Annotated in this window: 94 protein-coding genes, 4 tRNA genes and 3 pseudogenes (1 of these 101 cut by a window edge); 53 read left to right on the forward strand and 48 right to left on the reverse strand. The window is 72.4% G+C overall.

Translation table 11 applies throughout. The features are described from left to right. Positions 1–316, forward strand: a 316-nt coding sequence (locus AB0D48_RS07435; protein WP_362391812.1) for a hypothetical protein, incomplete at its 5' end; no start/stop codon positions are given. A 324-nt stretch (positions 317–640) separates the two neighbouring features. On the opposite strand, the gene AB0D48_RS07440 is transcribed toward AB0D48_RS07435, so the two are convergent. The 5 genes from AB0D48_RS07440 to AB0D48_RS07460 all read right to left on the reverse strand — a co-directional run bounded on the left by AB0D48_RS07440 (position 641) and on the right by AB0D48_RS07460 (position 7557). Continuing rightward, positions 641–2119, reverse strand: a complete 1479-nt coding sequence (locus tag AB0D48_RS07440; protein WP_362391814.1) for a phosphatase PAP2 family protein — start codon at positions 2117–2119, stop codon at positions 641–643. Between the two features lie 33 nt (positions 2120–2152). Next, on the reverse strand, positions 2153–3373 hold the full coding sequence (locus AB0D48_RS07445; protein WP_362391816.1) for a thioester domain-containing protein: 1221 nt from the start codon (positions 3371–3373) through the stop codon (positions 2153–2155). Positions 3374–3573: 200 nt separating this feature from the next. Further along, positions 3574–3981, reverse strand: a complete 408-nt coding sequence (locus AB0D48_RS07450) for a single-stranded DNA-binding protein (RefSeq protein ID WP_362391818.1) — start codon at positions 3979–3981, stop codon at positions 3574–3576. Between the two features lie 98 nt (positions 3982–4079). Beyond that, positions 4080–5921 carry a GTPase gene (locus AB0D48_RS07455; protein WP_362391820.1) on the reverse strand — a complete coding sequence of 614 codons (1842 nt, stop codon included), beginning with the start codon at positions 5919–5921 and terminating at the stop codon, positions 4080–4082. A gap of 4 nt (positions 5922–5925) precedes the next feature. Then, positions 5926–7557 carry a dynamin family protein gene (locus tag AB0D48_RS07460; protein WP_362391822.1) on the reverse strand — a complete coding sequence of 544 codons (1632 nt, stop codon included), beginning with the start codon at positions 7555–7557 and terminating at the stop codon, positions 5926–5928. A gap of 332 nt (positions 7558–7889) precedes the next feature. Here AB0D48_RS07460 and AB0D48_RS07465 point away from each other — a divergent pair. Beyond that, positions 7890–7962: transfer RNA gene (locus tag AB0D48_RS07465), tRNA-Arg, on the forward strand. A 267-nt stretch (positions 7963–8229) separates the two neighbouring features. On the opposite strand, the gene AB0D48_RS07470 is transcribed toward AB0D48_RS07465, so the two are convergent. Together AB0D48_RS07470 and AB0D48_RS07475 are read right to left on the reverse strand one after the other, a co-directional pair. Further along, positions 8230–8682 carry a phospholipase gene (locus tag AB0D48_RS07470; protein WP_362391824.1) on the reverse strand — a complete coding sequence of 151 codons (453 nt, stop codon included), beginning with the start codon at positions 8680–8682 and terminating at the stop codon, positions 8230–8232. A gap of 216 nt (positions 8683–8898) precedes the next feature. Beyond that, complete coding sequence (locus AB0D48_RS07475; RefSeq protein WP_362391826.1) at positions 8899–9729, reverse strand: alpha/beta hydrolase; 831 nt, start codon at positions 9727–9729, stop codon at positions 8899–8901. A 131-nt stretch (positions 9730–9860) separates the two neighbouring features. Here AB0D48_RS07475 and AB0D48_RS07480 point away from each other — a divergent pair, with 131 nt between their 5' ends. The 5 genes from AB0D48_RS07480 to AB0D48_RS07500 all read left to right on the forward strand — a co-directional run bounded on the left by AB0D48_RS07480 (position 9861) and on the right by AB0D48_RS07500 (position 15051). Beyond that, positions 9861–10559, forward strand: coding sequence for a 4'-phosphopantetheinyl transferase superfamily protein (locus AB0D48_RS07480; RefSeq protein WP_362391828.1), 699 nt, complete (start codon positions 9861–9863; stop codon positions 10557–10559). 176 nt (positions 10560–10735) lie between these two features. Continuing rightward, a complete protein-coding gene (locus AB0D48_RS07485) occupies positions 10736–11152 on the forward strand; it encodes a GNAT family N-acetyltransferase (RefSeq protein ID WP_362391830.1) in 417 nt (138 codons plus the stop codon). A 77-nt stretch (positions 11153–11229) separates the two neighbouring features. After that, entirely contained in the window at positions 11230–12423 is a 1194-nt protein-coding gene (locus AB0D48_RS07490) for a S8 family peptidase (RefSeq protein ID WP_362391832.1), read from the forward strand. Between the two features lie 199 nt (positions 12424–12622). After that, positions 12623–13918, forward strand: coding sequence for a hypothetical protein (locus AB0D48_RS07495; protein ID WP_362391834.1), 1296 nt, complete (start codon positions 12623–12625; stop codon positions 13916–13918). A gap of 104 nt (positions 13919–14022) precedes the next feature. Beyond that, positions 14023–15051 (forward strand): DUF916 domain-containing protein, encoded by a 1029-nt coding sequence (locus tag AB0D48_RS07500; RefSeq protein ID WP_362391836.1) that lies wholly within the window; start codon positions 14023–14025, stop codon positions 15049–15051. 214 nt (positions 15052–15265) lie between these two features. Here the strand turns inward: AB0D48_RS07500 and AB0D48_RS07505 are convergent, their stop codons facing one another. The 4 genes and pseudogenes from AB0D48_RS07505 to iolC all read right to left on the reverse strand — a co-directional run bounded on the left by AB0D48_RS07505 (position 15266) and on the right by iolC (position 20846). Beyond that, entirely contained in the window at positions 15266–16765 is a 1500-nt protein-coding gene (locus tag AB0D48_RS07505) for a CoA-acylating methylmalonate-semialdehyde dehydrogenase (protein ID WP_362391838.1), read from the reverse strand. 13 nt (positions 16766–16778) lie between these two features. After that, a complete protein-coding gene (gene iolD, locus AB0D48_RS07510; RefSeq protein ID WP_362391840.1) occupies positions 16779–18653 on the reverse strand; it encodes a 3D-(3,5/4)-trihydroxycyclohexane-1,2-dione acylhydrolase (decyclizing) in 1875 nt (624 codons plus the stop codon). After that, positions 18650–19327: pseudogene (gene iolB / locus AB0D48_RS07515) on the reverse strand (5-deoxy-glucuronate isomerase); the annotation flags it as partial. The pseudogene iolB and the gene iolD, both read right to left, overlap by 4 nt. 559 nt (positions 19328–19886) lie before the next feature. Then, positions 19887–20846 carry a 5-dehydro-2-deoxygluconokinase gene (iolC, locus tag AB0D48_RS07520; RefSeq protein WP_362391842.1) on the reverse strand — a complete coding sequence of 320 codons (960 nt, stop codon included), beginning with the start codon at positions 20844–20846 and terminating at the stop codon, positions 19887–19889. Between the two features lie 60 nt (positions 20847–20906). On the opposite strand from iolC, the gene AB0D48_RS07525 reads away from it, so the two are divergent. The 3 genes from AB0D48_RS07525 to AB0D48_RS07535 all read left to right on the forward strand — a co-directional run bounded on the left by AB0D48_RS07525 (position 20907) and on the right by AB0D48_RS07535 (position 23468). Then, on the forward strand, positions 20907–21821 hold the full coding sequence (locus AB0D48_RS07525) for a sugar phosphate isomerase/epimerase (RefSeq protein WP_362391844.1): 915 nt from the start codon (positions 20907–20909) through the stop codon (positions 21819–21821). 22 nt (positions 21822–21843) lie between these two features. After that, positions 21844–22854, forward strand: a complete 1011-nt coding sequence (locus tag AB0D48_RS07530; RefSeq protein WP_362391846.1) for a Gfo/Idh/MocA family oxidoreductase — start codon at positions 21844–21846, stop codon at positions 22852–22854. A gap of 413 nt (positions 22855–23267) precedes the next feature. Then, positions 23268–23468, forward strand: a complete 201-nt coding sequence (locus AB0D48_RS07535; protein ID WP_362391848.1) for a MerR family transcriptional regulator — start codon at positions 23268–23270, stop codon at positions 23466–23468. A gap of 108 nt (positions 23469–23576) precedes the next feature. Here AB0D48_RS07535 and AB0D48_RS07540 read toward each other — a convergent pair whose 3' ends face one another. After that, on the reverse strand, positions 23577–25868 hold the full coding sequence (locus tag AB0D48_RS07540) for an MMPL family transporter (protein WP_362391850.1): 2292 nt from the start codon (positions 25866–25868) through the stop codon (positions 23577–23579). Positions 25869–25999: 131 nt separating this feature from the next. Here AB0D48_RS07540 and AB0D48_RS07545 point away from each other — a divergent pair, with 131 nt between their 5' ends. The 3 genes from AB0D48_RS07545 (at position 26000) to AB0D48_RS07555 (ending at position 29400) form a co-directional block, all read left to right on the forward strand. Next, positions 26000–26659, forward strand: coding sequence for a TetR/AcrR family transcriptional regulator (locus AB0D48_RS07545; protein WP_362391852.1), 660 nt, complete (start codon positions 26000–26002; stop codon positions 26657–26659). Positions 26660–26805: 146 nt separating this feature from the next. Next, a complete protein-coding gene (locus tag AB0D48_RS07550; protein ID WP_362391854.1) occupies positions 26806–27039 on the forward strand; it encodes a cation transporter in 234 nt (77 codons plus the stop codon). A gap of 114 nt (positions 27040–27153) precedes the next feature. After that, positions 27154–29400 carry a heavy metal translocating P-type ATPase gene (locus tag AB0D48_RS07555; RefSeq protein ID WP_362391856.1) on the forward strand — a complete coding sequence of 749 codons (2247 nt, stop codon included), beginning with the start codon at positions 27154–27156 and terminating at the stop codon, positions 29398–29400. Between the two features lie 355 nt (positions 29401–29755). Here the strand turns inward: AB0D48_RS07555 and AB0D48_RS07560 are convergent, their stop codons facing one another. Beyond that, a complete protein-coding gene (locus AB0D48_RS07560; RefSeq protein WP_362391858.1) occupies positions 29756–31045 on the reverse strand; it encodes a citrate synthase in 1290 nt (429 codons plus the stop codon). A gap of 183 nt (positions 31046–31228) precedes the next feature. Then, positions 31229–33478: an ATP-dependent RecD-like DNA helicase gene (locus AB0D48_RS07565; RefSeq protein ID WP_362391860.1), complete on the reverse strand. Its 2250-nt coding sequence runs from the start codon at positions 33476–33478 to the stop codon at positions 31229–31231. Positions 33479–33921: 443 nt separating this feature from the next. On the opposite strand from AB0D48_RS07565, the gene AB0D48_RS07570 reads away from it, so the two are divergent. Together AB0D48_RS07570 and AB0D48_RS07575 are read left to right on the forward strand one after the other, a co-directional pair. Continuing rightward, positions 33922–34104, forward strand: coding sequence for a hypothetical protein (locus AB0D48_RS07570; protein ID WP_362391862.1), 183 nt, complete (start codon positions 33922–33924; stop codon positions 34102–34104). A 58-nt stretch (positions 34105–34162) separates the two neighbouring features. After that, positions 34163–34660, forward strand: a pseudogene (locus AB0D48_RS07575) (GNAT family N-acetyltransferase); the annotation flags it as partial. Here the strand turns inward: AB0D48_RS07575 and AB0D48_RS07580 are convergent. Continuing rightward, positions 34611–35552 (reverse strand): EamA family transporter, encoded by a 942-nt coding sequence (locus AB0D48_RS07580; protein ID WP_362391864.1) that lies wholly within the window; start codon positions 35550–35552, stop codon positions 34611–34613. The pseudogene AB0D48_RS07575 and the gene AB0D48_RS07580 sit on opposite strands and share 50 nt — an antisense overlap. Before the next feature lie 99 nt (positions 35553–35651). Here AB0D48_RS07580 and AB0D48_RS07585 point away from each other — a divergent pair, with 99 nt between their 5' ends. Both AB0D48_RS07585 and AB0D48_RS07590 read left to right on the forward strand, forming a co-directional pair. Then, positions 35652–36548: a LysR substrate-binding domain-containing protein gene (locus AB0D48_RS07585; protein WP_362391866.1), complete on the forward strand. Its 897-nt coding sequence runs from the start codon at positions 35652–35654 to the stop codon at positions 36546–36548. Between the two features lie 194 nt (positions 36549–36742). Further along, positions 36743–38572 (forward strand): glycoside hydrolase family 3 N-terminal domain-containing protein, encoded by a 1830-nt coding sequence (locus AB0D48_RS07590; RefSeq protein ID WP_362392291.1) that lies wholly within the window; start codon positions 36743–36745, stop codon positions 38570–38572. A gap of 53 nt (positions 38573–38625) precedes the next feature. Here the strand turns inward: AB0D48_RS07590 and AB0D48_RS07595 are convergent, their stop codons facing one another. The 4 genes from AB0D48_RS07595 to AB0D48_RS07610 form a co-directional block, all read right to left on the reverse strand. After that, entirely contained in the window at positions 38626–40059 is a 1434-nt protein-coding gene (locus tag AB0D48_RS07595) for a S28 family serine protease (protein WP_362391869.1), read from the reverse strand. An 84-nt stretch (positions 40060–40143) separates the two neighbouring features. After that, entirely contained in the window at positions 40144–40542 is a 399-nt protein-coding gene (locus AB0D48_RS07600; RefSeq protein WP_362391871.1) for a hypothetical protein, read from the reverse strand. Positions 40543–40831: 289 nt separating this feature from the next. Beyond that, the gene (locus tag AB0D48_RS07605; protein WP_362391873.1) at positions 40832–44671 is read right to left on the reverse strand and encodes an ABC transporter ATP-binding protein; all 3840 of its coding nucleotides are present in this window, start codon (positions 44669–44671) and stop codon (positions 40832–40834) included. A 166-nt stretch (positions 44672–44837) separates the two neighbouring features. Next, positions 44838–45605 carry a GntR family transcriptional regulator gene (locus tag AB0D48_RS07610; RefSeq protein WP_362391875.1) on the reverse strand — a complete coding sequence of 256 codons (768 nt, stop codon included), beginning with the start codon at positions 45603–45605 and terminating at the stop codon, positions 44838–44840. Positions 45606–45755: 150 nt separating this feature from the next. Between AB0D48_RS07610 and AB0D48_RS07615 the strand changes: the two genes are divergently transcribed. Then, positions 45756–46169, forward strand: a complete 414-nt coding sequence (locus tag AB0D48_RS07615; protein ID WP_362391877.1) for an ATP-binding protein — start codon at positions 45756–45758, stop codon at positions 46167–46169. Here AB0D48_RS07615 and AB0D48_RS07620 read toward each other — a convergent pair. The 5 genes from AB0D48_RS07620 to speB all read right to left on the reverse strand — a co-directional run bounded on the left by AB0D48_RS07620 (position 46159) and on the right by speB (position 52136). Further along, the gene (locus tag AB0D48_RS07620) at positions 46159–46761 is read right to left on the reverse strand and encodes a hypothetical protein (protein WP_362391879.1); all 603 of its coding nucleotides are present in this window, start codon (positions 46759–46761) and stop codon (positions 46159–46161) included. The two genes, AB0D48_RS07615 and AB0D48_RS07620, sit on opposite strands and share 11 nt — an antisense overlap. Before the next feature lie 46 nt (positions 46762–46807). Continuing rightward, positions 46808–48961, reverse strand: coding sequence for a hypothetical protein (locus AB0D48_RS07625; protein ID WP_362391881.1), 2154 nt, complete (start codon positions 48959–48961; stop codon positions 46808–46810). 8 nt (positions 48962–48969) lie between these two features. Next, the gene (locus AB0D48_RS07630; protein ID WP_362391883.1) at positions 48970–49404 is read right to left on the reverse strand and encodes a hypothetical protein; all 435 of its coding nucleotides are present in this window, start codon (positions 49402–49404) and stop codon (positions 48970–48972) included. Positions 49405–49469: 65 nt separating this feature from the next. Next, positions 49470–51155 (reverse strand): thiamine pyrophosphate-binding protein, encoded by a 1686-nt coding sequence (locus tag AB0D48_RS07635; protein ID WP_362391885.1) that lies wholly within the window; start codon positions 51153–51155, stop codon positions 49470–49472. A 6-nt stretch (positions 51156–51161) separates the two neighbouring features. Beyond that, positions 51162–52136, reverse strand: coding sequence for an agmatinase (gene speB, locus AB0D48_RS07640; protein ID WP_215141255.1), 975 nt, complete (start codon positions 52134–52136; stop codon positions 51162–51164). Between the two features lie 101 nt (positions 52137–52237). On the opposite strand from speB, the gene AB0D48_RS07645 reads away from it, so the two are divergent. The 3 genes from AB0D48_RS07645 (at position 52238) to AB0D48_RS07655 (ending at position 55805) form a co-directional block, all read left to right on the forward strand. Next, complete coding sequence (locus AB0D48_RS07645) at positions 52238–53638, forward strand: PucR family transcriptional regulator (protein ID WP_362391887.1); 1401 nt, start codon at positions 52238–52240, stop codon at positions 53636–53638. Positions 53639–53742: 104 nt separating this feature from the next. Then, positions 53743–54900, forward strand: coding sequence for an acyl-CoA dehydrogenase family protein (locus tag AB0D48_RS07650; RefSeq protein WP_362391889.1), 1158 nt, complete (start codon positions 53743–53745; stop codon positions 54898–54900). 20 nt (positions 54901–54920) lie between these two features. Further along, complete coding sequence (locus tag AB0D48_RS07655; RefSeq protein WP_362391891.1) at positions 54921–55805, forward strand: acyl-CoA thioesterase II; 885 nt, start codon at positions 54921–54923, stop codon at positions 55803–55805. 6 nt (positions 55806–55811) lie between these two features. Here the strand turns inward: AB0D48_RS07655 and AB0D48_RS07660 are convergent, their stop codons facing one another. Genes AB0D48_RS07660 through AB0D48_RS07670 form a run of 3 tightly spaced genes read right to left on the reverse strand, consistent with a single transcriptional unit; the run spans position 55812 to position 58194 of the window. Then, positions 55812–56696, reverse strand: a complete 885-nt coding sequence (locus tag AB0D48_RS07660) for a DUF4253 domain-containing protein (protein ID WP_362391893.1) — start codon at positions 56694–56696, stop codon at positions 55812–55814. A 47-nt stretch (positions 56697–56743) separates the two neighbouring features. Beyond that, positions 56744–57556 (reverse strand): phosphatase, encoded by an 813-nt coding sequence (locus tag AB0D48_RS07665; protein WP_362391895.1) that lies wholly within the window; start codon positions 57554–57556, stop codon positions 56744–56746. A gap of 56 nt (positions 57557–57612) precedes the next feature. Further along, positions 57613–58194 carry a TetR/AcrR family transcriptional regulator gene (locus AB0D48_RS07670; RefSeq protein ID WP_362391896.1) on the reverse strand — a complete coding sequence of 194 codons (582 nt, stop codon included), beginning with the start codon at positions 58192–58194 and terminating at the stop codon, positions 57613–57615. Positions 58195–58293: 99 nt separating this feature from the next. Between AB0D48_RS07670 and AB0D48_RS07675 the strand changes: the two genes are divergently transcribed. The 10 genes from AB0D48_RS07675 (at position 58294) to AB0D48_RS07720 (ending at position 71582) form a co-directional block, all read left to right on the forward strand. Beyond that, the gene (locus AB0D48_RS07675) at positions 58294–59910 is read left to right on the forward strand and encodes a carboxyl transferase domain-containing protein (protein ID WP_362391898.1); all 1617 of its coding nucleotides are present in this window, start codon (positions 58294–58296) and stop codon (positions 59908–59910) included. 16 nt (positions 59911–59926) lie between these two features. Beyond that, positions 59927–62050 carry a biotin carboxylase N-terminal domain-containing protein gene (locus AB0D48_RS07680; RefSeq protein ID WP_362391900.1) on the forward strand — a complete coding sequence of 708 codons (2124 nt, stop codon included), beginning with the start codon at positions 59927–59929 and terminating at the stop codon, positions 62048–62050. A gap of 11 nt (positions 62051–62061) precedes the next feature. After that, positions 62062–62979, forward strand: coding sequence for a hydroxymethylglutaryl-CoA lyase (locus AB0D48_RS07685; RefSeq protein ID WP_362392293.1), 918 nt, complete (start codon positions 62062–62064; stop codon positions 62977–62979). Between the two features lie 7 nt (positions 62980–62986). Further along, entirely contained in the window at positions 62987–64147 is a 1161-nt protein-coding gene (locus AB0D48_RS07690) for an acyl-CoA dehydrogenase family protein (RefSeq protein WP_362391902.1), read from the forward strand. 147 nt (positions 64148–64294) lie between these two features. Further along, positions 64295–65332, forward strand: coding sequence for an ABC transporter substrate-binding protein (locus tag AB0D48_RS07695; RefSeq protein WP_362391904.1), 1038 nt, complete (start codon positions 64295–64297; stop codon positions 65330–65332). Positions 65333–65379: 47 nt separating this feature from the next. Then, complete coding sequence (locus tag AB0D48_RS07700) at positions 65380–66279, forward strand: siderophore-interacting protein (protein ID WP_362391906.1); 900 nt, start codon at positions 65380–65382, stop codon at positions 66277–66279. A gap of 168 nt (positions 66280–66447) precedes the next feature. Next, entirely contained in the window at positions 66448–67929 is a 1482-nt protein-coding gene (locus AB0D48_RS07705; protein ID WP_362391908.1) for an aspartate aminotransferase family protein, read from the forward strand. Next, positions 67913–69214, forward strand: coding sequence for a SidA/IucD/PvdA family monooxygenase (locus AB0D48_RS07710; protein ID WP_362391910.1), 1302 nt, complete (start codon positions 67913–67915; stop codon positions 69212–69214). The genes AB0D48_RS07705 and AB0D48_RS07710 overlap by 17 nt, the downstream gene beginning before the upstream one ends. After that, positions 69211–69804 (forward strand): GNAT family N-acetyltransferase, encoded by a 594-nt coding sequence (locus AB0D48_RS07715; protein WP_362391912.1) that lies wholly within the window; start codon positions 69211–69213, stop codon positions 69802–69804. Before AB0D48_RS07710 ends, AB0D48_RS07715 begins: the two co-directional genes overlap by 4 nt. Beyond that, on the forward strand, positions 69801–71582 hold the full coding sequence (locus tag AB0D48_RS07720; protein ID WP_362391914.1) for an IucA/IucC family siderophore biosynthesis protein: 1782 nt from the start codon (positions 69801–69803) through the stop codon (positions 71580–71582). Before AB0D48_RS07715 ends, AB0D48_RS07720 begins: the two co-directional genes overlap by 4 nt. Positions 71583–71657: 75 nt before the next feature. Here AB0D48_RS07720 and AB0D48_RS07725 read toward each other — a convergent pair whose 3' ends face one another. After that, the gene (locus AB0D48_RS07725) at positions 71658–73250 is read right to left on the reverse strand and encodes a beta-N-acetylhexosaminidase (RefSeq protein WP_362391916.1); all 1593 of its coding nucleotides are present in this window, start codon (positions 73248–73250) and stop codon (positions 71658–71660) included. Positions 73251–73302: 52 nt separating this feature from the next. Here AB0D48_RS07725 and AB0D48_RS07730 point away from each other — a divergent pair, with 52 nt between their 5' ends. The 3 genes from AB0D48_RS07730 to glmS all read left to right on the forward strand — a co-directional run bounded on the left by AB0D48_RS07730 (position 73303) and on the right by glmS (position 76492). Then, complete coding sequence (locus AB0D48_RS07730; protein ID WP_362391918.1) at positions 73303–74223, forward strand: DUF4429 domain-containing protein; 921 nt, start codon at positions 73303–73305, stop codon at positions 74221–74223. A 97-nt stretch (positions 74224–74320) separates the two neighbouring features. Continuing rightward, positions 74321–74596 (forward strand): hypothetical protein, encoded by a 276-nt coding sequence (locus AB0D48_RS07735; protein WP_030008735.1) that lies wholly within the window; start codon positions 74321–74323, stop codon positions 74594–74596. Positions 74597–74674: 78 nt separating this feature from the next. Continuing rightward, positions 74675–76492: a glutamine--fructose-6-phosphate transaminase (isomerizing) gene (gene glmS, locus AB0D48_RS07740; protein WP_362391920.1), complete on the forward strand. Its 1818-nt coding sequence runs from the start codon at positions 74675–74677 to the stop codon at positions 76490–76492. A 59-nt stretch (positions 76493–76551) separates the two neighbouring features. On the opposite strand, the gene AB0D48_RS07745 is transcribed toward glmS, so the two are convergent. Then, positions 76552–77121 carry a GPR1/FUN34/YaaH family transporter gene (locus AB0D48_RS07745; protein WP_362391922.1) on the reverse strand — a complete coding sequence of 190 codons (570 nt, stop codon included), beginning with the start codon at positions 77119–77121 and terminating at the stop codon, positions 76552–76554. Between the two features lie 98 nt (positions 77122–77219). Next, positions 77220–77753 carry a universal stress protein gene (locus tag AB0D48_RS07750; protein WP_362391924.1) on the reverse strand — a complete coding sequence of 178 codons (534 nt, stop codon included), beginning with the start codon at positions 77751–77753 and terminating at the stop codon, positions 77220–77222. Positions 77754–78086: 333 nt separating this feature from the next. On the opposite strand from AB0D48_RS07750, the gene AB0D48_RS07755 reads away from it, so the two are divergent. From AB0D48_RS07755 to AB0D48_RS07770, 4 genes are all read left to right on the forward strand, one after another. Then, positions 78087–78521, forward strand: coding sequence for a hypothetical protein (locus AB0D48_RS07755; RefSeq protein ID WP_362391926.1), 435 nt, complete (start codon positions 78087–78089; stop codon positions 78519–78521). Between the two features lie 376 nt (positions 78522–78897). Next, entirely contained in the window at positions 78898–80070 is a 1173-nt protein-coding gene (locus AB0D48_RS07760) for a helix-turn-helix domain-containing protein (protein WP_069920377.1), read from the forward strand. Positions 80071–80195: 125 nt separating this feature from the next. Continuing rightward, positions 80196–80798 carry an oligoribonuclease gene (gene orn, locus AB0D48_RS07765; RefSeq protein WP_362391928.1) on the forward strand — a complete coding sequence of 201 codons (603 nt, stop codon included), beginning with the start codon at positions 80196–80198 and terminating at the stop codon, positions 80796–80798. A 94-nt stretch (positions 80799–80892) separates the two neighbouring features. Further along, a tRNA-His gene (locus AB0D48_RS07770) sits at positions 80893–80965 on the forward strand. Between the two features lie 64 nt (positions 80966–81029). On the opposite strand, the gene AB0D48_RS07775 is transcribed toward AB0D48_RS07770, so the two are convergent. Further along, complete coding sequence (locus AB0D48_RS07775) at positions 81030–82061, reverse strand: LacI family DNA-binding transcriptional regulator (RefSeq protein WP_362391930.1); 1032 nt, start codon at positions 82059–82061, stop codon at positions 81030–81032. A gap of 163 nt (positions 82062–82224) precedes the next feature. On the opposite strand from AB0D48_RS07775, the gene AB0D48_RS07780 reads away from it, so the two are divergent. The 4 genes from AB0D48_RS07780 to AB0D48_RS07795 all read left to right on the forward strand — a co-directional run bounded on the left by AB0D48_RS07780 (position 82225) and on the right by AB0D48_RS07795 (position 86654). Beyond that, positions 82225–83502 carry an extracellular solute-binding protein gene (locus tag AB0D48_RS07780; RefSeq protein WP_362392296.1) on the forward strand — a complete coding sequence of 426 codons (1278 nt, stop codon included), beginning with the start codon at positions 82225–82227 and terminating at the stop codon, positions 83500–83502. 85 nt (positions 83503–83587) lie between these two features. Beyond that, entirely contained in the window at positions 83588–84493 is a 906-nt protein-coding gene (locus AB0D48_RS07785; protein ID WP_362392299.1) for a sugar ABC transporter permease, read from the forward strand. Beyond that, complete coding sequence (locus AB0D48_RS07790) at positions 84490–85314, forward strand: carbohydrate ABC transporter permease (RefSeq protein ID WP_362391932.1); 825 nt, start codon at positions 84490–84492, stop codon at positions 85312–85314. The genes AB0D48_RS07785 and AB0D48_RS07790 overlap by 4 nt, the downstream gene beginning before the upstream one ends. Then, positions 85311–86654 carry a GH1 family beta-glucosidase gene (locus AB0D48_RS07795; RefSeq protein ID WP_362391934.1) on the forward strand — a complete coding sequence of 448 codons (1344 nt, stop codon included), beginning with the start codon at positions 85311–85313 and terminating at the stop codon, positions 86652–86654. The genes AB0D48_RS07790 and AB0D48_RS07795 overlap by 4 nt, the downstream gene beginning before the upstream one ends. Positions 86655–86763: 109 nt before the next feature. Here AB0D48_RS07795 and AB0D48_RS07800 read toward each other — a convergent pair whose 3' ends face one another. From AB0D48_RS07800 to AB0D48_RS07815, 4 genes are all read right to left on the reverse strand, one after another. Beyond that, entirely contained in the window at positions 86764–87057 is a 294-nt protein-coding gene (locus AB0D48_RS07800) for a DUF3303 family protein (protein WP_362391936.1), read from the reverse strand. Between the two features lie 81 nt (positions 87058–87138). After that, complete coding sequence (locus AB0D48_RS07805; protein WP_362391938.1) at positions 87139–87801, reverse strand: NAD(P)-binding domain-containing protein; 663 nt, start codon at positions 87799–87801, stop codon at positions 87139–87141. A gap of 168 nt (positions 87802–87969) precedes the next feature. Further along, positions 87970–89355, reverse strand: coding sequence for a HAMP domain-containing sensor histidine kinase (locus tag AB0D48_RS07810; RefSeq protein WP_362391940.1), 1386 nt, complete (start codon positions 89353–89355; stop codon positions 87970–87972). Between the two features lie 7 nt (positions 89356–89362). Then, positions 89363–90052 (reverse strand): response regulator transcription factor, encoded by a 690-nt coding sequence (locus tag AB0D48_RS07815; protein ID WP_362391942.1) that lies wholly within the window; start codon positions 90050–90052, stop codon positions 89363–89365. A 79-nt stretch (positions 90053–90131) separates the two neighbouring features. On the opposite strand from AB0D48_RS07815, the gene AB0D48_RS07820 reads away from it, so the two are divergent. Beyond that, the gene (locus tag AB0D48_RS07820) at positions 90132–90671 is read left to right on the forward strand and encodes a hypothetical protein (protein ID WP_362391944.1); all 540 of its coding nucleotides are present in this window, start codon (positions 90132–90134) and stop codon (positions 90669–90671) included. Between the two features lie 5 nt (positions 90672–90676). On the opposite strand, the gene AB0D48_RS07825 is transcribed toward AB0D48_RS07820, so the two are convergent. The 3 genes from AB0D48_RS07825 to AB0D48_RS07835 form a co-directional block, all read right to left on the reverse strand. Continuing rightward, positions 90677–91306, reverse strand: a complete 630-nt coding sequence (locus AB0D48_RS07825) for a class I SAM-dependent methyltransferase (RefSeq protein ID WP_362391946.1) — start codon at positions 91304–91306, stop codon at positions 90677–90679. A gap of 143 nt (positions 91307–91449) precedes the next feature. Beyond that, positions 91450–92259 carry a fused MFS/spermidine synthase gene (locus tag AB0D48_RS07830; RefSeq protein WP_362392302.1) on the reverse strand — a complete coding sequence of 270 codons (810 nt, stop codon included), beginning with the start codon at positions 92257–92259 and terminating at the stop codon, positions 91450–91452. Between the two features lie 204 nt (positions 92260–92463). Further along, the gene (locus AB0D48_RS07835) at positions 92464–92874 is read right to left on the reverse strand and encodes a hypothetical protein (protein WP_362391948.1); all 411 of its coding nucleotides are present in this window, start codon (positions 92872–92874) and stop codon (positions 92464–92466) included. 280 nt (positions 92875–93154) lie between these two features. On the opposite strand from AB0D48_RS07835, the gene AB0D48_RS07840 reads away from it, so the two are divergent. After that, positions 93155–94465 (forward strand): tetratricopeptide repeat protein, encoded by a 1311-nt coding sequence (locus AB0D48_RS07840; RefSeq protein WP_362391950.1) that lies wholly within the window; start codon positions 93155–93157, stop codon positions 94463–94465. Between the two features lie 329 nt (positions 94466–94794). Here the strand turns inward: AB0D48_RS07840 and AB0D48_RS07845 are convergent, their stop codons facing one another. Continuing rightward, positions 94795–95391 carry a histidine phosphatase family protein gene (locus AB0D48_RS07845; protein ID WP_362391952.1) on the reverse strand — a complete coding sequence of 199 codons (597 nt, stop codon included), beginning with the start codon at positions 95389–95391 and terminating at the stop codon, positions 94795–94797. 152 nt (positions 95392–95543) lie between these two features. Here AB0D48_RS07845 and AB0D48_RS07850 point away from each other — a divergent pair, with 152 nt between their 5' ends. The 3 genes from AB0D48_RS07850 to AB0D48_RS07860 are packed head-to-tail and all read left to right on the forward strand — an operon-like array spanning position 95544 to position 99621. Next, positions 95544–96722, forward strand: coding sequence for a hypothetical protein (locus AB0D48_RS07850; protein WP_362391954.1), 1179 nt, complete (start codon positions 95544–95546; stop codon positions 96720–96722). Further along, positions 96710–98293 carry a hypothetical protein gene (locus AB0D48_RS07855; protein WP_362391956.1) on the forward strand — a complete coding sequence of 528 codons (1584 nt, stop codon included), beginning with the start codon at positions 96710–96712 and terminating at the stop codon, positions 98291–98293. Before AB0D48_RS07850 ends, AB0D48_RS07855 begins: the two co-directional genes overlap by 13 nt. Further along, positions 98290–99621 carry an AAA domain-containing protein gene (locus AB0D48_RS07860; protein WP_362391958.1) on the forward strand — a complete coding sequence of 444 codons (1332 nt, stop codon included), beginning with the start codon at positions 98290–98292 and terminating at the stop codon, positions 99619–99621. Before AB0D48_RS07855 ends, AB0D48_RS07860 begins: the two co-directional genes overlap by 4 nt. Positions 99622–99633: 12 nt before the next feature. Here the strand turns inward: AB0D48_RS07860 and AB0D48_RS07865 are convergent, their stop codons facing one another. After that, the gene (locus tag AB0D48_RS07865) at positions 99634–100107 is read right to left on the reverse strand and encodes a MarR family winged helix-turn-helix transcriptional regulator (protein WP_362391960.1); all 474 of its coding nucleotides are present in this window, start codon (positions 100105–100107) and stop codon (positions 99634–99636) included. A 113-nt stretch (positions 100108–100220) separates the two neighbouring features. On the opposite strand from AB0D48_RS07865, the gene AB0D48_RS07870 reads away from it, so the two are divergent. From AB0D48_RS07870 to AB0D48_RS07885, 4 genes and pseudogenes are all read left to right on the forward strand, one after another. Then, positions 100221–100790 carry an NAD(P)H-dependent oxidoreductase gene (locus AB0D48_RS07870; protein ID WP_362391962.1) on the forward strand — a complete coding sequence of 190 codons (570 nt, stop codon included), beginning with the start codon at positions 100221–100223 and terminating at the stop codon, positions 100788–100790. A gap of 183 nt (positions 100791–100973) precedes the next feature. Continuing rightward, positions 100974–101315, forward strand: coding sequence for a hypothetical protein (locus tag AB0D48_RS07875; protein ID WP_362391964.1), 342 nt, complete (start codon positions 100974–100976; stop codon positions 101313–101315). A gap of 311 nt (positions 101316–101626) precedes the next feature. Beyond that, a pseudogene (locus AB0D48_RS07880) lies at positions 101627–102218 on the forward strand (bifunctional DNA primase/polymerase). Next, positions 102209–102282 (forward strand) — tRNA-Lys (locus AB0D48_RS07885). Before AB0D48_RS07880 ends, AB0D48_RS07885 begins: the two are co-directional and overlap by 10 nt. Before the next feature lie 55 nt (positions 102283–102337). Here AB0D48_RS07885 and AB0D48_RS07890 read toward each other — a convergent pair. Next, on the reverse strand, positions 102338–103573 hold the full coding sequence (locus tag AB0D48_RS07890) for a M6 family metalloprotease domain-containing protein (protein ID WP_362391966.1): 1236 nt from the start codon (positions 103571–103573) through the stop codon (positions 102338–102340). Positions 103574–103919: 346 nt separating this feature from the next. Here AB0D48_RS07890 and AB0D48_RS07895 point away from each other — a divergent pair, with 346 nt between their 5' ends. Next, positions 103920–105956, forward strand: coding sequence for an EAL domain-containing protein (locus tag AB0D48_RS07895; protein ID WP_362391968.1), 2037 nt, complete (start codon positions 103920–103922; stop codon positions 105954–105956). Between the two features lie 42 nt (positions 105957–105998). Here the strand turns inward: AB0D48_RS07895 and AB0D48_RS07900 are convergent, their stop codons facing one another. After that, positions 105999–107699 (reverse strand): glycosyl hydrolase family 18 protein, encoded by a 1701-nt coding sequence (locus AB0D48_RS07900; protein WP_362391970.1) that lies wholly within the window; start codon positions 107697–107699, stop codon positions 105999–106001. Positions 107700–107953: 254 nt separating this feature from the next. After that, positions 107954–109087 (reverse strand): LLM class flavin-dependent oxidoreductase, encoded by a 1134-nt coding sequence (locus AB0D48_RS07905; RefSeq protein WP_362391972.1) that lies wholly within the window; start codon positions 109085–109087, stop codon positions 107954–107956. Between the two features lie 250 nt (positions 109088–109337). On the opposite strand from AB0D48_RS07905, the gene AB0D48_RS07910 reads away from it, so the two are divergent. Next, a complete protein-coding gene (locus AB0D48_RS07910) occupies positions 109338–110096 on the forward strand; it encodes an IclR family transcriptional regulator C-terminal domain-containing protein (protein WP_362391974.1) in 759 nt (252 codons plus the stop codon). 106 nt (positions 110097–110202) lie between these two features. Here AB0D48_RS07910 and AB0D48_RS07915 read toward each other — a convergent pair. From AB0D48_RS07915 to AB0D48_RS07935, 5 genes are all read right to left on the reverse strand, one after another. Then, a tRNA-Lys gene (locus tag AB0D48_RS07915) sits at positions 110203–110276 on the reverse strand. Between the two features lie 48 nt (positions 110277–110324). Continuing rightward, the gene (locus AB0D48_RS07920; protein ID WP_362391976.1) at positions 110325–110981 is read right to left on the reverse strand and encodes a response regulator transcription factor; all 657 of its coding nucleotides are present in this window, start codon (positions 110979–110981) and stop codon (positions 110325–110327) included. Then, positions 110963–112234: a sensor domain-containing protein gene (locus tag AB0D48_RS07925; protein ID WP_362391978.1), complete on the reverse strand. Its 1272-nt coding sequence runs from the start codon at positions 112232–112234 to the stop codon at positions 110963–110965. The genes AB0D48_RS07920 and AB0D48_RS07925 overlap by 19 nt, the downstream gene beginning before the upstream one ends. Before the next feature lie 859 nt (positions 112235–113093). Then, a complete protein-coding gene (locus AB0D48_RS07930) occupies positions 113094–114764 on the reverse strand; it encodes an AMP-binding protein (RefSeq protein ID WP_362391980.1) in 1671 nt (556 codons plus the stop codon). A 26-nt stretch (positions 114765–114790) separates the two neighbouring features. Continuing rightward, a protein-coding gene (locus AB0D48_RS07935; protein ID WP_362392305.1) for a lytic polysaccharide monooxygenase crosses the window boundary here: on the reverse strand, positions 114791–114995 show its end. The gene runs 389 nt beyond the window's last position; 205 of the gene's 594 nt are visible here — the last part of the coding sequence; the start codon falls outside the window, past its right edge; the stop codon is at positions 114791–114793.

Here is a 114995-nt window from a genome sequence, read left to right on the forward strand (position 1 = left end):
CTCGGGCATCGCCCGCAGCGGCAAAGAGGACGTCGACACCAGTGCGCCCCAGTCCGATTACGACGACACCACCGCCTCGGGCATCGCCCGCAGCGGCAAAGAGGACGTCGACACCAGTGCGCCCCAGTCCGATTACGACGACACCACCGCCTCGGGCATCGCCCGCAGCGGAACAGCGCCTGCCCGATCTGACAGCTCCGAACGGAGTGAGGCAACGGCAGACGCAGAGGAACAAGGGCGCGCCGACACGGAACAACCTGGTACAGGGCGAACACGGCTCCGTATGTACGTGGCTCCCGAGGAGCGGCGAACGTAACTGGACGAACCGAGCGGCGAGGGGCGGACCCGGAAGGCGGTCAACGGCGTGCTGAGGCGGCCCGGTGAGGCGCCGACGCTCGACGGCCACAGACGGCCCAGGCGGCATGAACGGCCCCCGGCCCCCCGGCCCCCGGCTCGCGGTTCCGCCGCAGGTGGGGGGCGGATTTGCGCCATCCAATGGCCGGTAACACTCGATCTGGCCAGCCGGCCATACCCGCGGGCGAATGGGTAGGTCAGAGCCGCATGGCCGCCCGCCCGGCCCTGCGCCCGGCCAGAGCGGTTCCGGTCAGGTCCGCGGCCGTCCTGGCCAGAGCGGTCCCGCTCACGTCCGCGGCCGGTAGACGGTGAGGGCGTCGGGGAGCTCGTCGAGGACGAGGGACGTGGGGGCCTCGGCGTATTCGCCGTCGTAGGCGAGGGGGGTGCCCGCCGGGATCTCCCCGATGCGCAGGCTGCGCAGCCGGGTCGCGGTGTGGACCGGGGAACGGGTCAGGGGGCCCGCGAAGGCCGCGGCCAGCAGGCGGGGGCCGGGGCGGCCGCCGCCGTAGACGAGCCGGACGTCGAGCAGGCCCTCGCCGAGGCTGTCGCGGCGACGGGGGGTGGGGCCGGTCCCGTGGTAGGTGCCGTTGCCGGCGAAGAGCAGCCATACGCTCCGGGGCCGCCCGGTCAGCCGCAGCCGCACGGGCCGCTGGGCGCGCAGCACCTGCCAGGCCGCCAGCAGCGCGGCGGGGCCGCCGCCGATGCGCGGGCCCCAGCGCAGCCGGTGGCGCAGCAGCTCCGGGTAGGCACCGATGCTGAAGTTGTTCAGGAAATAGCCCGGCCGGCCCTCCGGTCCGGGAGTGAAGCGGCCCACGCCGATGTGGACGGCCTGGCCGGAGGCCACGGCGCGGCACGTGTCCTCGGGGCCGCCGAGGCCGAGGTCCATCGAGAAGTGGTTGAGGGTGCCGCCGGGGAAAACGGCCAGCGGCAGCCCGGCGCGCAGTGCCGTGGTGGCGGCCGCGTTGACCGTGCCGTCGCCGCCGCAGACCCCGAGGACGGTGGCGCGGGAGGCCGCCTCGTCCAGCCGGGCGGCCAGGTCCGGGCCCTCGCACGCGATCACCTCGGCCTTGGGGAGGCGGGTGCGCAGCACGTCGAGTCCGGCGGTCGCGGCCGTCCCCGATCCGGTGTTGACCACCACGGTGAGCCCTTCACCGTCGGGCAGTGCGGGCACGCCGGAGGCGGCCCGCTCGTCGCCCGGTACGATCCTGGCCTCCTTGGCGTCCCGCGCGAGCCGGTCCACGACGAAGCCCGCCACCACGCCCAGCGCGGCCCCCGCGAGCACGTCGGAGGGGTAGTGCACGCCGGTGTACACCCGGGAGAAGGCCACGGAGGCGGCCACCGGGGCCAGCACGGCGCCCCAACCCGGGGACTCCAGCGCCAGCCCGGCAGTGAAGGCGAAGGCCGACGCCGAGTGCCCGGACGGGAAGGAGGTGGTCTGCGGCTGCGTCGTCAGCTGCCGCACCACGGGTACTCCGTCCAGCAGCGGGCGCGGACGGCGTACGGACCATTTGCCGACGGTGTTGATGGTCGCGGAGGCCAGCGCCAGCGAGGCGGCCCCGCGCACGGCGGCCTTACGGGCCCGGGGCGATCCGAAGGCGGCGAGCGCGGCGGCGGCCCCGCCCCACAGCAGCCCGTGGTTCGCGGCCCGTCCCAGTCGCGGCAGCACCCGCTCGGCGCCGGGCCAGTGCCGCCGCGCCACCATGTCGAACAGCTGACGGTCCCACCGCACGACCGCACCCTGCCAGGTCAGTTCTTGATCCGCCATTGCTTGCCCCTACCCCGGGGCAGGGATTCGAAATCAGGCGTGCCCGTCCTCCTCGTCCAAGGGGCGCTTGCGGAGCAGCAGGACCACCAGGCCGCCCAGGACCACCAGGCCCACCGCCAGGGAGGCGATGAACGGGGTGGCCGCCGAGCTGCCGCTGATGGCCAGCCGCCCCTCGTCCGACGAGTCCGGCGTGGTCTGGGCGGCGGCGGACTGGCTGCCCGGCTGCCCGGCCGGCGTGACCGCGTTCCCGCCCGCGGTGGCGGCCGCCTGAACCACCGGAGGCTCCGGCCAGACCGCCGTGGCCGTGGCGGCGGCCGCGGACTCGCTGGAGCCCGCCACGATCTGGGCCTGGGCAGGCACCCCGCTGGTGAACACCCGCCCGACCGGCACCTCCGTCGCGCCCTGGACGGTGACCGAGGCCGTTCCGTCGGGGGTGCCCGCAGGCACCTCGAAGTAGAGCCGGCTGCCGTTGACGGCGGACTGCAGCGGCCGCCCCTCGGCATCCACCACCCGCACACCCATCGCGACTGCCGCCGCGTCCGGGATGACCGACACGCTCCGGGCCCCGGTCCGCACGGTCACGGGCCCGAGCCGAGTGCCCACCGCCCCGGACACACCGCCCGGGTCCAGCCCCAGCGAGGCGGGCGGCTCGGGCAGCTGCCCGGCCTGCCGCTGCAGATAGTCGGCCAGCTTCTCCGCCGCCGGGTCCGCGGCCTCGACCTGCACCCCGTCCGCCAGCCGCCAGATCGCCACCTGGGTACCGGCCGCCGCACTCTCCGCGGTGAGCGCGCCCGCCCCGGCCACCTTGGCGAGCCCGGCCAGATCGTTCAGCTGGGGATAGGAGTGCTCCAGGACCCAGCGGATCCGGCCCGCCTCCCTGTTGCCGGCCAGCGGGCTGCCGGCCCAGCCGCTTTCGGTGTACCGGGCCTGGGGCTGCGCGTTGCCTGCGACGCCGACCCCGTACGTCTGGAGCATCCCCCCGCCGTCGACCCGCATCTCGTAGAGGCCGGCCGGGATCTGCCGGACCGACCCGTCCCCGGAGTGGAGGACCGCCTGCCCGTAGGTCTTCAGCCTGTCCAGCACGGCGCTCGCACCCTCCGGCGCTCTGGAGACCGCCGGGTCGGAGTCGGCGGCGGCCTGGGCGCCGGGTGCGGCGGCGAGGGCCGCGGCCAGCAGGGCCACCACCAGCGGCCGGCGCGCGGAGCCCCGTACCGGACCGGAATCGGGAACCGGTTCATGAACGGAGGAAGGCACGGCAGAAGCAGAAGAAGGAACGGGTGAAAGAACGGCGGAAGGAGCGGAAGAAGGAGCGGCGGAGCAACCGGAGGAGCAACCGGCAGAGCGAACGGAAGCAGGAACGGAGGATGCGGGAACGGCAATCGACACAGTCTTCCCCTTCGGGCCAAAGACCCAGGTGCCCGTGAGTACCGCCGAATCCTATCCGGCTCGAACACTCAGACCACCGCCGCCTTCTGAGTGCCCATCAGCGACGTATCCGTCCTGACGACCCGGCGGAACGCGGCCGTCCCGCGGTTCAGGTCGTGCCCCACGGCCGTCGCGTCGATCTCCGCCGAAACCCACCGGTGCCCCTCCCCGTCGGGCGGGTCCTCCCGCACCCGCAGCCGGCCGTGCACCACCAGCGGTTCGCCGACCGACACGGAACCGGCCAGGTTCACCGCGAGGGTGCGCCGCGCCCATACCGTGTAGAAGCTGGTGGACCCGTCGGTCCAGGCCTCCTTGCGCCGGTCGAAGTACCTGGGCGTCACGGCGAAACGGAACCTCGCCGACGGACCGCCCACCGTCTCCTTGTAGTCGATCTGCGTCGCCACGTACCCCACCAGCGTGACCTGGGTGTCGTTCATCCCGGCCGCCCTCCCCCGTGATTCGCCCCCGTACGGGCCATCCGCACGAGGTACGACCATGCTGGGGCCGCCGGCCGATCCCCGCTCCGGCCTGTGGACTACTGGCGGGTTGTGGACAACCTCGTCCCCCCTGCGGCGACGGCGGCGTACTGCTCCCGCACCTCCCGGTAGCGCAGCAGCTCCGCCGCCACCGGCTCCAGGACCCGGGCCCGTCCGCAGCCGGCCGCCGCCTGCCGCAGCCTCTGCTCCGCGTCCTGCCCGTACCTGCGCGCCGGGCCGCGGGCCGCGATGGAGCAGGCCCATTCCACCAGCGGGCCGCCGATGATGCCCGCCACCATCAGCAGCACCGGCGGCATCAGCCGCGGCTCCAGGACCCCGATGATCTGCCCGGCCAGCCACAGCCCGCCGTAGATCTGCAGCAGTGTCATCGCCGCCTGCGCCAGTACCGCCGCCGGCCACCACGTGGGCCGCGGCGGCTTGACCCTCGGCACCGCGACCGCCGCCCCCAGGGTCACCGCCAGCTCGTCCAGCGCCTCCGGGAGCCGTTCGGCGCCGCGCACCGCCGTCTCCCGTACCGCCTGCGCCCACGGTTCGGGCAGGCCGGTGACCGCCTCGTCGGCGACCGCCCGTACGGCCTGCTCCACCCTCTGGCGTGCGGTCACCTCCTCCTCGACGGGCGGCTCGGCGACCGCCGTCCCCCGCCCGCCGATCACCGCGAGGGCAGCCAGGCCCGCCAGTGTGCGCGGCGCGCGGCGGCTCTCGTACCACCGCCACAGCCGCAGCCAGGGCGTCCCGCACGCCTTTCCGGCGTTGCGCCGCCAGGCCCGCTCGGCCGCGAGCCCGGCCGCATACGCTCCGACGGCCTCGGCGAGCCGGTCCTCGAACTCGGCGCGCGCCGTCTCCCCGATCTCCGGCCCGGAGTGCCCGTCGGCCACGTACAGCGGTCGCAGGCGCACGGCCGCGCGGTCGACGTCGGCGGAGATCCGCCGGGTGGCGGCGCCCTTCTCCTGGGTGAACTGTCCGAGGAGCTCGCGCAGTTCCCCGACGCCCTCCCCGGTGAGTGCGGACAGCCCGAGGACGGTGGCGCCGGGCTCGCCGTGCTCGCCGAGGGCGATGCCGTCGTCGTCGAGGAGCCGGCGCAGGTCGTCCAGTACGAGGTCGGCGGCCTCCCCGGGCAGCCGGTCCACCTGGTTGAGCACGACGAAGGTCACCTCCGCGTGACCGGCCAGCGGCCGCAGGTACCGCTCGTGCAGCACCGCGTCCGCGTACTTCTCCGGGTCCACCACCCACACCACCGCGTCGACCAGCGCCAGTACGCGGTCCACGTGGTCGCGGTGCGCGCCGACCGCCGAGTCCAGGTCGGGCAGGTCGACGAGGACCATCCCGCGCAGCGCGCCCGCGTCCGAGGTCTCGCGGGGCCGGCGTCGCAGCCGGCCCGGGATCTCCAGCCGGTCCAGCAGGCCGGCCGCTCCGTCCGACCAACTGCACGCGATGGGGGCGGCGGTGGTCGGGCGGCGCAGCCCCGTCTCGGAAATCTGCACCCCGGCGAGTGAATTGAAGAGTGTGGACTTGCCGCTTCCGGTGGCTCCGGCGATCGCGACGACCGTGTGCTGCGGTGACAGCCCGCGCCGCGCGGCCGCCTCGTCCAGTACCCGGCCCGCCTCGGCGAGGGTCTTGCCGTCGAGCCGGGTCCGGGAGAGCCCGACCAGCTGGCGCAGCGCGTCGAGGCGCATCCGCAGGGCCTGGCCTTCGGGGCTGAGCGGGGGCGCGGCCGCCTTGCCGCCGTCGCTTCCGGCGCCGGAGACGGCCCGGACGAGCGCCTCGTCGCCCTCGTCGCCGTCGCTGCCGTCGTCGCCGTCGCCCTCGACGGCCCGGGGGCGCGAGCGCGCGATGAGTCCGTCGTCCCAGCGGTCGTCGGTGCGGTCGGTCAGGGCGGTCACCGTGTCACCTCTCCTTCTGCAGTACGGACAGCGCGGCAATCAGCTCGGCCTGTGGTTCCGGGGTCACTTCGAGCGCCTCCAGCGGGGCGAGCCGGCGGTCGCGTTCGGCGCGCAGCACCTGGTCGAGGTGGTCGCCGACCAGCTCCGCGCCCCGGTCGCGCAGCCGCAGGGCGGCCTGGGCGCCGATCCGTTCGGCGAGCTTCTCTCCCGCGGGACGGGCCCGCTTGCCGCCGAGGAGGGCGGCGACGAGCAGGGCCGCGACGGCGTCGGGGTCGGGGGCGGGCTGCCGGTCGAGCTTCGCGACCTCCTCCTCGGCGAGTTCCTCCAGCACGCGCCGCCAGCGCCGTACGGCCATGCCGATGCGCTCCCCCGCCTCCCTGTCGGGCGTGGGCAGGGGTACGGCGCCGGCAGCGGGTTCGCGCCGCCACGACGCGGCGATCCGCTCGTCGGCGGCGGCGACGGCGCACTGGAGCAGCGCGGCGAGGGATTCGGCGAGCGAGTCGAGGAGTTCGTCGGCGCTCGTGTCGAGGGGGTAGCCGCGCCACCGGGTCAGCGCGTCGCCGGCCAGTACGGCGCCCTGGTCGAGGCGGTTGCGGACGCGCTTGCCCTCCCTCTTGTACGCGTCCTCCACGGCCGAGGTGAGCCGTACGGCGGCGGCGTACTGGGCGGCGACGGCGGAGGCGAGTTCGGGCATCCGGCGGCCGAGGGAGTCGAGCGCGCCGAGCGCGGTCCGCCCGACGGCGTGCTGCCGGGCGGCGGGGTCCTGCGCGTGGTGGGCGAGCCAGGCGGCGAGCGGCGCGACGGCGCTGGCCGGGAGCAGCCCGCCGCCGCCGGCCGACTCCGGGAGTTCGGGCACGGTGAAGCGCGGTACGTCGCCCAGCCCGGCCCGGGTGAGCAGGGCCCCGTACTGCCTGGAGACCTCGGCGAGTACCTGGTGCGGGACCCGGTCGAGGACGGTGATGAGGGTGGCCTTGTACTGCTTGGCGGTGCGCAGCAGGTGCCAGGGGACGGCGTCGGCGTACCGCGAGGCGGTCGTGACCATCACCCAGACGTCGGCGGCGCAGATGAGTTCGGCGGCGAGCGTCCGGTTCTCGACCACGAGGGAGTCGATGTCGGGGGCGTCGAGGATGGCGAGTCCGCGCGGGAGCGTGGAGACGGTCTCGATCCGCATCTCGCGGGTGGCGTGGCCGTGGTGGTGGCCGCCGCCCGGGTGGCCGCGTTCGCGGGGCCGGGTCCTGGCGGCGGGGGGCGGCTCCTCCTCGCCGTGCGGCACCCAGACCCGCATGAGGTCGGGCAGTACCCGCATCCCGGCGAACCAGTGATGATCATCCGGATGGCAGACGAGCACCGGCGTACGCGTGGTGGGACGCAGCACCCCGGCTTCGCTGACCTGCCGTCCGACGAGTGAGTTGACGAGGGTGGACTTGCCTGCCCCGGTCGACCCGCCCACGACGGCGAGCATCGGCGCCTCGGGCGCCTTCAGCCGGGGTACGAGGTAGTCATCGAGCTGTGCGAGCAGCTCGGCTCTGGTCTGGCGGGCGCGCGGAGCGCCGGGCAGGGGCAGCGGCAGACGCACGGACGCGACCCGGTCGCGCAGGGCGGACAGGGCATCGAGCAGCTGAGGCCGAACATCCAAGGTCACCACATGCGAAGAATGCCCAATTTAGGACCATTTTTGAAGCTTATACGTCCTCTGCGCGCCGAGCGCTACTCCAGTGGGACATCTTGGACACGACGGACGAGTGGGGCGCAGGCATAACGAGTGCACAACACCCAGAGCGCCACGGCGCAAAAGCGATGCGAGAATCGCACCTGCCTGCGATTATCGGGACCGCTTCACCGAACCTCCACATCGTGGCACGCGAGTGAAGCAACCGGGACAAGGCGGCCGGAGCCCTATCCTTGACCCGGCACGGACCACAGTCCCACCCCCACCAGGGGCTCCAGGCCCACCACGGCCACCTTCCGGCCCCCGTAGCTCAGTGGATAGAGCAGGTGCCTTCTAAGCACTTGGCCGCAGGTTCGAGTCCTGCCGGGGGCACTCTTCCGCACCACCCTCAGCCCTCCCTCCGGGAGGGCTTTCGTGCAGGTCAGAGGGACCTTAGCGCGACCCGTGCAGCCCCGCCGTAAGACCTGGGGCATCCCTGGCCGGGGCCCGGGGCGTCCGGCGAGCGGCCGGTCTTCGTGTCCACCAGGATTCACCCGTGCAGCTCTGCACGATTGACCCGATGTGCGGATGATCCGCATTTTCGGCTGCGGGCGGGGGGCTGCGCCGGGAACGGGCCGGCGCACGGCCTGTCGCGCCTCGTCAGGAGATACCGAAGACCTTCGCCCCCTGGTAGTACGTCCACGCCGCGCCGTCGCAGGAGGCCTTGCGGGTGCCCGAGTAGTGCGCGCAGACCCGCTTGAGGTCCGCGTGGAAGGCGTCGTCGAGGCGGGGCTTGGCGGCCGGGAACAGCCCTGCCGCCCGGTGGTTGCGGTAGCCGAAGTCGTGGCGTGCGCAAGCCATGCGGAAGGGAAAGCCGAACGGGTTGTCAGGGGAGCTTGTGCAGTAGTCGGTCGACCAGTCGAAGCCGTACGCGGACCAGCCGCCCTGGTTCGCGCGCGCCGCCGCCCAGGCCTCGTAGCTCGCCGCGCTGGTCTGCGTCCAACTGCTGAGCACCTGGGGCTTGTCCGCTGGGGCGGCCGATGCCGGGGCCGCGACGGCGAGGACGGTGGCCATGGCGGCAGCGGCGAAGGCGGGGATGGGGCGGCGACGCATGACGTTCCTCCTGGAGTGGGCGGCGGACCGGCGCCCGGTCTCCCGTGCGGCCGTGGACCGCCCCTCTCAACGAGGAAGGGCGCCGCTCCGTATCGCCTGCCGCCACCGCGCGCCGGCAGTGTGCCCCGTGCGAAGGACGCCCTGACCAGGGCGAGGGCGGCAACTCGTCGGCACCGCAGTGCACTCCGCCCCTTCGATGCGGCCCCCGGCCCCCGGTCACCCGGCCCCGGCGTCGGCCCCGGCTGCCTGCCGTCCGCCCCCGCCCCCGGCCCCGGCCCCGTCCCGCGCCAGGACCCGGGCCGCGGCCCGGGCGAAGCCGTCCGGGTTGTCCAGCATGATGTTGTGCCCGCAGTCGGGGACGGCCAGCACGGCGACACCTGCCGCCCGAAGGGCGTCGGCTCCCGGGAGCGGGCCGTCCGCCTCGGGCAGCAGGAAGCCGCGCGGAATCCTCAGCTCCAGCAAGAGCTCGCGCATGGGGGGCTCGGTGCCCGCGACCAGCTGGACGGCGCTGCGGTGCAGAGCGGTCCGGCCGGCCAGCCGCATCGTGGACCACCAGTGCGCCCCTACCCTGTCGCGCACCTCGGCCCAGCCGCCCGCCAGGAACTCCTCCTCGGTGTAGGAGGCGATCCCACTGCTCCCGGCCGTGCCGGGCACACGGGGCAGCGGATCCAGGTTGGCGTCGACGAGCACCAGCCGGGAGACCAGGTGGGGGTGGCGGGCGGCGAGCACGATGGCGACGGACCCGCCCATGCTGTGCGCGATCAGCTCGGCGCCTTCCACCCCGGCCTCGGTGAGGGCGGCGGCCAGCGCGTCGGCGTGCGCCTCCAGGGTGTAGGTGAAGTCCTCGGGCCGGTCGCTGTGCCCGTGGCCCAGCAGGTCGACCAGCAGCGAACGGCGCCCCGCCAGCAGCGGATGGACCGCGCTCGCCGCGAAATAGGCGGGCGAGCTGGCCCCGAGCCCGTGCACGTACACGCGGGCCGGTCCCTCCCCCGGCAGTTCCACCCAGCGGATCCGGTCGCCGTTCGCGGTGACGGCAGCGCTTCGCACGATGTGCTCCCCCGTGTACTTCCTCGTACTTGCCCGTACGTACTCGTACTTGCTCGCAAGTCCTCGTACTTCCCGTGGGGCCGAGGATAGCCAGCCCCGACGGCCGCGCCCCTTCGTCTACCCTCGGTCGGGTGATCGATTACGTGAACCGGCTCGGGGGCGACGCACCGCGCACCGGCGTGGCCCCCGAGGGCGCGGCCGTGGCGGTGTGGTCCCTGGACACCGCGCTGGAGTCGGTCGGCGGACACCTGGTCGCCGGGGCGGCGGCGCTCTTGGACCCGGGCGAACGGGAGCGGGCCGGGAGGCTGTTGCGGCCCGCGGACCGGCAGCGGTACCTCGCCTCGCACGTGGCGCTGCGCGTCCTGCTCGGCGGCTACCTGGGGCTGGCGCCGGAGCGGGTCTCGCTGGTCAGGGAGAAGTGCCCGTGCTGCGGCGGCCCGCACGGCCGCCCCGCCGTGGACGGCGGCGGCGTCCACTTCTCCCTCTCGCACAGCGGTGACGTGGCCTACCTGGCCTTCTCAGGGGTGCCGGTCGGCGTCGACGTGGAGGAGACACCGGGCGTGGACGCGGTGGCCGACGTGCTGCCCCTGCTGCACCCGGCGGAAGTCGCCGAGCTGAGCGCCCTCCCGGAGCCGGCCCGCCGGCCCGCCCTCGCCCGTGTCTGGTGCCGCAAGGAGGCCTGTCTCAAGGCCGAAGGCACGGGCCTCGCCCGCGGCCTGGCCGAACCGTACGTCGGCTCCACCCCCGTCCCGGCCCCCGTACCGGGCTGGACGGTACGCGACCTGCCGGCCCCCACGGGCTACGCGGCGGCCCTGGCCGTGCGGGCTTGAAGCTTCGGACGCGGCCGTCGCGGGCCGCGGCCATGACCGTCAGGGACGCCGGAGCCCCGACCGCCGCACCGGCTCGGAGCCGTGCGCCACGCCGCACCGGCTCGGAGCCGTGCGCCACGCCGTGCCGGAATCCGCGTCGCCCGTATCGCCCCTGTCCCCGCATTATCGTGGCCGCCATGGACATCCGCCGGGCCGCTACCGCGGCCGAGCTCACCGCCGCCGAGTCCCTCTTCGACGGGCCCGCCCGTGCGGACTGGGCCGAGCGGTTCCTCGCCGCCCCGGGGCATCTGATGCTCATCGCCTACGTGGACGGCGTGCCCGCCGGAATGGTCTCCGGCGTCGAGATGAGCCACCCCGACAAGGGCACCGAGATGTGCCTGTACGAGCTGTCCGTGGACGAGGGGTACCGGCGCCGCGGGATCGGCCGCGCCCTGTCCCTGGCGCTCGCCGACGAGGCCCGTGCGCGCGGCTGTTACGGCATGTGGGCGGGGGTCGACGCGGACAACGAGGCGGCCCTGGCCACCTACTCCTCCGCCGGCGCCCGCGACGAGGGCGTCTTCGCGATGCGCGGCTGGCCCCTGGACCAGGAGTAGCTCGCGCGGCGGCGTGTCGTGCGTCCAGTCGGCGCACCCTCCGCGCGGCCCCGCCGCCCGTCGCCGAGCATCGGCACATGACCGCATTCGCCGCCGTCCTTCCGGCCGTCCTCCTCCCGGCCGCAGCCCTCCTCGCGGCGGCCGCCACGGCCACCGCCCTGCCGCCGCCCCCCGACGTCACCGTCACCGCCACCGCTGCCTCCACCGCCCCCTACGTCGTCGTCCTGAAGGACACCGCCTCGCGCGCCCCGGCCCGCGCCCTGGCCGACGAGGCGGCGGACGCCGGTGACGAGGTGGCGGCCGTCTACGACACCGCCCTGAACGGCTTCGCCGTCCGTACCACCGCCGCCAGGGCTGCCGCCCTGGCCGCCGACCCCCGGGTGGCGTCCGTGGAGCCGGACGCGGTGTTCCACACCACCGACACCCAGCCGCAGGCCCCCTGGCCGCTGGACCGGATCGACCAGCGCGAACTCCCGCTCGACGGCGTTTACTCGTACCCGACCAGGGCCCAGGGCGTGACCGTCTACGTCCTGGACACCGGGATCAACGCCCTCCACCAGGAGTTCGGCGGCCGCGCCCGGACCGGCTACAACGGGGTGTTCCTCGAAACCTCCCGGGACTGCAACGGCCACGGCACGCACGTCGCGGCGACCGTGGGCGGGCGGACGTACGGCGTCGCGAAGGGCGTCTCCCTCGTCGCGGTGAAGGTGGCCGACTGCCGTGGTGACGGACGCCTGTCGGCGATGGTCGGCGGGATCGAGTGGATGGTGAAGAACGCCGCGAGGTCCCCCGCCACCCCGGCGGTGGCGAACCTGAGCATGGGCGGCACCCCCAGCTACGCCCTCGACGCGGCGGTCACGCGGGCCGTCGCCGCCGGGATCACCTTCACCGTGGCCGCCGGCAACGAAGGCGAGAACGCCTGCGCGGGGTCTCCGGCGCGCGTCCCGCGGGCCGTCACGGTCGGCGCGACCGACGCCGCGGACCGGCGGGCACGGTTCTCCAACCACGGCCGGTGCGTGGACCTCTCGGCGCCCGGCGTGTCCATCACCTCGGCCTGGAAGGGCTCCGCCACCGCGACCGCGCGGTCCTCCGGTACCTCGATGGCGGCGCCGCACGCGGCCGGAGTGGCGGCGCTCGTCCTCGCCGACGGCACGGCGAAGACCCCGGCGCAGGTGTCCCAGGCGCTGGTACGGAGCGCCGTGCGCGACCGGATCACAGGGCTCCCGGCCGGCACCCCGAACCTCCTGCTGCACACACCGGTCCACCGCTAGGCCGACCACCGACCAGTCGGTATGCGAAGTGCCATCAGACCTGCCCTGATGGCACATCAATTTCTGTGTGCTTCGGGCGAAAACAAGTCATTGACTTCTCATCACGACGACGCGTCAATGTCGGCCACCGCACCGGCTCGGCCTCCCCCGCACAGCGGGTGGGGGGAGGTGTTCGTCATGACGAAGGAGTCGCGACCCAGTGAGTACGCAAACGCTCAGACGAAGAGTGCTGGCCGGGGCGGGAGCCCTTTCCCTGGCCCTTACGGGCGGTGTGGTGGGCCTGGCGGGCTCCGCCCAGGCCGCGACCAAGACCACCGCGGTGTTCGAGAACTGCGACGCCCCGGCGCCGCAGCCGGACGGATCGGGCAACCAGAACTACACGGTCACGCTGCCCGACGGGGCGAAGGCCGGCGACGTCGTCCCGATCACGATCGACCCGGGTGCGAGCCCGCTGGTCCCCGGCTTCTCCGTCACGACGGTGAACACCTCCAAGATCACCCTCAAGGTCGGTACGACCACCCAGGTCGTCACCAGCCCGCCCGAGACGGTCACCGTCGTGGCCGGGCAGCCGCTCGACCCCAAGGCGTTCTCCGGAACCATCAAGATCCCCGACGGGACCGAGGGCACCACGGTCGACGTCGCGCTCGACCTGGCGGTGACCGACGCGGACCTCTCCGGTTCGGTGTTCACCACCACCTGCACCCCGGCGCCGCGCCCCAGCGCCTCCCTCGGCTCGGTCGCCGTGGAAGCCCTGCCCAAGGATCCGGTCACCACCAAGCTGACGCCCAACAGCGGCCCGGCGGGCACCGCCGTCGTCGTCACCGGCGCCAACTTCCCGGCCGGAGCGGTCACCTGTTCCGCCCTGCTGGGGGGCGTGGCGACCGGTGACACCGGTACGGGCACGGCGGCCGCGTCAGGCGCCGCCACCTGCGACATCACCATCACCAAGAAGGCCGACACGATCAAGATCGACGGCTCGGTCACCCCCTACAAGGCCTTCGTGTTCCTGGAGGAGCAGGCGGGCGTCAAGAACCCCGTCGACGTGGAGGTCCTGCCCGGACCGCTGGCCCTCGGCCCGAAGGACGGTCAGCCGGCCGTCAGCTTCGGCGCGGTGACCATCAACGGAAAGGCCCAGTCGGTGGTCGGCGTCTTCAACGCCGCGACCGTCCAGGACTTCCGCGGCGGCTCGCTCGGCTGGGACGTGACGGCGACCCGTACGCCGTTCCTGAACCAGACCACCGGCCACTCGATGGCGAAGGCGCAGCTCGGCATCCAGCCGTCCTGCACCGTGACCAACCCGGACAGCCCGAGCGCCTGCACCGCGGGCACGCCCGGCGCGATCTCCGAGACCCCGATGAAGGTGGCCTCGCAGGCCGCCGGCGGGGACGAGTTGACCGGTGGTGAGTTCGCCGTCGGCGGCGCCGGGATGATCCAGCTCCCGCCGTTCATGTTCGCCGACACCTATCAGACGGTCGTGACCTTCTCGATCGCCTGACCCGGCCCCCGTTCCCCGGGGTGGGGGGGGGGGGGGGGGGGGGGGCGCCCCCCCCCCCCCCCCACCACCCCTTCCCCCTTTCCGTGCCGACTGGAGAACCGCCCATGCGCACCCGCACCTCTCTGTACGGTCTGCTCGTCGGCCTGTTGCTGCTGGGCTCGGGCCTGCTTCCCGCCGCCACCGCGACCGCCGCGGACAACGGCACTTGGGGCGTTTTCCCCACGCCCCCGGCGGGTGCGGTGATGACCGACCGGGCGTACTTCTTCCATCAGGGCGAGGCCGGGACCACCGTCCAGGACAGCGCGACGATCCTGAACTCCTCCGACAAGGAGCTGACGTTCCAGGTCTTCGCCACGGACGCCGTGAACACCCCGGTGGGCGGTGCGTTCGCGCTGCTGCCGGTGGAGACCGGGCCCAAGGACGTCGGCGCGTGGATCGCGCTGCCGCCCGAGACGGCGACGACGGTGACCGTGCCGGCCAAGGGCCGCAAGGACGTCCCGTTCACCGTGAAGGTCCCCGCGGACGCGACGCCCGGTGACCACGTCGGCGGGATCGTCGCCCTGAACACCGCCGTGGAGGGCGTGCAGCAGGAGGGCAAGGTCCAGGTCGGGGTGAAACGTTCGGTGGGCGCCCGGCTGTACTTCCGGGTGCCGGGTCCGCTGACCCCGGGGCTGAGCGTGGAGGACGTGAAGGTCAGCCGGTCCGCCCCGCTGCTGCCCTGGGTCCGGAACGCCCGCGCCACGGTCTCGTACGCCCTGGTCAACCGGGGCAACGTGGTCGTCGAACCGAAGGTGACTGTCTCCGCCGAGGGATTGTTCGGGCGGGAGGTGCTGAACCGGCCGGCCCGCGAACTGAAGCTGGTGCTGCTGCCGGGCCGGCGGATCGAGCTGTCCGAACCGTGGCCGGACGCACCGCAGTTGGACTGGGTGACCGTGACCGTCGCGGCCGGGGCGAGCGCCCATCCCGAGCTCGCCTCGGAGTCCGGGACGGACTTCGTCGCCGTGCCGTGGCCGGCGGCGGGCGCGGTCCTGGTGCTCGCGGGAACCGGCATCGCCCTGTGGGTGCTGCGGCGCCGGGGCCGCAGCACCCCGGAACAGGCCCGGGCCGAACCGGACTTGGCCCGCTCGCACTGACCGGTCAGGGTGTCCCCGGCCGGCGGCACTCCGGCCATCGCCGTCTCGACGGGGAGGTCCGGCCGCTGCTGTGCCGGCGGGGCGATCCGGCCACTGCTGTGGCGGCAGGGAGGTCCGGCCGCTGCCGTAGCGGGCGGAAGGGCAGAACCAGCGGCGGAAACGGGCTCGCCCCCGCAGCGAGGTGCGGGGGGCGAGCAGGCCTACGGGCGCCCGGTCAGTGGTTGCGGGGGAACCCCAGGTCCACGCCGGCCGGGGCGTCCGCCGGGTCCGGCCACCGGGTCGTGACGACCTTGCCGCGCGTGTAGAAGTGGATGCCGTCGTTGCCGTAGATGTGGTGGTCGCCGAAGAGCGAGTCCTTCCAGCCACCGAAGGAGTGGTAGCCCACCGGCACCGGGATCGGCACGTTGACGCCGACCATGCCCGCCTCGATCTCCAGCTGGAAGCGACGGGCGGCGCCGCCGTCACGGGTGAAGATCGCGGTGCCGTTGCCGAACGGCGAGGCGTTGATGAGGGCCACGCCCTCCTCGTAGGTCTCGGCGCGCAGCACGCACAGGACCGGGCCGAAGATCTCGTCGCGGTAGGCGTCGGAGTCGGTCTTCACGCGGTCGAGCAGGGACAGACCGATCCAGTGGCCGTTCTCGTTGCCCTCCACCGTGTAGCCCGTGCCGTCGAGGACGACGTCGGCGCCCTGGGCGGCCGCGCCCTTCACGTACGAGGCGACCTTGTCGCGGTGGGCGGCGGTGATCAGCGGGCCCATCTCGGAGGTCGGGTCGTTGCCGGGGCCGATCTTGATCTTCTCGGCACGCTCGCGGATCTTGTCGACGAGGGTGTCGGCGATGGAGCCGACGGCCACGACGGCGGAGATCGCCATGCAGCGCTCCCCGGCCGAGCCGTAGGCGGCGGAGACCGCCGCGTCGGCGGCCGCGTCCAGGTCGGCGTCCGGGAGCACCAGCATGTGGTTCTTGGCGCCGCCGAGCGCCTGGACGCGCTTGCCGTTGGCGGAGGCGGTGGTGTGGATGTGGCGGGCGATCGGGGTCGAGCCGACGAAGGAGACGGCCGCGATGTCGGGGTGCGCGAGCAGCGCGTCCACCGCCACCTTGTCGCCGTGCACGACGTTCAGCACGCCCGCCGGCAGACCCGCCTCGCTCATCAGCTCGGCGAGCTTGTTGGAGGCGGAGGGGTCCTTCTCGCTCGGCTTGAGGATGAAGGTGTTTCCGCAGGCCACGGCCAGCGGGAACATCCACATCGGCACCATCGCGGGGAAGTTGAACGGGGTGATGCCCGCGACCACGCCGAGCGGCTGGCGGATGGAGGAGACGTCGACGCGGCTGGAGACCGAGGTCGACAGCTCGCCCTTGAGCTGGGTGGTGATCCCGCAGGCCAGCTCGACGATCTCCAGGCCGCGCGCGACCTCGCCGAGCGCATCCGAGTGGACCTTGCCGTGCTCGGCGGTGATCAGCTCGGCGATGGCGTCGCGGTTGGCGTCCAGCAGGGCGCGGTAGGCGAACAGCACCTTGGTGCGGGCGGCCAGCGAGGACTGGCCCCAGGTCTGGAAGGCTTCCTTGGCGACCTGTACGGCCGCGTCGACCTCGGCGGCCGAGGCGAGCGCGACCTGGGTGGTGACCTCGCCGGTGGCCGGGTCGGTGACCGGGCCGTAGTTGCCCGACGCGCCCTCGACGGTCTTGCCACCGATCCAGTGGTTGACGGTCTTCATGCCTTTTGCTCCTTCACAGATGGCGACGTCGCTGCGCGGCTTGCCGGTCGTACTCTTCACGGGCCTGGGCCGCCGCCTTGCGGGTCGCGGTCTCGGCCACAGGAACATCCCACCACGCCTGTGCGGGGGGTGGGCCCGACACAGTGTCGGGCGTTCGGGTCTGCGTGTAGACACATGTGGGACGGCTCGCCGCGCGGGCCTCGGCGAGGGCTTCGCGCAGGTCACGTACGGTACGGGCGCGGATCACGGCCATCCCGAGGGAGGCCGCGTTGGCCGCGAGGTCCACCGGAAGGGGTTCGCCCGTATACGTGGCGTCCGGCGCCCGGAAGCGGTACGCGGTGGCGAAACCCTCGGCACCGACGGCGCCGGAGAGGCCTCCGATCGAGGCGTACCCGTGGTTGTCGAGGATCACCACCTTGATCGGGACGCCCTCCTGGACGGCCGTGACGATCTCGGTCGGGTTCATCAGGTACGTGCCGTCGCCGACCAGCGCCCACACGGGACGGCCGGGCGCGGCGAGGGCGACGCCGATCGCGGCCGGGATCTCGTAACCCATGCAGGAGTACCCGTACTCCACGTGGTACTGGTCCGCCGACCGGGCCCGCCACAGTTTGTGCAGGTCGCCGGGGAGGGAACCGGCCGCGTTGATCAGGATGTCGGTGTCGTCGGCGAGGGCGTCGAGCAGGCCCAGCACCTGGGCCTGGGTGGGCGGCAGGTGCTCGTCGGGGGCGGGCACGGCGTAGGCCTGGCCGACGCGGGCCTCCCAGCGGCCCCTGCCCTGCTGGTACGCCGTCTCGTACGCGGGATTCACGCGGTGGCCGGACACCGCCAGCCGGAGCTCGTCGAGGCCTTCGCGGGCGTCGGCGACCAGGGGCAGGGCGGCGAGCTTGTGGGCGTCGTACGGGTCGAGGTTGAGGCCGATGAACCGGACGGCCCGGTTCTGGAAGAGGGTCGCGGATGCGGTGGTGAAGTCGGTCAGCCGGGTCCCGGCGGCGATGACCAGATCGGCCTCCCGGGCCGCCGCGTCGGCGGCGGCCGTCCCCGTGTGGCCGATCCCGCCCAGGTCGGCGGGGTGGTCGTACGGGAGGACGCCCTTGCCCGCCTGGGTGACCGCGACAGGGATCCCGGTGGCCTCGGCGAAGGCGGCGAGGGCCGCCTGGGCCGCGCTGTGCCGGATCCCGCCGCCGGCGACGATCAGCGGCCGCCTGGCGTCCCGTACCGCCTGGGCGGCGGCGGCGAGTTCGTGGCGGTCGGGCCGGGGCCGGCGCACGCCCCAGACGCGCTCGGCGAAGAACTCCTCGGGCCAGTCGTACGCCTCCACCTGCACGTCCTGCGGCAGCGCGAGGGTGACGGCGCCGGTCTGCACGGGGTCGGTGAGCACCCGCATGGCCTGGAGGGCGGCCGGGATCAGGGCCTCGGGGCGGGTGATCCGGTCGAAGTGGCGGGAGACGGGCCGCAGGGTGTCGTTGACGGAGACGTCCCCGGCGTAGGGGACCTCCAGCTGCTGGAGCACGGGGTCGGCGGGCCGGGTGGCGAAGGTGTCCCCGGGCAGCAGGAGCACCGGGATCCGGTTGATCGTGGCGAGGGCGGCGCCGGTGACGAGGTTGGTGGCGCCGGGCCCGATGGACGTGGTGACGGCGTGCGCGGAGAGCCGCCCGCTCTGCCGGGCGTAGCCGACGGCCGCGTGCACCATGGCCTGTTCGTTGCGGCCCTGGAGGAAGGGCATGGCGTCGGGGCCGGTCTCCAGGAGGGCCTGGCCCAGCCCGGCGACGTTCCCGTGTCCGAAGATCCCCCAGGTGGCCGCGATCAGCCGGCGGCGCTGCCCATCGCGCTCGGTGTACTGCCGGGCGAGGAAGGCGACGAGGGCCTGGGCGACGGTGAGTTTCATCGGGATTCCTCCGCCTTGGGGAAGGGCAGCCGGGGGTCGATGTCCTGGCCGTCCCAGGTGGACCGGATCCAGCCGTGGTCGGGGTGGTCGCGGATCAGCCACTCCCTCGTCGCGCCCGGACCGGCCATCACGTTGAGGTAGTACATGTCGTGGCCTGGAGCGGCGATGGAGGGGCCGTGCCAGCCGTCCGGGATGAGCACAGCGTCCCCGGTGCGCACCTCGGTGAGGATGTCGGTCTTCCCCGCGGGGGAGGGGGTGACGCGCTGGTAGCCGAGGCCGGGGGTGTCCCCGTGCGGGGCGATCTCGAAGTAGTAGATCTCCTCCAGGCGGGACTCCTCGCCGGGGTGGTGCTCGTCGTGCTTGTGGGGCGGGTACGAGGACCAGTTCCCGCCGGGGGTGAGCACCTCGACGGCGATGAGCCGGTCGCAGCGGAAGCCGGCGGGGCCGGCGGCCGCGAAGTTGTTGACCTGGCGCGAGCACTGCCCGGCGCCGCGCAGCTCGACGGGCACGGCTCCGGCCGGCCCGTACCGGGCGGGCAGCCGGTTGTCGCACCGGGCCCCGGCGAGGGCGAAGCGTCCCCCTTCGACCGAGGTGACTTCCGCGCCTCCGTCCCGGGGCAGGTAGGCGAAGTCGCTGACGCCGTCGAACACCCCGGTCCGCCCGCGCAGTTCGAAAACCTGCGGCTCACTGCCGGGGCTCCGCCCCGGACCCCGCGCCTCAAACGCCGGCGGGGCTGGATCTGCCTGGCGTTGTTCGTCCTGCGGAACCACGCTGCTCGCGCCAGGCGGAGCCGGGTCGCCCCCGCGGGGCGGAGTCGGCTTGGTTCCGCGAGGCGGAGCCGGGTCGCCCCCGCCGGGCGGAGACGGAATGGTTCCCTGAAGCGGAGACGGCTTGCCCCCGCCAGGCGGAGACGGAATGGCGCTCCGCGCATCCCCACCGCCGGGTGGCCCGGCGGGCCGGCTGTCACGCAGCGGGACCTCCACCCCCACCGCGCCACCCGGCCCCGCCTGGGAGTCCTCCCGGACGGAGTCCGGGGGAGTGTGAGGCGCGGGGTGCGAGCCGGAGCCCCGGTCCTCGAGCCCCGCCGGCGGCTGAGGCGGGGACGCCCAGCAGCGGACCTCGCACACGCCCGACAGCGGGAGCACGATCCACTCCGCGTCCCGGCAGGCATGCGCGTACGTCTCCCCCGGCGCGAGGTCGAGGACGACCAGCCTCGTCCAGTCCATCCCCCACTCAGACACCACCGGCACGGCCCAGCACCTCCTCGACCTCGTCGGAGAACGGCATCGCGGTCGAGCACGCCAGCCGCGAAGCCACGATCGCCCCGGCCGCGTTCGCGAAACGCATGACCCGCTCCAGCTCCCACCCGGCGAGCAGCCCATGGCACAGCGCACCCCCGAACGCGTCCCCCGCGCCCAGCCCGTTGACCACGTCGACCCGCACCGGCGGGACCTCCTCCACCGTCCCGTCGTGGTGGACCGCCAGCACGCCCTCCGGGCCCCGCTTGACCACCGCCAGTTCCACCCCGGCGGCGAGCAGCGCCCGCGCCGCCGCGAACGGCTCGGACTCTCCGGTGGCGATCGCGCACTCCTCGGTGTTGCCGACGGCCACCGTCGCGCCGGCCAGCGCCCGCTCGTAGTACGGCCCGGGCTTCTCGCGCCACAGCATCGGCCGCCAGTCCAGGTCGAAGACAGTGATCCCGGACTTCGCGCGGGCCTCCAGCGCGGCCAGCGTGGCGGCCCGCGAGGGCTCCTCGCTCAGGCCGGTGCCCGTCATCCAGAACACCCGCGCGGCCCGTAGCGCCTCCAGGTCCAGCTCCTCCGCCGCGATCTCCAGATCGGGGGCCTTCGGCAGCCGGTAGAAGTACAGGGGGAAGCGGTCGGGCGGGAAGATCTCGCAGAAGGTGATCGGCGTGGGGAGCCCGGCGACCTCGGTCACCCACCGGGCGTCCACCCCGAACCCCCGCAGCTCGGCGCGCAGATACGCGCCGAAGGGGTCCGCCCCGGTGCGGGTGACCATCGCCACGCGCCGCCCCAGCCGGGCCGCTGCGACGGCCACGTTGGCCGGGGAGCCGCCGAGGAACTTGCCGAAGGTCTCCACCTCTTGCAGGGGAACACCGGTCGTGAGCGGGTAGAGATCCACCCCGATCCGCCCCATCGTGATCAGGTCGAACCCGATCGGATCGCCGGTCACAGTCAGTCCTCCCACTCGTCTTCACCGTCCCTTCGAGCCTCGCACCCTAAGGTGGCCGCCATGACGTCCTCCCCGCCCGCGTTGACCCGTATCCGCGTCGGTTCGGCTCCGGACTCCTGGGGTGTCTGGTTTCCCGACGACCCCCGCCAGACGCCCTGGGAACGCTTCCTCGACGAGGTCGCGGACGCCGGGTACGAGTGGATCGAGCTCGGCCCCTACGGCTACCTGCCCACCGATCCCGCGCGACTCGCCGAGGAAACGGCCAAACGCGGGCTGCGCGTCTCGGCCGGAACGGTCTTCACCGGACTCCATCACGGGCCCGCCGTGTGGGAGGACACCTGGGAGCACGTGTCGCGGATCGCGGCGCTCACCCAGGCCATGGGCGCGGCCCATCTCGTGGTCATCCCCTCCTTCTGGCGGGACGACAAGACGGGCGAGGTACTGGAGGACCGCGTCCTCACTCCCGGTCAGTGGCGTGAACTGGCCTCCCAGACCGAGCGCCTGGGCCGGGAGGTCCAGGACCGGTACGGGCTGCGGATCGTCGTGCACCCGCATGCCGACACGCACATCGACACCCCGGCGAACGTGGCGCGCTTCCTCGACGCCACCGACCCCGGCCTCGTCTCCCTCTGCCTGGACACCGGGCACTACGCGTACTGCGGGGGTGACAGCGTCCAGGCCATCGAGACCTTCGCCGAGCGGATCGGCTACCTCCACCTCAAGCAGGTGGACCCGCGGGTCCTTGCCGAAGTCGTCGCGGAGCAGCTGCCGTTCGGTCCGGCGGTGGGCCGCGGGGTGATGTGCGAACCGCCGTCCGGGGTACCGGCGCTCGAACCGGTGCTGGCGGCGGCGCAGCGGCTCGGCGTGGACCTGTTCGCCATCGTGGAACAGGACATGTACCCCTGCGAGCCCGGCCGGCCGCTGCCGATCGCCCGCCGCACCCGCGCCTACCTGCGCTCCTGTGGCGCACGCTGACCCTTCCCGGGAGGAACACGACATGAGCACGCTCGGTATCGCCGTCATCGGCACGGGGAAGATGGGCGCCGACCACGTCCGGCGGATCGGCCGGACGGTCGGCGGGGCCCGGGTGGTGGCCGTGGCCGACCCGGACGGGGACCGGGTCAAGGACGTCGCGGGCGCCCTGGACGGCGCGAGCGCGCACACCGACCCGGCGGCGGCGATAGCCGTGCCCGGGGTGGGGGCGGTACTGATCGCCTCTCCCGGGGCCGCCCACGAGGAGGCCATCGGGCTGGCCCTGGAGCGGGGGCTGCCGGTGCTGTGCGAGAAGCCGCTGACGCCGGACCCGGCGGGGGCGCTGCGCGTGATGGAGGCCGAACGGAGGCTGGGGCGACGCCTGGTCCAGGTGGGGTTCATGCGCCGGTACGACGCCGAGTACGGGCGGCTGAAGGAACTGCTGGACGCAGGCGGGATCGGGCGGCCGCTCTTCCTGCACTGCCGGCACCGCAACGCCGCCTCGCCGTCCTTCTTCACCAGCGACATGCTGATCAGCGACTCCGTGGTGCACGAGGTGGACGCGGCCCGGTGGTTGCTGGGGCAGGAGATCACGGCGGTCACCGTGCTCTCCCCCGCTCCTTCCTCGGCGGCTCCCGAGGGGCTGCACGATCCCCGGCTGGTACTGCTGGAGACGTCCGGCGGGGCCGTCGTCGACGTGGAGATCTTCGTCAACTGCGGCTTCGGCTACCAGGTGCAGTGCGAGGCGGTCGGCGAGTCCGGCAGCGCGCGGATCGGCGACGGCCACGCGATGGTGGTGCAGTCGGCGGGCCGGTGGGGCGGCGAGATCGACCAGGACTTCACGGTGCGCTTCGCCGACGCCTACGACCGGCAGCTGCGGAGCTGGGTGGCCGCGGCCGCGCGGGGCACGGTGGCCGGGCCGGACGCGTGGGACGGCTACGCGGCGGCCGCCGTCTCGGAGGCAGGCCTCGCGGCCGCGCGCAGCGGCGTACGGACCCTCGTGGACCTGGCGGAACGGCCGGCCCTCTACCGCTGAGCCCTCCCGCCGCCGGTCCCCCGCCGCCGCCCGGCCCCTGCCGCCGCCCGGCCCCTGCCGCCGCCCGGCCCCTGCCGCCGGTCCCCCGCCGCCGGCACACCGGGCTGCTCGCCGGGCCGCCTCCACGCTGGTCGGCGGCGGGCCCTTCGTCCGCTGAGCTCCGCAACGGCCGAACCCTTCTGCCTGGCTTCGTACCGGGCGACCCCTGTGCCGCATCTGTCACAGGGGTCGCCTTCGTGTCACACATATCCGCATCACGCGGGTTTTCCGTCACAGACGTCCTACAGCCCCTCCCCCGCCCTCACCCCGCGTCGTTCCCCGGGCACAACCCGAGGGTTCGTCACTGTCCACGCGCCGGCTCCCCCGACGGCCTTCCGGCCGGCCCCGCGGCGTGGACAAGGAGGTGTCGTGCAATGAGCGACCGACAGCTGTGGTCGTACAAGGAGATCGCTGCCCACATCCGGGTCCAGCCGGACACCGTGCGCTCCTATCGCAAGCACGGGCTGCTCCCCCCGCCCGATCATGTGGAGGGCGCCAAGCCCTACTGGTATGCCGACACGATCCGCGCCTGGGTGGCCCGCCGCCCCGGCCACCGGGGCCGCCGCGAGGACTGACCCGTACGCCGCACCCCCTCTGCCCGTACGCCGCACGCCTTTTCCCGTACGACTCTCCCTGCGTCCCGTGGACGGGGCCCACCCGGAGCCCCGTCCCCCGGAACACCCCTAGGCGCTCCCGGCGGGCACCCGCTCCGGCTCGGCCGCCGCTGCCGCTGCCTCCGGCGTCGGCGTCGGCGACTGCGCCGGCGCCGGCGACTCCCCCTCGCTCAGCCCGAATCTCTCGTGCAGCCTGCGCAGCGGGCCCGGTGCCCACCACGTGGCCTTCCCGGTCAGCTTCATGACCGCCGGGACAAGGAGGCTGCGCACCACCATGGCGTCCATCAGGACCGCCAGCGCGATCCCGAGCCCCAGCATCTTGGTGTTGGTCACCCGCGAGGTGCCGATGGCCACCATCACCACGGCCAGGATCACGGCCGCCGCGGTGATCAGCCCGCCGGTGCGGGCCAGTCCGGTGCGCACGGCCCCCTCGTGGTCCCCGGTCCGGTCATGCTCCTCCTTGATCCGGGATATGAGGAACACCCCGTAGTCCATGGAGAGTCCGAAGGCGATGCAGAACATCAGCACCGGCAGGGTGGTCTCGATGTCACCGGTGGAGGTGAAGGAGAGCAGTCCGGAGAGGTGCCCCTCCTGGAAGACCCACACCACAGCTCCGAACATCGCGGTCAGGCTCAGGGCGTTGAGGAGCACCGCCTGGACCGGTATCAGCAGGCTTCCGGTGAGCAGGAACACCAGCAGCAGCGTCGCGAGCACCACCAGGGCCAGCGCGGCGGGCACAGAACCCGCTATGGCCTTCTGGGCGTCGACGAGCCTCGCCGCCTGTCCGGTCACGGAGGTCCGGAAGCCTGCGTCGACTTTCCGCACCTCGCCGACCAGGTCCTGGGCCTGCGGCCCCACTGCCTCGCCCTCGGCGGTCACCGAGAAGTACGCGTACCGCGCCCCGGCCCCGCTGCTCACCGGCCCGTCCACGCGGACCACCCCGGGCAGCAGAGCCAGGCGGTCACGGTAGGCGGCGAGCTCGGCGGGGCCGGCCGCTCCCTCGGCGAGCACGGTCAGCCCGCCGCCGGGGCTGCCCGGGAAGTCGTCCCGGATCTGCTGCTGGACCACATGCGACTCCGCGGTCTTCGGCAGCTGCCGGTCGTCCACGGTGCCGAACTTCACGCCGAGGAAGGGCAGCCCGAGGAGCAGCAGCCCCGCCGTCGTGGCCACCGCGAACACCGGGGCCCGGCGCATCACCAGTGCGGCCGCCCGCCCCCAGCCCCGCCCCGGTTCCGCCGTGGCGTCAGCCGCGGCATCAGCGGCAGGACCCCGCCGCCACAGCCGTCGCAGATCCAGGGAGTTGACCCGCTCGCCGAGCAGCACCAGGGCCGCCGGCAGCAGGATCAGCGCGGCCCCAGCCGCGAGCAGGACCACCGCGACCCCGGCGTAGGCGAAGGAGCGCAGGAAGTACATCGGGAAGAACAGCATCGCCGAGAGGGAGACCGCGACGGTCAGCGCCGAGAACAGCACGGTGCGCCCGGCGGTGCGCAGGGTGGCTCCGACGGCGGCCACCGGGTCCCGTCCGGCGGCGAGTTCCTCGCGGAACCGGCGGACGATGAACAGGGCGTAGTCGATGGCGAGTCCGAGACCGAGCGCGGTGGTCAGGTTCTGGGCGAAGACCGAGACGTCGGTGAACTCGGTGAGGCCGCGCAGCACCGCGTTGGTGCCGAGGATGGCCACGATGCCGACGCCGAGCGGCAGCAGGGCCGCGACGGAGCTGCCGAAGACGAGGATGAGCAGGACGAGGGTGACCGGCAGGGCGATCAGCTCGGCGCGCAGCAGATCCTCCTGGATGGTGGTGGTCACCTCGTGCTGGACGGCGACGGGCCCTCCGAGGGAGACCCGCAGCGGCCCGTGTTCGCCCCGGTAGCGCGGGGCGATCCGCTCCAGCACCCCCGTGGCGGTCTTCACGTCGCCCAGCACCCTGGCCGCGATCAGGGCCTGTCGGCCGTCCTGCGAGCGCAGCGCGGGCACTCCCGTGCGCCAGTACGAGCCGACGCCGGCGACCCCCTGCTCGGCGGCGAGCTGTGCGGTCAGCCGCTCCGCCTCGGCGGCGACGGCGGGATCGTCCACCCCGGTGGTTTCCGCGCCCGCATCGACCAGCAGCAGCAGATTGGGCTGGGAGGCCGGGAACTCGCGCTCCAGGGCCTCGGCGGCGTAGGTGGACTGGGCGCCCGGGTCCTCCCAGCCGCCACTGCCCATCCGGTCGGCGACGCCGCCGCCCGCGAACACGGCCAGTGCCGTGACCACCAGGGCGAGCAGCAGCGAGAGCCGCGGCCGGGCCGTGACGAACCGGGTCCACCGGCCGCTCCCCCCGGACGACGACGGCCCGGAGGACGGCGGTTTCTTGACTTCGGACATGACTCGGTGTCCCCTTCACCGTGATTGCCAGGCGGAATAGACTGGCAAACACGAGCAGTCGCTCGCGTTTCCCAAGAATGCGAGCGATCACTCGCCTTTGTCAATCACCCACGGGAAGCAAGGGATGGGACATGCCGGGGACCTCCAAGGGCAAAGCAGCGGAAACCGGCGAAAACGCCACCGCTCCGCGCCGCCGGCAGGCACGCGGTGAGCGCCGCATCTCCCAGCTGCTGGCAGCCGCCGCCGGGGTGTTCTGCCGTACCGGGTACGCCGCGGCCAGCACCAACGCCATCGCCCGGGAGGCCGGCGTGTCACCGGGCACGCTCTACCAGTTCTTCCCGAACAAGGAGGCCATCGCGGTCGAGCTCGGCGGCCACCTGCTGCAGCGCGCTCACGAGATGCACGGACAGGCCTTCCTGCCCGAGAACCTGGCCCGCCCCCTGCCCGAGCTGCTGGACGCCGTCCTGGACCCGGTCATCGCCTTCAACTGCGAGAACCCGGCCTTCTGGGCGCTCATGCACGGCTCCGGCATCCCGGGCATCGCGCAGGAGCACGAGGAACTGCACTCCAGCCTGCTCACCCGGGTCGAGGGGGTCCTGCGCACCTTCTGCCCGGAGGCCGCGCCCGCCGAGCTCACCCGCACCGCGAACATGATCCTGGGCATCTTCAAGTCGTCCCTGGACCTGATCCTGGCCCACGAGGGCGCCGAGCGCGCCGCGTACATCGCGGAGCTGAAGACCGTCCTGCTGCGCTACGTGGAGCCGATGGTCACCGCGCCCCACTCCCCCTGACGGTTCATCCGTCGGTCACCTCAAGAGAGCGGGCTCACCTACTCGCATCCATACCCCCTAGGGGTATAGTCTTCGAGTGTCGGGAGGACGGGTGGAGTCGTCGCCGTTCCCCGGCGACCGCACACGCCCTTGAAGAGGAGAACGACATGACCGCCGAGACGGACACCCAGACCACCACCGTCTACCGGGTGACCGGCATGACCTGCGGGCACTGCGAGGGCGCGGTGACCACCGAACTGTCCGCCCTGCCGGGCGTCAGCTCGGTCAAGGCCGTCGCCGCGACGGGCGAGGTCACCGTGGCCTCCGCCGCCCCGCTGGCCGAGGAGGACGTACGCGCCGCCGTCGACGAGGCGGGCTACGAGTTCGCCGGCCGGATCTGAGCCTGCCCTTCGCCGGATCCGAGCGCGCTTCCCCCTTCGGCAGTACCCCGCCGGGGCGTGCCGGCCAGCTCATACTGGTTCCGTACACCCCGGCCCTCCCCCTGGAGCCGGAACATGACCAGCACAGTGCACGACGGACCCATAACGGCGGTCGAACTCTCCATCGGCGGGATGACCTGCGCCTCCTGCGCGGCCCGCATCGAGAAGAAGCTCAACCGGATGGACGGCGTCGAGGCCACGGTGAACTTCGCCACCGAGAAGGCCCACGTCTCCTACACCGGGGACGTCCAGGTCACCGACCTGATCGCCACCGTCGTCAAGACCGGATACACCGCCGAGGAACCCGCGCCCCCGGCGGCGGCGGCCGAAGGGCCGGAGAGCGGCGCCCCGGACCCGGAGCTGGCCGCGCTGCGCGGGCGGCTGCTGGTCTCGGCCGCCCTCGCCCTGCCCGTCGTCCTGCTCTCCATGGTCCCGTCCCTCCAGTTCGACAACTGGCAGTGGCTCTCGCTGACCCTCGCCGCGCCCGTCGTCGTCTGGGGCGCCCTCCCCTTCCACAGGGCCGCCTGGACCAACGCCCGGCACGGCGCCGCCACCATGGACACCCTGGTCTCGGTCGGCACCCTCGCCGCCTTCGTCTGGTCGCTGTGGGCCCTGTTCTTCGGACACGCCGGAATGCCCGGCATGCGGCACGGCTTCGACTTCACGATCTCCCGTACCGACGGTTCCTCCGCCATCTACCTGGAGGTCGCGGCCGGCGTCGTCAGCTTCATCCTGCTCGGCCGGTACCTGGAGGCCCGCTCCAAGCGGAAGGCGGGCGCGGCATTGAAGGCCCTGCTGGAACTGGGCGCCAAGGACGTCGCCGTGCTGCGCGCCGGCCGGGAGGTCCGCATCCCGGTGAGCGCGCTCGCGGTCGGCGACCGCTTCGTCGTCCGCCCCGGCGAGAAGATCGCCACCGACGGCACGGTCGTCGACGGCAGCTCCGCCGTGGACGCGTCCATGCTGACCGGCGAGTCCGTCCCCGTCGAGGTCACGACCGGCGACTCCGTCACCGGCGCCACCGTCAACGCCGCCGGGCGCCTGGTCGTCGAGGCCACCCGGATCGGCTCCGACACCCAGCTCGCCCGGATGGCCAAGCTGGTCGAGGACGCGCAGAACGGCAAGGCCGAGGTGCAGCGCCTCGCCGACCGGATCTCCGCGGTCTTCGTGCCCGTCGTCCTGCTGCTCGCGCTCGCCACCTGGGTCACCTGGCTGCTGATCACCGACAACCCCACCGCCGCGTTCACCGCCGCCGTGGCGGTACTGATCATCGCCTGCCCGTGCGCCCTCGGCCTGGCCACGCCGACCGCGCTCATGGTCGGCACCGGCCGGGGCGCGCAGCTCGGCATCCTGATCAAGGGCCCCGAGGTGCTGGAGTCCACCCGGCGCGTGGACACCGTCGTCCTGGACAAGACGGGCACCGTCACCACCGGCCGGATGACCCTCGCCGGCGTCGTCGCCGCCGAGGGCACCGACGAGCGCGAACTCCTGCACCTCGCCGGGTCCCTGGAACACTCCTCGGAGCACCCGATCGCCCGGGCCGTCGCCGTCGCGGCGGCCGAGAAGGCCGGCGTCCTGCCGGTCCCCGAGAGCTTCGAGAACGTCGCCGGGCTCGGCGTCCAGGGAGTCGTCGACGGGCACGCGGTCCTGGTGGGCCGCGAACAGCTGCTGGCCGACTGGTCGATCGAGCTGCCGGCCGAACTCAAGGAGGCCAAGGCCGCAGCCGAGGCGGCGGGCAGCACCGCCGTCCTGGTGGCCTGGGACGGCGCGGCACGCGGGGTGCTGACCGTGGCCGACGCCGTCAAGGAGACCAGCGCCGAAGCCGTCGCCCGGCTGCGGGCCCTGGGCCTCACCCCGGTCCTGCTGACCGGCGACAACCAGGCCGTAGCCGAGACGGTGGCCCGCGCGGTCGGCATCGACGAGGTGATCGCCGAGGTGCTCCCGCAGGACAAGGTGGACGTCGTACGCCGTCTCCAGGCGCAGGGCCGTACGGTCGCCATGGTGGGCGACGGGGTCAACGACGCGGCCGCACTCGCCCAGGCCGACCTGGGCCTGGCCATGGGCACCGGCACGGACGCGGCCATCGAGGCGGGCGACCTGACCCTCGTACGGGGAGACCTGCGGGTGGCGGCGGACGCGATCCGGCTGTCCCGCCGGACCCTGGCCACCATCAAGGGCAACCTGTTCTGGGCCTTCGGCTACAACGTGGCGGCCCTGCCGCTGGCGGCGGCCGGCCTGCTCAACCCGATGATCGCGGGGGCGGCCATGGCCTTCTCATCGGTCTTCGTGGTGACCAACAGCCTCCGGTTGAGGTCTTTCCGATAGTGGATCGCCTTCGCATCTCACGCACCACTTCTTCACACGAGACGCAGATCACAGTGACCGCAACGTAACCATCGGGGGTCGTCACGGGTCTAATGGGGCGATGCCAGGAACGTCTTGGGGGACGTTCCGCGGAGGTCTTGGGGGACGTCCGGGGGCATCAGCCGGCCGGGACGCGTGCCCGCGGGAAGCTTTGAGCGGCCATCCCGACCCGAACACGGTCCCGGCAGACACCGACGCCCCGGCTCGGGTCCCGTGGGGGGAATCCGTTCCGGGGAAAGGAAAGCGCCCCGACCGTCGACCCGTGGGGGGATCGGCGGCGGGGCGCTTTTCGTACGTCTGTGCGCGAGGCCTCGGGTCAGCGGGACTCGACCGGCACGAAGTCGCGCAGGACCTCGCCCGTGTAGATCTGGCGCGGGCGGCCGATGCGGGAACCCGGCTCCTTGATCATCTCGTGCCACTGGGCGATCCAGCCGGGGAGCCGGCCGATCGCGAAGAGCACGGTGAACATCTCGGTCGGGAAGCCCATGGCCCGGTAGATCAGACCGGTGTAGAAGTCCACGTTCGGGTAGAGGTTGCGCTCGACGAAGTACTCGTCGGCCAGCGCGTGCTCTTCCAGCTTGAGCGCGATGTCCAGCAGCTCGTCGCTCTTGCCGAGCGCCGAGAGGACGTCGTGCGCCGCCGCCTTGATGATCTTCGCCCGGGGGTCGAAGCTCTTGTAGACGCGGTGCCCGAAGCCCATCAGGCGGACGCCGTCTTCCTTGTTCTTCACCTTGCGGATGAAGGCGTCGACGTCGCCCCCGTCGTTCTTGATGCCCTCGAGCATCTCCAGAACCGACTGGTTGGCGCCACCGTGCAGCGGACCCCACAGGGCCGAGATGCCGGCGGAGATCGAGGCGAACATGTTCGCCTGCGAGGAGCCGACCAGACGCACGGTGGAGGTCGAACAGTTCTGCTCGTGGTCCGCGTGCAGGATCAGCAGCTTGTCGAGCGCCGAGACCACGACCGGGTCCAGGTCGTACTCCTGGGCCGGCACGGAGAAGGTCATGCGCAGGAAGTTCTCGACGTAGCCGAGGTCGTTGCGCGGGTAGACCACCGGGTGGCCGACCGACTTCTTGTACGCGTAGGCCGCGATCGTCGGGAGCTTGGCCAGCAGCCGGATCGTCGAGAGGTTGCGCTGCGTCTCGTCGAACGGGTTGTGGCTGTCCTGGTAGAACGTCGACAGCGCGCTGACCACGGAGGACAGCATCGCCATCGGGTGCGCGTCACGCGGGAAGCCGTCGTAGAAGCGCTTCACGTCCTCGTGCAGCATCGTGTGCTGGGTGATCTCGTTGCGGAAAGACGCGAGCTGGTCGACGGTCGGCAGCTCACCGTTGATCAGCAGGTACGCGACCTCGATGAAGGTCGAACGCTCCGCCAGCTGCTCGATCGGGTAGCCGCGGTAGCGCAGGATGCCCTGCTCACCGTCGAGGTAGGTAATCGCGGACTTGTAGGCCGCGGTGTTGCCGTAGCCACTGTCCAAGGTGACGAGCCCGGTCTGGGCCCGCAGCTTCGAGATGTCGAAGCCCTGGTCACCGACGGTGCTCTCGACCACCGGGTAGGTGTATTCACCGTCCGCGTACCGGAGTACTACAGAGTTGTCGCTCACGTCATCCCTCACCGACGTAGTGCCTCTTCTTCGAGGTGCCCTGACTGCCTCTACCTTCCCCCATTTGGCGCAGGAGAGTGCACTCGGGGTCGGCGTTTGGTCCATTTGACGGCACTGAGTGCCTTCAAGCTGCTCATCCTGCCCCCTCGGTGCCTCTTGCCGGAACCCCAAATGATCGATCATTTAGGTGATGTTTCCCACCGGTATCCGGCCGGACAGTCTGGGGGCGACCGCCGTGTACCTCCTGCCTGCGGAAACGGTACGCACCGCCTGGCCGAGGGCCTTGCGGGACCCGACGAGGACGACCAGTTTCTTCGCCCTGGTCACCGCCGTGTAGAGAAGATTTCGCTGGAGCATCATCCAAGCGCCGGTGGTGACCGGGATCACCACGGCGGGATATTCACTTCCCTGGGAGCGGTGAATGGTGACCGCGTACGCGTGCGCCAGCTCGTCGAGCTCCGTGAACTCGTAGCCGATCTCCTCGTCCTCCTCCGTCCGCACCGTCAGGCGCTGTTCGTCCGGGTCGAGGGCGGTGACCACGCCGACCGTGCCGTTGAAGACGCCGTTGGCCCCCTTCTCGTAGTTGTTCCGGATCTGGGTGACCTTGTCGCCCACCCGGAAGACACGGCCGCCGAACCGCTTCTCCGGCAGGTTCGGCCGGGCCGGGGTGATGGCCTGCTGGAGCAGGCCGTTGAGGTTTCCGGCGCCCGCCGGGCCGCGGTGCATGGGCGCGAGCACCTGGATGTCCCGGCGCGGGTCGAGGCCGAACCGGGCCGGGATCCGGCGGGCCGCCACGTCCACGGCGAGCACCCCGGCGGCCTCCGTGTCCTCCTCGGGGAAGAGGAAGAAGTCCGGCAGCCCGTCGGTGAGGGGGGGCAGACCGGTGTTGATCCGGTGGGCATTGGTGACCACGCCCGACTGCTGGGCCTGCCGGAAGATCCTGGTCAGCCGGACCGCGGGCACCGGGCCGCCCTCGGCCAGCAGGTCGCGCAGCACCTCGCCCGCGCCGACCGAGGGCAGCTGGTCCACGTCCCCCACCAGCAGCAGGTGTGCACCCGGTGCCACGGCCTTGACCAGCTTGTTGGCCAGCAGCAGGTCCAGCATCGAGGCCTCGTCGACCACGACCAGGTCGGCGTCGAGCGGCCGCTCCCGGTCGTACGCCGCGTCCCCGCCCGGTTTGAGCTCCAGCAGCCGGTGCACCGTGGAGGCCTCGGCCCCGGTGAGCTCGGCCAGCCGCTTCGCCGCCCGGCCGGTGGGCGCGGCGAGCACCACCTTGGCCTTCTTGGCCCGGGCCAGCTCGACGATGGAGCGCACGGTGAAGGACTTTCCGCAGCCGGGCCCGCCGGTGAGGACGGCGACCCGGCGGGTCAGCGCCAGCTTGACCGCGTCCCGCTGCTCCGGGGCGAGCTTGGCCCCGGTCCGCCCCGCGAGCCAGCCCAGGGCCTTGTCCCAGTCCACGTCCTGGAAGCCGGGCATCCGGTCGTCCTCGGCGTACAGGAGCCGGCGCACCTGCCCGACCAGGGAGAGCTCGGCCCGGTGGAAGGGCACCAGGTACACGGCGGTCAGCGGGTCCGGACCGCCCTGGGGATCGGGTACGGGCTCCCGTACGACGCCCTCCGGGTCGGCGGCGAGCTCGGCCAGGCAGTCGATCACCAGCCCGGTGTCGACCTGGAGCAGCTTGACCCCGTCGGCGATGAGCCGGTCCTCGGGCAGGAAGCAGTGGCCCTGGTCGGTGGACTGGGACAGGGCGTACTGGAGTCCGGCCTTGACCCGCTCGGGGCTGTCGTGCGGGATCCCCACGGCCTGGGCGATGCGGTCGGCGGTGAGGAAGCCGATGCCCCACACGTCGGCGGCGAGCCGGTAGGGCTGGTTCTTCACCACCGAGATGGAGGCGTCGGCGTACTTCTTGTAGATGCGGACGGCGATGGATGTGGAGACGCCGACGCCCTGCAGGAAGACCATGACCTCCTTGATGGCCTTCTGCTCCTCCCAGGCGGCGCCGATCAGCTTGGTCCGCTTGGGACCGAGGCCGGGCACCTCGACCAGCCGCTTCGGCTCGGCCTCGATGATGTCGAGGGTGTCGGTGCCGAAGTGCTCCACGATCCGGTCGGCGATCTTCGGGCCGATGCCCTTGATCAGGCCGGATCCCAGGTAGCGGCGGATGCCCTGGATGGTCGCCGGGAGCACGGTCCGGTAGTTCTCCACGGTGAACTGCCTGCCGTACTGCGGGTGGGAGCCCCAGCGGCCCTCCATGCGCAGCGATTCGCCGGGCTGGGCGCCCAGCAGCGAGCCGACGACCGTGAGGAGGTCGCCGCCGCCCCGGCCGGTGTCGACGCGGGCGACCGTGTAGCCACTCTCCTCGTTGGCGTAGGTGATGCGTTCGAGCACGCCCTCGACCACAGCCAGTTGTACCGCCGCCCCGTTGGTTGCCATGGCACGAAGCTACCGTTCGGCGCCGACAACGCGTCAGGCATGTGGACGACACCGGAGAACCGGAAGACGACCCCGGGGAACCAGAAAGGGGTCCAGCCTCACGGCCGGACCCCCATCACGGTTACCCCTCCCGTGTCGGACTTCCCGATCCCCCCAGATCCCCTCCCGGAAGTACCGACGCACCTCATACGACCCGCGATCCCCGCGCGGGGTTGCACCCGGCTCCACAGTTTTGCCTTTCCGTTACCCAACGCCTACTCAAGGTGCCGGTATATCGGCACAGAAGTAGCGTTTCCGGCACGAGTGAATCTTCCTTCGAAGACGATGTGATCACCAGCTCGGCGACGACAAGCTGACCGAGATCGCCGGCCTGCTCGGCACCGAGACCGACGGCGCCCGCGCGACCGCGGCGGAAACCGTCGGCGCGATGACCGCTCATCGAGATGCTGATCCCGGTGCTGCCGGCCGTCCTCGCCGAGCGCGCGTCCGCCGGCAAGGGCGCGGGTGCCCCGAGGGCGGGAGCCGCACCCGCCGGCGCGGCTCCCGGCGCGGCCCCCGGCTCCGCCCGTTGGGCGGCCTTCGACCGCGGCGAACTGCTCGGCCGGATCACGGGCGGCAAGAAGTAGCCGGTGAGGGGAGCCCACGGCCATCCGGGCCCCCTAGAGTTGGCGCATGGCTGAGAGCGTGCGGCTGCGGGACCCGGAACCGGGGGACCTGGGGTGGATCGTGCAGCGCCACGGTGCGCTGTACGCCGCCGAGTACGGCTGGAACACCGACTTCGAGGGCCTGGTGGCCCGGATCGTCGCGGACTTCGCCGAGGACCACGACCCGTACCTGGAACGCGTCTGGATCGCCGAGCTGGACGGCCGCCCGGTCGGCTCGGTGATGTGCGTCCGCGAGGACGGCGCGCCCGGCACCGCCCGGCTGCGACTGCTCCTGGTCGAACCGGAGGGCCGCGGCCGCGGGGTGGGCTCCCTGCTGGTCGACACGGTCGTCGGCTTCGCCCGCTCGGTCGGCTACCGCGAGCTGGTCCTGTGGACCAACGACGTGCTGGCCGATGCCCGCGCGCTCTACCTGCGGGCCGGCTTCACCCTGGTCGCCGAGCGCCCGCACCGCTCGTACGGCGTCACCCTCACGGGGCAGGACTGGCGACTGCCGCTGCAGGAGGGCTCCCCTCGCTGACGTCCCGCCCCGAACCGGCCCCCGTACGGTTCGAGGCGCGTGCCGGGGCCAGCGAGGTGAGGGCCACCCCGCCGACCAGGAGCACGGCCGCCAGCCACCGCAGTCCCGAGACGGATTCCCCCAGCACCAGGGCAGCCGAGGACATCCCGAACACCGGGACCAGCAGCGAGAACGGCGCCACGGAGGAGGCCGGGTAGCGGCGCAGCAGGTAGCCCCAGGCGCCGAAGCCGAAGACGGTGGACACCCAGGCCACGTAGCCGATGACGGCCGCCCCGGACCAGTCCAGGGACCGCAGCGCGGCCAGGTCCCGCTCGGGCCCCTCCAGCAGCAGCGAGAGCGCGAACAGCGGCAGCACCGGGACCGTGCACACCCACACCATGAAGTTCAGCGCGTCGGGCGGGGAGGCCTTGCGGGTCAGGACGTTGGAGACGCCCCAGCAGGCGGCGGCCGCGACGACCAGCGTGAAGCCGAGCACCGGCCCGGAGGTGCCCCCGTCCGCGGCGGCCACCGCGATCCCGGCGAGCGCCACGCCCATGCCGGTCACCCGTACCCGGCCGGGCCGTTCGCGCAGTACGACCGCGGCGAGGACGGCGGTGAAGACGGCCTGGACCTGCAGGACGAGGGAGGACAGCCCGGCCGGCATCCCGGCGGCCATGCCGGTGAAGAGCAGGCCGAACTTGGCGATGCCGAGGGCCACGCCCACCCCGGCGATCCACTTCCAGGCGACCTTGGGGCGGCCGACGAAGAACACGGCGGGCAGCGCGGCGACGAGGAAGCGCAGGGCGGACAGGAGCAGCGGCGGGAAGTGGCCGAGTCCGATCTCGATGACGACGAAGTTGAAGCCCCAGACGGCGGCGACGAGCACGGCGAGTGCGGTGTGTACGGGACGCATGGTCCGAGCATCGGCGCCGCGACCGTGTAGCACCAGCTCGGATCTCTTCCGGGATGGATGAAGCACTGCTTACGATTGGCACTGCTTACGATGGGGCGCATGCTCGACCTCTCCCGGCTGCGCGCCCTGCACGCCGTCTCCGTCCACGGCTCGGTCGCAGGCGCCGCGGCCGCCCTCGGCTACACCCCCTCCGCGGTCTCGCAGCAGATCGCCAAACTGGAGCGGGAGACCCGCACCACCCTGCTGGAGCGGCGCGGGCGCGGGGTCGCGCTCACCGAGGAGGCCCGCCATCTGGCCGACACGGCCCAGGAGTTGCTGGCGATCGTGGAGCGCGCCGAGACCACCCTGGAGGAGCGGCGCGGGCAGCCGAGCGGGCTGCTGACGGTCGCCGCGTTCGCCTCCGCGGCGCGCGGGCTGCTGCCGGGGGTGCTGGCCGATCTGGCCCGCCGTCATCCGGCGCTCGACGTCCGCCTCACCGAGGTGGACCCGCACCTGTCGGTGGACCTGGTGGCCCGCGGCGTCACCGACCTGGCGGTGGCCCACGACTGGGACATCGCGCCGCTGCCGTCCCCCGAGGGGGTCGAGCAGGCGGTGATCGGGGACGACCTCTGCGACCTGGTCGTGCCGAGCGGGCATCCGTTCACCGAGCGCTCCGTCGTCCGCCGCCGCGACCTCGGCGGCCAGCGCTGGGTGTGCCAGCCGCCGGGACGGGTCTGCCACGACTGGCTCATGCGGACCCTGCGCACGGCCGGTTTCGAGCCCGACATCGCGCACGTGGCGGAGGAGAACCACACCATCGTCGCCCTGGTCGCGGCCGGGCTCGGGGTGGCGGTGGTGCCCCGGCTGGGCACCGGCGCGCTGCCGCCGGGCGCGGTGGCCGTGCCGCTGGAGCCCGGCCCCGTCCGCCGGTTGTACGCGCTGTGGCGGACCGGGGCCGCCCGCCGGCCGGCGATCACCGAGGCCGTACGGACCTTGCAGGAGCACTGGACCTCGTAGACGGTGTCCTGCCGATCAGGGCCGGGCTCGCGCCGTCCGGCACCGCGCCCCGACCCGGCCGACCGGCAAGGCACCCCCGGCAAGTCATCCGGGGGACCTCCCGAGTGTCCGGGCCTCACGGGGCGCGGCCCGGCAGTAGGGTCCGGCGCGTGCCGTACCACGCCTCCCGCCGGACCCTGCTCGCCGCGGCCGCCATGGCCGCCGTCACGGCCGCCGGGGCCTCCTCCGCCCCGGCCGGCGCCGCGGGCGTCCGCCGCGCCCCCGGCCCGCTGCCGCCCGGCGGCCTGTCCGATACGCCGCTGGGCCGCCTCGTGGAGCGGATGAGCCTCGCCGAGAAGGTCGGTCAGCTCTTCGTCTCCCGGGTGTACGGGCATGCGGCGGCCGACCCGGACCCGGCGGACGCCGAGAAGAACCACGAGCTCTTCGGCGTGCGCACCGCCGCGGAGGTGGTCTCCCGCTACCACCTCGGCGGGGTCATCTACTTCGCCTGGGCGCACAACACCCGTACTCCGCACCAGATCGCCACGCTGTCGGCCGGGCTCCAGCAGGCCGCCCTCACGACCGGCCCCGGGATTCCGCTGCTGCTCTCCACCGACCAGGAGCACGGCATCATCGCCCGCATCGGCAAGCCCGCGACGCTGTTCCCGGGGGCGATGGCGCTCGGCGCGCAGCACCGGGCGACCGGTTCCGCCGCCGACGCCCGCCGGGCCGCGCGCATCGCGGGGGCCGAGCTGGCGGCCATGGGCATCCGGCAGGACTACGCGCCGGTGGCCGACGTGAACGTGAACCCGGCGAATCCGGTGATCGGCGTACGGTCCTTCGGCTCCGACCCGGGCGCGGTGGCGGAGCTGGTCGCCGCCCAGGTCCGCGGCTACCAGCGGGCCGGGGTCGCGGCCACCGCCAAGCATTTCCCGGGCCACGGTGACACCGAGACCGACAGCCATGTCGGGCTGCCGGTGATGCGGCACACCCGCGCCGTCTGGGAGGAGCTGGACGAGCCGCCGTTCCGGGCCGCGGTGGAGGCGGGCGTGGACGCGGTCATGACCGCGCACATCGTCTTCCCCGCCCTCGATCCGTCGGGGGACCCGGCGACCCTTTCCCGGCCGATCGTGACGGGGATCCTGCGCGAACGCCTGGGCTTTCGGAGGGTGGTGGTCACGGACGCGCTCGACATGGCCGGGGTCCGCCAGAAGTACGGGGACGATCGGGTGCCGGTGCTGGCACTGAAGGCGGGCTGCGACCAGCTGCTGAACCCGCCGGACCTGGGGCTCGCTTACCGCAGCGTGCTGGCGGCCGTGGAGTCGGGCGAGCTGACGGAGGAGCGGATCGACGAGTCGGTGCTGCGGATCCTGGAGCTGAAGGCGCGCCGGGGCGTGTTCGACGAGTCGGGCACCCCGGCGGAGGACGTCGGCACCTCGGACGGAGAGGCGGGCATCCCGGCGGGGGACGTGGGCACCTCGGACGACCAGGTCGACTCCGTCGTCGGCGTCCCGGAGCACCTGGCGGCGGCCGACGAGATCGCGGCCGGCACGACGACCCTGCTGGCCAATCCTGCCGGGCTGCTGCCACTGGACGCTTCGGCCGGACCCCGGCTGCTGGTCACCGGGTCGGACCCGGCCTCCCCCAGCGGCACCACCGGGCCCCCTACCGCCGTCCTCGCCCAGGAACTGACCGCGCTGGGCTGCCGGGCCACGGCCCTGCCGCCCGCCCGCGCGGCGGCCGCGGCCCCCGGGCACACGGCGGTGGTGGTCTGCACGTACAACGTCCCCGAGGGGGACGATCCGCAGCGCACCCTGGTGTCGGGCCTGCTGGCCACCGGTGTGCCGGTGATCGCGGTGGCGATCCGCAACCCGTACGACTCGGCGCGGCTGCCGGCCTGCGCGGCGGAGGTGGCGACGTACTCCTGGACGGACGTGGAGATGCGGGCGGCGGCCCGGGTGCTCACCGGGGCGGTACGGCCCGCCGGCCGCCTCCCGGTGCCGGTCCCGGGCCGCTACCCGCTGGGCCACGGACTGACGTACTAGACGTACTGGACGTACTGGATTTACTGGGTGTCAGCCCGTGGCCCGGCAGAGCGTTACGGCCGCAGCTGCGGCTCGCGCTCCAGGTCGCGCTGGTCGAGTTGCGCGTCCGGCGCCGCCAGCGGCGCCGCCATCCGCGCGTCGGCGAGCGTGGCGGCCGGGGCCACCCCGGCCCACTGGAGGATCTTCGCGGTCGCGAGGGTCCTCTCCTCGTCCAGGAGCTTGGCGACGTTGGCGCCGTGGTTGGCACCCGGCGCGATCATCACGTAGCTGTCGCGCACCCCGTAGCCGAGGTGGAACGGCTCGGCGCCCCACGGGTCGTTCTGCCCGTACACGAACAGCATCTGGTCGGCGTTCTTGCGGACCCAGTTGTCCACGTCCCGCATGGCCGCCGGCTGGAAGGTCATGGGGATGTCGCGGGGTACGAAGTTGCGCGGCGGCTGGTAGCCGTAGCGGCTCAGGCCGGCCAGGTGCGGCTGCTTGATGTCCGGGGAGCCGAGCTGCGTGCCCGCCTGGTAGTAGTACGGCGTGTACGTCTCCAGGCCCTGGTCGGTGTAGGCGGAGAAGCCGGAGATCGCGTCGACCGTGTCCCAGACCTCCTGGTCGCTCGCGGTCGCGGCGGCCGGGATGGTGGCGCAGTCGGAGAGCAGGCTGTACTGCCAGAAGGCCCACACGTAGTCGAGCACGACGGCCTCGTAGGCCTTGTCGAGGGAGCCGGCGGTGGTGAAGGTCCAGCCGTTCTCGGCGGCGGCGGCCGCGTACTTGGCCTCCAGCGGCTCGCGGCGCACGAGCGCCTCGCGCTGCACCGCGTTCAGCTTGTCGCGGCACTCCTTGGTGCCGACCTTGGCGAAGAAGCGGTCGTAGGCCGAGTCCTCGCTGTTGACGACGTCGTTGGGCGCGACGTACGCGACGACGCCGTCCATGTCGCGCGGGTAGAAGCGCTCGTAGTACGTCGCCGTCATACCGCCCTTGCTGCCGCCCGTGGCCAGCCAGTTCTTGGTGTAGGTCTTCTTCAGGGCGGTGAAGATGCGGTGCTGGTCGCTGGCGGCCTGCCAGATGTCGAGGTTCGCCCAGTTGGCCGGGTCGGGCCGGGAGGGGGTGAAGAATCGATACTCCAGCGACACCTGGTTGCCGTCGACGATGGTCGTCGGCTCACTGCGGCGCGGGTTGGGATTGACGTTGTAGCCGGACGTGAAGAACACCGTCGGCCGCGACACGTCCTTGTGCAGCAGGGTCAGGCGCTGCTTGAAGGTGCCCTTCCACGGCTGCCGGTGGTCGACCGGCTGCTCGTAGTTCAGTACGAAGAAGCGGTAGCCGGGGTACGGCTTCTCCTCGATCAGGCTCATCCCCGGAATGCCGAGGATCTGGTCCTTGATGTCCGTCGCGGCCGCCGGCCCCGCGGCGGTGGCCGCTTGTGCCGTGAAGCCGGCCGCGCCCATGGTGCCGATCAGCACCACGAGCGACAGCAGCCATCCGAGCGTCTTGCGCATTCACCCTCCCCTTGAGTTCACTTCGGTCGCCGTGAACCTAGCGGGGTGAACGCGCCGCTGAACAGACCTAGTTGGGCCGGTCACTCAGCACAGGATCCAGCCGGAATCGGCTGATCCGGCTCCCACGCTCCCCTTTACATACACACACCGGCCGATCGCACCCACGGTGACAGGCCCGGCATAACGGGTGAATCGTCCGATATCGCGGATCGGGGCCCCGCCGCGCGGCTGAATGCTCACCGCCATCTCCTGCCGCTCGCCTGGGACGCGGGCCACGGCCACCGCACACGCCTGGTGGTGGCTCTTGTACACGCGCACCTCGCCCGCCGCGATCGGCAGCGTCCTGGCGAGCCGGCCCGCACAGCCGCCGGGGGCGGCGGGCACACCCCGCCCGGCCACCTCGCTCCGGGCGGCCGGCGCCGCCTGCGCGGACGGCGCCGCGAACAGTCCGCCGACCGAGAGCCACGACGCCGTCGCGAACACCCCCAGGGGCGCGGCCCACCGGCCGCACCCCCTCCTCCACCCCTCCAACACCCTGTCCCCCGATCGGTCGTACGTACCATGTGCGTACGCACGTACGACGCCCAGCCCTCCCGGAAGGTTGCGGTCGGCAAGGATCCGGGACCCCCTACCTCGCACGAGTGCATCCCCACCGGGCAGCAGGAGCAGGCGAGTTCGGGACCCCACGGCCCATTACGCCAGGTGATCCATCAGCGTCTTTGCGTAGCGAACGGGCAACCTGCTGTTCGGCGGGCTCTGAGCACTTCGGCCGTCAGGCCGCGGCGCGTTCGTCCTCGCCCGCGAAGGTGCGCCACAGCTCGGCGTACCGGCCGCCGCGCGCCAGGAGTTCGGTGTGCGTGCCGTCCTCCACGACCCGGCCGCGGTCCATGACCACGACCCGGTCGGCGCGGGCGGCGGTGGTCAGCCGGTGCGCCACCACGAGGGTGGTCCGCTTGCCGGCGAGCCGGTCGGTGGCCTGGTTGACCTGGGCCTCGGTGGCCAGGTCCAGGGCGGCGGTGGCCTCGTCCAGGAGCAGCACGTCCGGGTCGACGAGTTCGGCCCGGGCCAGCGCGATCAGCTGGCGCTGCCCGGCGGAGAGGTTGCGTCCGCGTTCGGCGACGGTGTGCAGGTAACCGCCGTCGAGCGTGGCGACCATGTCGTGGGCGCCGACCGCGCGGGCGGCGGCCTCCACCTCGGCGTCGCTCGCCTCGGGCCGCCCGTAGGCGATGGCGTCGCGGACGGTCCCGGGGAAGAGGTAGGACTCCTGGGGGACGACACCGAGGCGGTGGCGGTACGCCGTCAGATCGAGATCCCGCAGATCGGCGCCGTCGGCGGTGATCCGGCCGGATGTCGGATCGTAGAACCGGGCCACCATCTTGACCAGCGTGGACTTGCCGGCTCCGGTCTCGCCGACGAATGCGACGGTCTGCCCTGCGGGTATCCGCAGGCTTATTCCGGCCAGAGCCTCGCCCTTCTCGCCCCGCTCCTCCGCCGTCCCGTACTGGAAGCGGACGTCCTCGAAGACGATCTCCCCGTGCAGCTCCGGGACCTCGCTGGGCCGCTCCGGGCGGGGGGTGGTGGTGGGCTCGCGCAGCAGCCCCTGGATCCGGCCGAGGGAGACGGTGGCCTGCTGGTAGCCGTCGAAGACCTGGGACAGCTGCTGGACCGGGGCGAAGAACAGGTCGATGTAGAGCAGGTACGCGACCAGCGCGCCGGTGGTGAGGGTCCCGGCCTCGACCCGGCCCGCGCCGACGATCAGCACGGCGGCCGCGGCGCCCGAGGACAGCAGCTGGACGAAGGGGAAGTAGACGGATATCAGCCACTGGCCGCGGACCCGGGCCTCGCGGTACGAGTCGCTGCGCTCCGCGAACCGGCGGGCGCCGGAGCCCTCGCGGCGGAAGGCCTGCACGATGCGCAGCCCGGCGACGGACTCCTGGAGGTCGGCGTTGACCACGCTGACCCGGTCGCGGGCCAGCTCGTACGCGGCGACCGACTTGCGGCGGAAGACGACCGTGCCGATCACGAGCACGGGGAGGGTGGCGAAGACGATCAGCGCGAGCTCGACGTCGAGGACGAGGAGGGCGATCAGGATCCCGAAGAAGGTGAAGACGGAGACGACGGCGGTGACGAGGCCGGTCTGCAGGAAGCTGGACAGGGAGTCCACGTCGGTGGTCATCCGGGTCATGATCTTGCCGGTCAGCTCGCGCTCGTAGTAGTCGAGCCCGAGGCGCTGGAGCTGGGCGAATATCTTGACGCGGAGCGCGTACAGCACGCGCTCGCCGGTGCGGCCCGTCATCCGGGTCTCGGCGAACTGCGCGGCCCACTGGGCGACCACGACGGCGAGGGCGAGGGCCGCGGCGGCCCACACCGCGCCGAGCGCGGCCTTCTCCACGCCCTGGTCGATGCCGTGCCGGATCAGGATCGGCAGGAGCAGGCCGGAGCCCGCGTCGACGGCGACGAGGCCGAGGCTGATGGCGAGCGGCGCCCAGAACCCGTGGAGCAGGCGGCGCAGGCCGTAGCTCTCCTCGGAGGCCGTGGCGCGGTCCTCGTCCACGTCGGGCTCGTCGTCGGCGGGCGGCAGGGCCGCCACCTGGGCGAGCAGTTCGGGGGTCGCGGGCATCCCGGCGACGGCCCCGGCCATGGAGTGCCCGGCTCCGGGCGCGCCGGTCCCGGCGGCCGGGGCGGGGGCGGCGTTGTCGGACTCGTCCTGGCGCCGCCAGAGCTCGGGGGTGATCCCGCCCGCGACACGGCGCTTGGCGTTGACGGGCTCGGAGTCGATCTCGGCTTCGAGCTCGATGTCACGCTCGATGTCCCGCTCGAACTCGGCCATCGCGGCAGCCGCGTCGGGGGTGCGCGGCGAGGCGGCGCCGAGCGCGTCGGGGTCGGTCAGCAGCCGCCGGTACAGGGGGGACCTGCGTTCCAGCTCCTCGTGCGTTCCGGTGTCGGCGAGCCGCCCGTGGTCGAGAACGGCGATCCGGTCGGCCAGCGCGAGCGTGGAGCGGCGGTGGGCGATCAGCAGGGTGGTCCGGCCCGCCATGACGCTGCGCAGGGCCTCGTGGATCTCGTGCTCGACTCGGGCGTCGACGGCGGAGGTCGCGTCGTCGAGGAGGAGCAGGCGGGGGTCGGTGAGGATGGCCCTGGCGAGGGCGATGCGCTGGCGCTGGCCGCCCGAGAGGGTGAGCCCCTGCTCGCCGACCTTGGTCTCGTACCCGGCGGGCAGGGCCTCGATGAAGCCTTCGGCCTGGGCGGCGCGGGCGGCGGCGCGAATCTGCTCGTCGGTGGCCTCGGGGTGCCCGTAGGCGATGTTGGAGCGGATGGTGTCGGAGAAGAGGAAGGAGTCCTCGGGTACGAGCCCGATGGCTCCGCGCAGGGACGCGTACGTCAGCTCGCGCACGTCGTGCCCGCCGACGCGGACGGCGCCGTGGTCGGCATCGTAGAAGCGCGGCAGCAGGAGCGAGACGGTGGACTTCCCGCTGCCGGAGGACCCGACCAGGGCGACGGTCTCCCCCTCCGCGACGGTGAGCGAGAACCCGTCGAGGACGGGCCGCTGCGGGTCGTAGCCGAAGCGGACGTCGTCGAACTCGACGGTGGCGGGCGCGTCGGCGGGCAGCTCGTGCCCGCCTTCCTCGATCACGGGCTCGGTGTCGATGAGCTCGAAGACCCGCTCGACGCCGGCCCGGGCCTGCTGGCCGACGGTGAGCACCATGGCGAGCATGCGGACGGGGCCGACGAGCTGGGCGAGGTAGGTGGAGAAGGCGACGAAGGTGCCGAGGGTGACCTGTCCCCGGGTGGCCATCCAGCCCCCGAGGGCCAGCATGGCGACCTGCCCGAGGGCCGGGACGGCCTGGAGGGCGGGGGTGTAGCGGGAGTTGAGCCGGATGGTGCGCATCCGCCCGGCGAACAGCCGACGTCCGGCGGCGCGCAGCTTGGCGGTCTCCTGCTCCTCCTGCCCGAAGCCCTTGACGACGCGGACGCCGGTCACGGCGCCGTCGACGACAGTCGCGACGGCGGCGGCCTGGCCCTGGGCCCACCAGGTGGCGGGGAAGAGCTTCTTGCGGCTGCGCTTGGCGATGAACCAGAGGGCGGGGGCCATCAGCAGCGCGACGATGGTCAGCAACGGGGACAGCGACAGCATGATGCCCAGGGATATCCCGAACAGCAGGAAGTTCCCGATGGTCATCGGCAGCATGAAGAGCAGGCCCTGAATGAGCTGGAGGTCGCTGGTGGCCCGCCCCACCACCTGTCCGGTGGACAGCGCGTCCTGCCGCCGCCCGTCGAGGCGGGCGATGGTGTCGTACATGTCGGTGCGCAGGTCGTGCTGGACGTCGAGGGCAAGGCGCCCGCCGTAGTACCTGCGTATGTAGGTCAGCACGTACACGAGCAGGGCCGCGCCTATGAGCATCGCGGCCCAGGGCCCCATGGGCTTGGTCTTGTCCCCGATGACGTCGTCGATGATGACCTTGGTGACCAGCGGCACGAGCGCCATGACGGCCATGCCGCCCAGCGAGGAGCCGAGCGCGAGCAGCACGTTGGTCTTGTACCGCCAGGTGTAGGCGGTCAGCCTCCTGGCCCAGCCCTGTTTCTCCCCAGCCGCCGTCTCTGCCGCCGTCACGTGGTGCCTCCCCGTTCGCCTGTCCTACCGGAAGCCCCAACGCCCCGACCGGCGGATTTCATCCCACCGCCACAATCGCACTGGAGTACGCGCCGGGCACGGAGGCTGCATCCGATCAGGGGATCACCGACCGCTGGACCCCCACCGGAAGCCGGGTCGCGACGGCCTACCGGGGCGCGTCGAACTCGTACTCCAGGACGTACGCGGAGGCGTCGAGGACCATCTCGTTGACCTCGACCACCCGCCCGTCGGCGGCGAAGGCGGTACGGCACACCAGCACGACGGGGGTCCCGGCGGCCAGCCCGAGCCGCGCGGCCTCATCGGGACCCGGCATCCGCGACCGGACCTCCTCGCGGAACCGTGCGGGCCCGACGCCGAGCTCTGCGAGGCGGGCGTAGATGCCGCCGGGCCCGGTGTCGGGCTCGGTGATGGGCGTGCCGGCCACGAGAACGGCGTCGAGGTACGAGGTGGCGAGCATCACCGGCTTCCCGTCGAGCAGGAACCTGCGGCGCCGCACGCAGGCGGGCGCCCCGTCCGCCAGCCCGAGCACACCCGCGACGGCCTCGGACGCGGCTTCCTCGGCGACGCCGAGCAATTCGACCTGGGGATCGTGACCCTTGCCGTCCACGGCCCAGATGGACCCTCCTGCACCCCAGACCTCGACGGCCAGCCGCTGGATCCCACGCCGCCGGATACCGACCTTGAACTCCCTCACGAAGACCCCGGCGCCCTTGCGCGCCTCGGCCAGCCCCTCGGCCTGCAAGACGCCGAATGCCTGGCGGGCCGTCATCCGGGCGACGCCGTACGTGTTCATGAGGTCGCTCTCACCGGGCAGCCGGTCACCGGGCCCGTACTCGCCGGACGCAATGGCGTCCTTCAGTTCGGCGGCGATGCGCAGGTACTTGGGCTGCCGCGCTGTGGCGTCCTTCGACATACGGTCCTCCCGATCAACTCCAGACAGCCTAGGGGCGCAGGCGTCGCCTACCCGCTACCACACGCACGGGCGAACATATCTAGATACCTATTGGACCCCGATTCGGGCGCCCGGTTCACTCTCATTAGGTATCTAGATAGGTGAGGCTCCATGACAATGCCTTCTGCCGACGAGATCCTCTGGATCGTGCCTTGCGGCCCCCGCGCTCCGGAACGAGCACGCGCGCTCCTGCGTGGACAGCTCGCCGAGTGTGATGTCGGCGCAGACCCCGCCGAGACGGCCGAACTGCTGCTCTCGGAGCTGGTCACCAACGCCGTACGGCACTCCCGCGCACCCCACGGCCGGGACATCGGGGTCCGGCTCGCGCGGTACGACGGGCTGCTGCGGGTGGAGGTCGCCGACGCGGGGCCCGCGGTCAAGCTCGCGCCGCAGGTCGTGGCGGACCGGGACGAGCGGGGGCGCGGGCTCGCCATCGTGGCCGCCCTGGCCGCGCGCTGGGGCTGCTGCCCCCGGCGGCACGGCATCGGGAAGGCCGTCTGGGCCGAAGTAGCCGTCAGGGGGTAGGCAGCGGCTTCACCACGGGGGGCTTCTCCAGCGGCTTGTTCTCGCAGCCGAGGGCTTCGGTGACGCGGCGGGCCATGAGGTAGGTGAGGGTCATGCGCCGGTCTCTGGTCGCCTGGTCCACGTCCGGCCGGGACGGGCTGAACCTGTACGTGGTGTCCGCTGTGAGCCACACCTTCTGCGACTGCGCCCCGAGCTCACCGGGCAGGTCGCACGGGACGAGCAGCGTCGAGCTGCTGCTTCGCGCCACACCGCGCGCACCGTTCAATTCGTAGGACACGTCGTTGGGGAAAGAGGGCAGTTCGGAGGTCCGAAGAAACCACCCGGCCAGGAAGGTCACACCGGAGTCACCCTGCTCTCCACCCACGCTGTATCCGCATGCGTTCGTGTAGAACATGTCCCTCTTGGGCACCTTCGGCAGCGCGCGCTCCATCTTGTCCACCAAGACGCTCGTGCTGCCGTAGGCCTTCGTCGCGAAGTCCTCTTTCCCGAGGACCTCGCGCACGAGCGATTCCTCCTCCGAGGACGGGCTGATCCCGCAGAGGTCCGCGGACTTCGACGCGGAATCGTCCGAGGTGCACGATGCCAGGGTCACTACGCAGAGGAGCGCGAGCGCCGACCCTGCGAAAGCCTTCCGCACGTCAGGGCCGAAGGTGCGCACGGGCAGCCTCCCGTCCGCTCGTGTAGGCCACGCCCGCTGCGTTCTTAGCGTGTTCGGCCTCCGGGGCGCCGCCGTCCGACTGCCGCTGGTCCCTCCATGTGTCGAACAGCTTGTTGGTCCCGTCCTTGCCCGCCGAGTAGTTGTCGCTGGACTCCTTCTTGCTCAGTTCCTCGGCTGCGTCCTTGACACCCTCGACCCAGTCGTACTTGGCCGCGTCCATCAGCGAGCCACCGATCGTGCTCACCACCGGGATCTCGCCGATGAGCCCGTTCACGCTCGCGGCCGTGTACTCGGCCGTACCCTCGGCCCACTTGACCTTGTCGTCTTCCTTGTCCTTGTAGACGTCGGCCCCGATGCCGTTGAGGGCTCCGGATGCCGCTCCGATGTCGTGCGCACGGTTGTCCCAGTCGATACTGGCATCGTGCGGAGATCCGGCCTTGAACGGCACGGCAGTCGCGAGCTGTTCCGCCGAATAGGCCCGCTCCGCCTGGACCATCAGGCCGTAGGACGGACCGTCGTCCGCGATGCCGCGCATCACACGGATCAGACTGCCCTGTCCGACCGCGATCTGGGCCTTGTCACCCGAACCGTAGATGGAGTCGCTGCCCGCGTGACCGCCCAGATCGGTGTTCTTACCGCCGAGGATCTCGTGGGTGTCGGCCACGTAGTCCACCAGTGCCCTCGCCATCGGCTCGCGCAGGCCCTCCAGGTCCTCCTTGAACTCGTCGCCCTTCATGCCGTCGTCGAGCAGCTGGATCGCCTCGTGCATCACCCGCGCCTGGCCCTCGGTGTGCGGTCCGGGCGGGCCGAGCTTCTCGCCGTCCGTGTGGCCCGTGGCCGCCGCCTGGATGGCCGCGCCCAGGCCTTCCGCCTTGTTCGGGTTCTCGAGGTCCATGTTGCCGTAGCCGCCCGAGAGCCACTCGGTCGGCCATTCGCGGTCGGTGAGCATGTAGTCGAGGTGGTCGTTCTTGTTGCCGGGTGCGGCGGGGTCGAGGAAGTACTCGGCCGAGGCCGGGTCCTTGGCCATGATGCCGAGGAGGCTGTCCAGCGGGTCGGGGACCAGGTTTGGGCGGGCCGCGTCGAAGGCGTGGTTGAAAACGTACGGCTTCGACTTCTCGGTCTCGATGATGCCGTTGCCGATGTCGTTGAGGAACTGCTTGCCGTAGCCGTCGCCGTTCCCCATGAGGGTCACGAGGGCCGTGTACCCGTGCATCGGCCGCGCGCCCTTGGCGAGGTTGTCGTCGCCCAGCTCCTTGAGCCCGTTGACGAACGGCTTGTAGGCGTAGCTGTCCGGGTCCTTGGTGCCCGAGGCGATCGTCCCCGCGAGGCCGGCGTTGATCGACTCGTAGAGCTTCTTGTCGGCCGCCGACGCCCCGCGGTCGTTGGACGCCAGGTTCATCTGGTCCGCGAGCAGCAGGGTGTCCTTTGCCCCCAGCGAGTTCAGGTACGCCTCGCTGAAGTGCTTGTCCCCGGAGTTCTGCTTCAGGACCTCGTTGTAGTGCCGCAGCTCCTCCGGGGAGGCCTTGCCGTCACGGATCTTCTGGGTGAGGGCCAGCGCCTCCACGGCCTCGACGTCGTTGACGGGCTTGGAGTTGAAGCCGAACATCGCCGTGCCGTCCGCACCTGACGCGTTCAGCAGGGCGACCTTGACGTCCTCGTCGAACTCCGTGACCGCCTTGACCGTGTCCGCGATCTTCTGCGTCCAGGACCGCTCGATCTCCGGGAGGTCGGGGTCGTGGCGGATCGCGTTGGCGGTGCCCGGGTCGGCCTTGGAGAAGTCGTAGCTCGCGATGCCGGCGTCCGAGACCTTCATTCCGGCGGTCTTGGCATCCGCTACGGCCGAGACCACCCGGCCCTTGAGGTCGGTGAACCGGGTGTGCGCGTCACGGAGCAGGGACTCCATGGCCAGGGCCTCCTTCTGCGCCGCCGCGAACTCCTGGCGGGTCATGGAGGAGTTGGTGGCGGCGGTGGTGGCGCTGGAGCCCAGCCAGCCGTTGCCTGCGGAGACGCTCTGGACCTCGTCCTTGTAGACGTCCTCCATGGTCTTGAACTGCGTCGCCATGGCCTTCCAGCCGTCGGCGGCCGTGGTGAGCGCGGAGAGGTCCGTATGCATGATCTCGGAGTAGTTCGGCACGTTTCCCCCTACAGTCCCGTGACCTTGGACTGCACCGGCTGGAAGCTCCGGCCCGTCAGCTGGTCGTTTCCGGTGAACAGGTTCGACGCGCCGCGAAGGGCCGTCTTCTCCGAGTTGAGGCGTCCCATCAGGCGCTTCACCTGGTCGTCCCAGTGCGTGTGCGCCTTCGTCAGGCCTGCCGCCGTCGCCCAGCCGCTGAAGGCCTTGACCGCGTTCGTGGTCGGTTCGTCGGCCGCGTCCGCCGCCTTCGTCGTGCCGGGCTGCAGGACGTTCTCGATGGTGTTGGCCGCCTTCTTCTTCTCGGGCGGGGCCGTGGCCAGCACCCCGTACCCAGCGGGCGCCGAGCCGCCTTGATCGGCGGGGACCTGGTTCAGTCTCATCTGCGGCGACGGGGCCTCGGTCGTCGCCTGCTTGTGCCCGGCCCACTCCTGCTCGAACGACACTGCTCCCCCTCGGACACCGTCCCGGACCTGATCGTCGCCACCCTAGCGAGCCGCGGGCGTGCCCCCTAAACGTGGGTGGGGGCGAACATCTTGAGGGTGGTGGGGAGGACCAGGACCGAGGGGCCCGGTGTGTCCAGGGACTTCTTCAGGTCGCCCTTCAGGGCATCCGGGGTCGTCGTGGCGGCCGGGACGCCGAAGGATTCCGCGAGGGCCACGAAATCGGGACGGGCCAGCTCCGTTGCCGTCGTGCGGCCGTCGAAGGAGTCGGTCATGTACTCGCGCAGGATGCCGTAGCCGCCGTCGTCCACGATCAGCCAGGTGACGTCCAGGTGGTGCTGCTTCGCCGTGGCCAGGTCCGCGATCGAGTACATCGCGCCGCCGTCGCCCGAGACGGCCAGGACCGGGGTGCCCGGCTCCGCGACGGCCGCACCGAGGGCCGCCGGGAACGCGTAGCCCAGGCCGCCCGCGCCCTGGGCGGAGTGCATGGTGTTGGGGTGCTTCGCGTCGAAGGCCGACCACGCCCAGTAGGACAGGATCGTCATGTCCCAGAAGGACGGGGAGCGGGGAGGCAGGGCGGCGCGGATGGAGGTCAGGAGTTCCTGTTCCCGGGCGACGTCCTGACCGGACAGCCGGTCCGCGACGGCCGACAGGACCATGCGCACGCGGTCCGGGGCGTACGGGTCCTCGCGCTCGGCCACCGTCTCCAGCAGGGCCTGGAGCCCCAGGCGGGCGTCGGCGTGGATGCCCAGGCCCGCGTGGTTGGACTCCAGCTTGCCGAGGTCCGCCTCGATCTGGATGACCCGGCCCTCGGGGAAGAACGTGTGGTAGTTCGAGGACAGTTCGCCGAGGCCGGAGCCGACGACGAGGAGGACGTCCGCGTCCTCCAGGAAGTCGGTCATGTGGCGGTCCTCCAGCCAGGACTGGAGGGACAGCGGGTGCGTCCAGGGGAAGGCGCCCTTGCCGCCGAAGGTGGTGACCACCGGCGCGTGGAGGCGTTCCGCCAGCTGCCTGAGCTTGCCCGCCGCGTCGGCGCGGATCACGCCGCCGCCCGCGATGATCACCGGGCGGGCGGCCCGCGACAGCCAGTGTGCCGCCAGCGCCGTCAGCTCCGGGCGCGGGGCGAGCTCGTGCGGGGTCGCGTCCATGCCCGTGACCTGCGGGATCAGGGTTTCCGACCGGAGGACGTCCTCGGGGATCTCGACCCAGACCGGGCCGTGCGGGGCGGTGAGGGCCGACTCCCAGGCCGCGGCGACCACCGACGGGATCTGGGAAGGGGTGCGGGCCACGTGGACCGACTTCACCACGTCCCGGAAGGAGGCGGACTGGTCGCGCAGTTCGTGCAGGTGTCCCCGCCTGCCGCCGCCCAGGCCCACCACGGGCACCTGGGAGGAGATGGCGAGGACCGGCGCGGACGCGGCCGCCGCCTCCGCCAGCGCCGGCAGCGCCATCAGCGCCCCCGGCCCCGTCGACAGCAGCAGCGGCACGGCCTCGCCCGTGATCCGGCCGTACGCGTCGGCGGCGAAGCCCGCGTTGTTCTCCGTGCGGAGGGTGATGAGGCGGAGGTCCGAGCGGCCGACGGCGTCGAAGACGGCCAGCGCGTGCTGCCCGGGCAGCCCGAAGACGGTGGTCGCGCCGAGTGAGCGCAGCGTTTCCACGACCAGGTCCCCGCCCGTCCGCCCCGGCGGCGGTGCCAGTGCGGCGGCCGTCTGGGCCTCGGTGGGACGGAGTACCAGGTCGTGGTCGTGCGTCACGTGCGCTTACTCGCCCTTCGGGTTCGCCTTCGCCGCCGCGATCTGACGGCTCATGATCGTGGTGAGCTCGTACGCGGTGTGCGAGGCCGCGACCGAGGTGATCTCCGCGTGATCGTACGCCGGGGCGACCTCGACGACGTCGGCGGAAACGAGGTTGCAGGAGGACAGACCGCGGATGATCTCCAGCAGCTCGCGGGAGGTCATGCCGCCCGCCTCGGGGGTGCCGGTGCCGGGCGCGTGCGCCGGGTCCAGCACGTCGATGTCGATGGAGATGTACAGGGGACGGTCGCCGATGCGCTGGCGCAGCTGGTCGGCGACCTCGTCGGCGCCGCGGCGGTAGACGTCGGCGGAGGTCACGATGCCGAAGCCCATCTTGGCGTCGTCGTCCAGGTCCTGCTTGCCGTACAGCGGGCCGCGCGTGCCGACGTGGGACAGCGCCTCGGTGTCGAGGATGCCCTCCTCGACTGCGCGGCGGAACGGGGTGCCGTGGGTGTACTCGGCTCCGAAGTAGGTGTCCCAGGTGTCGAGGTGCGCGTCGAAGTGGAGCAGCGCGACCGGGCCGTGCTTCTTGGCGACGGAACGGAGCAGCGGGAGGGCGATGGTGTGGTCGCCGCCGAGGGTCATCAGGCGGGAGCCGGCGCCGAGCAGCTCGTCGGCCGCGGCCTCGACCGTCTCGACGGCCTCGTTGATGTTGAAGGGGTTCACGGCGATGTCGCCGGCGTCCGCGACCTGCGCGAGGGCGAACGGGGAGGCGTCCTGGGCCGGGTTGTACGGGCGCAGCAGGCGCGAGGCCTCGCGGATCGCGTTGCCGCCGAAGCGGGCGCCGGGGCGGTAGGAGACGCCGGAGTCGAAGGGCACGCCGACGACGGCGACGTCGGCGGAGCCGACCTCGTCGAGGCGCGGCAGCCGAGCGAAGGTCGCCGGGCCCGCATAGCGCGGGATGCGGGAGGAGTCGACGGGGCCGCGCGGCTGCGTGCTCATGGGGGGTGCCCTTCTGGAGGTCCTACAAGTCCGGTCCTTCGAGCGTAAGCCGGTGCCCGCAGGGCGCGAAGTGTACGTTCTATCCAGAGAGCATCCCTGAAATGTGCGGAGTATCCATGGAGGCCCAGGCCCCGCCCACCCCGCCGGTCCCACTCGGCGCGCTGCTCCCGGACCGGGAGCTGGCCCTGCGCCACCTCGCGGGGCCGGCCGAGGCCGATGTGCACGGGGTGCACGCCTCCGAGATGGCGGACCCGTCCCCGTACCTGCTGGGCGGCGAGCTGCTCCTGACGGCGGGTGCCGCGCTCGGCGACGCCGGGGCGTACGTCGCCCGGCTCGCCGAAGCGGGGGTGGCGGCGCTCGGCTTCGGCGTGGCGCCCGTGCACGAGGCGGTGCCGCCGGGCCTCGCCGAGGCGTGCGACCGGTACGGGCTGCCGTTGCTGGAGGTCCCGCCGGGTACCCCGTTCACCGCGGTGGCCCGTACGGTCTGGCGGCTGATGGCGGAGGCACGTACGCGGGAGCTGCGCCGGATCACCGAGGCCCAGCAGTCGCTCGCCGCCGCGGCCGCGAGGCCCGACCCGGTGCCGGCGGTACTGTCCCGGCTCGCGGCGAGCCTGGGGGGCCACGTCGTCCTGGTCCCGGCCGGCAGGTCGGCGGGGCGCGAGCTTCCGCCGGAGACCACCGACGCCCTGTCCGCCCTGCTGGCCCGTGTCGGACCGCCCGGCGGGGCGGCCACCGCCACCGACTCCGCGGCGGGCTGGAACCTGACCGCGTACGCCCTCGGCGACGGGCCCGTCCTCGGGGTCGCCCGCCCCGACCGCACCCCCGGCGACCATGCCATCACCGCCATCGCCGCCGTGCTCCTCACGCTGCTCACCGCGCCCCGGCCCGAGGGGGACACGGCGGCCGCCCTCACCCGGCTGCTCCTCGACAACGACCCCGCCGGGGCACTGGCCCCCGGGCCCTGGCAGGTCGTGCACGCCCGCGGCTCCGGCGACCCGCGAGCCCTGGCGGCCGCGCTGGGCACCGTACTGCTGGACCCGAGCGGAGATCCCGTACGGCTGCTCACCGACCGGGATCCGGCCCCGCAGCCCGGATGGCGGCTGGGGGTGAGCGCCCCGGCCGCACCGGCGGAGCTGGCGACCGCGACGGCCCAGGCCGGGCGGGCCCTGGCCCGCGCGGAGGCGGCCCGCACCCCGCTGGTCCGGCACACGCGCGGCGGCCTGGCCGCCCTCGTCGACCCTGCGGAGGCCCGCGACCACGCCGAATCCCTGCTCGCCCCGCTGAACCCGGCGCACCGCGAGACCCTCCGCGCGTGGCTCGCCCACCACGGCAGCTGGGACCGCACCGCGGCCGCCCTCGGGGTCCACCGCAACACGGTCCGCCAGCGCGTCGCGCGCTGCGCGGTGCTGCTCGGCACGGACCTCGACGACCCCGACACCAGGATGGAACTGTGGTTTGCGCTACGTGGCCTGGACAGCGGCGATAACTCGTCGGTAACTTAATCTGAGCAAGCGCTTAGACCTCAACCATCATTGAGGCACCACGACGGCGCGCAACCACCTCCGCGAGAGCGGTGGCGGTTTAGCCGCAGAGAGGGAGGCCGGCCGTGCGCCGTACCGTATTCAACGAGGACCACGAGGCGTTCCGCGAGACCATCCGCGCCTTCATCGAGGCCGAGGTCGTCCCCGTCTACGACGAGTGGTTCCAGGCCGGCCAGGCGCCGCGCGACTTCTACTACAAGCTCGGCGAGCTGGGCGTCTTCGGCATCAACGTGCCCGAGGAGTTCGGCGGCGCCGGTCTGGACACCCACAAGTTCGAGGCCGTCCTCTACGAGGAGACCTCCCGCGCGGGCGTCAACTTCGGCGGCTCCGGCGTGCACGTGCTGCTCGCCCTGCCCTACATCAAGATGCTCGCCGATGACGAGCAGAAGAAGCGTTACCTCCCGAAGTTCGTCTCCGGTGAGGAGATGTGGGCCCTGGCGATGACCGAGCCGGGCACCGGCTCCGACGTCGCGGGCATGAAGACCACCGCCAAGCTCTCCGAGGACGGCACGCACTACGTCCTCAACGGCGCCAAGACCTTCATCACGGGCGGCGTGCACGCCGACCGCGTGATCGTCTGCGCCCGCACCTCCGCCCCGAGCGAGCAGGACCGCCGCTTCGGCATCTCCCTGTTCGCCGTGGACACCAAGTCCGAGGGCTACTCCATAGGCCGCAAGCTGGACAAGCTCGGTCTGCGCACCTCCGACACCGCCGAGCTGGCGTTCGTCGACGTGAAGGTCCCGGTCGAGGACCTGCTCGGCGAGGAGAACAAGGGCTTCTACTACCTCGGCGCCAACCTGCCCTCCGAGCGCTGGGGCATCGCCTTCGGCGCGTACGCGCAGGCCAAGGCCGCCATCCGGTTCGCCCAGCAGTACGTCACGGAGCGCACCGTCTTCGGCAAGCCGGTCGCGCACTTCCAGAACACCAAGTTCGAACTGGCCTCCTGCCAGGCCGAGGTGGACGCCGCCGAGGCGGTCGCCGACCGCGCCCTGGAGGCCCTGGACGCCGGTGAGCTGACGGCGGCCGAGGCCGCCTCCGCGAAGCTGTTCTGCACCGAGGTCGCGCACCGCGTGATCGACAAGTGCCTCCAGCTGCACGGCGGCTACGGCTACATGAACGAGTACCCGATCGCCCGCCTGTACGCCGACAACCGCGTGAACCGCATCTACGGCGGTACCAGCGAGGTCATGAAGTCCATCATCGCCAAGTCGATGGGCCTGTAAGGGGATCTAGTCTCAGTCCCATGAACGAGGCACTGACGACGCTCCTCGATCTGCTCGACCTGGAGCAGATCGAGGAGAACATCTTCCGCGGTACCAGCCGCTCGGCGCTGGTACCGCGCGTCTTCGGCGGTCAGGTCGCGGCCCAGGCACTGGTCGCGGCCGGCCGCACCGTGCCCGAGGACCGCACCGCGCACTCGCTTCACTCGTACTTCCTGCGCGCCGGGGACCCGGGCGCGCCCATCGTCTACTCGGTGGACCGGATCCGCGACGGGCGCTCCTTCACCACGCGCAGGGTCGTCGCCGTCCAGCACGGACAGCCGATCTTCCACCTCTCGGCGTCGTTCCAGACGTACGAGGAGGGCCTCGACCACCAGGCCGCCATGCCCTGCGCCCCGGACCCGGAGACCCTGCCCACCGCGGCCGAGTCACTGCCCGCGTACCGGGACATCTTCCGCGACCCGGGCACGGTGGAGCGGCTGATCGAGGCGCGCGGCGCGGTGGACCTGCGGTACGCCACGACCCCGCCCTGGGGCAGCATCGGCGAGCCGGTGGAGCCGCGCTGCCAGGTGTGGTTCCGTACCGCCGGCAAGCTGGAGAGCGACGACTCCCTGCTGCACACCTGCCTGGCCACGTACGTCTCCGACATGACGCTGCTGGACTCGGTGCTGCTCGCGCACGGGCGCGGCGGGTGGGCGGTCGGCGACGTGGTCGGCGCCTCGCTGGACCACGCGATGTGGTTCCACCGGCCGTTCCGCGCGGACGAGTGGCTGCTGTACGACCAGGAGTCCCCGTCGGCGGCGGCCGGCCGGGGCCTGGGCCAGGCCCGCATCTGGACCCAGGACGGGCGCCTGGCCGTCACGGTCATCCAGGAGGGCGTGGTCCGCGTCCCGCGCGACAAGACGTAGGCGACCTCAGTCCCACCAGAAACCCCAGTGGGACGACCCGGCCACCGCTTCGTCCGCGTAGGCGCGGATGCTCCCCGAGCCCTGCCAGACGTTGTCGGGGCAGAAGGCGAAGTGCTCCGCGGCGACGGGGATCGAGTGGACCGCCGTCCGGGGCGGGGCCGCCACCGACACGTGGAGTTCGTCGAAGCCGAGGGCGACGACCCGGGCGCCGAAGCGGTCCTCCCAGGAGCGCAGGACCGCGCTGATCAGGGCGGTGTCGTTCGCGAAGTTGGTGGGGCCGCACCAGCCCATTGCCGTGGGTACGTCGGCCCCCCGGGCAGCGGGGACCAGCGCGAGCCGCGGGGACGGCAGGGACCCGGTCCCGATCAGCTCGTCCGCGAGGTCCCCGGCCGCCGTCTCGGGGTCCTGCCCCTCGGCTCCCGGCTCCGCCAGCCCCGGCCAGTCCCGGCCGAAGGGGGCGATGAGCTCCTCGCCGTCCTCGCCCTGCTCCTCGGGGTCGGGGATCACGGCGTTCCAGAACTCCCGCAGGACCGGCTCGACATGGTGGTCGTCGGGGTCGGACATCCGGTCGGGCCGCAGCCCCTTGACCTCCCACCACTGTTCCAGGCCGGGCCGCTCCTGGAACAGCACCGCCTGGAGCCCCGCGGCGGCCAGGGCGGGGCCGCGGTGCGCCGCGAGCGCCCCGGCGCCCACGGGCCCGTCGGAGACCCACAGCAGCGGCTCGGCCCGCGCGCGGCGCGAGCGCCAGGTCCGCGTCCGCGCGGCCGGCCGGGAGACGAACTTCCCCGGCGGCAACTCCAGCCCCAGGGACCGTCCTTGGGGGTCGTCGGCCAGGACGGACAGCGGGTGGTGCACCTTCGGCGACGTCGGCGACTTCGGCGGTATCCGCATGGGGACGACCGTAGCCGCGGCCACTGACAACGCCGCCCGGCTCGGCCTCAGCCGTCCAGCAGGCCCGCCGCGTCCAGCAGGTAGGCGACCATCGGGTCGTAGTGGCGCGGGTCGCGGACGTGGTCGTCCAGCGGGATCGCCACCTGGAGGGTGCCCTCGGCCTCGCCGAGGAAGAGCGCCGGGTCGTTGCAGTCCGCGTAGCCCGCCGCGTCCAGGCCCCGCTGGGCCGCGCAGCCCGCCCAGCCGTGGTCGGCGACGACCAGGTCCGGCTGCGGGCGGCCCGCCGCCGTGAGCCCGTCCAGGATCGCGGCCATCGGCTCCGGCGAATGGGTGTGCCACAGGGTCGCGCCCCGCTCCAGCACGGCGACGTCCGCGAACTGCCACACCGAGCCCTCGTCGGCCGTCAGGCCGGAGGGGATGACGACGATCTCGCACCCGGCCGCCCGCAGGGCCGCCGCCGTGACGCGGTGGACGTCCAGCAGCCCGCCCGGGTGCCCGGTCGCGAGCAGCACGCTCTGCCGGTCCAGCGCCGCCTTGCGCAGTCGCGCCGCCAGCCGGTCCAGGCCGGCCACCGTGAGCTCCGGGTCGATGGTGTCCTGGCCGAAGCGGACCTCCGGGTCGTCCACGACCCCGCACCGCTCCGCCATCACCGCGAGCACGTCCTGCTCGTCGGTCCAGCGGTCGCCCAGTTCCAGGCCGAGCCAGTAGTGCCGGTCGCCGTTGGCGAGCTTGCGGTAGTGGGAGAGGTTGTTCTCGCGCGGCGTGGCGACGTGCCCCGCGATCCGGGTGCGGACCAGGTGGTCGATGAGTTCTGCGCGGCTGGGTACGGGCGTCTCTATCGGCTTCGGCATACGGGCCATTCTGCCGCCGCCCGGGCGGAGCCGTCCCGTCCATCCCGACCCGCGGACGCGCCGGCTCACGCCGACAGCGCCCCGAACGCCCCGTGCGCGAGCCGCCGGAGCAGTGACTCCGTCGCCTCCCGCCCGAGGGCCGCCAGGTGCGGGGTGGAGTTCAGCAGGCCGAAGACCGCGTGCACGGAGACCCGTACCTCCGCTTCGGCCACCTCCGGGTGCAGTTCCCGTACGACGTCCACCCACAGCTCCACGTACTGCCGCTGCAGCTGCCGGACGAGCTTGCGGTCGGTGTCCCGCAGCCGGTCGAGCTCCCGGTCGTGCAGGGTGATCAGCGCACGGTCGTCGAGCGCGAAGTCGATGTGCCCGTCGATGAGGGAGGACAGGACCAGCGCGGAATCGCCCGCCGCCGCCTCCACCCGGCGCCGGCCGCCGGTCAGCAGCCGCTCGCTGATGCCGACCAGCAGCTCGGCGAGCATCGCGTCCTTGCCCGCGAAGTGCCGGTAGAGGCCGGGGCCGCTGATGCCCACCGCGGCCCCTATCTCGTCGACGCCGACGCCGTGGAACCCACGCGCGGCGAAGAGGCGGGCGGCCTCACTGAGGATCTGCTCGCGACGGGTGGGGGCGGCGGCCGCTCTGGTGCTCATGGGAAACCATTCTAGACAGGGCCGTTAGCGGTCGTTAACCTAAGCCGTACATGCGTTAACGCTCATTAACAGCGTGCACCGAGCAAGGGAGCTCGACCGATGCAGCAGGCACCAGTGCTGACGAGCGCCGCGGACCCGGCGTCCGAGGCCTGGCGGACCAACGAGGCCGCCCACCGCGAGCTCACCGAGGGGCTGCGGGCCCGCCTCGACGCGGCCCGGCTCGGCGGCGGCGAGAAGGCCCGCGCCCGCCACACCGCGCGCGGGAAGCTCCTCCCGCGCGACCGCGTCGACACCCTCCTCGACCCCGGGTCCCCCTTCCTGGAGCTGGCCCCGCTGGCCGCCGAGGGCATGTACGGGGGCGCCGCCCCCGCCGCCGGGGTCATCGCGGGCATCGGCCGGGTCAGCGGCCGCGAGTGCGTGATCGTCGCGAACGACGCCACCGTCAAGGGCGGCACGTACTACCCGATGACCGTCAAGAAGCACCTGCGCGCCCAGGAGGTGGCCCTGGAGAACCGTCTCCCCTGCCTCTACCTGGTCGACTCGGGCGGCGCCTTCCTCCCCATGCAGGACGAGGTCTTCCCCGACCGGGAGCACTTCGGCCGCATCTTCTACAACCAGGCCCGCATGTCGGGCGCCGGCATCCCGCAGATCGCCGCCGTCCTCGGCTCCTGCACCGCGGGCGGGGCGTACGTACCGGCCATGAGCGACGAGGCCGTCATCGTCCGCAACCAGGGCACGATCTTCCTCGGCGGCCCGCCGCTGGTGAAGGCCGCCACCGGCGAGGTCGTCACGGCCGAGGAACTCGGCGGCGGCGAGGTCCACTCCCGGACCTCCGGCGTCACCGACCACCTCGCGGAGGACGACGCACACGCGCTGCGGATCGTACGGAACATCGTGGCGACCCTGCCCGAGCGCGGGGCCCTGCCCTGGTCGGTCGAGGCGCCGGAAGAGCCGAAGGTGGACCCGTACGGGCTGTACGGCGCGGTCCCCGTCGACTCCCGCACCCCGTACGACGCCCGCGAGATCATCGCCCGGATCGTGGACGGCTCCCGCTTCCAGGAGTTCAAGTCGGAGTTCGGCCAGACCCTGGTCACCGGCTTCGCGCGGATCCACGGACACCCGGTCGGGATCATCGCCAACAACGGCATCCTGTTCGCCGAATCCGCGCAGAAGGGCGCCCACTTCATCGAGCTGTGCGACCAGCGCGGGATCCCGCTCCTCTTCCTCCAGAACATCTCGGGCTTCATGGTCGGCCGGGACTACGAGGCGGGCGGCATCGCCAAGCACGGCGCGAAGATGGTGACGGCGGTGGCCTGCACCCGGGTGCCGAAGCTGACGGTGGTGGTCGGCGGCTCGTACGGGGCGGGCAACTACTCGATGTGCGGCCGGGCGTACTCGCCGCGGTTCCTGTGGATGTGGCCGAACGCCAAAATCTCGGTCATGGGCGGCGAGCAGGCCGCGTCCGTCCTGGCCACGGTCAAGCGCGACCAGATCGAGGGCGCGGGCCAGGAGTGGCCGGCCGAGGACGAGGAGGCCTTCAAGGCCCCGGTCCGCGCGCAGTACGAGGAACAGGGCAACGCCTACTACGCCACGGCCCGGCTGTGGGACGACGGGGTCATCGACCCGATGGAGACCCGGCAGGTGCTGGGACTGGCCCTGACCGCGTGCGCGAACGCCCCGCTGGGCGACTCGGGCTTCGGCATCTTCCGTATGTGACGTGAGGACCTCACTGATGTTCAGCACTGTTCTGGTCGCCAACCGGGGCGAGATCGCGGTCCGGGTCATCCGTACGCTGCGGGAGCTCGGGGTGCGGTCGGTGGCCGTCTTCAGCGACGCGGACGCGGACGCGCGGCACGTACGCGAGGCCGACACGGCCGTCCGGATCGGCCCGGCGGCGGCCGCCGAGAGCTACCTGTCGGTGGAGCGGCTCCTCGACGCGGCCCGCCGCACCGGCGCCGAGGCCGTTCACCCCGGCTACGGCTTCCTCGCGGAGAACGCGGCGTTCGCGCAGGCGTGCGCCGAGGCCGGGCTGGCCTTCATCGGGCCGCCCGCTTCGGCGATCTCCCTGATGGGCGACAAGATCCGGGCCAAGGAGACGGTGAAGGCGGCGGGCGTGCCCGTGGTCCCCGGCTCCTCCGGGAGCGGCCTGTCGGACGCCGAACTGGCCGCGGCCGCGGCCGAGATCGGCATGCCGGTGCTGCTGAAGCCCTCTGCGGGCGGCGGCGGCAAGGGCATGCGGCTGGTGCGCGACGCGGCCGTACTGGCCGAGGAGATCGCGGCGGCCCGCCGCGAGGCCCGCTCCTCCTTCGGCGACGACACCCTGCTGGTCGAGCGGTGGGTGGACCGGCCGCGGCACATCGAGATCCAGGTGCTGGCCGACGCCCACGGCAACGTGGTCCACCTCGGGGAGCGCGAGTGCTCGCTCCAACGGCGCCACCAGAAGGTGATCGAGGAGGCGCCGTCGGTCCTGCTGGACGAGAAGACCCGTGCGGCGATGGGCGCGGCGGCGGTGGAGGCGGCCCGCTCGTGCGGTTACGTCGGCGCGGGCACGGTGGAGTTCATCGTCCCGGGCGGCGACCCGTCCTCTTACTACTTCATGGAGATGAACACCCGCCTCCAGGTCGAACACCCGGTGACGGAGCTGATCACCGGGCTGGACCTGGTGGAACAGCAGCTGCGGGTGGCGGCGGGGCTTCCGCTCGGCTTCGACCAGTCCGAGGTCACCCTGACGGGGCACGCCATCGAGGCGCGCGTCTGCGCCGAGGACCCGGCACGGGGGTTCCTGCCCTCGGGAGGTACGGTCCTCGCGCTGTCGGAGCCCTCGGGCGGGCCGGTCCGCACGGACTCCGGCCTGACGGCGGGCGTGCCGGTGGGGTCGACGTACGACCCGATGCTGTCGAAGGTCATCGTCCACGGCCCGGACCGGGCGACTGCCCTGCGGTTGCTGCGGGGGGCCCTGGCCGACACGGTGATCCTGGGTGTCCAGACCAATGCCGGGTTCCTGCGTCGCTTGCTGGCCCACCCGGATGTGGTGTCCGGCGACCTGGACACCGGTCTGGTGGAGCGGGACCTCCCGTCCCTACTCCCGGACGGGGTCCCTCCGGAGGTGTACGCGGCGGCTGCGCTGCTGTCCGTCCCCCACCCCGCCCCTTCCCGAAACCGGGGCTCCGCCCCGGACCCCGGTCCTCACACGCCGGACGGGCTGAAAGCGTGGGTCGACCCGTTCGGCGCCGCCAACGGCTGGCGCCTGGGCGGCACTCCGGCCTGGACGGTCCACCACTTCCGGCTTCCCGGCCAGGACCCGGTGGCGGTCCGCTCCCGCGCCAAGGGCACCCACCACGAGCTGCTGATCGACGAGACCGGCATCGATCCAGCCCCGCCGGTGCTTGAGGCGCAGGGGTCTGCGGGCAGCGCCCCCAGCACACCGGCCCGCGCCCGGATCGTGGCCCGCACCACCGACACCGTCACCATCGAACTCGACGGCGTCACGCACCGCTTCAGCCACGCCGCCTCCCCGGAGGGGACCTGGCTCGGGCGCGACGGGGACTCCTGGCACATCCAGGCCCACGACCCCGTCGCCGCGAACCTCAGCGGGGCCGGCCGCGGCGGCGCGGAGACCCTCGCCGCCCCCATGCCCGGCACCGTCACCGTCGTCAAGGTGGCCGTCGGCGACAAGGTGGTGGCGGGGCAGAGCCTCCTCGTCGTCGAGGCCATGAAGATGGAGCACGTCATCTCCGCCCCGCACGCCGGGACCGTCACCGAACTCGACGTCACCCCGGGCACCACCGTCGCCATGGACCAGGTCCTGGCCGTGGTCGCCCCGGAACCGGAAGAGGAAGAGGAGGCGGCCAAGTGAACGGCCTGCCCATGACCGTCCCGGCCCCCGGCCTGCCGGCCCGGGTCCGGATCCACGAGGTCGGCGCCCGCGACGGGCTGCAGAACGAGAAGGCGGCCGTTCCCACCGCCGTGAAGGCCGAGTTCATCCACCGGCTCGCCGCGGCCGGCCTCACCACCATCGAGGCCACCAGCTTCGTCCACCCCAAGTGGGTGCCGCAGCTGGCCGATGCCGAGGAACTGTTCCCGCTCCTCGGTGACGTACGGGCCGCCCTCCCCGTCCTCGTCCCCAACGAGCGCGGCCTCGACCGCGCCCTCGCCCTCGGTGCCACCCGCATCGCCGTCTTCGGCTCGGCCACCGAGACCTTCGCCGCGCGGAACCTCAACCGGACCGTCGCCGAGTCCCTCGCCATGTTCGAGCCCGTGGTGGCCCGCGCCAAGCAGGGCGAGGCGCACGTCCGCGGCTATCTCTCGATGTGCTTCGGCGACCCCTGGGAGGGTCCCGTCCCGGTCCTTCAGGTCGTACGGGTCGCCAAGGCCCTGCTCGACCTCGGCTGCGACGAGCTCAGCCTCGGCGACACCATCGGCGTCGCCACCCCCGGCCACGTCCGGGAGCTGCTCGCCGGGCTGAACGAAGCGGGGGTCACGACCGACCGCATCGGCGTGCACTTCCACGACACCTACGGCCAGGCCCTCGCCAACACCCTCGCCGCGCTCCAGCACGGCGTGACCACGGTCGACGCCTCCGCCGGGGGCCTCGGCGGATGCCCGTACGCGAAGAGCGCCACCGGCAACCTCGCCACCGAGGACCTGGTGTGGATGCTCGACGGCCTCGGCATCGAGACCGGGGTCGACCTGGCCGCCCTCACCGCCACGAGCGTGTGGATGGCCGAACAGCTGGGGCGTCCCAGCCCCTCCCGCACCGTCCGCGCCCTCTCCCACAAGGAGTAGTCACATCATGTCCCTCGACCACCGGCTCACCCCCGAGCACGAGGAACTCCGCCGCACCGTCGAGGAGTTCGCGCACGACGTCATCGCGCCCAAGATCGGCGACCTGTACGAGCGCCACGAGTTCCCGTACGAGATCGTCCGCGAGATGGGCCGCATGGGCCTGTTCGGCCTGCCCTTCCCCGAGGAGTACGGCGGCATGGGCGGCGACTACCTCGCCCTCGGCATCGCCCTGGAGGAGCTGGCCCGCGTCGACTCCTCGGTCGCCATCACCCTGGAGGCCGGCGTCTCCCTCGGCGCCATGCCGATCTACCTCTTCGGCTCCGAGGAGCAGAAGCGGGAGTGGCTGCCGAAGATGTGCTCCGGCGAGATCCTGGGCGCCTTCGGCCTGACCGAGCCCGGCGCGGGCAGTGACGCGGGCGGCACCCGCACCACCGCCGTCCGGGAGGGCGACGAGTGGGTCATCAACGGCTCCAAGTGCTTCATCACCAACTCCGGTACGGACATCACCGGTCTGGTCACCGTCACCGCCGTGACGGGCCGCAAGGCCGACGGCCGCCCCGAGATCTCCTCGATCATCGTCCCGTCCGGCACCCCGGGCTTCACGGTGGCCGCGCCGTACTCCAAGGTCGGCTGGAACTCGTCGGACACCCGGGAGCTGTCCTTCGACGGCGTACGGGTCCCGCTCGCCAACCTGGTGGGCGAAGAGGGCCGCGGCTACGCCCAGTTCCTCCGGATCCTCGACGAGGGCCGCATCGCCATCTCCGCGCTCGCGACGGGCCTCGCCCAGGGCTGCGTGGACGAGTCGGTGAAGTACGCGAGGGAGCGGCACGCCTTCGGCAAGGCGATCGGCGACAACCAGGCCATCCAGTTCAAGCTCGCCGACATGGAGATGCGCGCCCACATGGCCCGCATCGGCTGGCGCGACGCCGCCTCCCGGCTGGTGCTCGGGGAGCCCTTCAAGAAGGAGGCGGCGATCGCCAAGCTGTACTCCTCGACGGTGGCCGTCGACAACGCCCGCGAGGCCACGCAGATCCACGGCGGCTACGGGTTCATGAACGAGTACCCGGTGGCTCGAATGTGGAGGGACTCCAAGATCCTGGAGATCGGCGAGGGCACGAGCGAGGTCCAGCGCATGCTCATCGCGCGTGAACTGGGCTTCTCCGCCTAGCCGCAGGGCTCGTACGGAAGCAGGACGGCGCTGGGGGCCCTGAGAAAACTTAGGGCCCCCTTACCCGTTCCGGCCAAGGTTAGGCTAACCTTCCTTCCGAATGGCCCAGTGATCGGCCGCCCTGCACGCACGAAAGCGGACATCGACATGCCCAAGTCCCGAACCTCCTCCCTGACCCGTCGCGGATTCATCGCGGCCGGCGGCGCCCTCGGCCTCGTCGCGGCGCTCGCCGCATGCGGCGGCACCGACTCGGCGAAGGGTGACGACGGCAAGGACAAGGGCGCCGCGGCCTCGGGCCCCTGGTCGTTCAAGGACGACCTCGGCAAGGACGTCAGCACCAAGTCCACGCCGAAGAACATCGTCGCGTTCACCGGCACCGCCGCCGCGCTGTACGACTACGGCATCCCGGTAAAGGGCGTCTTCGGCCCGACCAGGACCGCCGACGGCAAGGCCGACGTCCAGGCCGGCTCGATGGACATCTCCAAGGTCGAGATCCTCGGCAACGTCTACGACGAGTTCAACGTCGAGAAGTACGCGGCCCTCCAGCCCGACCTGCTCGTCACCAACACCTGGGACGGCAACTACTGGTACCTGCCGGAGGCCTCCAAGGACAAGATCCTGAAGCTGGCCCCGGCCGCCGCGATCGGCGTGGGCGGCGACGTCTCCATGGACAAGGCCCTGGAGCGCACGGCGGACCTCGCCAAGTCCCTCGGCGCCGACCTGAACGCCAAGAACACCGTCGACGCCAAGGCCCGCTTCGAGGCCGCCGCCGCGAAGGTCCGCGAGGCCACCAAGGCCAACCCGGGCATCAAGGTGCTCGTCGGCTCCGGCGACGCCGACAACTTCTACGTCTCCACCCCGAAGACCTCGGCCGACCTGAAGTACTTCCAGCAGCTCGGCGTCGAGTTCGTCATCCCCGAGAAGGTGGACGAACTCGGCTTCTTCGAGAAGCTCAGCTGGGAGAACGCCGGCAAGTACAACGCCGACGTGGTGTTCCTCGACAACCGCACCGGGACCCTGCAGCCGGAGGAGCTGAAGGCCAAGCCCACCTGGGCCGGGCTCGCCGCCGTCAAGGCCGGCCAGATCACCCCGCGCGTCACCGAGCCGATCTACTCGTACGACAAGTGCGCCCAGATCCTGGAGGACCTCGCGAAGGCCATCCAGAACGCCAAGAAGGTCAGCTGACCCCTGACCGCCCGTCACTCCGGCCGAATCCCAGGGGGACTCTCCGCATGACCGCCACCGCGTCCGACGCCCCGGCCGTAGCGCACTTCCGGTTCTTCGCGCTCGAAGTGCTCCGCACCCGCCGCCTCGGCCACTCCTTCCTGCGGGTCACGTTCGGCGGGGAGTCCCTCGCGGACTTCCGCTCGGGCGGCTTCGACCAGAGCCTGTCGCTCTTCCTGCCGACGGGAGACCAGGAGCACACCGTGCTCCCGTCCACGGACGAGGACACCTGGTTCGGCGCCTGGCGCGGGATGCCGGAGGAGGAGCGCCCGGTGATGCGCTCCTACACCGTGCGCGAGCAGCGCCGTACGCCCGGGGGCGTGGACGAGGTCGACATCGACTTCGTCCTGCACGGTGACTCCTCCCCCGCGTCGCGCTGGGCCGGGCGGGCGGTGACCGGCCGCCGGATCATGGCGATCGGCCCGGCCGTCGCGGAGAACAAGTCCGTACGGTTCCAGCCACCGGCCGCCAGCGACGCGATCTGGATGTACGCGGACGAGACCGCCCTGCCGGCCGCGGCCGCGATCCTGGACCGGCTGCCCGCGGGCACCCGGGTCCGGGCCTGGCTGGAGGTCCCCCACGAGGACGACCGGCTGCCGCTGGACACGCTCGCCGAGGCGGACATCACCTGGATCGTGCGCGGGAGCGCCGGCCCGGAGCGGACCGAGCAGTTGCTGAGCGCGCTCCGCGCCGACGACCTGCGCCCGGCCGAAGCCCCGTACGTATGGCTGGCGGGCGAGTCGGGCACGATCCGCGCCGTGCGCCGGCACTTCGTGCAGGAACGATCCATCGATCGCCGCGCGGTGCGTTTCACGGGCTATTGGCGGCTCGGCGCGAGCGAGGAGCAGCTCCTCGCCGAGGCGTACGCGGGCCAGGCCCCGAGCGAGGACCCGACTTCGGACCTGTAGTCAACTCCCGCACCCCGTAGAGCAGTTGGAGATGGGCCCCGGCTTTCAGCCAGGGCCCATCTCTATTTGGCTTGAGACTAAGGTTAGGCTAACCTAAGTCACACCACTCCATCCCCGCTCTCCCCCAGCTCCACCGCTGGGAGGTACCCCCTGCCCGGAGGAAAGTTGATGCGTTCGCATCTGCTGAATGAGACGACCGCGGACCTCTACCGGCGCTCCGTGACCGAGGGCGTCGAACGCGTCGCCGCCAAACTCGCGAGCACGCAGCGGCCCCACACCGGTATCTCCGTCGACGAACTCGCCCCGGTCATCAACGGGATCGACCTCGACAAGCCGCTCGAAGACCCGGCCGCCGCCCTCGACGAGCTGGAAGACGTCTACCTGCGCGACGCGGTCTACTTCCACCACCCGCGCTACCTGGGTCACCTCAACTGCCCGGTCGTGATCCCCGCGGTGCTCGGCGAGGCGGTCCTCTCGGCCGTCAACTCCTCCCTCGACACCTGGGACCAGTCCATCGGCGGCACGCTCATCGAACGCCGCCTCATCGACTGGACCGCCCAGCGCATCGGCCTCGGCCCCGGCGCGGACGGCGTGTTCACCTCCGGCGGCAGCCAGTCCAACTTCCACGCCCTGCTGCTCGCCCGGGACGAGGCATGCCGCATCGTGATGAAGAACAGCGAGCGGGAACTCGCCAAGTCCGAGGTCCTCCCCAAGCTGCGCATCTTCACCTCCGAGGCCAGCCACTTCAGCGTGAAGAAGTCGGCCGCCATGCTCGGACTCGGCTACGAGGCCGTCATCGCCGTCCCGGTCGACCGCAACCGCCGCATGGACACCGCCGTGCTCGCCCTGGAGCTGGAGAGCTGCGCGCGCGAGGGCCTCTTCCCGATGGCCGTCGTCGCCACCGCCGGCACCACCGACTTCGGATCCATCGACCCGCTCCCCGAGATCGCCCGCCTGGCCGCCGAGCACTCCGCGTGGATGCACGTGGACGCCGCGTACGGCTGCGGACTGCTGGTCTCCCCCACCCGCCGGCACCTGCTCGACGGCATCGAGCACGCCGACTCGGTCACGGTCGACTACCACAAGTCCTTCTTCCAGCCGGTGAGTTCCAGCGCGATGCTGGTCCGCGACCGCGACACCCTCAAGCACGCCACGTACCACGCGGACTACCTCAACCCGCGCCGGATGGCCGAGGAACGCATCCCCAACCAGGTGGACAAGTCCATCCAGACCACGCGCCGCTTCGACGCGCTCAAGCTCTGGATGACCCTGCGCGTCATGGGCGCCGACGGCGTCGGCTCGCTCTTCGACGAGGTCGTCGACCTGGCCGCCGCGGGCTGGGACCTGATCGACACCGACCCGCGCTTCGAGGTCGTGGTCAAGCCCCAGATCTCCACCCTGGTCTTCCGCTACGTCCCCGAGGGGGAGGTCCGGGCGGACCTGGTCGACGAGGCCAACCTGCACGCCCGCAAGGCCCTGTTCGCCTCGGGCGAGGCCGTCGTCGCCGGAACCAAGGTGGACGGGGACCAGTACCTGAAGTTCACCCTCCTCAACCCGCAGACCACGACGGCCGACATCACGGCCGTACTCGACCTCCTCGCCGCACACGCCGAGCAGTTCCTGGGAGAATCCCTTGCCGTCCACCGCTAAGCCCCACGACTTCATCGGCATCGGCCTCGGTCCCTTCAACCTGGGACTCGCCTGCCTGACGGCGCCGATCGGGGAACTCGACGGACTCTTCATCGAGTCGAAGCCCCACTTCGAGTGGCACGCCGGGATGTTCCTGGACGGCGCGCACCTGCAGACGCCGTTCATGTCGGACCTGGTGACCCTCGCCGACCCGACCTCGCCGTTCTCGTTCCTGAACTACCTGAAGGACCAGGACCGGCTGTACTCCTTCTACATCCGGGAGAACTTCTACCCGCTGCGGGCCGAGTACAACGACTACTGCCGCTGGGCCGCCGACCGGCTCGACAACGTCCTGTACTCCACCTCCGTCACCGAGGTCACCTACGACGAGCGGGCCGGCCTGTACGAGGTCCACACGGACCGGGGCGAGACCCACCTGGCCCGCCGCCTGGTCCTGGGCACCGGCACCCCGCCCTTCGTCCCGGAGGCCTGCGCCCGCCTCGGCGGGGACTTCCTGCACAACTCCGCGTACATGCGACACAAGGCGGAGCTGCAGAAGAAGAAGTCGATCACCCTGGTCGGCTCCGGCCAGAGCGCCGCCGAGATCTACTACGACCTGCTGGCCGAGATCGACGTGCACGGCTACCAGCTCAACTGGGTGACGCGCTCACCGCGGTTCTTCCCGCTGGAGTACACGAAGCTGACGCTGGAGATGACCTCCCCCGAGTACGTGGACTACTTCCACGCCCTCCCCGAGGACACCCGCTACCGGCTGGAGACCCAGCAGAAGAACCTCTTCAAGGGCATCGACGGCGATCTGATCAACGCCGTCTTCGACCTGCTCTACCAGAAGCGGATCACCATGCCGGGCGCCGTCCCGACCACCCTGCTGACCAACACTTCGCTGAACAGCGCGGCGTACGACACCACCACGGGGACCTACACCCTGGGCCTGCGCCAGGAGGAGCAGGAGCGGGACTTCACCCTCGCGACCGAGGGCCTGGTCCTGGCCACCGGCTACAAGTACACCGTCCCGGAGTTCCTCGTGCCCGTGCGCGACCGGCTGAACTTCGACGGCCGCGGCCGCCTCGACGCCGCCCGCAACTACAGCGTCGACACCACCGGCCGCGGGGTCTACCTGCAGAACGGCACGACCCACAACCACTCCCTCACCTCTCCCGACCTGGGCATGGCCGCGTATCGCAACGCGTACATCGTCGGTGAGCTCCTCGGCCGCGAGCACTACAAGGTCGAGAAGTCCATCGCGTTCCAGCAGTTCGCAGCCCCGGAAGGCATGCACGCATGAGCACCACCGATCCCCTCTTCACCCGCACCGACGCGGCCCTGGGCACCTTCTCCGTCCGTCCCCTGGACCCCTTCGCCGACGCGGAGCTCCTGCACGGCTGGGTCACGCATCCCAAGGCCTCGTTCTGGATGATGCAGGACGCCTCGCTGCCGGACGTCGAGCGCGAGTACATGAGGATCGCGGCGGCCGAGCACCACGAGGCCTTCATCGGCCTCCACGAGGGCCGGCCCGCCTTCCTGATGGAGACGTACGACCCGGCCGAGCTGGAGCTGGTCGGCCTGTACGACGCCCAGCCGGGCGATGTCGGCATGCACTTCCTCGTCGCGCCGAGCGACACCCCCCTGCACGGGTTCACCCGCGCGGTCATCACCACCGTCATGGCGGCCGTGTTCGCGGACCCGGCGGCCGAGCGCGTCGTGGTGGAGCCGGACGTCCGCAACACCGCCGTGCACGCGTTGAACGAGGCGGTCGGCTTCGTGCCGGACGGCCCGGTCCAGAAGCCGGAGAAGGAAGCCCTGCTGAGCTTCTGCACCCGCGCGGGGTTCGAGGCTGCCACCGGCATCAGCACCACGAAGGAACTCGCGATATGAGCCTCGCCGACGCCGTCTCCCACCTGACCCCCGAGCTGTGGGCCCGGGCCAACCGCGCCCTGGTCCGCAAGGCCCTCGCGGAGTTCTCCCACGAGCGCCTGCTGACGCCGAAGGCGCTGGACTCCGGCTTCTACTCGGTCCTGAGCGACGACTCCACCGTCGAGTACCGCTTCAGGGCCGTCCGCCACGCCCTGGACCACTGGTCGGTGGACGAGGCCTCGATCACCCGCCACCAGGACGGCGCCGAGCTCCCCCTGGACGCGCTCGACTTCCACATCGAGCTCCAGCAGGCCCTGGGGCTCAGCGCCGAGGTCCTGCCCGTCTACCTGGAGGAGATCTCCTCCACCCTGGCCGGCGCGGGCTTCAAGTACACGAAGCCGCAGATCCCCTCCGCCGTCCTCGCGAAGTCCTCCTTCCAGGACATCGAGACGGGCATGACCGAGGGCCACCCCTGCTTCGTGGCGAACAACGGCCGCCTGGGCTTCGGCGTTCACGAGTACCTCTCGTACGCCCCGGAGACCGCGAGCCCGGTCCATCTGGTGTGGGTGGCGGCCCGCAAGGACGTCTCCACCTTCACGGCGGGCGCGGGCCTGGACCACGACGCGTTCATGCAAGCCGAACTGGGTGCAGCCGCCCTCGCCGGCTTCTCCGCGAAGCTGTCCTCCCTGGGCCTGGACCTGGCGGACTACCACCTCCTTCCGGTCCACCCCTGGCAGTGGTGGAACAAGACCAGCGTCACCTTCGCGGCCGAGATCGCGAACCAGCGCCTGGTCCTGCTCGGCGAGGGCTCCGACGCCTATCTGCCCCAGCAGTCGATCCGTACCTTCTTCAACACGACGTCCCCGGCGAAGCACTACGTGAAGACCGCCATCTCGGTCCTCAACATGGGGTTCATGCGGGGCCTGTCGGCCGCGTACATGGAGGCCACCCCGGCCATCAACGACTGGCTCCACCAGCTGATCGAGTCGGACCCCGTCCTGCGGTCGGTCGACTTCTCGATCATCCGCGAGCGCGCGGCGATCGGCTACCACCACCGCCAGTACGAGCGCGCCACCGACCGGTACTCCCCGTACCGCAAGATGCTGGCCGCGCTGTGGCGCGAGTCCCCGGTGAACTCCCTGCGGGGCGACGAGCGCCTGGCGACGATGGCCTCGCTCCTCCACGTGGACGCGGAGGGCAAGTCGTTCGCCGGCGCGCTGATCGCGGAGTCGGGCCTGACCCCTGCCGAATGGCTGCGGCACTACCTCCGCGCGTACCTGGTCCCCCTCCTCCACTGCTTCTACCAGTACGACCTCGCCTACATGCCGCACGGCGAGAACACGATCCTCGTCATCGAGGGCGGCGTGGTGAAGCGGGCGATCTTCAAGGACATCGCCGAGGAGATCGTGGTCATGGACCCGGACGCGGTCCTGCCGCCCGCGGTCGAGCGGGTCCGGGCGGACGTCCCGGAGGACATGAAGCTGCTGTCGATCTTCACGGACGTCTTCGACTGCTTCTTCCGCTTCCTCGGCTCGATCCTCGTCACGGAGGGCATCTGCGAGGAGGACACCTTCTGGCGGGCGGTCGCGGACTGCGCCCACGACTACCAGGACTCGATTCCCGCCCTGGCGGACCGCTTCGCCCGCTACGACCTGTTCGCGGACGAGTTCCAGCTGTCCTGCCTGAACCGCCTCCAGCTGCGGAACAACAAGCAGATGGTCGACCTCGCCGACCCGTCCGCCGCGCTCCAGCTGATCGGCACCCTCAAGAACCCCGTCGCGGCCTTCGCCCGGCGGTGACGAGCCCGGGCGGGCAGCCGATACGGTCCCTCGGCTGCCCGCCCGCCCCTCGGGGCTCGGCCCTGAACACACGCCCTACGACCACGGCACGTCAGGCGACCGGTGGTACGCGATGCCCTGCGCGTCCAGACGGGCGCCCTGCGCCCCGAGGCGGCGGCTGTAGGCGGGCCAGTCGAGCGCGGCCGGCGGGGACCAGCCCAGTTCCGCCAGGCCCAGCACCCGTGGGAACGCCATCAGTTCCCACTCGCCCCGCGTGGCGACGGCCTCCGTCCACAGCGCGGCCTCCACCCCCAGGACGGCGGATTCCGGCACCCCGGTGAGGTAGGCCCCGGGGTTCCATGAGTACGCCCGCTTCACCGGGACGAGCCCGGCCCACACCTGCCCCGGCTTCGTGGCCAGGTCGTACTTCATGTCCAGGTACAGCCGGTCCGCCGGCGACAGGATCAGCGGGTGCCCCGCCTTCGCCGCCGTCGCCACCCGCGTCTTCTCCGTCGCCGAGGTGCGGTCGTGCCCCCAGTACTGCAGCACCGCGCCCGGCGCCGGACGGGCTGCCGCCAGCTGGTGCCAGGCGACCACCGTCTTTCCGTACCGGCCCACCACCGCCTGCGCCCGGTCCATGAAGGCCGCGTAGTCCGCGGCGGGCGTCGAGTGCGCCTCGTCGCCCCCGATGTGCAGGTAGCGGCCGGGCGTCAGCTCCGCCAGCTCGCCGAGCACCTGGTCGATGAACTCGTACGTCCGCTCCTTGCCGACGCACAGCGAGCTGAAGCCGACCTTGATCCCCGTGTACCGCTCCCGGGCATTCCCGTCGCAGTTCAGCTCCGCGTAGGAGGCGAGCGCCGCGTTCACGTGGCCCGGCATGTCGATCTCCGGGACCACATCGACGTACCGCCGCCCCGCGTACGCGACGAGTTCCCGGTACTCGTCCTTCGTCCAGTGCCCGCCGGGTCCGCCGCCGACCTCGCTGCCGCCCCCGTACTCCGCCAGCCGCGGCCAGGAGTCGACGGCCAGGCGCCACCCCTGGTCGTCGGTCAGGTGCACGTGCAGGGCGTTGACCTTGTACTGGGCGACCTGGTCCACGTACCTCTTCACCTGGTCCACCGTGAAGAAGTGCCGCGCGATGTCCACCATCGCCCCCCGGTACGCGAACCTCGGCCGGTCGGTGACCGTCCCGCCCGGCACCGTCCCGGGGCCCGCCACCGGGAGCAGCTGCCGCAGCGTCTGCCCCGCGTGGAACAGCCCGGCCGGGGTCCGCGCGGTGAGGGTGATCCCGCCCGGGCCGGAGTCCAGCCGGTACCCCTCGTCCCCGACCCCCTCGGTGTCCTCGTCGATCCGGAGCCGGATCCCGTCCCCGCCGGCCCCGTCGACCACCGGCAGCGGCAGCCCGCTCGGGCCGCGCAGCTGCTCCGCGAGGAGCTCGCCGACCTGCCGGACCTCCTCTTCCGGTCCCGGGCCGGTACGGATGACCGTGCCCGGTCCGACGGCGTACCCGGGGCCTTCGGCGCGTGCGGAGACGGGCGCCGGCAGCAGCCGTTCGAAGGGGGCCAGGGCGGCGGGTGGATCGTCGCCGGGCCTGGCATCGTCCCCGTGGGCGGCGGCGGTACAGGAGACAGCCGCACCGAGGACGAGGAACGCGCCGAGGGTGCCGAGCGTGCTTCGCAGGACTCTCATGGGCCCAGGTATAGGCCAAGTGGCCCGTCCCGGCCGGTGCGAGAATCATCGGATGGCGGAAATCATCCAGAAGGACGGCACTTGGACCTTCGACGGGGACACGGTGCGCATCGTGCCGGGACGCGACAAGGGGGTGGGCCTCTTGCGGCAGACCCTGGGCGAGGTGGTCGTACCGCTGCGCGCGCTCGCGGGGATCTCCTACGAGCCGGGCCGCAAGGCGGGCCGGCTGCGCCTGCGGCTGCGTGACGGCGCCGACCCGCTGCTCCAGGTGACGGGCGGGCGCCTGCCGGAGGCCTCCGACCCGTACCGGCTGACCGTGGAGGCGGACCGGAGCGGGGTCGCGGAGTACTTCGTCGACGAGGTGCGCAACGCCCTGCTGCTGGACCAGGTGGAGCCGGGCCCGTCGGACGCGTACCTGCTGCCCGGCCCGGCGGTCCCGATCACGGTGGGCGCGGGCGACGGAACGGTGGCGTTCGACGGCGACCGGGTGGCTCTGGACTGGAACTGGACGACGGAGGAGGCCAAGCGCTCCGGCGGGCCGCGTGCGTTCCGGCTCGGCGATCTGCGGACGGTGGAGTGGGCCCCGTCGAAGGGCCTGGAGAACGGCTGGCTGCGGTTCACCCTGGCGGGCGCCCCGCCGGCCCCCGCACCGAAGTACGACCCGTACACGGTGGAGCTGTTCGGCTTCAAGAAGGATCCGCTGATGGCGCTGGTCGCGGCGGCCGTGGCCGTGCGGCTGCCCCACCCGGCGGCTCCGCAGGACGGCCCGCAGGACTCCCCCCAGCACGCCCGGCACGCCGTGGACGGGGCGGCCGCCCCGTCCACGGAGCTCGCCCCTTCGGCCGACGGCCACGCCTCGGACCACGACGCCCTGCTGCGCCGGCTGCGTGAGCTGGGCGAACTGCATCAGGCAGGGGTCCTCACGGCCGAGGAGTTCACGGCGGCGAAACAGGCCGTTTTGCGTAGTTTCTAACCGGATCCATCCATTCCCCTGGTCCAGACCAGCAAGATCCTGCCCGGAATCGGGCAGGATCTTTGCTTTCGACGCCCGGACCCGCCAGTATCTACGGGTGCTCGATCGCCGCCCGTCGCATGACGACCTCGTCGACCACCTGGTGCGCAGCACCGCGCTGCAGCGCGGCGAGGCAGCCCGGGTGGTGCTCGACGTGCTCGCGTACTTCGACGAGACGACCGAGGAGTTCGTCCGCCGCCGCCACCGGGAACTGCAGTCCGGCGGAGCGGTGAACGCGGAGATCTTCGAGCGGATCGCGGCCGAGCTGCCGCACCGCGCCGTGGCGCCTCCGGAGCTCTCGCTCCGGCAGCTGCGCCGCATCGTCTACGGCTGAGCCCGGCGGCCGCCGGGCAGCCGTCGTACGCGGCCGCGGACGAGTACAGGAACCGAACTTCAGGAGGGGCAGAACCGTATGTGTGGAATCGTCGGTTACATCGGCAAGCGTGACGTGGCACCGCTGCTGCTGGAAGGCCTGCAACGGCTGGAGTACCGCGGATACGACTCCGCGGGCATCGTCGTCAACACCCCGAAGGCCACCGCCCTGAAGGTGGTCAAGGCCAAGGGCCGGGTCCGGGAGCTGGAGTCCCGCGTCCCCAAGCGCTTCGCCGGCACCACCGGCATCGCCCACACCCGCTGGGCCACGCACGGCGCCCCGAGCGACATCAACTCCCACCCGCACCTGGACCCGGAGAGCAAGGTCGCCGTCGTCCACAACGGCATCGTCGACAACGCCTCCGAGCTGCGCGCCAAGCTGGAGGCCGAGGGCGTCGTCTTCGTCTCGGAGACCGACACCGAGGTCATCGTCCACCTGATCGCCCGCTCCGAGGCCGACTCCCTGGAGGAGAAGGTCCGCGAGGCGCTCAAGGTCATCGAGGGCACGTACGGCATCGCCGTCATGCACGCCGACTTCGCCGACCGCATCGTCGTCGCCCGCAACGGCTCCCCGGTGGTTCTCGGCATCGGCGAGAAGGAGATGTTCGTCGCCTCGGACGTCGCCGCGCTGGTCGCCCACACCCGCCAGGTCGTCACCCTCGGCGACGGCGAGATGGCCACCCTCAAGGCCGACGACTTCCGCACCTACACGACCTCGGGCACGACGACCAACGCCACCCCGGAGACCGTGGAGTGGGAGGCCGCCTCGTACGACATGGGCGGTCACGACACCTACATGCACAAGGAGATCTCCGAGCAGCCCGACGCGGTCGACCGCGTGCTGCGCGGCCGGATCGACGACCGCTTCAACACCGTGCACCTGGGCGGCCTGAACCTGGACCCGCGCGAGGCGCGCGGCATCCGCCGGGTCAAGATCCTGGGCTGCGGCACCTCGTACCACGCGGGTCTCATCGGCGCCGGACTCATCGAGGGCATGGCCCGGATCCCCGCGGACGCCGAGCCGGCCTCCGAGTTCCGCTACCGCAACCCGGTCGTGGACCCCGACACCCTGTACATCGCGGTCTCCCAGTCCGGTGAGACGTACGACGTGCTCGCGGCCGTGCAGGAGCTCAAGCGCAAGGGCGCCCGCGTCCTCGGCGTGGTCAACGTGGTCGGCTCGGCGATCGCCCGCGAGGCCGACGGCGGCGTGTACGTGCACGCCGGCCCGGAGGTCTGCGTCGTCTCCACCAAGTGCTTCACCAACACGGTCGTGGCCTTCGCTCTGCTCGCCGTGCACCTGGGCCGGATCCGGGACCTGTCGGTCACCGACGGCAAGCGGATCATCGAGGGCCTGCGCAAGCTGCCCGCGCAGATCCAGGAGATCCTCGACGGCGAAGAGGACATCAAGAAGCTGGCGGCCGAGTACGCCGAGGCCAAGTCGATGATGTTCATCGGCCGGGTACGCGGCTACCCGGTGGCGCTGGAGGCCTCCCTGAAGCTCAAGGAGATCTCCTACATCCACGCCGAGGCCTACCCCGCCTCCGAGCTCAAGCACGGTCCGCTGGCGCTGATCGAGCCCTCGCTGCCGACGGTCGCGATCGTCCCGGACGACGACCTGCTGGAGAAGAACCGCGCGGCGCTGGAGGAGATCAAGGCCCGCAGCGGCCGGATCCTGGCGGTCGCCCACCGCGAGCAGGAGAAGGCGGACCACACCATCGTGGTGCCGAAGAACGAGGACGAGCTGGACCCGATCCTGATGGGCATCCCGCTCCAGCTGCTGGCGTACCACACTGCCCTGGCCATGGGCCGGGACATCGACAAGCCGCGCAACCTGGCGAAGTCGGTCACCGTCGAGTAGTCACGTGACAGGTGAAGACCCCCGTGCGCCCGGCGCACGGGGGTCTTCGCTTGCGGTGCTCAGCCCGCGGCCACCGCGCCGCGTCGCGAGCCCCTGCCCAGTGCCAGCGGCCAGTGCGCAAGCGCCGCGGTGGCTCCGTACCAGGACATCAGCCCGGCGACGGCGGCCGCCCAGCCGGCGGCCTTGCCCAGGGAGCCGCTGTCGGCGAATGCACCTATCGCCAGGAGAAGCAGGGAGAGGGTGAACAGGCCGTACACGCCCTGTCCGAACAGTCCGCCCGACGCACCCATGGTGAGAGTGAGCCCGAGCAGGGCGAACAGGATCAGGAACAGTCCGGCCGCGTCTGCCGAAACCTTTCCGTCGGCTCCGGCGGCCCAGGTGAACCAGAAGGCGCCGAGGCCCGCGAACGCCGTGCCGTTGAACCCGTTGCCGCCGCGGAATTCGAGGACTCCGAGGACGAACAGGGCGAGACCGCCGACGTAGGTCGCGAGCGATACGGAATTGGCAGCGGTCACGCCGTCGATGACACCGGTGTGGCCGATACCGAACGCGAGAAGGGTGAGCCCCAGGGCGATGTGCCCGAGGGTCGATGTCGAGGCCGTGCTTCCCGCAGAGACACCATTGTCCACGGCGGGCTCCCTTCGATCTGCAGTTGTTTGCTGCGTCCCAGCAGCATTTATCTACCCTTTACACGGGTGCACAACCGCACAATCGGCTTAACAAGCGGTCACGGAATGACAACGACCGGTCGCTGTGCGCGCTTGGCCAGCCGGCCCGCCACCGAGCCGAAGATCCGCCCCACGATCCCGTGCGTGGAACCGACGACGATGGCGTCGGCCGAATACTCCCGGCCGACCTCCTCCAGCTCGTGGCAGATGTCACCGCCCCGCTCGACCAGGATCCACGGCACCTCGGACAGATAGTCCGCGCAGGCGAGTTCCAGCCCGAGCACCTCGGTGCGGTGGTCCGGGACGTCCACGAAGACGGGCGGCTCACAGCCGGCCCACACGGTGGTGGGCAGCCGGTTGGCGACATGGACGATGATCAGACCGGATCCGGAACGGCGGGCCATGCCGATCGCGTACGCGAGGGCGCGCTCACTGGACGTGGATCCGTCGAATCCCACAACGACCCCGTGCCGGAAGGCCGGGTCGCAGGGAAGGCGTGTCTGTTCCACCGCGCGCAGATCGGCGGCCGACGCGCGGTCGGCGAGGCGTTTGCGCTTGCGGTCCGCGGGTTCGGAGAATTCGTGACCGGCCATGGGTGTCTCGGCGAAGAGGTCCTTGGAGGAAGCAACAGGGGGCGAAAGCGGCGACGCTGGGTGACGGAGCTCTGTCCGGGAAGCATCTTCCCAAGCCCTTACCCACCAGGGTACGGCGACACTCCTGTCCTGCACAGGGCAGCAGAGGGCTTGCCGCCCTTGGAGAGCGTCCCACGGAGCATGCCGGAGCGAGCGCGCCTTGGCAATGTCCGCTGTCCCCTACAGCCAGTGACGATCGGGGCGGCCGCCACCCGTGCGCACAGTGACCGAGCCCGACCCGGCGGCGTTGGACATGCGTCAGACCGTCCAGGAAGAGCCCGCAGGGAGTACGCCGTGCCCGGCCATCCGGTTCGCCCCGTCCAGCCAGCTCAGCCGGCGCTGTCCATCCACTACGCCGACACCCTCCCCCAGTACCCCGCTCCCTCCCGACCCCCTCTTCACCCGTCCGTGCACCCCGCCGGGCGCGCTCACGACGACCCCGCGGGTGACGTCGTGCGCTGGGCCGCCTTCAGCTGCCTGCTGGTCCCCGTGGTCCTCGTCGTCTACGGGACCTCCTTCGGCGGGGCGGCCGTCGCCACTCTGGGCCTGCTCGCCGTCACGGCCGCGTGCCGGGCACTGCTGCGCCAGTCGGAGAGGACGGAGCGGGCCACGGCCCGGATCCCGGCGGAGGAGCGGCTTCCGTCCGGCCACCGGGGCCGGCACTCGCGCGGCGGGTCCGGGACCCACCGGGTCTGCGGCGGCTCCGAGCCCCCGCCCCCGCACGACTGACTCATTCGCACACCCACACCCGCACGTTTTCGGCCAACTTCCTGACACGGCGCCCCCCTTGCCGGAATGTCCCCCCAACCCCCCTACCACCAGCGACGACAGACGCCGGGGGGCGTCGAGACCCTACGGGTACTGGCCACGGCCGGACGGAATGGCCCTCCGGCAGGTAGCGGAGCGGAACCGTTCCTGATCGAATGCTTTTCGCCAAGTTGAGAAGTCGACATAGCGCTGCGTGCTGAACTTGTCACGCCGACACCACGGGACGCAGTAGATTCGATCATGTATTTACGGCGGGGGATCCACGTGCAAGGCCGAGGGGAAACGTGCAGGTGCGACCAGACCAAGGAGTCGCGACACCCAAGGGGGGCTTAGCGCCATGAGCCAGGATTCCACCGCCGTCGTCGCAGACGCCGGCCGGAAGCTCGCGGGGCGTCGCCGCAGGGAGATCGTCGCGGTGCTGCTCTTCAGCGGCGGACCGATCTTCGAGAGCTCCATTCCACTTTCCGTGTTCGGCATTGACCGGCAGGACGCGGGAGTTCCACGCTACCGATTGCTCGTGTGCGCCGGTGAGGACGGTCCGCTCAGGACCACCGGCGGACTCGAACTGACCGCGCCGTACGGGTTGGAGGCGATCGCCCGGGCAGGCACGGTCGTCGTGCCCGCATGGCGTTCCATCACTTCACCACCGCCCCCGGAGGCGCTCGACGCACTGCGTCTGGCGCACGAGGAGGGAGCCCGGATCGTCGGACTGTGCACGGGAGCCTTCGTGCTCGCCGCCGCCGGTCTGCTGGACGGCCGGCCCGCGACGACGCACTGGATGTACGCGCCGACGCTGGCCAAGCGGTACCCGTCCGTCCATGTCGATCCGCGCGAACTGTTCGTCGACGACGGCGACGTGCTCACGTCCGCGGGCACGGCGGCCGGCATCGACCTCTGCCTGCACATCGTCCGCACGGACCACGGCAGTGAGGCGGCCGGGGCCCTGGCCCGCCGGCTCGTCGTACCGCCACGCCGTACGGGCGGCCAGGAGCGCTATCTCGACCGGTCGCTGCCGGAGGAGATCGGCGCCGACCCGCTGGCCGAAGTCGTCGCCTGGGCGCTGGAACACCTCCACGAGCAGTTCGACGTCGAGACCCTGGCGGCCCGCGCCTACATGAGCAGGCGCACCTTCGACCGCCGGTTCCGCTCCCTGACCGGCAGCGCGCCGCTCCAGTGGCTGATCACCCAGCGGGTGCTCCAGGCACAGCGGCTGCTGGAGACCTCCGACTACTCGGTCGACGAGGTCGCCGGCCGCTGCGGGTTCCGGTCGCCGGTCGCCCTGCGCGGGCACTTCCGGCGGCAGCTGGGATCCTCCCCGGCCGCCTACCGCTCCGCCTACCGGGCACGGCGGCCGCAGGCCGACGTGGCCCAGGTGTCCCAGCTCTCGGAGAGCCCGGTCCCGCACCAGCGCACTCCGCAGCCCCAGCGGGCGGCGGCGGCCCTGGCCGCGGCGGGCCCGACGGTGACGGAGCTGTACGCCCCGGGCCGGGTCCTGCGGGAACACGCGTAACCCTCACAACGGGTACGGCATGGAAGGTCCTCCATCGGTCACCGCCGATGGGGGACCTTCCGCGTATGCGATCAGCGCCCCGGGAGGACACCCCCAGGGCCTGGGAACCGCATAAGGTGGGACACATGAACGATCGCATGGTGTGGATCGACTGCGAGATGACCGGGCTCTCGTTGACGGACGACGCACTTATCGAGGTGGCCGCACTGGTCACCGACTCGGAGCTCAACGTGCTCGGCGAAGGCGTGGACATCGTGATCCGCCCGCCGGACGCCGCCCTGGAGACCATGCCCGACGTGGTGCGCGAGATGCACACGGCTTCCGGACTGCTCGACGAGCTGGCCGGCGGGACCACCCTCGCGGACGCCGAGGCCCAGGTCCTGGCGTACGTTCGGGAACACGTCAAGGAACCCCGTAAGGCCCCGCTGTGCGGAAATTCGGTCGGCACCGACCGCGGCTTCCTGCTGCGCGACATGGCCGCGCTGGAGAGCTACATGCACTACCGGATCGTGGACGTGTCCTCGGTCAAGGAGCTGGCGCGCCGCTGGTACCCGCGGGCGTACTTCAACAGCCCCCCGAAGAACGGCAACCACCGGGCGCTCGCGGACATCAAGGAGTCCATCGCCGAGCTGCGCTACTACCGGGACGCGGTCTTCGTCCCGCAGCCCGGACCCGACTCGGACACGGCCCGGGCCATCGCCGCCAAGTACGTCCTGCCCGCCGAATAGCCTCTCCGGAGCGGGGGCGGCGAAAGGGGGGAGCGAGCACCCTCCCGGACCCTGTACCCTTTTCTTCGGCCGGTCGGTTCTCCGACCGGACATGGTGGGTGTAGCTCAGTTGGTAGAGCACCTGGTTGTGGTCCAGGTGGCCGCGGGTTCAAGTCCCGTCACTCACCCTGCGAGGAGGCCCCGGTCCGCGGAAGCGGACCGGGGCCTCCTGCGTTGCGTCCCGGGCACGCTTCAGGACGATTCCCTGACCACCAGCCGGTTCGGCAGTACGACGGCCGTCGCCTCGCCGTCCGGTTCCCCCGAGATCCTCTCCAGCAGCACCCGCGCCATGGTCCGGCCCATCTCCTCGATCGGCTGCCGGACGCTGGTCAGCGGCGGGTCCATGTGCCGGGCCACCACCGAGTCGTCGAAGCCGACCAGCGCCACGTCCTCCGGGATCCGGCGCCCGGCCGTGCGCAGTTCCCGCCGGGCGCCCGCGGCCATCACGTCCGAGGCCGCGAAGACCGCGTCGAGCGCGGGGCGGCGCTCCAGCAGCTCCCGCATGGCCCGGCGGCCGCCGTCCTCGGTGAAGTCGCCGACGGCGATCAGCGTCTCGTCGACGGCGTGCCCGGCGGCGGCCAGGGCCTGCCGGTAGCCGTCCAGGCGGCACTGGGCGCCGTACACGTCCAGCGGGCCGGTGATCGTGGCGATCGCGCGGCGTCCCCGTCCGAGCAGGTGGCGTACGGCCTCGGCGGCGCCCGCCAGGTTGTCGGAGTCCACGGACGGCAGGGTCTCGGCGGCGGAGCGGCGGCCGCTGATCACCGTCGGGATGCCGAGCTCGGCCAGCAGCTCGGGCAGCGGGTCCCCGGCGTGGACGGAGACGAGGAGCACTCCGTCGACGCGGTGCCCCGACAGGTACTGGGCGAGGCGTCGGCGCTCGCGCTCGCTGCCGGCCAGCGTGAGGACCAGCTGGACGTCGGTCTCGGCGAGCGCGGCGCCGACTCCGCGGACCACGTCCGAGAAGTACGGCTCGGCGAAGAAGCGGGCCTCCGGCTCGGGGATCACCAGGGCGATGGCGTCGGTCCGGTTGGCCGCGAGGGCGCGGGCGGCGCGGTTGGGCACGTACCCCAGCTCCGCGACGGCCGCCTCGACGGCGGCCCTGGTGTGCTCGCTGACCTTGGAAGAACCGTTGATCACCCGGGAGACCGTGCCGCGCCCGACCCCGGCGCGCGCCGCGACCTCTTCAAGGGTCGGCCGTCCCCCACCGCGCGCATGCCCGTTCATGGCTTCCTCCCGGATGTGAATCTACCTCTTGACGACCGTGGGAGCGCTCCCACACTGTGACACACGACAACCGGCACGTCTCCGTCCTTCAGGGAGGATGCACATGCGAGCCCACACCCGATCCCGAAGAGCCCTCGCCACGGCCGCCACGGCGGCGGGAACGATGGTCCTGCTCCTCGCGGGATGCGCACAGGACCCGGAGGAGGGCCCGGAGAAGGGCGCTCCGGCCGGAGGCAAGGCACAGACCACCATCACCGTCGGGGTGTTCGGGGCCTTCGGCCTCCAGGAGGCCGGCCTCTACGACGAGTACATGGCGCAGAATCCCGGGATCCGGATCGAGCAGACCTCGATCGAGCGCAACGAGAACTACTACCCCCAGCTCCTCACCCACCTGGGCACCGGCAGCGGACTCGCCGACATCCAGGCCGTCGAGGTCAACAACATCGCCGAGATCACCTCCACCCAGGCCGACAAGCTGGTGGACCTGGGCAAGGCACCGGGGGTGGACAAGGCCTCGTACCTGCCGTGGAAGTGGGCGCAGGGCACGGCGAGCGCGGCGAAGGGCGGCGCCACCGTCGGCCTCGGCACCGACATCGGGCCGCAGGGGATCTGCTACCGCAAGGACCTCTTCGAGGCGGCGGGGCTGCCGGGCGACCGGGCGGCGGTCGGGGCACTGTGGGCGGGCGACTGGAACAAGTACCTGGAGGCGGGCAAGGCCTACAAGGCGAAGGCGGGCGAGGGGAAGGCCTTCGTGGACTCCGCCTCGGGCGTGATGGCGGCGGTGACCGGGAGCAGCGCCCAGCGCTTCTACGACGAGCAGGGCAAGGTCGCGTACAAGACCAATCCGGCGGTGCGCGGTGCCTTCGACCTGGCGGCCTCCTTCGCCACGGAAGGGCTGAGCGCCAAGCTCCAGCAGTTCACCCCGGCCTGGGACCAGGGCTTCGCCAACGGCTCCTTCGCGACGGTCTCCTGCCCGGCCTGGATGCTCGGCTACATCCAGGACAAGGCGGGTCCGGCGGGCAAGGACAGGTGGGACGTGGCGCAGGCGCCGAAGCCGAGCAACTGGGGCGGATCGTTCCTGGTGGTGCCGAAGGCGGGCAAGCACACCGAGGAGGCGGCGAAGCTGGCGGCCTGGCTGACGGCTCCCGCGCAGCAGGCCAAGCTCTTCGAGAAGCGGGGCAGCTTCCCGAGCGCGAGCGCCGCGTACAAGCTGCCGACGGTATCGGGCGCGCAGCACGCGTACTTCGGCGGCGCCCCGATCGGTGAGATCTTCGCCAAGGCGGCCGAGGGGGTGCCGGTGACGGTGGTCGGTCCGAAGGACCTGGTGATCGCGCAGAACCTGGCGGACATCGGGATGCTGCAGGTCGACCAGAAGGGGCGCAGTCCGCAGGAGGGCTGGGAGGCCGCCGTGAAGGCGATCGACAACGCCCTGGACCAGTGAGGCGCCGGTGACGGACGAAACGGCTGTCCTGTCCCCCTCGTCCTCCCGCTCCGCGCGGGGGGACGAGGGGGGCGGCCGGGGCCAGGTGTGGCGCTCGCGCCGCTACCGCTGGGACCTGCGCTGGAGCCCGTACGCCTTCGTGGCGCCCTTCTTCCTCTTCTTCGCCGCCTTCGGGCTGTTCCCGCTGCTGTACACGGGCTGGGCGGCGCTGCACCAGGTGGAGCTGACCGATCCGGACTCCATGACGTGGGTGGGGCTGCGGAACTTCACCCGGCTGTGGGACGACGCGTTCTTCTGGAACGCGCTGCGCAACACCGTGACGATCGGACTGCTGTCCACGGTGCCGCAGCTGGCGATCGCCCTCGGCCTGGCCCATCTGCTCAACTACAAGCTGCGCGGCTCCGCCTTCTTCCGGGTCGCGGTGCTCACCCCGTACGCGACCTCGGTGGCGGCGGCCACGCTCGTGTTCGTGCTGCTCTTCGGCCGGGACTACGGGATGGTCAACTGGGCACTGTCCACGGCTGGTTTCGACGCCGTCGACTGGCAGAGCGGCACCTTCGCCTCCCAGTTGGCGGTCTCCACCATCGTGATCTGGCGGTGGACCGGCTACAACGCCCTGATCTACCTGGCGGCCATGCAGGCCGTGCCGGGCGAGCTGTACGAGTCGGCCGCGCTGGACGGGGCCTCGCGGTGGCGGCAGTTCCTCCACGTCACCGTGCCCTCGCTGCGGCCGACGATCTTCTTCACCTGTGTGGTGTCGACGATCGGGGCGACCCAGCTGTTCGGCGAGCCGCTGCTCTTCAACGGCGGGGCGGGCGCGACGGGCGGCTCGGAGCACCAGTTCCAGACGCTCGGGCTGTACCTGTACGAGCAGGGCTGGGTGAACCTGCACCTGGGGCGGGCCTCGGCCATCGCGTGGGCGATGTTCCTGATCCTGCTGGTCATCGCGGGCGCGGCGCGGCTGCTGCGCGGAAGGGAGGGTTCCCGATGAGATCCCTGCGCGCGGGCAGGCTCACGTACGCGGTGCTCGTCCTGTTCACGGCCGGCTCGCTGTTCCCGCTGGTGTGGACGGCGATCGCGGCCTCCCGCAGCAATACGAGGCTTGCGCAGACCCCGCCGCCGTTCTGGTTCGGCGGGAACCTGGCCCGCAACCTGCGGGTCGCGTGGACCGACGCGAACATGGACGCGGCCCTGCTGAACACGGTGATCGTGGCGGGCACCGTGGCGGCCGGGACGGTCGTCTTCTCCACCCTGGCCGGTTTCGCCTTCGCCAAGCTCCGCTTCCGCGGCCGCCGGCTGCTGATGTCGCTGGTGATCGGGACGATGCTGATCCCGCCGCAGCTGAGCGTGGTCCCGCTGTACATGCTGATCGCCCAGCTGTCGTGGACGGACCGGCTCCAGGCGGTGATCCTGCCGACCCTCGTCTCCGCGTTCGGGGTCTTCTTCATGCGACAGTACCTGGCCCAGGCACTGCCGTCGGAGCTGGTGGAGGCGGCGCGCACGGACGGCGCGAGCTCGCTGCGCATCGTCTGGCACGTGGTGTTCCCGGCGGCCCGGCCGGCGATGGCGGTGCTGGCCATGCTGACCTTCGTCATGGCCTGGAACGACTTCTTCTGGCCGATCGTCGCGCTGACCCAGAACGGCAGCCCGACGGTGCAGGTGGCCCTGACCGGGCTGGGCCGGGGCTACGTCCCCGACCAGTCGGTGATCATGGCGGGTGCGCTGCTGGGCACGCTCCCGCTACTGCTTGTGTTCCTCGTCTTCGGCCGCCAGATCGTCGGCGGCATCATGCAGGGAGCGGTCAAGGGATGACGGACATTCGGTTCCCGGGGGACTTCCTCTGGGGCACGGCCACGGCGGCCTTCCAGATCGAAGGCGCGGCCGGACTGCGCGGGCCGTCCATCTGGGACACCTTCTGCCGTACGCCGGGCAAGGTGTACGGCGGCCACACGGGCGAGGTGGCCGTGGACCACCACCGGCTGTGGCGGGAGGACGTCCGGCTGATGGCCGGCCTGGGGCTCGGGGCGTACAGGTTCTCGGTGTCCTGGCCGCGCGTGCTCTCCGGCGGGATCGGCTTCTACGACGCGCTCGTCGACGAGCTGCTCTCGTACGGGATCCAGCCGTGCGTGACCTTGTACCACTGGGACCTGCCGCAGGAACTGGAGAGCGCGGGAGGATGGCCCGAGCGGGAGACGGCGTACGCCTTCGCCGGGTACGCCGAGCAGGTCGCGAAGACCCTGGGCGACCGGGTGGAGCTGTGGACCACCCTCAACGAGCCCTGGTGCAGCGCGTTCCTCGGCTACGCCTCCGGGGTGCACGCCCCCGGCCGGACCTCCGCCGCCGATTCGCTGCGCGCCGCCCACCACCTCAACCTGGCGCACGGCCTGGCGGCCGCCGCCCTGCCGGCCTCGGCGCGGACCGGGATCGCGCTCAACGCGAGCGCGGTACGGCCGCTGACCGGCTCGGCGGCCGACCTGGACGCCCGCCGCCGGATCGACGCCCTGGCCAACCGGATCTTCACCGGGCCGCTGCTGCGCGGGGCCTACCCGCAGGATCTGCTCGCGGACACCGCCGCCGTGACGGACTGGTCCTTCGTCCGCCCGGGCGACGAGGCGCTGATCCACCAGCCCCTGGACTTCCTCGGCGTGAACTACTACACCCCGGCGGTGGTTTCGGCGGCCCCCGGCGGGAGCGGCCCCCGCGCCGACGGCCACGGGGCCACCGAGCACTCCCCGTGGCCCGGCGCCGCCGCGGTGGCCTTCCACCAACCCCCGGGCGAGCGGACCGACATGGGCTGGTCGATCGACCCGACGGGCCTGTACGACCTGCTGATGCGCTTCACCGAAGAGGCACCCGGGCTGCCGCTGCTGGTCACCGAGAACGGGGCCGCGTACGCCCCGGACGTGCACGACCCCGAGCGCATCGGCTACCTGGAGGGCCACTTGTCCGCCGTCCACCGGGCCCTAGCGGACGGTGCCCCGGTGAAGGGCTACTTCCTGTGGTCGCTGCTGGACAACTTCGAGTGGGCCTACGGCTACAGCAAGCGCTTCGGCATCGTCCACGTGGACTACGAGACCCAGGCCCGCACCCCGCGCTCCAGCGCCCACTGGTACGCCCGACTGGCCCGCAGCGGGGTCCTCGGGGCGCGGTGACGCACCCGGCCGGGCGGTGGCGTACCCGGCCGGGCGGTGGCGTACCCGGCCGGGCGGGGGCCGTACCCGATCGGGCGGAACCGCGGGGGAAGGACGGGTACGACGGGTGCTAGGACTGCACCGCCGCCAGGGCCTTCGCCAGCTCCTCCGCGTTCATGACCGGACCGACCTCGATCTCGGCGTTGAACTCGTGGAACAGGTCCCAGGTCAGCGACGGCATCTGCGCGCTGTCCTTGAGGTCGAAGACGATCCAGCAGGAACGCACGCCCTCGTGCAGTCCGAAGTAGGCCGCTTCCGGCTTCACCTTGTCCATCAGCGTCTTGATCGCCTGGGGCAGGGCGCCGGTCGTGATGCCCTCGTTGGTGGCGGCCGTGTCCATGTGGGCGCGGAGCATGACTTTCATGCGTGGCTCCTTCCGTCAGGCCCACCCTCGGCGCGGGCCGGGGGCGCGGCAACATTTGCGCCCCCGTCCGTGCGGAGACCGTCAGGCGCCCTGGATGTGGAAGTTGAAGTCGGTGTGGCCGAGGGCGCCCATCAGACGGAGCCAGACCGGGAGCAGCATCTCGGTGCCGCGCGCCGTCTCGATGCCGCCGAGGTCGAGGATGCTCCGCTCCGCCCAGCCGAAGGAGTGGAGCAGCTCGCGTACGGCCTTCTTCGCGTCCGCGTCCTCGCCCGAGAGGAAGACGTGGTGCTCGCCCGCGACCCGGGCCGGGTCGACCATGATCCGGCAGTTCATCGTGTTCAGCGTCTTGACCACCCGCAGCCTGGGGAAGGTGCGCTGGATCAGCTCGCCCAGGCTGTCGGCGTTCACCGGGTCCAGGCTCGGCGGGAACCCCTGAGAGAAGTCGAGCGGGTTCGCGATGTCGATCAGGACCTTGCCGTCGAGGTGCGCGGCGTCCGCCTCCGTCAGGGCGGCGATGCTGACCTGCCCGCCGGTGGCGTTGACCAGGGTCTCGCCCTCCCGCGCCGCCTCCGGGAAGGCGGCGAGCCGCACCTGCGGCTGCGCCGCCTGCCAGTCGGCGTACTCGTCGCGGGCCGCGGTGGCGGCAGGGTCCCGGGTCCCGATGACCACATCGTGGCCGAGGTCGGCGAGCCGGGCGGCCACCGTCCGGCCGACGATCCCGGTGCCGAGGACTGCGTAGTGCATGCCTGATTCCTTCCGGTCAGCGGTGCTCAGCGCCAGGGAGCGCTGCCTGCTCCAGGATCCCCACGTCGTAGAGGAACCGATACCGGTTCGGGTCGTCCGGCAGGAACCAGTGGAATCCCCGTACGGACGTACGCCCACGAGGCGCGCCCGCGGTCCTCCCCCGTTACGTCAGTTGCTGCGCCGCTTGCGCCGGCCGTGCCGGGTGCGCACCCCGCCCGTGCGGCTGCGGGTCCGGCCGTCCAGGGCGATCCAGACCCGCACTTCGGTGCCCCCGAGCACCGAGCGCCCCAGCCGGACGTCGCCGCCCGTCGATTCCGCGACCCTGCGCACGATGTCCAGGCCGAGGCCGGTCGAGCCGTCGCGGGCGCCGTCGTTGCCGCGGCGCAGGGCGGCATCGGGGTCGGCGATTCCGGGGCCCGCGTCCGAGACGAGCACGATGACCGCGTCCGAGGCGTCGTGGACGTCGACGGCGAAGGGGGTGCCCTCGGGGGTGTGCCGGAAGACGTTGCCGAGCATGGCGTCGAGGGCCGCGGCGAGTTCGGGCCGCGCCACGGGGATCCGTACCGTACGGTCCACCCCCGCGAGCCGCACCTCGCGGCCCTCGTCCTCCGCGAGCGCCGACCAGAAGGCCATCCGGTCGCGGATCACCTCGGAGGCGTCGCATCCTGCGCCGGCTCCGGCGCCCGTGGTGGCGGGGGCGCGCTGTTCCCGGGCCGTACGGATGATGGTGTCGACCTCGCGCTCCAGCTGCTCCACCGCCGCGCGGGTCTGCTCGGCGGCCGGACCGTCCCCGAGCGAGGCCGCGTTGAGCCGCAGCACCGTCAGCGGCGTCCGCAGCCGGTGCGACAGGTCGGCGGCCAGTTCCCGCTCGTTGGCGAGGAGTTCCACCACCTGGTCCGCCATTGCGTTGAACGCAACGGCTGCCGACCGGAGTTCCTTCGGGCCGCCCTCCGGCACCCTGGCCCCGAGCCGGCCTTCGCCCAGCTGGTGCGCGGCGTCCGCGAGCCGCTCGGCGGGCCGTACCAGCCGGGCGCCGAGCCGGTCGGCGACGGCCACCGAACCCACGATCAGCGCCAGTGCGACGCCCGCGAGCACCAGCCAGGCGGTCGCGACGCCGTTGCTGACCTCGCTCTCCGGTACGAAGACCTCAACCACCGCGATGTCGCCGGAGCCCAGGGCGGTCGGCTGGAGCAGCGCCGAGCCTCCGCCCGCCACCTTCGTCGTGGTGGCGCGCCCGATCCGCCGGGTCTCGGCGACGGCGTGCTCGCCCGCCCGGCCCTCGCCGATGTCCACCGGTTCGCTGTCGCCGATCGCGGGCACGTGGACGGCCATCCGCCGGGCCGCGCCCATCTGTGTGGACTCCACCGCCTTGCGGAGCTGAGCCGGGTCGGTGGTGATGGACAGGGTCGGCCCGATGGTGGCGGCCTGCCGCTCGGCGTTGGAGAACGCCCGGTCGCTGGCCATCTCCTGGACGACGAGTCCGAGCGGCACGGCGAAGGCCACGACCACCATGGCCGTGACCGCGAGGCACACCTTGACCAGGGCCCACCTCATCGCGGCATCACCGGGGCGGCTCCAGCTTGACGCCCACACCCCGCAGCGTGTGCAGGTAGCGGGGGCGGGCGGCCGTCTCGCCGAGTTTGCGGCGCAACCAGGACAGGTGGACGTCGATGGTCTGGTCGTCCCCGTATGACTGCTGCCAGACCTCGGCGAGCAGCTCGCGCCGGGCCACGACCACCCCGGGCCGCCCGGCGAGGAAAGCCAGCAGGTCGAACTCCCGCCGGGTGAGGTCCAGCACCGTCCCGTCGAGCTCGGCCTGGCGGCGCAGCGGGTCGATGGCCAGCCCGCCGACGCGCAGGACGCGCGAGGGGGGCTCCGCCCCGGCGGCGGCGCGCGAGCGGCGCAGCACGGCGGCCATCCGGGCCGAGAGGTGTTCCACGGAGAAGGGTTTGGTCAGGTAGTCGTCGGCGCCGTCGTTGAGCAGCCGGACGATCTCCGCCTCGTCGTCGCGCGCGGTCGCGATGATCACCGGTACGTCGGTGATGCCGCGCAGCATCTTGAGCGCCTCCGACCCGTCGAGGTCGGGCAGTCCGAGGTCGAGGATGACCACGTCGAAGCGGTGGTGGGCGACCTCGCGGAGGGCCTCCAGAGCGGTGCCGACGCTCCGCACGGTGTGCGAGGCGTCGGTCAGGTGCCGGATGAGGGCGGAACGTACGAACTGGTCGTCCTCGACCACGAGCACACTTGCCATGGCCCGCACGGTAGCCCATCCGGGGGACCCACCGGGGTGTCGGGACACTCTTGTGGCGGGTGGTGCAGTATGTCGCCTGATGCGAAGAGGACTTGTACACGCCATGGCTTGGACGCTGGCGACCGGGGCCGCGGTGACGCTGTCGTGGTGGGGCGTGCACACCGTCATGTCCGGCACGGCCTACGATCCCCCGCTCGCGGTGCCGCTGGCCACGCGGCCGCTGTCCTCCTCGACCCACCGGGACGGGCCCCCGCCCTCGTCCCCGGCGGCCTCGCCGAGCCCGTCGGAGTCGCAGTCGCAGAGCCCCTCGTGGTCCCCGTCGCCCTCCCCCGCCCAGTCCTCGCCGAAGCCGCCGCCGGGCCCGAGCCCGTACCGGCAGCCGGACGCGGGCGCCTCCGGGAACGTGAAGGCCTATCCCGTCTCCGGCGGCCGGGCGGTCTTCGACCTGGGCGCCTCCTCGGCCGAGCTGGTCTCCGCGACCCCGGCGGCCGGCTGGCGCATGCAGGTGTGGAAGCAGGACTTCTGGATCCGGGTCACCTTCACCCGGGAAGGCCGTGAGGTGTCGGTCTTCTGCACCTGGCACGACCACCCGCCGGCGGTGGAGATCGTCGACCCCTAGGGGCCCTAAGCCGTGGGGACCGTGCCCACCAGCACGAACTCGTTGTACGGGAAGACCTTGCCCATCGGGCGGGGGAAGGGGAAGGAGTAGGTGCGCCGCACCGCGATCCCGGCCCGGCCCGCGTGCCCGCGCAGCTCCTCGAAGCCGACCCAGCGGATGTGGGTGGCGTCGGAGCGGAAGCCGATCTCCTGCGGGGTGATCAGCACGACCTGGCCGCCTGGCTTCACCAGCGGAAGGTACTGGGCGAGCAGCGCGGAGGCGGTCTCCTCGTCGACGTGCTCCAGCACGTGCGCGGCCAGCAGGCTGTCGAAGGAGCCGGGCCCGCAGTCCGGGGCAGCGGCCAGCTGGTCGGGGGTGTAGGCGGTCAGTCCGCGCTCGCGGCAGGTCTGCACGGAGTGCGGGTTGTGGTCGACCCCGACGCTGTCCGGACCGCAGTTGAGCAGGTTCCGCCCCAGGCCGCAGCCTATGTCGAGGACCCGGCCGAGCCGCAGCCGCCGCAGGTTCCACCGGTACGGTGCCTGGGTGGGCAGCAACCGTTTGAGCCCGGAGTGCTCGAGGCGGGCGAGCCGCTCGGTGTAGTCGGACGTGGCGGTGCTGGGGGCGGGGGACCCGTGAGGTACAGGGGAATCAGACATCGTTGGCCGTCTCCTGAGCGCATCTTAGGAGGGGCAACCCTCCTAGGAATCAACACACTACGACGGAGCGCCGCCCACCGGGAGCCCTCTTCCGGTTCAACTTGATCAATTGGCCGGCCGCCGCCGGCGGGCTGCGGGAAGGGCTACCGGAAGACCGAGGGCGGCGGCTCCGGCGAGGCCACCGCCGAGGCGTCGGCGACCGGCACGGCGCCGCCCGTGAAGTCCGCCAGGGCCCGGCCGTGCTCGACCCGCCCCGGGTGCGGGTCGCTCGCGACGCGGCGGGTGAACTCCGCGACGGGCAGCTCACGGTCGGCCGCCACCAGCACCGCGTTGCCGAAGCGCTTGCCCCGCCACACCACCGGGTCGGCCGCCAGCGCCAGCTCCGCGAACCGGGACGCTGCCGTCGCGACCTGCCCCCGCAGATGCGCCAGCGGCGGACCGTCCGCGAGATTGGCCACGTACCAGCCGGTGGGCGCGAGGGCGCGGCGTACGTCGTCCAGGAACTCGGTGCTCGTCAGGTGCGCCGGGGTGCGCGCACCGCTGAACACGTCCGCGATCACCAGGTCCGCCCAGCCGTCCGGCACCTTGGCCAGGCCCGCCCGGGCGTCCACCGCGCGGACCCGGACCCGCGCCTGCGGATCCAGCGGCAGGTGTTCCCGTACGAAGGCGACCAGCTCGGCGTCGATCTCCACGATCTGCTGGGTGGAGCGGGGGCGGGAGGCGGCGGTGTAGCGGGCGAGGGTGAAGGCGCCCCCGCCCAGGTGCACGACGTTCAGGGGCTGCCGGGCGGGCGCGACGAGGTCGATCAGATGGCCGATCCGCCGCTGGTACGCGAAATCCAGGTACCCGGGGTCGGCCAGGTCCACGTGCGACTGCGGGGCGCCGTCGATCAGCAGGGTCCAGGCGTCGGCGCGCTCGCGGTCGGGCTCCAGCTCCGCCCGCCCGCCGGCCACCTGCCCGGAAAACGACTCGGAGCCGCCGCGCCCACGCTGCTCGGCCTTGCCCCGCTGGTCGGCCTTGCCCCGCTGCTCGGCCTTGCCCCGCTGCTCGGCCTTGCCCCTGCCCTTGCCTCTGTCCTTGCTCGCCACCCACCCATTGTCGCCGGTCAGCGGCAGTCGTCGGCGGGCCGTCGTCAGCGGCCGTCTCAGCGGCCGTCGTCAGCGGCAGTTGTCCGCGGCCTCGATCAGCCGGGCCGCCTCGCCGAGCGCCGCGCGCAGTACCTCGGGGTCGGTGACCGGCCCGACGGCCTCCGGCGGGAGCAGCCAGCCGGTGTCCCCCGCGACGGGTGAGGCCTGGTCGCCGAAGCGCATCCCCCGCCCGTTGGTCTGCGTACACGCGCTGCCCGGCAGGTCCCAGGCGTCGGCGGTGCCGGGCGGGACGAGGAAACCGAGGGTGTCGCCGGATCCGTCGTGCAGGACGGGCCCCACCCCGCCGGCCACCCGGCTCGCGGCCCGGCGGATGATGTCCACCGCCTCCAGCCCCTGCCGGGTGGGCACGGTCACCAGGTCCGGAGCGGCGGTCGCGGTCGCACCGGGGTCGGGCGCGGTGTTCGTTCCAATGCTCTCCATGCCGGCCTCCACCAAGGGAACCCCTCCTCGATCCGCGTACGAGCCGGGAGCGGTCAGTCACCTCCCACTCCGCAGGGGTTCAACGCACGGGAACGTCAACGGGTGCGGCGGCAAGACGCTGCAAAGGATGGCAGTTCATGGCGGATCGCGGGTGAGATATCCGTTTTGTAGCCAATAATTGCGTGAACGACCCCTCACTGGCGGTACGTTCATGCGCGCCGGGCCGCACCCTCACACGTCACGCACCGGCGCTGCGTTCCTTGCCAGAGAGGCCACGTCCATGGCGGCGTCCCCCCACTCACCCAACTCCACGTTCCGGCGGCTGCGCGGGCAGCACTCCCCGGCCGAGTTCGCGGCGCTGGTGCGCCGGGCGGCGAAGGAGATCGGAGAAACGGTTTCCTGCGACGCCCGCTACATCGGCCGCGTCGAGTCCGGCGAGATCCGCTGCCCCAACTACGCGTACGAGCGGGTCTTCCTCCATATGTTCCCCGGCCGCGCCCTGGCCGACTTGGGCTTCTCTCCGCGCGAGGCCGTACGCGGCCGCTCGGCGCAGCGCGACCCCCGCACCATTTCCCACCTCACCAGTTCCAAGGAGAGCGACGTGCTGCGTCGCGCGTTCATGGCGGGCGGCTCCGCGACCGTGGCGGCCGCGACGATCGGCCTGACCTTGCTCGGCGACACCCGCCGACTGCCCTCCCGCGCCGGCGAGTCCGAGGCCGCGGCCGTCGAGGACGCCGTACGCCAGATCCGGCTGCTCGACGACCGACACGGGGCCGACGCCCTGTACCGCAGGGCCGCCGAGCCGCTGCGGGCCGCCTACGCGCTGCTCGACGCGGGGGCGACGCGGCAGTCCACCGAGGACCGGCTGCACTCGGGCGCCGGTGAACTCGCCGTCTCCGTCGGCTGGCTGGCCCATGACTCCGGCCGGTTCGACGACGCCCGCTCGCACTATGCGGAAGCCCTCGCGACGGCCCGGGTGTCGGGGGACGCGGGCCTGGAGGCGCACGCGTTCAGCAACATGGCCTTCCTGGCCCGGGATTGCGGCCGCTCCCGCGAGGCGGTACGGGCGGCCCAGGCGGGCCGTCTCGCCGCCCGCTCGCTGGGCTCCCCGCGGCTGCTCTCCCTGCTGGCCCTCCGGGAGGCGGGCGGCTGGGCCGGCCTGGCCGACCGCAGGTCCTGCGAGGAGGCGCTGACCCGGGCCCACACCGAGTTCTCCCGGGGCGAGACGGGCGCGGATCCCGAGTGGATGTCCTTCTTCGGCGAGGCCGAGCTGGAATCGCTGGAGGCCAGGTGCTGGGCGGCGCTCGGCGAGCACGCCCGCGCGGCGCGGCACGCGCGCCGTGCCGCCGACCTCCAGGATCCGCACTTCGCCCGGAACGTGGCCCTCTACACCGCCGAACTCGCCGGTGACCTGGCGCACGCGGGAGCCCCCGACGAGGCCGCGTGGGCGGGCGGCCGGGTGCTGGACCTCCTGACCGAGGTCCAGTCCACCCGGGTCCGTTCCATGCTCTCGGACACGGCCCGCACCCTCGTCCCCCACCAGCGCTCACCCCGCGTGGGCGCGTTCCTCACCCGACACGCGACCGTCTGACGACACCGCCGGTGGCCGTGTTGCGGCGCCGCTGCTGGGCTCCGCCCCAGACCCCGCGCCCCCATCGCCGGCGGGGCCGGATTTGCCGGGCGGCGGCCCGGAGGCCCGTGCGTGCACATGCGAGCCGGCATCAGCCACATCCAGCCTCGCCGGCGATTGAGGCGCGGGGTGCGGGGCGGCGCCCCGGTCTTCGAGCCGCGTCGGCGAGGGAGGCGCGGGGTGCGGGCGGCGCCCCGGTCTTCGAGCCGCGTCGGCGAGGGAGGCGCGGGTGCGGGCGGCGCCCGCACCCGGGAGGCTCCGCGCAGCGGCCCCGCCCCCGCCCCGACCGGCTACGCGTCGAGGTGTCCCGTGTCGTTCCAGCGCTCCAGCGCAGGCGCTCCGTACGCCCACCCGAGCACCGACAGCGAGGTCGGCTCCAGCCGGATCCGGGCACCGAAGGAGGCCTCGAAGCCGAGCCAGCGCGCGGCCAGCGTCCGCAGGATGTGCCCGTGCGCGAAGACGAGGACATCGCGCTCCGCCGACCGCGCCCAGGCGACCACCTCGTCCGCGCGGGCCGCGACATCGGCGACGGACTCGCCGCCCGGGACCCCGTCCCGCCAGATGAGCCAGCCCGGCCGGACCGCCTGGATCTCGGCCGGAGTCATGCCCTCGTAGTCCCCGTAGTCCCACTCCATGAGCGCGTCCCACGGCTCCGCCTGGACGCCGAAGCCCGCCAGGTCACAGCTCTCGCTCGCGCGGACCAGCGGACTGGTGCGGACCTCCACCCCGGGCAGGCCCTTCCACGGGTCGCGGGCCAGCCGCTCACCGAGCAGCTCCGCACCCCGCTTGCCCTCCTCCAGCAGGGGCACGTCCGTGCGTCCGGTGTGCTTGCCGAGCTGGGACCACGCCGTCTGGCCGTGGCGGGCCAGCAGGATGCGGGGGGCCATGTGAGTTCTCCCGGTACGGTTCGTAAGAGTTCGCGCGCTTTTACGCTGATTCCGTCGTCCGTACATCATCCAACACATGAACGGCGGGCAACTCACCGCCGGTTTCCGCCGTAAGTCCACGATTGTCAGTGGCGGATGGGACACTTCCGCCCGTGAGCTCCTACCCGCCCAGCAGCGCTCCGCAGACGACCCTGCGGCAGCGGCTCGCCGGCCTGCGCGGTCCGGCCGTGCCGCCCCGCCCGCTCGACGCCCGGGCGCTGGCGGCCCTCGCCGCCAACCCCGGCTGCGGCAGACGCGCCCTGCTCGACGGCGCCGGCGTGGACAAGACCCTCCTCGCCTCTGCCCTCGGCTCCCCCGCCCCCTTCGGACAGTCACAGTTCGCCATCGTCCGCGGCAACTCCTTCGAGGCCAAGGTCAAGGGCGACGGCGGGGCCGAGCTCCTGCGGCTGGTGCACGCACACCTCGGCGCCGGGTCCGAGCCCCCCGGCCCGGCCGCCCGCGTCCCCGACCTGACCGCCGCCGGCCCCGAGGGCCGCGCCGCCCGGACCGCGCTCGCCCTGCGCGAGGCCACCACCGCCGGACGGGACACCGGGTCCTGGACCCTGCTGGACCATCCGATGCTTGCCCTGGAGGTGGCCGGCTCCCCCGCCTACCTCGAGCCGGACGCCGTCGTCGTGCATCCCGACGGCCGCTGGACCGTCGTCGAGATCAAGTCCTTCCCGATGATCGACGGCGCCGCCGACGCCGCGAAGGTGGGCGCCGCCGCCCGCCAGGCCGCCGTCTACGTGCTGGCCCTGGAGAAGACCGCCGAGAAGCTGGCCGGCGCCGAGGTCGGCCACCGCGTGCTGCTGGTCTGCCCCAAGGACTTCTCCAACCTGCCCACCGCCGCACCCGTCGACATCCGCCGCGAGCGCTCCGTGACCCGGCGCCAGCTGGACCGGCTGACCCGGGTCGAGGAACTGGCCGCGGCCCTGCCCGAGGGGCTCAGCTTCGACCCGGCGCGCACCGCCGAGGAGCTGGCCGACGCCGTCTCCGCGGTGGACGCCGCCTACGCCCCCGAGTGTCTGGCCGCCTGCGAGCTGGCCTTCCACTGCCGGGAGCAAGCCCGCGCCACCGACGAGGTGACCGCGCTGGGCCGTTCCGTACGGGGTGAGCTGGGTGCGCTGACCACCGTCGAGGCGGCCCTCGCCGCGGCCGCCGGGGCCGGCCGCGCCGAGGATCCGACCGCCGCGGCGCTGCACCGGGCGGCCCGGCTGCGCGCCGAGGCGCTGGAGTCCGCCGCCGCCCTTCCTCCGCATGACCTCCCGGAGGCTCCCGAATGCCCCTGCTGAGCACCCTGGCCCGGCTGGAGGCCGTCCGCGCGGGCCGCGCCCAGCCGCTCGCGACCGTCCGGCACCGCCACCTGAGCGAGAAGCCGATGGTCTTCGTACCGCTGACCACGGCCGGTGAGGCCGGGGCTCCGCTGGGCGCGATGGTCGGGACCGACCGGCACGAGCCGCGGGTGTTCGTGATACCCCAGCCCCGCGACCGGGACCTGCGCTGGACGTTCCTCGCCGACCTGGCGGTCCACGTGCTGGCCCACATCGACGAGTACGCGGACGCCGTGGAGCCGGCCGAGCGCAGCGAGACCGACCCGGAGACGGGCAAGAGGGTCAAGGTCGAGACCGAGCTGTGCGTGGACGCACCGCAGCTGATCGTGCCGAGCAGGGCGGGCATCGAGTACGTACGCCTGCTGGGGCGGTCGATGCGGTTCCGGCGGACGGCCGAGGAGGATCCGGAGAATCCGTATCCGGCGCCCGCGCGCGTGCCGATGCTCGGGCGCTGGTTCACCCACCTCGCCGAGCGCTCGCGGGTGCCCGGGTCCTCGATGCTGCTGTCGGCGACGGACCTGCTGTCCCGGCACTGGGCGACCGGCCAGAGCAACCTGGAGGACCAGCACCTGGGGGCGCTGCTGGGCTGGATCGACCCGCCCGCGGGCCGGTCCGGCGCCGAGGCGGCGCACGAGGCGGAGCTCCGCCGCGACAAGGACGGCCAGCTGCTCTGCCCGCCCGCAGGTCCCGCCACCGACCCGGCCTTCGACAACAAGCTGCTGGCCCCGGCGATCGCCCGTTACGACGCGGCGCGCGCGGCCCTGGCGGCCCGGCCCGAGGACGACGACCGTGAGGTACGGGCGGCCGAACGGGCCGTGCACCGCCTGGTCGTGTCCCAGATGTCGAGCACCTGGCGGATGACGTGGGAGGCGGTCGACCTGCTGCGCGGCCTGCCGCCGGGCGAGCGCGCGGACGAGCGCTGGACCCGCGACCGCTGGTCGTACACCGGCCACCGCGACCGGGTGCGGGCGGGCGAGCCCCCGCAGCCGCGCCGCGACGACGCGGTGACGGCGGCGCAGAAGCTGGCCACCCGGGAGACCGAGCAGGTACGGCTCGACGCCCAGGAGGCGCTGGACGACCCCCTGGTGATGGCGGGCCGGCGGCTGTCGGGCGAGGCCTTCGCCGGTGAGGTCACCGAGGTGGTGATGGAGTGGACGGAGTCGAAGCGGCCGAGCCCGCGCCCGCTGGTGACGGTGGCCACGGAGGACCGGCCTCAGCTCGCGGAGGGCGGCGGCGGGAAGGTGTTCCGCTCCCTGGACGGTCGCCCGCAGTCCGCCGCCTTCGTACGCTATGAGGAGGACGGGCAGCTCGTGCTGCGGCTGTTGGACAAGATGGGCCGCGGCAGGGATCCGGAGCCGGGCTCGGTGCCGGAGAAGGGCGACCGGGTGTGCTGGACGCTCTTCGAGCATGGCGCGCGCGGCGGCCCCAAGCTCCCGGACCCGGAGCAGACCCCGTGGACGCACGGCGGCCCGCCCGGACACCTGACCGCGCCCGCACTGCCCGACCCCGTGACCGCCGAGGACGTGCTGTGAACACCTTCGACCCGGGGGCCGCGGCCGCCCAGGCGACCGCCGCCATCCTGCACGACACCCTGCACGGGACCGAGCGGGGCGTGGTCGTCGACTCCCCGCCCGGAGCCGGCAAGTCCACGCTCGTCGTCCGGGCGGCCCGTGAGCTGGCTGCGGCCGGGCGCCGGCTGATGGTGGTGGCGCAGACCAACGCGCAGGTGGACGACCTGGTGCTGCGGCTCGCCGACAAGGACCCGGGGCTGAAGGTGGGCCGGCTGCACAGCAGCGACGGGGACGCTTACGACCCCGCGCTGCGCGAGCTGCCCTCGGTGACGCTCTCCGCCAAGCCGGGGGATCTCGCGGAGCTGCCGATCACCATCTCCACGGCGGCGAAGTGGGCCTTCGTCAAGGACGCGGAGCCCTGGGAGCACGCGATCGTCGACGAGGCGTACCAGATGCGCTCCGACGCGCTGCTGGCCGTGGCCGGACTGTTCGAGCGGGCGCTGTTCGTGGGCGACCCGGGGCAGCTGGACCCCTTCAGCGTGGTGGGCGCGGAGCAGTGGGCGGGCCTGTCCTACGACCCGTCCGCCTCGGCGGTGACCACCCTGCTCGCCCACAACCCGCAACTGCCGCAGCACCGGCTGCCGGTGTCCTGGCGGCTCCCGGCGACTGCCGCGCCCCTGGTCTCGCAGGCGTTCTACCCGTACACGCAGTTCCGCAGCGGCACGGGCCCGGGCGACCGGCGGCTCTCGTACGGGGTCCCCTCGGACGGGTCGGGCCCCGACCGGGTCCTGGACGAGGCCGCCGAATCGGGCTGGGGCCTGCTGGAACTGCCCGCGCGGCACACCCCGCGCACGGACCCGGAGGCGGTCCACGCGGTGGCCCTGGTGGTCCGCCGGGCCCTGGACCGCGGAACGGTGACCTCCGACGAGCGGTCCTCGGGGCCGGCCCCGCTGACGGCCGACCGCATCGCGGTGGGCACCGCCCACCGCGACCAGGCGGCCGCGATCCGCGCGGCGCTGGCCTCGCTGGGCGTCACCGGGGTGACCGTGGACACCGCGAACCGCCTCCAGGGCCGCGAGTACGACCTGACCGTGGTGCTCCACCCCCTGTCGGGCCGCCCGGACGCGACGGCCTTCCACCTGGAGACGGGACGGCTCTGCGTACTGGCCTCCCGCCACCGCCATGCCTGCGTGGTGGTGGCCCGGGCGGGCATAGCGGAACTCCTGGACGACCACCCCTCGACGGAGCCGGTCCAGCTGGGCGTGACGGTCAAGTTCCCGGACGGCTGGGAGGCGAACCACTCCATTTTGGCCCATCTCGCGGAGCACCGGGTGCACTGGAAGCCGTAGGGGCGGAAGGGCTCAGGCCTTCCGCTCGATGCCCATGCGGATGCGCAGGACCTCGCCCACCTCGGCGAGGGTGCGCAGTTGTTCCGGGGTCAGGATGTCGATGAGGTGCCGGCGTACGGACTCCACGTGGAGGGGGGCCGCCGACGTGATCATGCTCAGGCCGGGCCCGGTCAGGACCACCTCCGCGCCCCTGGCGTCGGCCGGCACCTCCTGGCGGCGGACCAGGCCCCGCTGCTCCATACGGGTGAGCTGGTGGGACAGCCGGCTGCGCGACCACTGCATCAGGACGGCCAGTGCACTGATCCGCATACGGTGGCCCTGGGTGGAGCCGAGCACCGACAGGACGTCGTAGTCGGCTTCGGAGAGGCCGCTGTCCTGGTTGAGGTCGCGCGCGATCCCGGCGTTGACCAGGGGGAACATCCGCCGCCAGGCGTACCAGGCGTCCATCTCGGGCTCGGTGAGCCAGCGGGGCTCGGGTGCGGTCATGGAGGCACTCTAATCAGATTGATGACACATCACCTATCTGGTTGACATGTCACGCACCGCCGGGTTTTATAGGTGACACATCAACAATCGCACCGAACGGGGAGCCCACTTCCATGACCCGCCTGCACGTCATCTCCGCCGCCACCCGGCCCACGTCCGCCGGACGCCCGCTGTCCCAGTGGGTCACCGAGCAGGTTCGCGCGCGGGGCGGCTTCGAGGTCACCCCCGTCGACCTCGCCGAGATCGCGCTGCCCTTCCTGGACGAGCCGCAGTACGCCTCCACCGGCGTCTACGCCCACCAGCACACCCGCGACTGGAGCGCGCTGGTCGACTCCGCGGACGCCTTCCTCTTCGTCCTGCCGATGTACAACGGCGGCTTCACCGCCCCCTTCAAGAACGCCATCGACTTCCTCTACAGCGAGTGGCGGGACAAGCCGGTCGGCCTCGTCAGCTACAGCGCGGGCCCCACCGGTGGCGCCCCGGCCGCCGAGATGCTGCTGCCCGTGCTCACCCGGCTCGGCATGCGGCCCGCCGAGCGGTCCGTCGCGATCCCGGGCATCTCCGGGCTGGTCGGGCCGGAGGGGTTCACGGCGCCCGAGGGGCTCGCGGGTGAGCTGGCCGGCGTGCTCGACGACGTGGCGGAGCTGGCCGCGCGCCGCGCCGCGGAGGCCGTCACGGTGTGACGGACGCGGGGGAATCGCCCTGCGGCCGATCACGTGCTCGACTCCCCCGCCACTGGGCCCGGCGGCTTGCTCGCGCACCTCATCGGCCGTACGGGTGTTCCATCCGGCCGCTGTGCGCTCTTGCGTGGCGTTGGACAATGGACGGTGGCCCGGAAGGATTTCGCACGCAGCAGGAGGACGCGCATGGCAGAGCCCGAGCGGACCGAGCGGAGGCTGCGGCCCGCGCCGTTGCTCTTCGAGCCCTCGGAGGCCGCCACGGACCCGGAGCACTTCTTCGACTTGGAGTCGATCGAGGACCCCAGCGAGCTGCTGGCCCGCGCGACCGAGCTGACGCTGGCCTTCCGGGCGGCGCAGGAGCGGGCGGTGGAGTTCCAGGCCCTCGCGGCGGCGCAGCTGGCGGACCCGCGGCGGTTCGACCGGCTCTCGCCGGCGGTGATCGCGGAACAGGCGGAGTGGACCGAGGACTACGCCCGCAAGATGATCGAGTTCGGCGAATCCCTCCAACGCGGCCCGGACACCCTCTAGCGCCCCGGCCCGGCCCGCCGTGCGGGGCTCCCGAGGCTCCGCGCCTCCGGGCCGGGCGCAACCCGGCTCCGGCCGGCGTTTGAGGCGCGGGGTGCGGGGCGGAGCCCCGGTCCTTCAGCCCCACCGGCGCTTGAGGCGCGGGGGTCTGGGGGCGAAGCCCCCGGCAACGGCGCCGCACCCGTCGGGCATCCGCACCGCCAAGCACGGCGGACCCGCAGCAGATGGGGGAACATACCCCAGCAACACCCACCCCGTCCCGGTTTCCGGTAACTCCGGGAAACCGGAACGTTACGCCCAGTAGACCTGGGCATATGACAACCCTGACGACCGCCACCGGCTGCCCCGCCCCCGACGTACGCACCGCCCCCGCCACCCACGTCACCCCGCAGGGCGCCGCCTGGCTCGCCTCCGCGTGCGCCCACCCGCGGAGCACCCTCGCGGCCTGGGAGGCCCGGCCCACCGCGCCCGCCGTACTGCCCTGCGGGAACGCCTTCGACGTCGTCAACGTCCCGGTCGTCCTCGGCCGCCGCATCATGGACCTGCTCTGGGCCGAGGGGCCGGGCTCCGGTCCGGTCGCCGTGCACCGCGGCCGGATGCTGCTCTTCGCCGCCCCCGGCACCGCCCACCGGCTTCCCGCCCTGCTGGCGTGGGAGGAGTGGGGCGGCTCCCGTACCGTCCCGGCGCCCCTGTGCCACGGACTCGGCGACGCCGTCACCGTCCCCCCGCTCACCGGCACCCCCGGCCCCTCGCGCTGGCTGGTGGCCCCCGACGCGCGCCGGCCCTGGCTCCCCGGGCCCGAGGCCCTCCTGTGGGCGTTCGTGCGCGCCGCCCGAGCTGCGGATATCGATTTTTCGTTCCGCGGATCCGGATGCTAATGTCTACGACGTCAGCAAGCGCCGCTAGCTCAGTTGGTTAGAGCAGCTGACTCTTAATCAGCGGGTCCGGGGTTCGAGTCCCTGGCGGCGCACAGACGGAAGAAGGCCCCCGCTCATCGAGCGGGGGCCTTCTTCGTGCCTCCTCCGTCACGTCGTGATCTTCACCGTGTACGCGCCCGACCTGGTCCGGTCCGCCACCTCGATGGTGATCCGCTCCCCCGGCACGGTGTACGTCTCGCCCACCTCCAGCGGCGCGTCCGCCAAGGGCGGGTACACGGAGCGGTCCCAGCACGCCTCCGTCGACGGATGGGCGTCCAGGACCTCGATCGGGCCGCCGCCCGAGGCCGCCTCGTTGCGGACCCGGTAGACCAGGACCCCTTCCGTACAGGTGTCCCCGTCGTTGCCGGCGGAGCCCCGCGCCTCGACGGCGATCGCGCTGCCGGGGCCCGTACGGATCACCGCGAGCCGGGTCCCGCCCGTGCCGCCCGTCGCCGGGACCTCCGCCAGCGGCAGCAGGGTGTGCAGCGAGGCGCCGGACTGCACGCAGTCCACCTGAGCGGCCTCCAGCCAGCCCAGCTTCCACTTGTGCCAGGCGAAGAGGTCCGGAGCCATCCCGAACTGGCTGCCCATCACGTCCCAGTCGCCGACGTAGGTGTCCCAGTCACCCTTTCCGTCCGTCGGCCGGTGGTAGAGGTCGGGCAGGTCGAAGACGTGCCCGGTCTCGTGGGCGAGCACGTTGCGGTCCGGCGGATGCCGCTCGAAGACGGTGACGATCCGCCGCAGGTCCGTGCCGTCGGCGCGGATCGGACGGTCGAAGTTGACGACCTTCGTGGCGTCCGAGTCCACCCCGGGGGCGTCCGGGTCGGCGACGAAGTAGACGACGTCGTACTGGGCGAAGTCCACCTCGGGGTCGGCGGCGGCCACCGCGTCCCGCAGGTAGGCCGCCCGGTCCTCGGGGGCCCAGTCGCGCTGTATCCCGTACGCGGCGGACGGCTTGGGCATCCGGATCCACTGCTTCTGCGGGTGCGCGACCAGGTTGAAGCGACCGTACGAGGCCTTCGCGAAGAAGTCGCTGGTGGCGGGGAAGTAGTCGCCGGTGATCTCGTCCGGCCGCAGGGTGGTCCGGTGGTCGGGGAAGGAAAGGAAGACCATGACCGCGTGGAGCGTGCGCTCGGGCCTCGGGTAGGCGCGGTTCCAGGTGTCGAGACCCAGCGAGTGGTGGGCGCCGGTACGGGTCAGCGCACAGGGCCCGGCCCCGGGTTCGGCCACCGCGGGTCCGGCGACGAGCGACATGGCGGCGAGCGCCGCCAGGGAAGTGAGCGCGGCCGCCGCACTTCGGATGCGGGAGCGTTCCACTCCCCCGGGTGTCTCCTGTCGCGGCACATCGACCTCCGGTGGTGGATTCGTACCATCTCGTCCACCTTGAGGCGCTTGTCTTACTAATGCCCTGTTCCGCTGCCCCACACGAGTGAGCAATACGGCAAGCCGGTGACCCTCGGGATTCACGCGCTTGCCTACAGAACGTCACGACCGATCACGCGAGATCAGCAGCCGCCTCCGCACGCTCAGAGCCGCGCAGAAACGATCGCGCGCGCTTCGGCCGCCAATCCGTCATCACGCCGAACTCCCGCCCCTCGCGCGGCGACGCCGCTGGATGGGGCCTCCCGGCAGCCTCTATGATCGGCACACTTTCCTGCACGGACACTCACGAGCACTGCGGGAGCCAACGGTGAGCGGAACCTCAGAAGGAACCGGTTCGGCGGCCGACAGCATCCGATCGGCCATTACGGAGCGTCACGCGGCAGTACCGGCGACGGCGCCCCCGTCGCGAGCCCCCGCGCGGGACGATTCCGAACGGCGCGACTACCGGGCCGCGTTCAACGCTGCCCACCTCCCCATGGCCGTCGTCGACCGCGACGGCTACGTCGTCGCCGCCAACCAGGCTTTCGCCGGCCTGCTCGGCGACGAGCCGCACGCCCTCGTCCACCGGTGCGCCGCCGATCTGGTGGACCTGGCCGCCGAGGCCCGCACCTGGGCCGCGTACCAGGAGGTGCTCCGCGGACGGCAGGCACGGCTGCGCTGCACCCGCCGCCTCAAACACCCCGACGGGCACTCGCTGTGGACCGAGGTCACCCTGGGGCCCGTACCCGGCACCGGCGACGTCCTGCTGTCCGTCGCCGACATCAGCGACCGGCGCGACCTCCAGGCGCGCCTGCGGCACCTCCAGATGCACGACCCGGTCACCCGGCTGCCCAACCGGGCCCTGTTCTTCGAGCGGCTCTCCGCAGCCCTGGAGGCGTCCTCGTACGATCACGGCGGCACCGGCCGGATCGGGCTGTGCTACCTGGACCTCGACGGGTTCAAGGCGGTCAACGACACGCTCGGCCACCGGGTCGGCGACCGGCTGCTGGCCGCCGTCGCCGCACGGCTGACCCAGTGCGCCGACCAGTCCGGCTACGGGCGCACGAGCGGGCACCTGGTGGCGCGGCTCGGGGGCGACGAGTTCGCCCTGCTCGTCGAGGACTCCACCGGCACCGAGCAGCTCGCGGACCTGGCGCGCAGCGTACTGGCCTCCGTCCAGGAGCCGTTCGACCTGGCCGGTCAGCGGCTGTCGGTCTCCGCGTCGATCGGGGTGGTGGAGCGGGCGACCGCCGGAACCTCGGCGACCGGGCTGATGCAGGCCGCCGACACGACCCTGTACTGGGCGAAGGCGGACGGCAAGGCCCGCTGGACCCTCTTCGACCCGGAGCGCAACGCGCACCGCATGACGAGGCAGGCCCTCAGCTCCACCCTCCGGCCGGCCGTGGAGCGGGGGGAGTTCGAGCTGGAGTACCAGCCACTGGTGGACCTGGAGAGCGGCACGGTGCGCGGGGTGGAGGCCCTGGTGCGCTGGAACCACCCGCAATTCGGCACGCTCACGCCGAATCGGTTCATCGGAATTGCAGAAGAGGACGGATCCATCGTCCAGTTGGGACAGTGGGTGCTGCGCACCGCCTGCCGGCAGGCGCGGCGCTGGCAGATCGAACAGCCCAGCGACGCCCCGGTCTTCGTGTCCGTCAACGTCGCGGTGCGGCAGGTGTGGGACTCCGACCTGGTCGGCGACGTCGCGGAGATCCTGGCCGAGACGGGGCTGGCGCCGCAGCTGCTCCAGCTGGAGCTGACGGAGTCGGCCGTGATGGGTTCGGCGGGCAGGCCGCTCCAGGCCCTCCAGGCGCTGAGCGACATGGGCGTGCGGATCGCGATCGACGACTTCGGCACCGGGTACTCGAACCTGGCCTACCTCAGCCGGCTGCCGGTCTCCGTGCTGAAGCTGGACGGCTCCTTCGTACGGGGTTTCCGCTACGAGGAGGGCACCCACCCGAACCCGGCCGACGAGACCATCGTCGAGGCGCTGGTCCAGCTCGCGCACCGGCTTGGCCTGACGGTGACGGCGGAGTGCGTGGAGACCGCCGGGCAGGCGGCCCGGCTGCGGCGCGTCGGCTGCGACACGGGCCAGGGCTGGCTGTACTCCCGCGCGGTGGCCCCGGACGTGATCGCCGGCATGATCGACCGGCAGGCGGCCGCCGCCGCCACTGCCGCTGCTGCCGCCACTTCAGCCGCACCCGTCGCACCCGCCGCACCCGCCGCACCCGCCGCACCCGCCGCACCCGTAGCACCCGTAGCACCCGTAGCACCCGTAGCACCCGTAGCACCCGCCGCACCCGTAGCACCCGCCGCCACCGCCTCCGCGCCGTCCGACGGGCCTGCCCCGCACCCTCTGGTCTGAGGGAGCGGGGCAGGCCGTCGCTCGGCGCGGGGTGGGGGGAGTTCAGCAGGCGCCGAGGTCCTTCCAGACACCCCATTCACCGGTGGTGCCCGGCGTCTCGTTCTGCGTCCACCACTGGGCCTTCCACTTGTGCCCGTTGTACGAGACCTCGTTGCCGCCGGTGTAGACCGTGCCCGCGACGTACGCCGGGGTCGAACCGCAGCCGGTCGGCGGAGTGGTCGTGGGCGTGGCGGTCGGCGTGGGAGTCGCCGTCGGTGTCGCGGTGGGCGTGGGAGTGACCGGCGGCTGCGTGCTGCCGCCGAGGGCGTCCGAGATCTGGTTCAGCAGCGTGGTGTTGTTGTCCAGGCCGAGCAGGGAGTACATCATCGCGCCGGCCAGGCCGCGCTGCTTGCCGTAGTCGACCCGGGCCTGGACGGACCGCTGGTTCAGGCCGGTGAAGAACTCGCCGTCCTTGTAGAAGTACGAGGCCTTGGCCTGGTCGTCCCAGAAGGTGGTGGCCGGGTTGTCGACGATCCCGCCGAGCTCCTTGTACAGCGCGATGCCGGCCTGCTGGCTCGTGGGCCGGGCACCGGAGGCGCCGGTGGCGGACTGGGCGAGGCCGTGGGCGGTACCCGCCGGGACGCCCTTCCAGCCGCGGTAGTAGAACTCGTAGCCCAGGGTCAGCTTGTTGGCGGGGAAGCCGCCCGCGATGCCGTAGGCCGCGTTGCCGTCGATCCAGGAGTCGATCGCGTTGTCGATGCTGTACTTCTCCGTGCCCGGCGCGATCGGGTCGGTCGGGTCGCCCGCCGAGGGCTGGAGCGGGGACTGGTGGTACGTCGGCCCGTCGCCGTCCCAGGCGCCGTGCATGTCGTACGTCATGATGTTGGCGTAGTCGAGGTACGAGCCGATCTTGTCGGTCTCGATGTACTTGATCTTGTCCTGGCCGGCCGGGAGCGCCGAGGTCAGCAGGTACTTCTTGCCCCCGTTGGCCGCCCCGTAGGCGTCGAGCTGCGTACGGAACTCCTTGAGCAGGAGCGTGTAGTTGGCCTTGTCCTCGGGGCCGTAGTTGTTGCCCAGGTGACCGCCGGAGGAGCCGGGGTACTCCCAGTCGATGTCGATGCCGTCGAAGATCCCGGCCGCCGTGCCCGCGCCGCCGTAGCCGCCCTCGACGGGCAGGTTGCCCTTGATGTACTGGTCGATGCAGGAGGAGACGAACTTCTTGCGGCTGGCGTCGGTGAGCGCCGCGTTGTGGAAGTACTTCGAGTACGTCCAGCCGCCCAGCGAGATGTTGATCTTCAGGTGCGGGTACTTGGCCTTCAGCTGCTTGAACTGGTTGAAGACGCCGACGATCGGCTGGTTCCAGGTGTCGGCGACCCCGCTGACGCTGTCCGCCGCGCTGAAGGACTTCTGGTAGTCGGCGTACGAGTCGCCCGCGCCGTCACCGGCGTTGGGGTTGTTGTCGTCACCCGCCGCCTTGTTCGCCTCGAAACAGGTGAGGTCGGTGGGGTGGATGTTGCCGAACGAGTAATTGATGACGTCCAGCTTGCCCGCTATGCCGCGCGTGTCGAGGTGCTTGGGGTAGAAGGCGTTCCCGTACACGCTCCACTGGTCGTAGTACGCGATCTTCACGCCGCCCGCGCTGACGGTGGCGGAGGCGGAGGCGTCGGCTGCCTGGGCGGTACCGAATCCCGCGAAGGAGGCGAGCGCTCCGGCGGCCAGCGCGGCCGTGGCGGCGGCCGCGATGAGGGGTTTACGGATGTGCATGAACTGTCTCCGGGGGGTGGGAGGGGAGAGCATCAGGTTCAGGTGAGAGAAGTGATAGCGATCACTCCGCGCCCCAGTCAATGGTTTGAACCAAAGAAGGACTAGACCACTGAACGGCCAAATGCCCTCGTCAGAGACCTGAGCACACATCAAAAACCGCTCGCCACCCCGGGTGACGAGCGGTTTAAGGATCCCTTAGGCCATGCTCCGGCAAGGTTTCGGCAACAAACCAGCCGAACCCCGTTCGTATGGGCTCAGGTCCGGTCCGAGTCCGCCGCAGGCATCTCGTACGCATCTGCGACGAGCCCGTAGGAGTGCAACCTGGCTGCCCCGCTGTGGGCGTTGGCGGTGAGCATCAGCTCGTCCGCGCCCGTCCGCTCGGCAAGCTCGTCGAGCCCGGTTCGGACCTCGTCGGCGGTCCCGTGGACGATGTTCGCGAGCCAGCCGTCCACGAACTCCCGCTCCAGGGGGGAGAAGGGGTGGGCCGCCGCCTCCTGCGGAGTCGGGACCAGCCCTGGCCGCCCACTGCGCAGCCGCAGCATGGACAGCGCGCCCGTGAGCACCTGGGCGCGCGCCTCCGCCTCCGTGTCGGCGGCCAGCGCCGAGACGCCGATGACGGCGTACGGGGCGTCCAGGACGACCGAGGGGCGGAAGCTCTGCCGGTAGAGGTCGAGCGCGGGCAGGGTGCCGGCCGCCGAGAAGTGATGGGCGTAGGCGAAGGGGAGGCCCAGCTCGCCCGCGAGGCGGGCGCTGAAGCCGGACGAGCCGAGCAGCCACAGCGGCGGGCGCCCGGCGGGACCCTGCACCGGACCCGGTACGGCGTGCACGCGGGCGTACGGGTGCCCGTCGGGGAAGTCGTCGTCGAGGAACCGGGTGAGCTCCGCGAGCTGCCGGGGGAACTCCTCCGCGGCCTCGTCGAGGCGCCCGGGCCCGCGCAGGGCGGCGGCCGTGCGCCCGTCGGTGCCCGGCGCCCGGCCGAGCCCGAGGTCGATCCGCCCCGGGGCGAGCGCCTCCAGGGTGCCGAACTGCTCGGCGACGGCGAGCGGGGCGTGGTTGGGCAGCATGACCCCGCCCGAACCGAGCCGGATGCGGGAGGTGTGCGCGGCGAGGTGGGCGAGGATCACGGCCGGGGAGGAGCTGGCGACGCCGGGCATGGAGTGGTGTTCGGCGACCCAGTGACGGTGGTAGCCGCGGGACTCGGCGAGCCGGGCGATCTCCACGCTGGTGCGCAGGGACGCGTGGGCGGTGCTGCCGGCGCCCACGGTGACGAGGTCCAGCACCGAGAGCGGTACGGGCGCCCGGCCCCGCGCGGTACCGCGGATCCCGTCGCGGCCCCCCTGCCCACCCGCGTCCTGATCGGCGTCCCTGGCGTCCCCGGCGTCACTCATCGTCGCTCCCGTCTCGCTCTCACGTCCGTACGACACCCGTACGGCACCGTACGAGGAATTCGAACCATGGGCGGGCGCCGGGCATTCCCGGCACGCCGGGGACACGCCCGTGACAATTGCATATGCCAGAGGCGTAGACCCAGGCAGGACGACATGATTGAGCCATCAATCTCCCCAACAGGCGCTCCACACGGGCCCTTTGATGGCTATCGTGGTAGGGCAAGCGGTAACAACCTGGTAGGGGGAAACCGTGGCGCTGAAGCCCGAGCCGACCGCGCCGTTCCACTCGGTGCAGTACGCACTACGCGTACTCGAAACGATCGCACGGCACACCGGCGGTGTGACCGACGTGCAGATCGCGCGTGAGACCGGCCTGCCCGCAGTCCATCTCGCCCCGATGCTGCTCATGCTGCGCCGGGAGGGATACGTGCTGCAGGTGTCCGACGGCGCCTATGCCATAGGGGATTCCCTCGTCCTGCTCGGCTCCGGCGTGGACCGCCAGCAGGCGCTGACGGACAAGCTCCAGGAGACGCTGGACCGGCTGCGGGACTCGGTCGGCGCGGCCGTCTACATCAGCCGGTACGTGGACGGCGAGGTCAGGATCACGCAGTTCGCGGACAGCCCGCGCACCCCGAAGGTGCACGAGTGGGTCGATTTCCGCTCCGCCGCGCACGCCAGCGCGGTCGGCAAGTGCCTGCTGACGCAGCTCGACCTGAACGGGCGGCGCGACCACCTGTCCCGCCACAAGATCGCTCGGCTCACGTCGAAGACGATCGTGAACGAGCGGATCCTGTTCTCCAAGCTGGACGCCCAGCCGGCCACCGTGCCCGTCCTGGACCTGCAGGAGTACGCCGTGGGCACCGTCTGCGCGGCCGTCCCGATCACGGCCGGGGCTTCGGTCGGATGCCTGGCCCTGTCGATGCCGGTCGAGCACGCGCACCGGCTGCGGGCCGCGGCGGAGGTGCTGAACCGGAAGGCCGCGCCGCTGCTGCTGTCGCTCACGCTGTAGCGCTGTAGCGCTGCGACGTCGGCGCCGTGGCGGGCATCGGCCCGGATGCCGGCCGGAAAACACTTCGGGCGGTTCCCGGTGAACCGGAAACCGCCCGAAGGACAGGTGCGCCGCCAGGGACTCGAACCCCGGACCCGCTGATTAAGAGTCAGCTGCTCTAACCAACTGAGCTAGCGGCGCCTGCTGACAGAGAAAATACTACCTGGTCCTCAGGGGTGCTCAAAACCATTAGCCGCGGAGGTACGCGAGGACCGCCAGGACCCGGCGGTGGGTCTCCTCGGCGGGCGGCAGGTCCAGCTTTCCCAGGATGTTCCCGATGTGTTTGCCGACGGCCGCCTCGGACACCACCAGGTCCCGGGCGATGGCCCCGTTGGACTTCCCTTCCGCGACCAGGCCCAGCACCTCCCGCTCGCGCGGGGTCAGCGCCGAGAGCGGGTCACGCCGCCGGCGCAGCAGCTGGCGTACGACCTCCGGGTCCACCACGGTGCCGCCGCCGGCCACGGTGACCACCGCGTCGAGGAACTGCTCCACCTGCCCCACGCGGTCCTTCAGCAGGTAGCCGACGCCGCTGCCGTCTCCCGAGTCCAGCAGGTCGGCCGCGTACGAGCGCTGCACGTACTGGCTGAGCACCAGCACGGGCAGGGCGGGGCGGGCCGCCCGGAGCTCCACGGCGGCGCGCAGTCCCTCGTCGGTGAAGCCGGGTGGCATCCGTACGTCGGTGACGACGATGTCCGGCGCGTGTTCGGCGACGGCTGCGCGCAGCCCGTCCGCGTCGCCCACGGCGGCCTCCACCCGGTGGCCGAAACGCTTCAGCAGGCCGACGAGGCCCTCGCGCAGCAGCACTCCGTCCTCGGCGAGGACGACTCTCAGGGGCTCACCGGGCACGGGATCTCCAGGCTCAGGACGGTCGGCCCGCCGGGCGGGCTGGTGATCGTCAGTGTGCCATCGAGGACCGCGATCCGGTCGGCGAGTCCGGTCAGTCCGGTACCGGCGGCCGGGTCGGCGCCGCCGCGGCCGTCGTCCCGTACATCGATCAGCAGGGCCGTGCCGGTGTGCCGTGCGGTGAGCGCGGCGCGGGCTGCGCCGCTGTGCTTGCCGATGTTGGCCAGGGCCTCGCAGACGCCGAAGTAGGCGGCGGCCTCGACGGACCCGGGCAGGCGGGGCAGGCCGGGATCGATGGCTTCGGTGTCGACGGGGAGGACGGACCGCTCGGCGACGTCGGCGAGCGCGCCGGTGAGCCCGTAGTCGGTGAGTACCTGGGGGTGGATGCCGTGGATCAGTTCGCGCAGCTCGGTGAGGACCTTGCCGGCCTCGTCGTGGGCGGCGGCCAGCTGGTCGGCGAGCGGTCCGGGCGGGGCGTCGAGGCGGGCGAGGCCGAGGCTCATGGTGAGGGCGACGAGCCGCTGCTGGGCGCCGTCGTGGAGGTCGCGCTCGATCCGGCGGCGCTCGGCCTCGAACGCGTCGACGAGGCGGGCGCGGGAGCGGGTGACCTCGGCGAGGCGGCCGCGCAGTTCGCGCTCGCGCGGGGCGAGGAGGGCGCGGGTGAGGGCGGCGCGGGCGCCGGCGAAGGCGCCGAGGGGATAGAGGAGCGCGGGGAGCAGCGCGGCCCCGGCGGCGGCGCAGGCGAAGGCGGCGGGGTAGGAGGTGACGAGCCAGAGCTTGAGCACCTTGACCTCGCCGTCCCCGGCGAGGGCCAGCTGGAGTGGCGTGCTGAGGAGGATGAGGGGGGCGCCGAGGAGGACCGCGAGGGCGGAGAGGTCCACCCACCAGAGCAAGGAGCCGTGCAGGAGGGCGTAGCCGAGCTCGCGCCAGGTGGCCTGCTCGCGGTAGCGCAGCCGGGCCCAGGCGGCGAGGCCGGGCTCGGCGGGCGTGCGGTGGGGGCTGGGGGCGGGGTCGGGGTCCACGAGGCGCAGCCGGCGGCGCTCGACCGCGCCGAGGGGAACTCCGGCCAGGCCGAGCAGGGGCAGCCCGATGAGCAGGATGCCGGTGCCGGTCAGGAGGAGGAGGGCGAGCAGGACCGGGATGCCGGTGAGTACCGCGCCGGCCAGGTAGCCGACGGCGCGCCAGGGCCATGCGGAGCGGAGGTAGCGGCCGCGGGCCATTGCCTGCCAGGGGCTGCGCGCGTCGTGGTGGTCCATGCCGACCAAGCTAGGCGGGGCGGGGGCGGCCGGGCCATGGCCCCAGGGGGCGTCGGGGGGTATTCCTGGCCCTACCCCGCCCATGCGTCGCGCGGCCCGCCGCCCGGTCCGCTGGGCGGAGCCGTTCCCCTACCCGCCCTTCCCGCCGTTCCCCCGTTCCCCGGGCTCCGCCCGGCCCCCGCACCTCGATCGCCGGTGCGGCTCAAAACCCCGGGGCTCCGCCCCGAACCCCGCGCCTCAAACGCCGGCGGGGCTGGATTGTGCCGTGGCCGGACCGTGCGCGGCGGGGCCGAGCGATGCCTCCGAGCAGGACCGGATGTGTCGCAGCCGGCCCGGGAAATACGCGCAGCACAACCCCTGCGCCCCGGCGGGGCTGGGTTTCTGCCCGGCGGGGCACAGTGAAGCCTCCGAGCAGGACCGGCTGCGGCCGCAGCCGGCCCGGGGAGCGCGCAGCGCAACCCCGTACTCCGGCGGGGGCTGGATCGCCCGCAGGGCAATCCAGCCCTCCCTGCGTTTGCGGGCGTACCCGCGCCGAAGGCGCCGGGTCCGGGGCGGAGCCCACGGCGAAGGCGCCGGGTCCGGGGCGGAGCCGAACCAGCCCGCCGGCGTCACGGGGCCGATCCCCCTCTCTCAGCCCCGCCGGGCCACACCCCAGCCCCGCCGGCGATTGAGGCGCGCGGGGGCGGGGGCGGAGCACCCGACAGCGGTACCGGGGCACACCCCAGCCCCACCGGCGACTGAGGCGCAGGAGCTCGGGGGCGGAGCACCCGACAGCGGTACCGGGGCACACCCCAGCCCCGCCGGCGACTGAGGCGCGGGGGGTCGGCGGCGGAGCACCTGACGGCGGCGGCGCAGACGGCTAGCGGTCCAGGAGGTCGGCGCGGCCCTGGGACTCGTACGCCGCGAGCAGCGTGGACAGGGCGGGCTCGTCCAGGCGGTGGTAGCCGCCCGCCGGGGAACGCCACCAGACGGGGTCCCCGCAGCGGAAGCCCGCGCGGCGGAGGGCCACCCTGTGGATCTTGTTCGTCGCCGTGACGGGCATGGCCGGGACCAGCCTGACGTAGCGCGGGGACATCTTCGTGCCCAGGTCCGGCTGCGCGGACAGGAACGCCGCGAAGGCGTCCGGGTCGAACACGGCGCCCTCCCGGAGGGACAGCGCCGCCATGACCTGGTCACCCGCCACCTCGTCCGGGACGGCGTACACCGCGACCGCCGTGGCGTCGGACCACCGGGCCAGGATGTTCTCGATCACCGCGGCCGCCAGGTTCTCGCTGTCGACCCGGAGGCGGTCGTCCGTGCGGCCCGCGAAGTAGAGGAATCCGTCGGCGTCACGGAAGAAGAGGTCTCCCGTCCAGTACCAGCCGTCCCGCGTACGCGCGGCCTCCGCGTCCGGGTTGCGCCAGTACCCCTCGAACAGGCTGCGGCCCCGGTTGACCAGTTCCCCGATCGCCGCGGAGCCGTTCAGCAGGCGGCCTCGCGGGTCCAGCACCGCGGCCGGGCACTCCGCGCCCGTCTCCGGGTCGATGACCGCCAGGTCGTCCCCCTCCCCCGCCCGCCCCAGGGCGCCCGGCGGCGTGTCCGGCGTGTGCTGGACCGAGGCGCCGCCCTCGGTGGCCCCGTAGCCCTCCACCAGCCGGACCCCGAACCGCTCGGCGAAGCGCGCCGCGTCCACCGCCCCGGCCTCGGTGCCGAAGCCGAGCCGCAGGGTGTGCTCGCGGTCGTCGGGGCGCGGCGGGGTGGCGAGCAGGTACTGGACGGCCCGCCCGACGTAGGTGAAGTACGTCGCCCCGTACTCGCGTACGTCGTCCAGGAACGCGGAGGCCGAGAAGCGCCGGCGCAGCGCCACCGCGGCCCCGCCCGCGAGCGCCGGGAGCCAGTCGGCGATGACGGCGTTGCCGTGGAAGAGCGGCATGCAGACGTAGTGGACGTCCTCCGGCGTGACCGTGAACCGGCGGGCCAGCGCCGACCCGGCGGCCGCCAGCCGGCCCTGGGTGCAGATGGCGGCCTTGGGGGCGCCGGTGGAGCCGGAGGTGAAGTAGAGGAGCAGCCGGGAGGCCGGGCCCGGGGCGGCGAGCGTCGCTTCGCCCGGCTCGGCGGCCGCGTACGGGGCGAGGAGGGCCGCGTACTCCTCGGTGCCGGTCACCAGGAGCCGTACGCCCGGCAGGTCGAGGCCGCGCAGCAGCGGCAGGTGGGCGCGCTCGGTGACCAGGATCCGGCAGTCGGTGTGCAGGATGTCGCGCGCCAGCTCGGGGCCGCGCCGGGTGGGGTTGATCCCGGCGACGGCGGCCCCCGCGAGGGCCGCCGCGCCGAGCCAGAACGGGAACTCGGGGGTGTTGTCCAGCAGCACCCCGACGTGTGGTTCGGCCCCCGCAGGCATGAGGTCGACGAGGAGCGCGGCGCGCGCGGCCGCCTCCTGGGCGGTCCGGTGGTGGGTGAGGATGCCGTCCTCGTGCTTCAGTCCTGGCCGGTGGTCGCCCCATTGGCGCGCCATGAGCTCCGCGACGGTCTCGGGTGCAGTCGTCGTCCGCATGCCGCCGGAGAATAGCTGACGCTACGTCAGAACTGAACGTCGGAGCAGGCGTAGAAGGCGTTGGCCGTGTCGTTGACGGTCCAGACGGCCAGGATCACGTGCCGGCCGGTCCGGCCGCTCGGCATGGCGCCCTGGTGGACGGTGGTCATGGCGGGCCGGGCGCCGTTGTAGGCGACGGTGAGGAAGGGCTGGGGTTCGAGGTCGGCGCGGGTGAGGGCCTTGGTGCCGTTC

The sequence above is a fragment of the Streptomyces sp. NPDC048269 genome (genome assembly GCF_040652395.1).
Classification (GTDB): Bacteria; Actinomycetota; Actinomycetes; order Streptomycetales; family Streptomycetaceae; genus Streptomyces.

Excerpts from the sequence above, each read along its gene's own strand:
- AB0D48_RS07645 (WP_362391887.1), top strand. The coding sequence starts at position 52,238 with ATGTGCGGAGTATCCATGGAGGCCCAGGCCCCGCCCACCCCGCCGGTC.
- AB0D48_RS07750 (WP_362391924.1), bottom strand. The coding sequence starts at position 77,753 with ATGGCCGGTCACGAATTCTCCGAACCCGCGGACCGCAAGCGCAAACGC.
- AB0D48_RS07730 (WP_362391918.1), top strand. The coding sequence starts at position 73,303 with ATGGCGGAAATCATCCAGAAGGACGGCACTTGGACCTTCGACGGGGAC.
- AB0D48_RS07585 (WP_362391866.1), top strand. The coding sequence starts at position 35,652 with ATGCTCGACCTCTCCCGGCTGCGCGCCCTGCACGCCGTCTCCGTCCAC.
- AB0D48_RS07840 (WP_362391950.1), top strand. The coding sequence starts at position 93,155 with ATGGCGGCGTCCCCCCACTCACCCAACTCCACGTTCCGGCGGCTGCGC.
- AB0D48_RS07615 (WP_362391877.1), top strand. The coding sequence starts at position 45,756 with ATGACAATGCCTTCTGCCGACGAGATCCTCTGGATCGTGCCTTGCGGC.
- AB0D48_RS07835 (WP_362391948.1), bottom strand. The coding sequence starts at position 92,874 with ATGGAGAGCATTGGAACGAACACCGCGCCCGACCCCGGTGCGACCGCG.
- AB0D48_RS07700 (WP_362391906.1), top strand. The coding sequence starts at position 65,380 with ATGACCGCCACCGCGTCCGACGCCCCGGCCGTAGCGCACTTCCGGTTC.
- AB0D48_RS07930 (WP_362391980.1), bottom strand. The coding sequence starts at position 114,764 with ATGCGGACGACGACTGCACCCGAGACCGTCGCGGAGCTCATGGCGCGC.
- AB0D48_RS07825 (WP_362391946.1), bottom strand. The coding sequence starts at position 91,306 with ATGTCTGATTCCCCTGTACCTCACGGGTCCCCCGCCCCCAGCACCGCC.
- AB0D48_RS07570 (WP_362391862.1), top strand. The coding sequence starts at position 33,922 with ATGCTGATCCCGGTGCTGCCGGCCGTCCTCGCCGAGCGCGCGTCCGCC.
- AB0D48_RS07760 (WP_069920377.1), top strand. The coding sequence starts at position 78,898 with ATGAGCCAGGATTCCACCGCCGTCGTCGCAGACGCCGGCCGGAAGCTC.
- AB0D48_RS07670 (WP_362391896.1), bottom strand. The coding sequence starts at position 58,194 with ATGAGCACCAGAGCGGCCGCCGCCCCCACCCGTCGCGAGCAGATCCTC.
- AB0D48_RS07905 (WP_362391972.1), bottom strand. The coding sequence starts at position 109,087 with ATGAGTGACGCCGGGGACGCCAGGGACGCCGATCAGGACGCGGGTGGG.
- iolD (WP_362391840.1), bottom strand. The coding sequence starts at position 18,653 with ATGAAACTCACCGTCGCCCAGGCCCTCGTCGCCTTCCTCGCCCGGCAG.
- AB0D48_RS07565 (WP_362391860.1), bottom strand. The coding sequence starts at position 33,478 with ATGGCAACCAACGGGGCGGCGGTACAACTGGCTGTGGTCGAGGGCGTG.
- AB0D48_RS07545 (WP_362391852.1), top strand. The coding sequence starts at position 26,000 with ATGCCGGGGACCTCCAAGGGCAAAGCAGCGGAAACCGGCGAAAACGCC.
- AB0D48_RS07690 (WP_362391902.1), top strand. The coding sequence starts at position 62,987 with ATGTCCCTCGACCACCGGCTCACCCCCGAGCACGAGGAACTCCGCCGC.
- AB0D48_RS07790 (WP_362391932.1), top strand. The coding sequence starts at position 84,490 with ATGAGATCCCTGCGCGCGGGCAGGCTCACGTACGCGGTGCTCGTCCTG.
- AB0D48_RS07875 (WP_362391964.1), top strand. The coding sequence starts at position 100,974 with ATGGCAGAGCCCGAGCGGACCGAGCGGAGGCTGCGGCCCGCGCCGTTG.
- AB0D48_RS07855 (WP_362391956.1), top strand. The coding sequence starts at position 96,710 with ATGCCCCTGCTGAGCACCCTGGCCCGGCTGGAGGCCGTCCGCGCGGGC.
- speB (WP_215141255.1), bottom strand. The coding sequence starts at position 52,136 with ATGAGCACGCAGCCGCGCGGCCCCGTCGACTCCTCCCGCATCCCGCGC.
- AB0D48_RS07870 (WP_362391962.1), top strand. The coding sequence starts at position 100,221 with ATGACCCGCCTGCACGTCATCTCCGCCGCCACCCGGCCCACGTCCGCC.
- AB0D48_RS07685 (WP_362392293.1), top strand. The coding sequence starts at position 62,062 with ATGACCGTCCCGGCCCCCGGCCTGCCGGCCCGGGTCCGGATCCACGAG.
- AB0D48_RS07845 (WP_362391952.1), bottom strand. The coding sequence starts at position 95,391 with ATGGCCCCCCGCATCCTGCTGGCCCGCCACGGCCAGACGGCGTGGTCC.
- AB0D48_RS07805 (WP_362391938.1), bottom strand. The coding sequence starts at position 87,801 with ATGCACTACGCAGTCCTCGGCACCGGGATCGTCGGCCGGACGGTGGCC.
- AB0D48_RS07555 (WP_362391856.1), top strand. The coding sequence starts at position 27,154 with ATGACCAGCACAGTGCACGACGGACCCATAACGGCGGTCGAACTCTCC.
- AB0D48_RS07505 (WP_362391838.1), bottom strand. The coding sequence starts at position 16,765 with ATGAAGACCGTCAACCACTGGATCGGTGGCAAGACCGTCGAGGGCGCG.
- AB0D48_RS07775 (WP_362391930.1), bottom strand. The coding sequence starts at position 82,061 with ATGAACGGGCATGCGCGCGGTGGGGGACGGCCGACCCTTGAAGAGGTC.
- glmS (WP_362391920.1), top strand. The coding sequence starts at position 74,675 with ATGTGTGGAATCGTCGGTTACATCGGCAAGCGTGACGTGGCACCGCTG.
- AB0D48_RS07800 (WP_362391936.1), bottom strand. The coding sequence starts at position 87,057 with ATGAAAGTCATGCTCCGCGCCCACATGGACACGGCCGCCACCAACGAG.
- AB0D48_RS07485 (WP_362391830.1), top strand. The coding sequence starts at position 10,736 with ATGGACATCCGCCGGGCCGCTACCGCGGCCGAGCTCACCGCCGCCGAG.
- AB0D48_RS07590 (WP_362392291.1), top strand. The coding sequence starts at position 36,743 with ATGGCCGCCGTCACGGCCGCCGGGGCCTCCTCCGCCCCGGCCGGCGCC.
- AB0D48_RS07665 (WP_362391895.1), bottom strand. The coding sequence starts at position 57,556 with ATGGCCCGTATGCCGAAGCCGATAGAGACGCCCGTACCCAGCCGCGCA.
- AB0D48_RS07720 (WP_362391914.1), top strand. The coding sequence starts at position 69,801 with ATGAGCCTCGCCGACGCCGTCTCCCACCTGACCCCCGAGCTGTGGGCC.
- AB0D48_RS07535 (WP_362391848.1), top strand. The coding sequence starts at position 23,268 with ATGAGCGACCGACAGCTGTGGTCGTACAAGGAGATCGCTGCCCACATC.
- AB0D48_RS07660 (WP_362391893.1), bottom strand. The coding sequence starts at position 56,696 with ATGCGGATACCGCCGAAGTCGCCGACGTCGCCGAAGGTGCACCACCCG.
- AB0D48_RS07680 (WP_362391900.1), top strand. The coding sequence starts at position 59,927 with ATGTTCAGCACTGTTCTGGTCGCCAACCGGGGCGAGATCGCGGTCCGG.
- AB0D48_RS07490 (WP_362391832.1), top strand. The coding sequence starts at position 11,230 with ATGACCGCATTCGCCGCCGTCCTTCCGGCCGTCCTCCTCCCGGCCGCA.
- AB0D48_RS07580 (WP_362391864.1), bottom strand. The coding sequence starts at position 35,552 with ATGCGTCCCGTACACACCGCACTCGCCGTGCTCGTCGCCGCCGTCTGG.
- orn (WP_362391928.1), top strand. The coding sequence starts at position 80,196 with ATGAACGATCGCATGGTGTGGATCGACTGCGAGATGACCGGGCTCTCG.
- AB0D48_RS07780 (WP_362392296.1), top strand. The coding sequence starts at position 82,225 with ATGGTCCTGCTCCTCGCGGGATGCGCACAGGACCCGGAGGAGGGCCCG.
- AB0D48_RS07540 (WP_362391850.1), bottom strand. The coding sequence starts at position 25,868 with ATGTCCGAAGTCAAGAAACCGCCGTCCTCCGGGCCGTCGTCGTCCGGG.
- AB0D48_RS07820 (WP_362391944.1), top strand. The coding sequence starts at position 90,132 with ATGCGAAGAGGACTTGTACACGCCATGGCTTGGACGCTGGCGACCGGG.
- AB0D48_RS07595 (WP_362391869.1), bottom strand. The coding sequence starts at position 40,059 with ATGCGCAAGACGCTCGGATGGCTGCTGTCGCTCGTGGTGCTGATCGGC.
- AB0D48_RS07530 (WP_362391846.1), top strand. The coding sequence starts at position 21,844 with ATGAGCACGCTCGGTATCGCCGTCATCGGCACGGGGAAGATGGGCGCC.
- AB0D48_RS07525 (WP_362391844.1), top strand. The coding sequence starts at position 20,907 with ATGACGTCCTCCCCGCCCGCGTTGACCCGTATCCGCGTCGGTTCGGCT.
- AB0D48_RS07655 (WP_362391891.1), top strand. The coding sequence starts at position 54,921 with ATGAACGAGGCACTGACGACGCTCCTCGATCTGCTCGACCTGGAGCAG.
- AB0D48_RS07675 (WP_362391898.1), top strand. The coding sequence starts at position 58,294 with ATGCAGCAGGCACCAGTGCTGACGAGCGCCGCGGACCCGGCGTCCGAG.
- AB0D48_RS07610 (WP_362391875.1), bottom strand. The coding sequence starts at position 45,605 with ATGTCGAAGGACGCCACAGCGCGGCAGCCCAAGTACCTGCGCATCGCC.
- AB0D48_RS07715 (WP_362391912.1), top strand. The coding sequence starts at position 69,211 with ATGAGCACCACCGATCCCCTCTTCACCCGCACCGACGCGGCCCTGGGC.
- AB0D48_RS07815 (WP_362391942.1), bottom strand. The coding sequence starts at position 90,052 with ATGGCAAGTGTGCTCGTGGTCGAGGACGACCAGTTCGTACGTTCCGCC.
- AB0D48_RS07470 (WP_362391824.1), bottom strand. The coding sequence starts at position 8,682 with ATGCGTCGCCGCCCCATCCCCGCCTTCGCCGCTGCCGCCATGGCCACC.
- AB0D48_RS07450 (WP_362391818.1), bottom strand. The coding sequence starts at position 3,981 with ATGAACGACACCCAGGTCACGCTGGTGGGGTACGTGGCGACGCAGATC.
- AB0D48_RS07705 (WP_362391908.1), top strand. The coding sequence starts at position 66,448 with ATGCGTTCGCATCTGCTGAATGAGACGACCGCGGACCTCTACCGGCGC.
- AB0D48_RS07795 (WP_362391934.1), top strand. The coding sequence starts at position 85,311 with ATGACGGACATTCGGTTCCCGGGGGACTTCCTCTGGGGCACGGCCACG.
- AB0D48_RS07440 (WP_362391814.1), bottom strand. The coding sequence starts at position 2,119 with ATGGCGGATCAAGAACTGACCTGGCAGGGTGCGGTCGTGCGGTGGGAC.
- AB0D48_RS07925 (WP_362391978.1), bottom strand. The coding sequence starts at position 112,234 with ATGGACCACCACGACGCGCGCAGCCCCTGGCAGGCAATGGCCCGCGGC.
- AB0D48_RS07725 (WP_362391916.1), bottom strand. The coding sequence starts at position 73,250 with ATGAGAGTCCTGCGAAGCACGCTCGGCACCCTCGGCGCGTTCCTCGTC.
- AB0D48_RS07500 (WP_362391836.1), top strand. The coding sequence starts at position 14,023 with ATGCGCACCCGCACCTCTCTGTACGGTCTGCTCGTCGGCCTGTTGCTG.
- AB0D48_RS07550 (WP_362391854.1), top strand. The coding sequence starts at position 26,806 with ATGACCGCCGAGACGGACACCCAGACCACCACCGTCTACCGGGTGACC.
- AB0D48_RS07900 (WP_362391970.1), bottom strand. The coding sequence starts at position 107,699 with ATGCACATCCGTAAACCCCTCATCGCGGCCGCCGCCACGGCCGCGCTG.
- AB0D48_RS07695 (WP_362391904.1), top strand. The coding sequence starts at position 64,295 with ATGCCCAAGTCCCGAACCTCCTCCCTGACCCGTCGCGGATTCATCGCG.
- AB0D48_RS07810 (WP_362391940.1), bottom strand. The coding sequence starts at position 89,355 with ATGAGGTGGGCCCTGGTCAAGGTGTGCCTCGCGGTCACGGCCATGGTG.
- AB0D48_RS07865 (WP_362391960.1), bottom strand. The coding sequence starts at position 100,107 with ATGACCGCACCCGAGCCCCGCTGGCTCACCGAGCCCGAGATGGACGCC.